This is a genomic window from Umezawaea sp. (assembly GCF_057122925.1).
Window position 1 is genome coordinate 1 of sequence record NZ_DBNGPQ010000041.1, and the last position, 115,343, is coordinate 115,343.

Annotated in this window: 87 protein-coding genes, 1 pseudogene and 1 riboswitch (1 of these 89 running past the window's edge); of the genes and pseudogenes, 60 read left to right on the plus strand and 28 right to left on the minus strand. The window is 71.2% G+C overall.

Annotated elements, in window-relative coordinates; all coding sequences use genetic code 11:
* The 8 genes and pseudogenes from AC156L_RS06870 to AC156L_RS06905 form a co-directional block, all read left to right on the plus strand.
* A partial coding sequence (locus AC156L_RS06870; protein WP_484406691.1) for an SDR family NAD(P)-dependent oxidoreductase occupies nucleotides 1–3,968 on the plus strand: 3,968 nt, incomplete at its 5' end.
* A gap of 134 nt (nucleotides 3,969–4,102) precedes the next feature.
* On the plus strand, nucleotides 4,103–4,870 hold the full coding sequence (locus AC156L_RS06875; RefSeq protein ID WP_330880729.1) for a thioesterase II family protein: 768 nt from the start codon (nucleotides 4,103–4,105) through the stop codon (nucleotides 4,868–4,870).
* Nucleotides 4,871–5,590: 720 nt separating this feature from the next.
* Complete coding sequence (locus tag AC156L_RS06880; RefSeq protein WP_330880727.1) at nucleotides 5,591–7,018, plus strand: class I adenylate-forming enzyme family protein; 1,428 nt, start codon at nucleotides 5,591–5,593, stop codon at nucleotides 7,016–7,018.
* Nucleotides 7,019–7,041: 23 nt separating this feature from the next.
* Nucleotides 7,042–8,001 (plus strand): ACP S-malonyltransferase, encoded by a 960-nt coding sequence (locus AC156L_RS06885; RefSeq protein ID WP_330880725.1) that lies wholly within the window; start codon nucleotides 7,042–7,044, stop codon nucleotides 7,999–8,001.
* An 18-nt stretch (nucleotides 8,002–8,019) separates the two neighbouring features.
* A complete protein-coding gene (gene speB, locus AC156L_RS06890) occupies nucleotides 8,020–9,123 on the plus strand; it encodes an agmatinase (RefSeq protein ID WP_330880723.1) in 1,104 nt (367 codons plus the stop codon).
* A gap of 31 nt (nucleotides 9,124–9,154) precedes the next feature.
* Nucleotides 9,155–10,381, plus strand: a complete 1,227-nt coding sequence (locus AC156L_RS06895) for a glycosyltransferase (protein ID WP_330880721.1) — start codon at nucleotides 9,155–9,157, stop codon at nucleotides 10,379–10,381.
* A 111-nt stretch (nucleotides 10,382–10,492) separates the two neighbouring features.
* Nucleotides 10,493–10,825: a hypothetical protein gene (locus AC156L_RS06900; protein ID WP_330880719.1), complete on the plus strand. Its 333-nt coding sequence runs from the start codon at nucleotides 10,493–10,495 to the stop codon at nucleotides 10,823–10,825.
* 2 nt (nucleotides 10,826–10,827) lie between these two features.
* Nucleotides 10,828–11,087 (plus strand): annotated as a pseudogene (locus tag AC156L_RS06905) (dihydrofolate reductase family protein); the annotation flags it as partial.
* Nucleotides 11,088–11,402: 315 nt separating this feature from the next.
* On the opposite strand, the gene AC156L_RS06910 reads toward AC156L_RS06905, so the two are convergent.
* Nucleotides 11,403–13,559, minus strand: a complete 2,157-nt coding sequence (locus AC156L_RS06910; RefSeq protein ID WP_330880716.1) for an MMPL family transporter — start codon at nucleotides 13,557–13,559, stop codon at nucleotides 11,403–11,405.
* Nucleotides 13,560–13,798: 239 nt separating this feature from the next.
* Between AC156L_RS06910 and AC156L_RS06915 the strand changes: the two genes are divergently transcribed.
* From AC156L_RS06915 to AC156L_RS06925, 3 genes are all read left to right on the plus strand, one after another.
* A complete protein-coding gene (locus AC156L_RS06915) occupies nucleotides 13,799–14,821 on the plus strand; it encodes a LacI family DNA-binding transcriptional regulator (protein ID WP_330880714.1) in 1,023 nt (340 codons plus the stop codon).
* A gap of 431 nt (nucleotides 14,822–15,252) precedes the next feature.
* Nucleotides 15,253–15,393 carry a hypothetical protein gene (locus tag AC156L_RS06920; RefSeq protein ID WP_330880712.1) on the plus strand — a complete coding sequence of 47 codons (141 nt, stop codon included), beginning with the start codon at nucleotides 15,253–15,255 and terminating at the stop codon, nucleotides 15,391–15,393.
* 35 nt (nucleotides 15,394–15,428) lie between these two features.
* Complete coding sequence (locus AC156L_RS06925; RefSeq protein WP_330880710.1) at nucleotides 15,429–16,211, plus strand: alpha/beta fold hydrolase; 783 nt, start codon at nucleotides 15,429–15,431, stop codon at nucleotides 16,209–16,211.
* A 92-nt stretch (nucleotides 16,212–16,303) separates the two neighbouring features.
* Here the strand turns inward: AC156L_RS06925 and AC156L_RS06930 are convergent, their stop codons facing one another.
* From AC156L_RS06930 to AC156L_RS06940, 3 genes are all read right to left on the minus strand, one after another.
* Nucleotides 16,304–17,203 (minus strand): hypothetical protein, encoded by a 900-nt coding sequence (locus AC156L_RS06930; RefSeq protein ID WP_484406693.1) that lies wholly within the window; start codon nucleotides 17,201–17,203, stop codon nucleotides 16,304–16,306.
* A complete protein-coding gene (locus AC156L_RS06935; protein WP_484406694.1) occupies nucleotides 17,200–17,721 on the minus strand; it encodes an RNA polymerase sigma factor in 522 nt (173 codons plus the stop codon). Before AC156L_RS06935 ends, AC156L_RS06930 begins: the two co-directional genes overlap by 4 nt.
* Before the next feature lie 129 nt (nucleotides 17,722–17,850).
* A complete protein-coding gene (locus tag AC156L_RS06940; RefSeq protein WP_330882803.1) occupies nucleotides 17,851–17,994 on the minus strand; it encodes a hypothetical protein in 144 nt (47 codons plus the stop codon).
* Nucleotides 17,995–18,123: 129 nt separating this feature from the next.
* On the opposite strand from AC156L_RS06940, the gene AC156L_RS06945 reads away from it, so the two are divergent.
* The 5 genes from AC156L_RS06945 (at nucleotide 18,124) to AC156L_RS06965 (ending at nucleotide 23,789) form a co-directional block, all read left to right on the plus strand.
* Complete coding sequence (locus AC156L_RS06945; RefSeq protein ID WP_330882805.1) at nucleotides 18,124–18,789, plus strand: response regulator transcription factor; 666 nt, start codon at nucleotides 18,124–18,126, stop codon at nucleotides 18,787–18,789.
* The gene (locus tag AC156L_RS06950; RefSeq protein WP_330882807.1) at nucleotides 18,786–20,060 is read left to right on the plus strand and encodes a sensor histidine kinase; all 1,275 of its coding nucleotides are present in this window, start codon (nucleotides 18,786–18,788) and stop codon (nucleotides 20,058–20,060) included. Before AC156L_RS06945 ends, AC156L_RS06950 begins: the two co-directional genes overlap by 4 nt.
* Before the next feature lie 81 nt (nucleotides 20,061–20,141).
* Entirely contained in the window at nucleotides 20,142–21,194 is a 1,053-nt protein-coding gene (locus AC156L_RS06955) for a response regulator transcription factor (RefSeq protein ID WP_330882809.1), read from the plus strand.
* Nucleotides 21,195–21,234: 40 nt separating this feature from the next.
* Nucleotides 21,235–22,638 carry a Si-specific NAD(P)(+) transhydrogenase gene (sthA, locus tag AC156L_RS06960; RefSeq protein WP_330882811.1) on the plus strand — a complete coding sequence of 468 codons (1,404 nt, stop codon included), beginning with the start codon at nucleotides 21,235–21,237 and terminating at the stop codon, nucleotides 22,636–22,638.
* Nucleotides 22,639–22,883: 245 nt separating this feature from the next.
* Entirely contained in the window at nucleotides 22,884–23,789 is a 906-nt protein-coding gene (locus tag AC156L_RS06965; RefSeq protein ID WP_330882813.1) for a proteasome assembly chaperone family protein, read from the plus strand.
* Nucleotides 23,790–24,312: 523 nt separating this feature from the next.
* Here the strand turns inward: AC156L_RS06965 and AC156L_RS06970 are convergent.
* The 4 genes from AC156L_RS06970 to AC156L_RS06985 all read right to left on the minus strand — a co-directional run bounded on the left by AC156L_RS06970 (nucleotide 24,313) and on the right by AC156L_RS06985 (nucleotide 28,797).
* On the minus strand, nucleotides 24,313–25,626 hold the full coding sequence (locus AC156L_RS06970; protein ID WP_330882815.1) for an ABC transporter permease: 1,314 nt from the start codon (nucleotides 25,624–25,626) through the stop codon (nucleotides 24,313–24,315).
* Nucleotides 25,623–26,321 (minus strand): ABC transporter ATP-binding protein, encoded by a 699-nt coding sequence (locus AC156L_RS06975; RefSeq protein WP_330882816.1) that lies wholly within the window; start codon nucleotides 26,319–26,321, stop codon nucleotides 25,623–25,625. Before AC156L_RS06975 ends, AC156L_RS06970 begins: the two co-directional genes overlap by 4 nt.
* Complete coding sequence (locus AC156L_RS06980) at nucleotides 26,321–27,322, minus strand: efflux RND transporter periplasmic adaptor subunit (protein WP_330882818.1); 1,002 nt, start codon at nucleotides 27,320–27,322, stop codon at nucleotides 26,321–26,323. Before AC156L_RS06980 ends, AC156L_RS06975 begins: the two co-directional genes overlap by 1 nt.
* A gap of 254 nt (nucleotides 27,323–27,576) precedes the next feature.
* On the minus strand, nucleotides 27,577–28,797 hold the full coding sequence (locus AC156L_RS06985) for a family 16 glycosylhydrolase (protein ID WP_330882820.1): 1,221 nt from the start codon (nucleotides 28,795–28,797) through the stop codon (nucleotides 27,577–27,579).
* Nucleotides 28,798–29,119: 322 nt separating this feature from the next.
* Here AC156L_RS06985 and paaZ point away from each other — a divergent pair, with 322 nt between their 5' ends.
* Nucleotides 29,120–31,150, plus strand: coding sequence for a phenylacetic acid degradation bifunctional protein PaaZ (gene paaZ / locus AC156L_RS06990; protein ID WP_330882822.1), 2,031 nt, complete (start codon nucleotides 29,120–29,122; stop codon nucleotides 31,148–31,150).
* A gap of 55 nt (nucleotides 31,151–31,205) precedes the next feature.
* Here the strand turns inward: paaZ and AC156L_RS06995 are convergent, their stop codons facing one another.
* Together AC156L_RS06995 and AC156L_RS07000 are read right to left on the minus strand one after the other, a co-directional pair.
* Complete coding sequence (locus tag AC156L_RS06995) at nucleotides 31,206–32,204, minus strand: Ca2+-dependent phosphoinositide-specific phospholipase C (protein WP_330882824.1); 999 nt, start codon at nucleotides 32,202–32,204, stop codon at nucleotides 31,206–31,208.
* Between the two features lie 106 nt (nucleotides 32,205–32,310).
* A complete protein-coding gene (locus AC156L_RS07000) occupies nucleotides 32,311–33,024 on the minus strand; it encodes a peptidylprolyl isomerase (protein WP_330882827.1) in 714 nt (237 codons plus the stop codon).
* A gap of 167 nt (nucleotides 33,025–33,191) precedes the next feature.
* Between AC156L_RS07000 and AC156L_RS07005 the strand changes: the two genes are divergently transcribed.
* Complete coding sequence (locus AC156L_RS07005; RefSeq protein ID WP_330882829.1) at nucleotides 33,192–34,571, plus strand: alpha/beta fold hydrolase; 1,380 nt, start codon at nucleotides 33,192–33,194, stop codon at nucleotides 34,569–34,571.
* A 437-nt stretch (nucleotides 34,572–35,008) separates the two neighbouring features.
* On the opposite strand, the gene AC156L_RS07010 is transcribed toward AC156L_RS07005, so the two are convergent.
* On the minus strand, nucleotides 35,009–36,037 hold the full coding sequence (locus AC156L_RS07010; protein WP_330882832.1) for a C40 family peptidase: 1,029 nt from the start codon (nucleotides 36,035–36,037) through the stop codon (nucleotides 35,009–35,011).
* A gap of 248 nt (nucleotides 36,038–36,285) precedes the next feature.
* Between AC156L_RS07010 and AC156L_RS07015 the strand changes: the two genes are divergently transcribed.
* Nucleotides 36,286–37,272 (plus strand): pirin family protein, encoded by a 987-nt coding sequence (locus AC156L_RS07015; protein WP_330882834.1) that lies wholly within the window; start codon nucleotides 36,286–36,288, stop codon nucleotides 37,270–37,272.
* A gap of 186 nt (nucleotides 37,273–37,458) precedes the next feature.
* Here the strand turns inward: AC156L_RS07015 and AC156L_RS07020 are convergent, their stop codons facing one another.
* The 3 genes from AC156L_RS07020 to AC156L_RS07030 form a co-directional block, all read right to left on the minus strand.
* On the minus strand, nucleotides 37,459–40,377 hold the full coding sequence (locus AC156L_RS07020; RefSeq protein WP_330882836.1) for a helix-turn-helix transcriptional regulator: 2,919 nt from the start codon (nucleotides 40,375–40,377) through the stop codon (nucleotides 37,459–37,461).
* 114 nt (nucleotides 40,378–40,491) lie between these two features.
* On the minus strand, nucleotides 40,492–40,707 hold the full coding sequence (locus AC156L_RS07025) for a hypothetical protein (protein ID WP_330882838.1): 216 nt from the start codon (nucleotides 40,705–40,707) through the stop codon (nucleotides 40,492–40,494).
* A gap of 29 nt (nucleotides 40,708–40,736) precedes the next feature.
* A complete protein-coding gene (locus AC156L_RS07030) occupies nucleotides 40,737–43,727 on the minus strand; it encodes a type 2 lanthipeptide synthetase LanM family protein (RefSeq protein ID WP_330882840.1) in 2,991 nt (996 codons plus the stop codon).
* 279 nt (nucleotides 43,728–44,006) lie between these two features.
* Between AC156L_RS07030 and AC156L_RS07035 the strand changes: the two genes are divergently transcribed.
* The 5 genes from AC156L_RS07035 to AC156L_RS07055 all read left to right on the plus strand — a co-directional run bounded on the left by AC156L_RS07035 (nucleotide 44,007) and on the right by AC156L_RS07055 (nucleotide 49,911).
* Complete coding sequence (locus AC156L_RS07035) at nucleotides 44,007–45,245, plus strand: glutamate synthase-related protein (protein ID WP_330882842.1); 1,239 nt, start codon at nucleotides 44,007–44,009, stop codon at nucleotides 45,243–45,245.
* Nucleotides 45,242–45,490, plus strand: coding sequence for a hypothetical protein (locus AC156L_RS07040; protein ID WP_330882844.1), 249 nt, complete (start codon nucleotides 45,242–45,244; stop codon nucleotides 45,488–45,490). Before AC156L_RS07035 ends, AC156L_RS07040 begins: the two co-directional genes overlap by 4 nt.
* Before the next feature lie 130 nt (nucleotides 45,491–45,620).
* Nucleotides 45,621–46,940 carry a M14 family zinc carboxypeptidase gene (locus tag AC156L_RS07045; protein ID WP_414720113.1) on the plus strand — a complete coding sequence of 440 codons (1,320 nt, stop codon included), beginning with the start codon at nucleotides 45,621–45,623 and terminating at the stop codon, nucleotides 46,938–46,940.
* A gap of 308 nt (nucleotides 46,941–47,248) precedes the next feature.
* Complete coding sequence (locus tag AC156L_RS07050) at nucleotides 47,249–48,499, plus strand: MFS transporter (protein ID WP_330882848.1); 1,251 nt, start codon at nucleotides 47,249–47,251, stop codon at nucleotides 48,497–48,499.
* On the plus strand, nucleotides 48,496–49,911 hold the full coding sequence (locus AC156L_RS07055) for a pyridoxal phosphate-dependent decarboxylase family protein (protein ID WP_330882850.1): 1,416 nt from the start codon (nucleotides 48,496–48,498) through the stop codon (nucleotides 49,909–49,911). Before AC156L_RS07050 ends, AC156L_RS07055 begins: the two co-directional genes overlap by 4 nt.
* A gap of 39 nt (nucleotides 49,912–49,950) precedes the next feature.
* On the opposite strand, the gene AC156L_RS07060 is transcribed toward AC156L_RS07055, so the two are convergent.
* Both AC156L_RS07060 and AC156L_RS07065 read right to left on the minus strand, forming a co-directional pair.
* On the minus strand, nucleotides 49,951–51,354 hold the full coding sequence (locus AC156L_RS07060; protein ID WP_330882852.1) for an aminopeptidase P family protein: 1,404 nt from the start codon (nucleotides 51,352–51,354) through the stop codon (nucleotides 49,951–49,953).
* A gap of 197 nt (nucleotides 51,355–51,551) precedes the next feature.
* The gene (locus AC156L_RS07065; RefSeq protein WP_484406697.1) at nucleotides 51,552–53,330 is read right to left on the minus strand and encodes a S8 family peptidase; all 1,779 of its coding nucleotides are present in this window, start codon (nucleotides 53,328–53,330) and stop codon (nucleotides 51,552–51,554) included.
* Nucleotides 53,331–53,589: 259 nt separating this feature from the next.
* On the opposite strand from AC156L_RS07065, the gene AC156L_RS07070 reads away from it, so the two are divergent.
* Nucleotides 53,590–54,549, plus strand: a complete 960-nt coding sequence (locus AC156L_RS07070) for a LuxR C-terminal-related transcriptional regulator (RefSeq protein ID WP_330882856.1) — start codon at nucleotides 53,590–53,592, stop codon at nucleotides 54,547–54,549.
* A gap of 521 nt (nucleotides 54,550–55,070) precedes the next feature.
* Here the strand turns inward: AC156L_RS07070 and AC156L_RS07075 are convergent.
* A complete protein-coding gene (locus AC156L_RS07075) occupies nucleotides 55,071–55,559 on the minus strand; it encodes an amidase domain-containing protein (RefSeq protein WP_484406698.1) in 489 nt (162 codons plus the stop codon).
* 1,164 nt (nucleotides 55,560–56,723) lie between these two features.
* Here AC156L_RS07075 and AC156L_RS07080 point away from each other — a divergent pair.
* From AC156L_RS07080 to AC156L_RS07140, 13 genes are all read left to right on the plus strand, one after another.
* Nucleotides 56,724–57,284, plus strand: a complete 561-nt coding sequence (locus tag AC156L_RS07080; protein WP_330882860.1) for an enoyl-CoA hydratase/isomerase family protein — start codon at nucleotides 56,724–56,726, stop codon at nucleotides 57,282–57,284.
* Between the two features lie 21 nt (nucleotides 57,285–57,305).
* Entirely contained in the window at nucleotides 57,306–58,316 is a 1,011-nt protein-coding gene (locus AC156L_RS07085) for a LacI family DNA-binding transcriptional regulator (protein ID WP_259629613.1), read from the plus strand.
* Nucleotides 58,317–58,547: 231 nt separating this feature from the next.
* Nucleotides 58,548–59,909, plus strand: a complete 1,362-nt coding sequence (locus AC156L_RS07090) for an ABC transporter substrate-binding protein (protein WP_330882864.1) — start codon at nucleotides 58,548–58,550, stop codon at nucleotides 59,907–59,909.
* Nucleotides 59,909–60,859 carry a carbohydrate ABC transporter permease gene (locus tag AC156L_RS07095; RefSeq protein ID WP_330882866.1) on the plus strand — a complete coding sequence of 317 codons (951 nt, stop codon included), beginning with the start codon at nucleotides 59,909–59,911 and terminating at the stop codon, nucleotides 60,857–60,859. Before AC156L_RS07090 ends, AC156L_RS07095 begins: the two co-directional genes overlap by 1 nt.
* Nucleotides 60,856–61,725: a carbohydrate ABC transporter permease gene (locus AC156L_RS07100; RefSeq protein ID WP_330882868.1), complete on the plus strand. Its 870-nt coding sequence runs from the start codon at nucleotides 60,856–60,858 to the stop codon at nucleotides 61,723–61,725. Before AC156L_RS07095 ends, AC156L_RS07100 begins: the two co-directional genes overlap by 4 nt.
* A gap of 25 nt (nucleotides 61,726–61,750) precedes the next feature.
* Nucleotides 61,751–63,379, plus strand: a complete 1,629-nt coding sequence (locus AC156L_RS07105; protein ID WP_330882870.1) for a glycoside hydrolase family 13 protein — start codon at nucleotides 61,751–61,753, stop codon at nucleotides 63,377–63,379.
* A 167-nt stretch (nucleotides 63,380–63,546) separates the two neighbouring features.
* Nucleotides 63,547–65,760: a discoidin domain-containing protein gene (locus AC156L_RS07110; RefSeq protein ID WP_330882872.1), complete on the plus strand. Its 2,214-nt coding sequence runs from the start codon at nucleotides 63,547–63,549 to the stop codon at nucleotides 65,758–65,760.
* Nucleotides 65,761–65,772: 12 nt separating this feature from the next.
* On the plus strand, nucleotides 65,773–68,538 hold the full coding sequence (locus AC156L_RS07115; RefSeq protein ID WP_330882874.1) for a discoidin domain-containing protein: 2,766 nt from the start codon (nucleotides 65,773–65,775) through the stop codon (nucleotides 68,536–68,538).
* Between the two features lie 608 nt (nucleotides 68,539–69,146).
* On the plus strand, nucleotides 69,147–69,908 hold the full coding sequence (locus AC156L_RS07120) for a DeoR/GlpR family DNA-binding transcription regulator (protein WP_330882876.1): 762 nt from the start codon (nucleotides 69,147–69,149) through the stop codon (nucleotides 69,906–69,908).
* A gap of 91 nt (nucleotides 69,909–69,999) precedes the next feature.
* A complete protein-coding gene (locus tag AC156L_RS07125) occupies nucleotides 70,000–71,361 on the plus strand; it encodes an ABC transporter substrate-binding protein (protein WP_330882878.1) in 1,362 nt (453 codons plus the stop codon).
* A gap of 13 nt (nucleotides 71,362–71,374) precedes the next feature.
* Nucleotides 71,375–72,337 carry a carbohydrate ABC transporter permease gene (locus AC156L_RS07130; RefSeq protein WP_414720114.1) on the plus strand — a complete coding sequence of 321 codons (963 nt, stop codon included), beginning with the start codon at nucleotides 71,375–71,377 and terminating at the stop codon, nucleotides 72,335–72,337.
* Complete coding sequence (locus AC156L_RS07135; protein ID WP_330882881.1) at nucleotides 72,337–73,149, plus strand: carbohydrate ABC transporter permease; 813 nt, start codon at nucleotides 72,337–72,339, stop codon at nucleotides 73,147–73,149. The genes AC156L_RS07130 and AC156L_RS07135 overlap by 1 nt, the downstream gene beginning before the upstream one ends.
* On the plus strand, nucleotides 73,146–74,135 hold the full coding sequence (locus AC156L_RS07140; protein ID WP_330882883.1) for a zinc-dependent alcohol dehydrogenase family protein: 990 nt from the start codon (nucleotides 73,146–73,148) through the stop codon (nucleotides 74,133–74,135). The genes AC156L_RS07135 and AC156L_RS07140 overlap by 4 nt, the downstream gene beginning before the upstream one ends.
* A 79-nt stretch (nucleotides 74,136–74,214) precedes the next feature.
* On the opposite strand, the gene AC156L_RS07145 is transcribed toward AC156L_RS07140, so the two are convergent.
* Both AC156L_RS07145 and AC156L_RS07150 read right to left on the minus strand, forming a co-directional pair.
* Nucleotides 74,215–75,222 (minus strand): hypothetical protein, encoded by a 1,008-nt coding sequence (locus AC156L_RS07145; RefSeq protein WP_330882886.1) that lies wholly within the window; start codon nucleotides 75,220–75,222, stop codon nucleotides 74,215–74,217.
* 141 nt (nucleotides 75,223–75,363) lie between these two features.
* On the minus strand, nucleotides 75,364–76,038 hold the full coding sequence (locus tag AC156L_RS07150) for a hypothetical protein (RefSeq protein WP_330882888.1): 675 nt from the start codon (nucleotides 76,036–76,038) through the stop codon (nucleotides 75,364–75,366).
* Between the two features lie 380 nt (nucleotides 76,039–76,418).
* On the opposite strand from AC156L_RS07150, the gene AC156L_RS07155 reads away from it, so the two are divergent.
* From AC156L_RS07155 to AC156L_RS07165, 3 genes are read left to right on the plus strand one after another with little or no spacing between them, the layout of a single operon-like run.
* Nucleotides 76,419–77,372, plus strand: coding sequence for an amino acid ABC transporter permease (locus AC156L_RS07155; protein WP_330882890.1), 954 nt, complete (start codon nucleotides 76,419–76,421; stop codon nucleotides 77,370–77,372).
* Complete coding sequence (locus AC156L_RS07160; protein ID WP_330882892.1) at nucleotides 77,369–78,133, plus strand: amino acid ABC transporter ATP-binding protein; 765 nt, start codon at nucleotides 77,369–77,371, stop codon at nucleotides 78,131–78,133. The genes AC156L_RS07155 and AC156L_RS07160 overlap by 4 nt, the downstream gene beginning before the upstream one ends.
* Before the next feature lie 17 nt (nucleotides 78,134–78,150).
* Nucleotides 78,151–79,104: an ABC transporter substrate-binding protein gene (locus tag AC156L_RS07165; RefSeq protein ID WP_484406699.1), complete on the plus strand. Its 954-nt coding sequence runs from the start codon at nucleotides 78,151–78,153 to the stop codon at nucleotides 79,102–79,104.
* A gap of 267 nt (nucleotides 79,105–79,371) precedes the next feature.
* Here the strand turns inward: AC156L_RS07165 and AC156L_RS07170 are convergent, their stop codons facing one another.
* Complete coding sequence (locus tag AC156L_RS07170) at nucleotides 79,372–82,887, minus strand: TM0106 family RecB-like putative nuclease (protein ID WP_330882896.1); 3,516 nt, start codon at nucleotides 82,885–82,887, stop codon at nucleotides 79,372–79,374.
* 82 nt (nucleotides 82,888–82,969) lie between these two features.
* Between AC156L_RS07170 and AC156L_RS07175 the strand changes: the two genes are divergently transcribed.
* On the plus strand, nucleotides 82,970–83,749 hold the full coding sequence (locus tag AC156L_RS07175; protein ID WP_330882898.1) for a PIG-L family deacetylase: 780 nt from the start codon (nucleotides 82,970–82,972) through the stop codon (nucleotides 83,747–83,749).
* Here the strand turns inward: AC156L_RS07175 and AC156L_RS07180 are convergent.
* Together AC156L_RS07180 and AC156L_RS07185 are read right to left on the minus strand one after the other, a co-directional pair.
* A complete protein-coding gene (locus tag AC156L_RS07180) occupies nucleotides 83,736–84,890 on the minus strand; it encodes an aKG-HExxH-type peptide beta-hydroxylase (RefSeq protein WP_330882900.1) in 1,155 nt (384 codons plus the stop codon). The two genes, AC156L_RS07175 and AC156L_RS07180, sit on opposite strands and share 14 nt — an antisense overlap.
* A 28-nt stretch (nucleotides 84,891–84,918) precedes the next feature.
* A complete protein-coding gene (locus AC156L_RS07185) occupies nucleotides 84,919–86,010 on the minus strand; it encodes an FxsB family cyclophane-forming radical SAM/SPASM peptide maturase (protein ID WP_330882902.1) in 1,092 nt (363 codons plus the stop codon).
* Nucleotides 86,011–86,184: 174 nt separating this feature from the next.
* Between AC156L_RS07185 and fxsA the strand changes: the two genes are divergently transcribed.
* From fxsA to AC156L_RS07205, 4 genes are all read left to right on the plus strand, one after another.
* On the plus strand, nucleotides 86,185–86,352 hold the full coding sequence (gene fxsA / locus AC156L_RS07190; RefSeq protein ID WP_330882905.1) for an FxSxx-COOH cyclophane-containing RiPP peptide: 168 nt from the start codon (nucleotides 86,185–86,187) through the stop codon (nucleotides 86,350–86,352).
* Nucleotides 86,353–86,472: 120 nt separating this feature from the next.
* Nucleotides 86,473–90,234, plus strand: a complete 3,762-nt coding sequence (fxsT, locus tag AC156L_RS07195; RefSeq protein WP_330882907.1) for an FxSxx-COOH system tetratricopeptide repeat protein — start codon at nucleotides 86,473–86,475, stop codon at nucleotides 90,232–90,234.
* Nucleotides 90,209–91,219, plus strand: coding sequence for a hypothetical protein (locus AC156L_RS07200; protein ID WP_330882909.1), 1,011 nt, complete (start codon nucleotides 90,209–90,211; stop codon nucleotides 91,217–91,219). Before fxsT ends, AC156L_RS07200 begins: the two co-directional genes overlap by 26 nt.
* The gene (locus AC156L_RS07205; RefSeq protein ID WP_330882911.1) at nucleotides 91,216–92,388 is read left to right on the plus strand and encodes a cation:proton antiporter; all 1,173 of its coding nucleotides are present in this window, start codon (nucleotides 91,216–91,218) and stop codon (nucleotides 92,386–92,388) included. The genes AC156L_RS07200 and AC156L_RS07205 overlap by 4 nt, the downstream gene beginning before the upstream one ends.
* On the opposite strand, the gene AC156L_RS07210 is transcribed toward AC156L_RS07205, so the two are convergent.
* From AC156L_RS07210 to AC156L_RS07225, 4 genes are read right to left on the minus strand one after another with little or no spacing between them, the layout of a single operon-like run.
* Entirely contained in the window at nucleotides 92,289–94,514 is a 2,226-nt protein-coding gene (locus AC156L_RS07210; protein WP_330882913.1) for a hypothetical protein, read from the minus strand. The two genes, AC156L_RS07205 and AC156L_RS07210, sit on opposite strands and share 100 nt — an antisense overlap.
* 50 nt (nucleotides 94,515–94,564) lie before the next feature.
* Nucleotides 94,565–95,530: a hypothetical protein gene (locus AC156L_RS07215; RefSeq protein ID WP_330882915.1), complete on the minus strand. Its 966-nt coding sequence runs from the start codon at nucleotides 95,528–95,530 to the stop codon at nucleotides 94,565–94,567.
* Nucleotides 95,527–96,270, minus strand: coding sequence for a hypothetical protein (locus AC156L_RS07220; protein WP_330882917.1), 744 nt, complete (start codon nucleotides 96,268–96,270; stop codon nucleotides 95,527–95,529). Before AC156L_RS07220 ends, AC156L_RS07215 begins: the two co-directional genes overlap by 4 nt.
* 54 nt (nucleotides 96,271–96,324) lie before the next feature.
* Entirely contained in the window at nucleotides 96,325–97,791 is a 1,467-nt protein-coding gene (locus AC156L_RS07225) for an SDR family NAD(P)-dependent oxidoreductase (protein WP_330882919.1), read from the minus strand.
* A 160-nt stretch (nucleotides 97,792–97,951) separates the two neighbouring features.
* Between AC156L_RS07225 and AC156L_RS07230 the strand changes: the two genes are divergently transcribed.
* The 8 genes from AC156L_RS07230 (at nucleotide 97,952) to AC156L_RS07265 (ending at nucleotide 106,910) form a co-directional block, all read left to right on the plus strand.
* Nucleotides 97,952–99,136, plus strand: coding sequence for a hypothetical protein (locus AC156L_RS07230; protein WP_330882921.1), 1,185 nt, complete (start codon nucleotides 97,952–97,954; stop codon nucleotides 99,134–99,136).
* Entirely contained in the window at nucleotides 99,133–99,936 is an 804-nt protein-coding gene (locus AC156L_RS07235) for an SLATT domain-containing protein (protein WP_330882923.1), read from the plus strand. The genes AC156L_RS07230 and AC156L_RS07235 overlap by 4 nt, the downstream gene beginning before the upstream one ends.
* Before the next feature lie 122 nt (nucleotides 99,937–100,058).
* Nucleotides 100,059–100,532: a hypothetical protein gene (locus AC156L_RS07240; protein WP_330882925.1), complete on the plus strand. Its 474-nt coding sequence runs from the start codon at nucleotides 100,059–100,061 to the stop codon at nucleotides 100,530–100,532.
* Between the two features lie 216 nt (nucleotides 100,533–100,748).
* Nucleotides 100,749–101,333: an isopentenyl-diphosphate Delta-isomerase gene (idi, locus tag AC156L_RS07245; protein ID WP_330882928.1), complete on the plus strand. Its 585-nt coding sequence runs from the start codon at nucleotides 100,749–100,751 to the stop codon at nucleotides 101,331–101,333.
* 710 nt (nucleotides 101,334–102,043) lie between these two features.
* Nucleotides 102,044–103,345 carry a DUF1996 domain-containing protein gene (locus AC156L_RS07250; RefSeq protein ID WP_330882169.1) on the plus strand — a complete coding sequence of 434 codons (1,302 nt, stop codon included), beginning with the start codon at nucleotides 102,044–102,046 and terminating at the stop codon, nucleotides 103,343–103,345.
* Between the two features lie 41 nt (nucleotides 103,346–103,386).
* Nucleotides 103,387–105,159, plus strand: a complete 1,773-nt coding sequence (locus tag AC156L_RS07255; protein WP_330882171.1) for a discoidin domain-containing protein — start codon at nucleotides 103,387–103,389, stop codon at nucleotides 105,157–105,159.
* A gap of 123 nt (nucleotides 105,160–105,282) precedes the next feature.
* On the plus strand, nucleotides 105,283–106,299 hold the full coding sequence (locus AC156L_RS07260; RefSeq protein WP_330882174.1) for a LacI family DNA-binding transcriptional regulator: 1,017 nt from the start codon (nucleotides 105,283–105,285) through the stop codon (nucleotides 106,297–106,299).
* Between the two features lie 20 nt (nucleotides 106,300–106,319).
* On the plus strand, nucleotides 106,320–106,910 hold the full coding sequence (locus AC156L_RS07265) for a DUF305 domain-containing protein (protein ID WP_330882176.1): 591 nt from the start codon (nucleotides 106,320–106,322) through the stop codon (nucleotides 106,908–106,910).
* A gap of 211 nt (nucleotides 106,911–107,121) precedes the next feature.
* Here AC156L_RS07265 and AC156L_RS07270 read toward each other — a convergent pair whose 3' ends face one another.
* Complete coding sequence (locus AC156L_RS07270; RefSeq protein ID WP_484406702.1) at nucleotides 107,122–108,183, minus strand: ribonucleotide-diphosphate reductase subunit beta; 1,062 nt, start codon at nucleotides 108,181–108,183, stop codon at nucleotides 107,122–107,124.
* Nucleotides 108,180–110,996: a ribonucleoside-diphosphate reductase subunit alpha gene (locus tag AC156L_RS07275; RefSeq protein WP_484406703.1), complete on the minus strand. Its 2,817-nt coding sequence runs from the start codon at nucleotides 110,994–110,996 to the stop codon at nucleotides 108,180–108,182. Before AC156L_RS07275 ends, AC156L_RS07270 begins: the two co-directional genes overlap by 4 nt.
* A gap of 240 nt (nucleotides 110,997–111,236) precedes the next feature.
* Nucleotides 111,237–111,450: riboswitch (cobalamin riboswitch) on the minus strand.
* 122 nt (nucleotides 111,451–111,572) lie between these two features.
* Here AC156L_RS07275 and AC156L_RS07280 point away from each other — a divergent pair.
* From AC156L_RS07280 to AC156L_RS07305, 6 genes are all read left to right on the plus strand, one after another.
* Nucleotides 111,573–111,719, plus strand: coding sequence for a hypothetical protein (locus AC156L_RS07280; protein ID WP_330882181.1), 147 nt, complete (start codon nucleotides 111,573–111,575; stop codon nucleotides 111,717–111,719).
* A 61-nt stretch (nucleotides 111,720–111,780) separates the two neighbouring features.
* Nucleotides 111,781–112,515, plus strand: coding sequence for a DUF998 domain-containing protein (locus AC156L_RS07285; RefSeq protein WP_330882183.1), 735 nt, complete (start codon nucleotides 111,781–111,783; stop codon nucleotides 112,513–112,515).
* The gene (locus AC156L_RS07290; RefSeq protein WP_330882185.1) at nucleotides 112,464–112,871 is read left to right on the plus strand and encodes a hypothetical protein; all 408 of its coding nucleotides are present in this window, start codon (nucleotides 112,464–112,466) and stop codon (nucleotides 112,869–112,871) included. Before AC156L_RS07285 ends, AC156L_RS07290 begins: the two co-directional genes overlap by 52 nt.
* 53 nt (nucleotides 112,872–112,924) lie before the next feature.
* On the plus strand, nucleotides 112,925–113,572 hold the full coding sequence (locus tag AC156L_RS07295; RefSeq protein ID WP_330882187.1) for a DUF4230 domain-containing protein: 648 nt from the start codon (nucleotides 112,925–112,927) through the stop codon (nucleotides 113,570–113,572).
* Between the two features lie 54 nt (nucleotides 113,573–113,626).
* Nucleotides 113,627–114,004, plus strand: a complete 378-nt coding sequence (locus AC156L_RS07300; protein ID WP_330882189.1) for a condensation domain-containing protein — start codon at nucleotides 113,627–113,629, stop codon at nucleotides 114,002–114,004.
* Nucleotides 114,005–114,129: 125 nt separating this feature from the next.
* Nucleotides 114,130–115,343, plus strand: partial view of a cellulase family glycosylhydrolase gene (locus AC156L_RS07305; RefSeq protein ID WP_330882191.1) — the 5' portion only. 247 nt of this gene lie beyond the right edge of the window; the window shows 1,214 of its 1,461 coding nt (coding positions 1–1,214); its start codon is at nucleotides 114,130–114,132; the stop codon falls past the right edge of the window.

Sequence of the window (115,343 nt, forward strand, 5' to 3'; positions counted from 1 at the left end):
AGGAGCTGGACCGCACCGAGTTCACCCAGCCCGCGATCTTCGCGCTGGAAGTGGCGCTGTACCGGCTGGTGGAGTCGTGGGGCATCCGCCCCGACCACCTCGCGGGCCACTCCATCGGTGAGATCGCCGCCGCCCACGTGGCAGGCGTGCTGTCGCTGGAGGACGCGGCCACGCTGGTCAACGCCCGCGCGAAGCTGATGCAGGCCCTCCCGGCCGGGGGCGCGATGATCGCGTTGCAGGCCACCGAGGACGAGGTTCTCCCTCACCTGACCGAGCGGGTGTCGATCGCGGCGGTCAACGGGCCGACCTCGATCGTCATCGCCGGTGATGACGACGCCGCTCTGGCGGTCGCGGGTCGCTTCGCGGACCGCAAGTCCAAGCGGCTGGCCGTGTCGCACGCGTTCCACTCGCCGCTGATGGACCCGATGCTGGAGGAGTTCCGGTCCGTCGTCTCGGGGTTGACGTTCCACGACCCGGAGATCGGCCTGCTGGGCGAGGTGACCGACCCGGAGCACTGGGTCCGCCACGTCCGCGACGCCGTCCGGTTCTCCGACGCCGTGAAGTCCCTGGAAGCGCGGGGCGTGCGGACGTTCCTGGAGCTGGGCCCGGACGGCGTGCTGACCGCGACGGGTCAGGACAGCGTCGTCGAGGCCGCGCTGGTCGCGTCGCTGCGCAAGGACCGCGACGAGGTCCGGTCGCTGGTCACCGCCGTCGCCGCGCTGCACGCGCGAGGCGTGGCGGTCGACTGGACCGCGTTCTTCGCCGGGGCCAGGACGGTGGACCTGCCCACCTACGCGTTCCAGCGCGAGCGCTACTGGCTGGAGTCGCCCGCGGGCGCCGACGACGGCACCGCCGTCGGTCTCGGCCTCGGTGCGGGCAACCACCCGCTGCTCGGCGCCGAGGTGTCGCTGCCCGAGTCCGACGCCCTGGTGTTCAGCGGCCGGATCGCGCTGGGCACCCACCCGTGGCTCGCGGACCACGCCGTCTCCGGCACGGTCCTGCTGCCCGGCACGGCGTTCGTGGAGATGGCGCTCCAGGCAGGCGCGCAGGCCGACTGCGACCTGCTGGAAGAGCTGACGCTCGAAGCCCCGCTGGTGCTCCCCGAGCACGGCGGCGTGGCGCTGCGGGTCATGGTCGGCGAGGAGGAGGCCGGGCGGCGCACGCTGACGGTGTTCTCCCGCGCCGACGTCGACGGCCCGTGGACCCGGCACGCCACCGGGGCGCTGGGCAAGTCCACCGACGCCGTCACGGGCGACCTGGCCGCGTGGCCTCCGGCCGACGCCGAGTCCGTCGCCGTGGAGGACCTGTACGAGGACTTCGCCGCGCTGGGCCTGGAGTACGGGCCGGTGTTCCAGGGGCTCAAGTCGGCGTGGCGCAGTGGTTCCGAGGTGTTCGCCGAGGTGTCGCTCGACGCCGACACCACCGCGTTCGGGATCCACCCGGCGCTGCTCGACGCCGCGTTGCACGCGATCCGGTTCGGCGACTTCCTCGCCGAGGGCGGGGGTACGCGGCTGCCCTTCTCGTTCGCCGGTGTCCGGCTGCACGCGGTCGGCGCGGGGGAGCTGCGGGTCCGGATGACCGGCGCGGGCACCGACGCGGTGTCGCTGCTGGTCGCCGACACCACCGGTGCCCCGGTCGCCTCCGTCGACTCGCTGGTGCTGCGGCCGGTCGCCGTGGCCCCGAAGGCCACCGACTCCCTGTTCCACGTCGAGTGGGTGCCGGTCACGACGGCCGCCACCACCGGTGACGTCGTGGTGGTCGAGGTGTCCGGTGGGGTGTCGGAGGCCGTGCACGCCGCGCTGGCGACGGTGCGCGAGCACGCCGAGTCCGACGCCGTGGTGGCGTTCGTGACCCGCGGCGCGGTCGCGGTCCGGCCCGGTGACGACGTGACCGACCTGGCCGGAGCCGCCGTGCGCGGCCTGGTCCGCTCGGCGCAGGCCGAGCACCCCGGTCGGTTCGTGCTGGTGGACCTGGAGGACGGGGCACCGGTCGTCGCGGTGGCCGACGAGCCGGAGATCGCGGTCCGCGGCGGCGAGGTGTTCGCGCCCCGGTTGACCCGGACCGTGTCCGATGTGGATGGAGGCGGTGCTTTCAGCACCGGCAAGGTGTTGATCACCGGTGCGTCCGGTGGGCTCGGGTCGCTGTTCGCCCGGCACCTCGTGGTCGAGCACGGCGTGCGCGACCTGCTGCTGGCCAGCAGGCGCGGCTCGAACGCCCCCGGTGCTCTCGAACTGGCGGCGGAGCTGGCCGAACTCGGTGCCGCGGTGGACTTCGCGGCCTGCGACGTCGCCGACCGCGACGCCGTGGCCGCGCTGCTGGCCGCGCACGACGTGAAGGCGATCGTGCACACGGCCGGTGTGCTGGACGACTCGACGATCGGGAAGATGACCGCCGAGCAGGTCGACAACGTCCTGCGCCCCAAGGTGGACGCGGTCGCGACCCTGCACGAGCTGGCGGGCGACCTGGACGCGTTCGTGGTGTTCTCGTCGGCCGCGGGCACGTTCGGCACGCCCGGCCAGGGCAACTACGCGGCGGCCAACGCCTACCTGGACGCCCTGGTGCGGCAGCGGAGGGCCCGTGGACTGGCCGGTCTGTCGCTCGCCTGGGGCCTGTGGGACGACCTGGGCGGCATGACCGCCGACCAGGACCGCCTGCGCCGCTCCGGTGTCGCCGCCCTGGGTGTCGCCGAGGGCCTGGCGCTGTTCGACCGGGCGTTCCGCGGTGACCACGCGGTCGCCGTGCCGATGAAGCTCGACACGGCGGGCCTGCGCGGTGCCGGCCCCGCGCTCCCGGCGCTGCTGCGCGGACTCGTCCGGACGACGACCCGCCGCGCGGCGTCGGCCAACGTCCAGCTTGACCTTCGTGGACAGTCCGCCGAGGACAGGACGCGGACGCTCCTGGACGCGGTGCTGACGCACACCGCCGCCGTCCTGGGCTACGGTTCGAAGAAGGTCGAGCCCACGCAGCAGTTCGTGGAGCTGGGCTTCGACTCGTTGACCTCGGTGGAGCTGCGCAACGTGCTCAACGCGGTCACCGGGCTCAGGCTGCCGCCGACGCTGCTGTTCGACCACCCGACCCCGGCGCTGGTGGCCGAGCACCTGGCGGGCGCGATCGACGTGCCGGAGACGGCCGCCGCCGCACCGGCCGGAACGCTCGGCCTGATGTCCAAGCAGGCCAACGCCTCCGGCCGCGGCGAGGACTTCATGGGGCTGCTGATGGCGGTCTCGGAGTTCCGGCCGTCGTTCACCGGCCCGGAAGACCTCCCCGAGCCGCTGCACACCGCACGGCTGGCCAAGGGCGAGACCGGTCCGGGCCTGATCTGCTTCCCGCCGATCCTGGCCAACTCCGGACCCCAGGTGTACTCGCGGTTCGCGGCCTCGCTGCGCGACCAGCGCGACGTGTCCGTGGTCTCCACGCCCGGCTTCCTCAAGGGCGAGCTGGTGCCCGCGTCCGTCGACGCCGTCGTCCGCGCCCAGGCGCAGGCCGTGCTGGAGCAGGCTGAGGGCAAGCCGTTCGTGCTGGTGGGCCACTCCTCGGGCGGCACGCTCGCCCACGGTGTCGCACAGCACCTGGAGAGCATCGGTCGGCCCGCCGCGGCCCTGGTGCTGATGGACATCTTCCGCCACGACCGCGAAGCCCTGTCCCGCGTGCACCCCGAGGTCGTGGGTGGCACGGGTGACGAGGACGCCACGCTGGTGGACGACCAGCGGCTCACCGCGATGGGCGCGTACTGCCGGATCTACGCGGGCTGGCAGCCGACCCCGATCACCACCCCTACGCTCCTCGTGCGCGCCACGGAACCGCTGCCGGGGATGGACCCGGCGGGGGAGTGGCGGTCCACTTGGGACTACGACCACTCCGTCCTGGACGCGCCCGGCACGCACTTCTCGATGATGCGGGAGCACGCGGCCACCACGGCCGCCGCCGTGCACGGGTGGCTGGTGCGGAACTCACCCGAACAGGGGTGAACAGGGGGTGCGGGACGCCGACGGCGTCCCGCACCATTGTGGAGTAACCAATCCGAAACGTCTTTCCGGATGCGCCTGGAGGTTGTGCGCCCCTGGTGATTGTCGTGATGTCGTGAGAGGAACAACCAACCGCCATGGCACGAGTAGTTGTCGACACCGCCCAGTGGATCCGCAGGTTCCACCCCAACCCGGACAGTCCCGTCCGGTTGGTGTGCCTCCCGCACGCGGGAGGATCGGCGAGTTTCTACTACCCGGTCTCCGAATCGTTGAGGCCAGGAGTGGAAGTTCTGGCGGTGCAGTACCCCGGACGGCAGGACCGCCGCGCGGAACCCTGCATCGAATCGGTGGAGGAGTTGGCCGCCCGCATCGTCCTGGCGTTGCAGCCGTGGACCGAGGACAAGCCCCTGGCGCTGCTGGGGCACAGCATGGGAGCCACGCTGGCGTTCGAGGTGGCCCGAGGGCTGGAGCGGTGCGGGACACCGCCGGTCGCGCTGTTCGCCTCCGGGCGGAGGGCGCCTTCCCGGTACCGCAACGACCAGGTCCACCTCCGCGATGACGACGGGATCGTGGCCGAGTTGCAGCTGTTGAGCGGTACGGATTCGCGGCTGCTGGGGAACGAGGACCTGTTGCGCCTGGTCATCCCGGTCATCCGGGCTGACTACAAGGCTGTGGAGACCTACCGGTGCGAGGACGGGGCCGTGGTCTCCTGCCCCATCACCGTGTTGGTGGGGGACAGCGACCCCAAGGCGACGATAGAGGAGGCCCGTGCCTGGGGGGAGCACACTTCTGGTGCCTTCGACCTGCAGGTTTACCCCGGCGGGCACTTCTACCTCAGTGAGCACCAGGACGAGGTGACCGGGTTGATCGGGGAGCGGCTGGCTGCCCTGGGTGCTCTGGGGTGAGGTGCGGGGCCTGGGTGGCCGCTGGTTTCGGTGGGGCGGGGTGGCTGCTGGTCCCGTTGGATCGGGTGGCTCCGGTCCCTTCGGGTCGGGTGGCTCCGGGTCCCGTCGGATCGGCTAGCTGCTGGCCCCGTTGGATCGGGTGACTGCGAGTCCGTCGGATCGGGTGGCTGCGAGTCCCGTCGCACCGGGTATCCGCTGGTCCCAGCGGGGTGGCCGATGTGACTCGGGGCCCCTCGATTTGCCCCTTTGTCGGGCTTGAAGGGGCAGGTGGGAAGTCCTTGCCCGACAAATTTCAAGGGGCAAATCCCCCGAGTAAAATCGGCCTGGTTCAGGGAAAGGTGCCCGGCCCACCTCGGTCGGTGGTCCTGACTGGTCCTGGTCCTGTCTCTCGGGCCTTGGTTTTGAGACGCGTTGGGCCTTGGTTCGTGTTGGGTCCACGGTGGACGTGGTTGTTGTGTTCGTGCTGGTCATGTTGTGTTTGTCTTGATGGGCCGCTGTTGTCGGCGCACTGGTCGGTGCTCGTTGGGGTAGGGGGGCCTAGGGGACTGGTCAGGGGTTTCCTCTCGCAACGTTGTAATAATACTCTTGTCCCAGTTGGACTTCAGTGAGAAGCCTCTTTCCAGGGCAGTGCCTTCACGAATTACTTCTTGCTGCGAGCAGTGCGCCCCTTTGTGCGCTCGTCCGCGGCCTTGTGAGCAAGAGGAAGGAGGAGTGCCGCAGATGACCGCGAAACTCTTCTCGACCGACTCGGTGCAGACGTACCCCGAGTTCGAGCAGAACGCCCTGCGCGTGGCCGACGTGCTGGGTGAGAACGGGATCGGTCAGGGCTGTCGGGTGATGTTGAAAGCGGGCAACTCGGCTGGTTGGGTCGTGACACTCCTCGCCCTGATGCACGTCGGCGCGTCGATCGTCATGGTCGACAGCCAGGAGCGCGCTGATCAGACCCGGCGGATCGCCGACCAGGCCGGTGTGAAGATGTGCCTGGTCGACGAGGACGCGCCGTTGGACCCGGACGAGAGCCGGGTGTTCATCTACGAGCTGCTGGTGGCCGCCGCCAACCGGGTTCCGCTGGGCGACCGGCTGGACTTCAGCGACTGGTGCGAGCGGCCCGACGGGCTGATCATGTGGTCCTCCGGTTCGACCGGGACGCCCAAGGGCATCGTGAAGTCCGGTGGCAAGTTCCTGGAGAACCTGCGGCGCAACGCGGCTCAGGTGGGTCACCGCGAGGGTGACGTGCTGATGCCGCTGCTGCCGTTCTCCCACCAGTACGGGCTTTCCATGGTGCTCATCGCGTGGCAGGAGCGCTGCTCGCTCGTCGTGGCGCCCTACCGGCGCATCGACCGCGCGCTGGTCATGGCCGGGCAGACCGGTGTCACCGTCGTGGACGCGACCCCCTCCACCTACCGCAGCCTCCTCAACATCGTGCAGAAGCGGCCCGAGGCCGGGCTGAACGTCGACACCGTGCGGATGTTCTGCAGCGGCGCCGCGCCGCTCGACCCGTCGTTGACCAAGGCCTACGTCGACAGGTTCGGCCTGCCGCTGCTGGACAGCTACGGCAGCACCGAGATGGGCAACGTCTCCTTCGCCACGCCGGACAACCCCGTCGCCTGCGGCAGGGCCATGGACGGGCTGGAGATCAAGGTCGTCGACGACGAGGGGCACGAGGTGCCCGTGGACCAGATCGGTGAGGTGCTGGTCAACACGCCCGACGTGATGGAGGGCTACCTGGCCGAGGACGGCACGCTGGTGCCGCACACGCACCAGTGGTTCCAGACCGGTGACTTCGGGAAGCTCGACGCGGACGGCAACCTGTCGGTGTTCGGGCGGAAGTTCGCCGTGACGCGGATGGGCTACACGCTCTACCCGGAGATCATCGAGCGCAAGATCGCGGAGAAGGGCTGTTCCGCGAAGGTCGTGTCCGTGCCGGACGAGCGCCGCGGGTGCCAGCTGGTGTTCTTCGTCGAGGACGCGCTGGACCGCGAACCGCACTTCTGGCGCGAGCTGCTCGGCGAGCTGCTGCCGGTCTACGAGCGGCCGAACCGGGTGCACGTGCTGGAGAACTTCCCCCTCAACCGCAACGGGAAGCCCGACCGCCTGCACCTGGAGCAGTTGGCGCTGGCCGAGGTCCCCGACGGCGCGAGCGTCTGAGGAAGAACGGGGAACCGATCGACATGGAGGACACGCAGAGCGCCCCGCGCGACGGCGAAGCAGAACAGGGGCTCACCGCGATCGTGTTCCCCGGTATGGGACCGTGCAACTTCGCCGACGTCGGCAGGTACATGGTTCTGGACCGCTACGCCCGTCGGCGGCTCGCCGCCGCCGACGAGGCGTTGGGCTACTCGGTGCTGCACCGCTTCCGCGCCACCGACCACGAGTACTCCGAGGCGACGCAGATCGCGTTCCTGATCAACTCGGTGGCCCTGGCCGACCGGGCTGTGGACGCGATGGGGCTCGACCCGGACCTGTGCGTGGGGCCGAGCTTCGGGCAGAAGGCGGCGACCGCGTTCGTCGACTCGATGCCGTTCGGCGACGTGGTGCGGATGACGGCGGAGCTGGCGCGGTGCGAGGAGGACTTCTTCGCCGCGGAGTACTCCGACGTCATCACGCAGTCGTTCGTCCGCACCTCCGAGGAGCGGACGAAGGAGATCCTCGCGGAGATGGAGGCCCGCGGTGAGTGGTACGAGATCTCCGGCTACCTGGACCACGACTTCTACTTCGTCTCGGTGAGGGAATCCTCGCTGGACTTCTTCAAGTCCCGCATCCGGGACGCGGGCGGGTACTCGATGTACTCGATGCGCCCGCCCGTGCACGCCAGGGCGTTCTCCGCCCTGCGCCGCAAGGCGGAGGACGAGGTCTTCAGCCGCTACGACGTCGCCGCCCCGCGGATCCCGGTGATCGCCGACCAGAACGGCACGACGGTCACCGACGCGGACGCCATGCGCACCATGCTGCTCGACACGTTCGACCGGCCCATCAACTGGCCGGACGTGGTCTCCGCGCTGCGCCGCGGGGGCGTCACCGACCTGTGGTTCACCGGTGCCGACAACCTCTTCCACCGGCTGGACTGCACGACCAAGAACTTCCGAGTGACGGCCGTGACCCCCAAAACCGCGCTGCGTCCGGAGAAGTAAGAAAGGCGAGGAGTACTCATGATCGACCAGGAATGGCCGCACCGGTTCCGCTCGGCGATCAACCCCCCACGTGAGCCGGGTCCCATCGACCTGCGCCGCAACTACGCCCAACCCGCCTACACGGGCATCGGGACGTTCATGAACGTCCCGATCTGCCTCGACCAGGCGGACCTGCGCGCGGGCAACGTGGACGTGGCCGTCATGGGCGTGCCGCTCGACCAGTCCGTCGGTCACCGCGGCGCCGCGTTCGGCCCCAGGGCCATCCGCACCGAGGAGCGCTACCTCTTCAACAACTACGAGGACTTCGTCCACTCCGCCACCAGGGTCCGTCCGTTCCAGCTGCTCAAGGTCGTCGACTACGGCGACGCCCCGGTGGACACCTTCAGCAACGAGCGGTCGATGCCCCCGATCCGGGAGATGGTCAAGGAGATCGCCGAGACCGGCGCGGTCCCGATCGTCCTGGGCGGCGACCACACGCTGCTGTGGCCCAGCGCGGGCGCGCTCAACGAGGTGCACGGGCCCGGCAGCGTCGCCGTGGTCCACTTCGACGCGCACCCGGACTGCCACGCCGAGGTCCACGGCAACAAGGTCAGCCACACCACGCCCATCTACCGGCTCATCGAGGACGAGAAGTTCCCCGGTTCCAACATCATCCAGATGGGGCTCCGCAGCCCGTCGGCACCGGACGACGAGCAGTTCAACTGGATGCGCAGGCAGGGCATGAAGTCGCACTTCATGGCCGAGGTCGAGCGCATCGGCATCAACGCCGTCATCGACAAGCTCATCGCCGACGTGGCGCACGTGCCGAACGTCTACCTCTCGCTCGACATCGACGTGCTCGACCCCGCCTACGCGCCCGGCACCGGCACCCCCGAACCCGGCGGTCTCACCACCCGCGAGCTGTTCCCGGCCCTGCGCCGACTCGCCCACGAGACGAACGTCGTGGGCATGGACGTGGTCGAGGTCGCCCCGCACATCGACCCCGGCTACTCCACCGCGTTGAACGCCCGGCGCGCCGTGCTGGAAGTCCTGACCGGCCTGGCCATGCGCCGCATGCAGATCTCCAGCAGCAACTACGTGAACCCGATCGTCTCCGGTCAGGTCAAGTTCCCGATGCGGTGACCGTCGACTTCGACGACGAAAGGCGACAGCCGTGAGAGTTTTGAGCAGCATCACCGGATCGCAGGGGCACGCGCGGGACATGCTCCCGCTGATCCGCGCCATAGCGGACGCGGGGCACGACGTCCTCGTGGCCCTGCCGCCGTCGCTGGCGCACATCTACGAGATCGAGCGCGTGCGCGTGGCGGCCGTGCTGCCCGAGATGCACGACTCGATCATGGCGGTGGTGAAGGAGGGGACCGAGAAGCGCATCCGGGAGGCCGCGGAGACCGGTCAGCCGGTGGCGCCGCCACCGGAGCTGACGGCGTTCGACGAGATGCTCGTGATGGCGGGCGGCCCGCACATCACGCCCACCTACCACGCGATCATGGCGCTGGCGCTGGACTTCAAGCCGAACCTGGTCGTGCGCGACTCGGCCGAGATCGCCGCGACGCTCGTCGCCGAGCAGCTCGGGCTGCGCTACATCTGCGGGCCGTCCGGCGCCGGTGACATGGTCGACCCGGTCCGCCTGGTCGACCTGCTGAACGAGCGGCGCGCGGAGATCGGCATCCCCGCCGCGCACGACCCCGCCGCGCTGTACCGGTACGGGCGCTTCGACTCCGTGCCGGAGCGGTACGGGTTCGCCGCGTTCGACGTCCCCTACGCGATCCGCTACCGCCAGTCGCCGATCGTGTCGAGGGACGAGGTGCTCAGCCGGGAGATCACCGACCTGCCGACCGACAAGCCCCTCGTCGCCGCGGCCATGGGCACCGTGCTGCTCCAGCTGCGCGAGTTCTTCCAGTTCGGGCCCCCGCAGGACGAGGACCCGTCGAAGGTGCTCCTCCAGGCCATCGCGGGTGGGCTGTCGTCGCTCGACTGCTACGCCGTGCTCGCCACGGGCGGGCTGTCCATGGAGGGCGTCGAGGTCGGCGACAACGTCCTCGTCGTGGAGCGCATGGCCCAGCCGCTGCTGCTCCAGTGCGCCGACCTGTTCCTGACCCACGGCGGCTACAACAGCATCCGCGAGTCCATGTTCGGCGGCACGCCCATGGCCGTGATGCCGCAGTTCGGCGACCAGCCGTTCCACGCCGACCTGCTCCAGAAGATGAACCTGGGGCGAGTGGTCCCGGAGACCACCGCTCAGTCCGTCCACGACACCTGCCGGACCGTCCTCGACGACCCGGCCATCACCCAGGAGGTGCGCCGAGCCCACCGCGAGATGCTGGCACTGCCGAGCGTCGACACCGTCGTACCCCACCTGGAGTCCCTGGCCCTGCCGTAGGACTTCGACCACGACGCCGGTACCCCGGAAGCGGGGTACCGGCGTCGTGGCGCGTGCGGGGCGTTCCGGGCCCGCGGGACGGGCACCGGGGCCGCGGACCACGTCGGCCGGGTGCCCGCTCCGCCGCTCGACCGGTTCGTCGACGACGTCCACTGCCTGAGCGGGGTGCCGCGGCACCGCCTGGTGACCGTCCCGCCGATGCCGTCGGCCCACCCGTTCGTCAACCAGGGCGACCCGGTCCGCCTCCGGGACTCCGACCCGTCCGCGCCGCCCTCGGTGTTCGTCGACGGGTGGTTCACGGGCCTGTGGACCAGGCGGTTCCCCGCCGAGCCCTCCTTCCCGCCGATCCCGGCCTGGTCATTTTCCACGACGGACCGCGTCGGGGGCGACAGGATCGCGGGGAGAGGGCACGAGGGGCACGAGGAGAGCCCGTGGGCACGGTGATCGTGCACGGCGTGGTGGCGGCGGTCGAGAGGGCCCGGGAACTGGCGGGGAGCGGTCCGTGGCGGTGAACGCGGGCGACGTGGGCGGTCAGGTCCTCGCCGCGGGCCTCGTGGACGAGGTGGCGATGGACGTGGTGCCGGTGGTGTTCGGGTCGGGCGAGCGCTACTTCGGCGGAATCGACGCCCGGATGGCGCTGGCGGACCCGGATGTCGTCATCCGGGGTGACCGGGTCCCGCACCTGAGGTTCGCCGTGCGCCGCTGACCCGGAACGCGATCACCACGCCGGCGAGCCCACGGGAAAAGGCCCGGCGGTGATGCGCGTGAGCGGCTCCCGGTCAATCGAGGACGGGGGGACGCCTTCCGCCGGGGTGAAAAGGAAAAACGGGTGAGGGGTGTGACGGCCTTTGCGCTCTCCCGCCGTCCGTGCTCCGTTCTCGTTCTGGCACCGGTTCGCGTCCCACTTCGTTTTCCCGGTTTCCGGGGCGCACGGGTTTTCCCGGTTTCCGGGGCGCACGGGAAAGGGGAGGCCCCCGACCCGGTGCGGGTCGGGAGCCTCCCCCCGGTGGAGCGGTACCGCCTACTTCAGGTGCCTACCGGCTCCCACGGGCTGCTGCACGGGCAGCTGGTTGGTGGGGGGCTCGGGGTCGTCGTCGTCCACGTCGCCGCCCTCGTGGATGGCGAGCTTCTCCTGGATCTTCCTGAGCGGGCCGGGTGCCCACCAGGCCGCGTCGCCCATGAGCTTGAGCACCGCGGGCACCAGGATCATCCGGACGATCGTGGCGTCGAGCACCAGGGCGAGGATCATGCCCACGCCGACGAAGCGCATCATGGCCACCTGGGAGAAGGCGAAGGCGCCGGTGACCAGGATGAGCAGGATCGCCGCCGCGGTGATGACGCGACCGGTCTTGGCCAGACCCGTGGCGATGGCCTCCTCGTTGGACGCCCCCCGGTTCTTCGCCTCGACCATGCGGGACAGCAGGAACACCTCGTAGTCCGTCGACAGGCCCAGGATCATCGCGACCATCAGCACGACGATGCCCGAGTCCAACGGGGACGGTGTGACGCCGAGCAGCGACGCCAGGTGCCCGTCGTAGAAGATCCACGTCAGGACGCCGAACGTGGCCGAGAGGCTCAGCGCGCTCATCACGATCGCCTTGACGGGCAGCAGCACCGAGCCGAACGCCAGGAACATCAGGATGAACGTCGCCATGATGAACAGCAGCGCCATCCACGGGAGCTTGCTGCCGATCGCGGCGAGGCTGTCCACGTTGACCGCGGTGGAACCGCCGACCAGCACCTCGGTGGCGCCCAGCGGGGGCGTCACCTCGCGCACGTCCTTCATGGCCTGCTTGGACTCGTCGCTCAGCGCGTCACCGTCCAGGCTGGCCGACAGCAGCCACACGTTGTCCTTGGGGTCCAGCGCCAGCGCCGCCGTGCCGATGCCGGGCACCTCGCCCACGCGCTCGGCGAACCTGGCGACGGCCTCCTGGCTGGTGTTGCCCTTCACGACGATGTCGAGGCCGGTCTTCGCGATCTCGGGGAAGTCCTTGTTCATCGTCTCCACGGCGACGCGGGACTCGTTGCCGAGCGGCAGCACCTTCTCGGTGGCCTCGCCGAACTTCACGTCGAGGAACGGGGTGCCGAGCGCCAGCAGCGCGGCCACGATCGGGACCGCGAACAGCAGCGGCCTCTTCATCACCTTCCGGCCGAGCGTCGCCCAGCCGCCGCCGTGCTCGCTCTTCGCCATGCGCTTGCGCCACGGCATCGCCAGCTTGTCGACGCGGTGCCCGAGGATGCCGAGCAGGGCGGGCAGCAGCGTCAGCGAGACGAGCGCGGCCACGGCCACCGCGGACATGCCGCCGTAGCCCAGCGACTTGAGGAAGCTCTGCGGGAACAGCAGCAGACCGGCGAGCGCGATCACGAGCAGCGTCGCGGAGAACACGACGGTGCGGCCCGCGGAGCCGACGGTGCGCTGCACGGCCTGCTCCGGTGTCCGTCCGGCGGCCAGTTCCTCCCGGAACCGGCCGACGATGAACAACCCGTAGTCGATCGCCATGCCGAGGCCGAGGAGGCTGGCGACGTTGATGGCGAACGAGTTCACGTCGGTGGCCAGCGAGATCGCGTGCAGCAGCGCCAGCGAGCCCATGATCGCCAGGCCGCCGACGAGCACGGGCAGCGAGGCGGCGACGACGCCGCCGAAGATGATCACCAGCAGGATGAGCACGATCGGCATCGACACGGTCTCGGCGCGGACCAGGTCGGCGCCGGACATCTCGCTGATCGTCTTCTGGATCGGGATCTGGCCCGCGAACTGCGTTTCGAGCCCGTCGAGCGTCAGCTGGTCGGAGATCCGGGCGAAGTCCTTGAGCTGGGTGTTCGAGTCGAACGCCTGGAGCGTGATCGCCACCAGCGCCTTCGACTTGTCCGCCGTGCCGAACGGGTTGGGCTGGGGGAGGTTGTAGTAGGACGCGACGGTCTTGACCGCGTCCGTGGGCAGCCCCGCCAGCGCGGTCTCGATCCTCGACTTCACCACGGGCGTGTCGATGGTGCTGCCGTTCGGCGCCGTGTACATGACGACGACGTCACCGCCCTGGCGGCCGAACGTGTCCTCGACGAGCTTCGTGGCCCTGGCGGCCTCGCTCGTGGGGTCGCCGAAACCACCCTCACTGAGCCGGTCGAAAACCCCGAGACCCCACATTCCGCCCATCACGGTCAGCACCAAGGTGGCGATCATCACCACCCAGCGGCGGTGGTACGCAAGTGAACCCCACTTCGCGAACAAGGTCGTCCTCCTACTGTGGTGGGCTATTTCATGCCCAAGTCGACGGGTTTTGCACGGTGTTTACCGAGAGAACACACGGATAAGCGGTCGAGCGGCTGTGCTGCTGGTGACGACCCGTTTGAGGACTACCCGCCGGCCCATCTGGTGGAAATCCCGCGGTCGCTCCGCGCGGGCAAGGTATAAATGTGTTCATGCCGAGCGAACTCGTTGCTCCACCGACAAGAGCCGTGACGCTCGAAGAAGTCGCCAGGGTGGCGGGGGTTTCGCGCGCGACCGTTTCGCGCGTGGTCAACCGCGTGCCCACGGTGGACAGCTCGATCCGCGAGGCGGTGCAGCAGGCGATCGACGCGACCGGCTACCGGCCCAACCTGGCGGCTCGATCGCTGGTCACCCGCAGGGCGGGCTCGGTGGCGCTGGTGCTGCCCGACGAGGTCCGCATCTTCGGCGACCCGTTCTTCGGCAGGGTCGTGGAGGGCGTCATGGGCGTCGTCCAGCCGCTCGGCGTGCACCTCGTCGTCACGCTGGCCGGGACGTCCACCCACGAGCACCTGGTCGCCGACCTGCGCCAGGGCAGGCTCGACGGCGCGATACTGATCCACACGCACCGGGGCGACCCGCTGCCCTCGCTGCTCGCGAACCTGCGGCTGCCCGTGGTCCTGTCCGGCAGGCCGATGGGCAAGCTCCGCATCAGCCACGTCGACGTGGACCAGGCCGCGGGCGCCCGCCTCGCGGCGGAGCACCTCGTCGGGCTGGGCCGACGCCGGGTGGCGACGATCTCCGGTCCGCTCGACAACCCCGCGGCCATCGACCGGCTGGAGGGCTTCCGCGCCGCCATGGCCGACCTCGGCGTGGCCGACGTGCCCTTCGTCGAGGGCGACTTCAGCTCCGAGTCCGGGGCGCGCGGGGCCGAGCGGCTGCTCGCCGAGCGCGCCGACCTGGACGGGCTGTTCATCGCGTCCGACCTGATGGCGCACGGCGCCCTGCCGGTGCTGCGCAGGGCGGGCCGTCGCGTTCCCGAGGACGTCGCCGTCGTCGGTTTCGACGACAGCAGGTCGGCGCTCGTCTGCGATCCGCCGTTGACCACGGTTCGGCAGCCCGTGGAGGACATGGCGGCGGAAATGGTCCGCCTGCTGCTCGACCACATCGAACGGCCGAACCGGCCCGTCAGTTCCGTGGTGTTCGCGCCGACCTTCGTGGTCCGCCAATCCGCCTGAACGCATTCGGCTGTCGCCGGTGCTCTGCGACCGCATCACTGCATCGCCTCCGTCCGCGATGTCGGCGATCACGCCCACCATTCCCGGAGGACCGGTGGTGGCTGCGCGATGGTCCGGACCCCTCGTACCGTAACACCGTTTTTAGTAGTGTCGTCCGGGAGTAGGGGTTACTTCGACGTGAATTAGGGGGGTCTGTGCTGGGGGTGTTAGGGGTTGTGCTCCCGCAGGTAGGAGGTGTAGGAGGACCGGCGGCGGTCGTGTTCCAGTGTCTCGGCTGAACGGAGCAATGAACACCCCAGTCCCGCATTCGCCTGTGATATGCCTTAGGGGAGTGTTAGGGGTTGTTCTACGTCACATTTAGTCGTTACGGTGATTGAACCTGAAGCGCATATCGAGTATGACGGTATACGCGATACACAGCAGGAGTCGCCATGGAACACGCAACCACCGAGGTGGCCGTAGCGAATGCTTCTCACGAGGACATCGTCGAGAGGTTCTGCATTCCTCCACGTGAATGGTGGACCGCCGAAGGTGAAAGCCTCGAACCCACCATCATGCGCGGCCTCGACTGATAGCTTCCGACTTCGACGATGAAAGGGGCCCAACGATGACCCAGGTCGACACGTCCGTGGCTCGACTCGCCACCACCGTCCGCGGCACGGGGCCCGCCGTGGTCCTCGTCCACGGTGCGGGGGGCACGGTCCAGGCGAACTTCGGGCCTCTGCTCGCCCCCCTGTCCCGCACGCTCAAGGTCATCGGGGCCGACCTCCCCGGTTCCGGCGCGACCCCGCGCTCGTCGGGTCCCCTCGACCTGGACGACCTCGCCGACCGGCTCGTCGCCTCGGCCGTGCACGAGGGCGCCGAGGAGTTCACGGTCGTCGGCTACTCGCTGGGCTGCGCCGCCGCCGTCCGCGCCGCGCTCCGCCACCCCGACCGCGTCACCGGCCTGGTCCTGACCTCCGGCTTCGCCGCGCTCGACGAGGCCACCAAGGCCAAGGTGACGCGCTGGCGCGCCCTCGCGGACGGCGACCGGACCGCGCTCGCCCGCTACGTCACCTCGGTGATGCTCGGCAAGGCCTACCTGTCGCGCATGAGCCACGACCAGCGGGAGGGCTTCATCGAGCTGGTCGCGCTCACCACCCCGACCGGTCTGCTGGAGCAGGTCGACCTCGTGCTGGGCACCGACATCACCGCCGACCTGCCCGCCGTCGCCGTGCCCACCCTGGTCATCGGCACCACCCAGGACCAGCTGATCTCGCCCGAACTGACGAAGGCGCTCGCCGACGGCATCCCCGGCGCCCGCTGGACCACCCTCGACTCCGGCCACGCCCCCGCGCTGGAGAGCGCGGGCGCCTGGGCCCGGCTGATCGAAGACTTCACCACCCGCTAGGCGTCGCGAGTCCCCCAGCTCGCGACGCCCGTGTCCCTCACCGGACGCGGCGAAGCCCCGCTCGGCTCCCCACCGAGCGGGGCTTCGCCGCGTCAGCGGTCCAGGTAGACCTGGTAGGACATGAGCTGCCCGGCCTCCACCTCGAACTCGGGGAAGTCCCGGTTGAACGTCTGCTCGATCCCCAGCACCCGCCCCGTCGCCGGGTCCAGCACGACCATCACGTCGACGGTCCGGCTCGGGTCGGCGCGGGTGTAGGCCTGCCCCTTGCGGCCGACCCGGTCCGTCACCGCCCCGGCCGCCTCCAGGTCACCCGCCGCGGCCAGCATCTCCACGACCGCCGCGGTCTCGCGCTGGGCGGGGGTCCAGGTCCGCAGGAACGTCGCCAGCGCGTCGACCATCCCCGTCGTGGACGCCACGTCGGCCACCGCGGGCACGTCGAGGTAGGGCCGGAAGTCGGTGGTCGGCGGCTGCTCGGGGAACGGGGAGTCCTCCGCCCACCCGCCAGGACCGAACTCCTTGCGCCGCACGGGGGCGTCGCCCTCGGTGATCTCCCGCCAGCCGCTGCCGTCGGGCAGCCAGTCCGTCCTCGTCTCCCACGGCACGGTCACCGGGGGAGACGCGTCGGGGCCCGCCTCCACGGCCACCGCCCACTCCCTGTTGTGCGTCCGGCGCACCGCGACCGCGGGGTCGCCCGCCGCCAGTTCGCCCGCCCGCCGCGCGACCTCGGACAGCGGGATCACCGGCGCCGACCGGTCGACGAGCAGGGGGGTGGGCGCCGCGGTCGCGGGCGGGGTGGTGGTGCCGGAGCCGACCAGCGCCACCGTCGTGACCGCGGCGATCCCCGCGGCGGCGGCGAGCAGGGCGCGGCGGGGAAACCGGCGTCGGGCCCCCAGTGCGGCGATGTGCCGCTCGACCGACTCCGGCAGCGGCTCGTCGGTGGCGGTCGCCGGGACCGGGTCGGCGCTCCTCAGCAGGTCCATCTCGTCGATCATCGCTCTCGGTCCCCTCGTGCCGTCACGGTCATGTCCATGGCCTCGATGCGTTCGCGGAGGCGCTGCCTCGCCCGCTGGAGCCGCATGGCCGCGGCGCTGCGACCGCAGCCCACCGCCACCGCGACCTCGTCCACCGTCAACCCCTCCCACGCGACCAGGCGCAGCACCTCCTGGTCGGCGGGGGAGAGGGTCGACAGGGCGTCGCGCACCCACGCCCCCGCGGGTTCGGCGTCCGGGACCGGCCCGGACGTCAGCTCGGTCTCGCCGAGCTTGCGCAGGAGCCTGCGGCGGCGGCCCCGGCCGCGCACCTCGTTGGCCACGCAGTGGCGGGCCACCCCGTAGAGCCAGGGCAGCGGGTGTTCGGGCAGGTCGGCCCGGCGGCGCCAGGCGGTGGAGAAGACCTCCGCCACCAGCTCGTCCACCTCGTGGGCCCGTGCGTCGAGCCGTCGGGCCACGTACCGGCTGATCGCCCGGTAGTGGGCCCGGTAGGCCTCGGCGAAGGCTTCGTCGTCGTTCACGTGCGGTAGGGGTCCGGCACGGCCGCCATCATCCCACCCGCGAGCGCGGACGAGGAGCCGGCGTCCGACCGGTCATGATCGGTCGGACGCCGGCGGCAGGGGAATTCCTCGCCCCTCGCGGGGGAGGTCTCAGTGGGGCGACGGGACGCGGTGGTCCAGCGGGACGTCGCACGGCCGGGTGGACCCGTGCTCGACCTCGGAGGAGCGGAACGGGGTCGCGGAGGTCCGGTCCGCACGGGGAGGGGAACCGATCACCAGTGGCCTCGTGCTCATCGGGTCGCTCCCCAGGACGTTCGGTGCAGGGGGCGGCGGCCCGGTCGGACCCGAAGTGTCGGCGTCGCGGCCAAGACTCGTCTCTACGGATCCACCACAGGTTTTCCCCGGCCCACTAGTCTCTGCGTTGTGCGCGTACTGGCGGTCGAAGACGACGCTGAGCTGGGCCATGAGGTCGTGTCCGGGCTTCGGCAGGCCGGATTCGCCGTGGACTGGGTGATGGACCTGGCCGCGGCGGAGGAGAGCCTGACCGCGAACACCTACGACTGCGTGGTGCTGGACCGGGGGTTGCCCGACGGTGACGGGCTGGACCTGCTCGGTCGCTGGCGCGCGCGCCGGTCGCGGGTGCCGGTCCTGATGCTGACCGCGATGGACGGCATCGCCGAGCGGGTCGCGGGGTTCGACCACGGCGCCGACGACTACCTGGGCAAACCGTTCGCGATGGCGGAGCTGGTGGCACGGGTCGGCGCGCTGTGCCGCCGGGCCGAGCAGCCGAGGCCGTCGCTCGTGCGGATCGCGGACCTGGAGGTCGACGCGGCGCGGCGGAGGGTGACGCGGGCGGGGGTGATGCTGAGCCTCACCGCCAAGGAGTTCGCCGTCCTCGAACTGCTCTGCGCCCGTCGTGGCCAGGTAGTCTCGCGCTCCGACCTCATCGAGCACTGCTGGGACGCCATGGCCGAACCGATGTCGAACGTGGTGGACGCGGTCGTCGTCCAACTCCGCCGCAAGCTGGGGCCCCCGCCGCTGATCGCGACGTCGCGAGGGGTCGGTTTCGTGATTGACGAGATCGGGTGACCACGGCGTGGCAGAGCACCACGGCGAAGCGGTTGCGCCGGGTGCGCTGGGTGCTCACGGTGCTGTTCACCGCCACCACCGCCGTCTGCATCGGCACTCTCGCCACGATCGCGCTGGTCAACGACGAGCGCTCGCGCAGCCAGGCGCTCGACATCGAGCTGGACCGCCAGGTGGCGGGCGTGTCGCGGGTCGTCTACTACGACGGCGACGGCAACCTGCACCTGGAGCCGCTGGACGTGGACGCGCTGGTCAGCCGCACGTCGCTGCTGCACGTGTGGACCCGCGAGAACGGCCTCTGGGTCTCGAAGTACTCCCGCGAGGTCGACAACGCCAAGACCGAGGAGCGCAGCGAGCTGGCCCTCGTGGACCAGGTCCGCGACCTCCAGTACACCGTCCTCGGCGACGGCTCCTCGCCCACGGGTGAACGGCTGCGCCTCGCCGCCGCCCCGGTCTGGAACACCACGAACCAGGTCGCGGCCGTCGTCGTCGTGGCGGGCGACCCCGCGCCCGGCGTCGCCGCGCACCGCGAGTACGTCATGTGGACGTTCTGGGGCTGCCTCGCGATGCTCGTGCTCGCGGCCGCCGCGGGCCACATGCTGTCCTACATCGGCACCCGCCCCGCCGTGCGCGCGCTCGAACAGGAGGAGCGGTTCCTCGCCGAGGCCGCGCACGAGCTGCGCACACCGCTGGCGACGCTGCGGCTGATCGCCGAGGCCGGTGCGAACGACCCGGTCCGGGCGGGCGCGTCGGCCGCGCAGGTCGTGGGTCTGGTGGACCGGATGGCGCACCTGGTCACCGGGCTGCTGGCGCGCGCCCGCGTGCGCAACGGCACCCGAGCGATGGAGTGGCTGCCGCTGCGGCTCGACCAGCTCGTGGAGGAGGTCGTCGGCGAGCAGATCGACGACGGCCGCGCGGTCGCCGTCGACCTGCACCCCACCGTCGTCGAGGGCGATCCGGTGCTGCTCTCGCAGGCGCTGCGGAACCTGGTCGACAACGCGGTGAAGCACGGCGCCCAGGAGGACGGCCGGGTGAGCGTCGAGGTGAAGGTCGCGGGCGGCACCGTCACGGTGTCCGACCGCGGGCCCGGCATCGACGTGGCCGACCGCGACCGGGTGTTCGACCAGTGGGTGACCGGCAGCAGCTCCGGCACCGGCATCGGGCTCGCCATCGTGCGGTGGGTGGCCGACCTGCACCGCGGATCGGCCCGCGTCGTGGACTCGCCGCTGGGCGGCACGACCATCGAGCTGGCGCTGCCCGAAGTCGTTGCGTGATCAAGCGCTCACGGTTTTCTCAGAGGGTGGCTGCGAAGGTTCCACGTGAACGAGCATCAGCACGTGCGCGGGGAGTGGCCGATGACAGACACCCTGACCCGGTCCACAGTGGACAACGGGTTCCGCTCGGTGCGGTCCGCCTTCCTCGCGGCGTGCCGCGGTGTCGAACGCGGCCCGGCCGTGGAGAAGGCGGCGTCCTGCGACGCCTACGCCGACCTGTGGCACGCCGTGTCGGTGCTGCTGTACGCCGACGAGCCCGGCACGGCCCTCGAACTCTGCCTCCGCGTCGAGGAGAGGACCCGCCAGCGCGCGGTCCTCGGCCTGCTGCGGGCCCGGATCGCCCACGCCAACGGCCAGCCGCTCGTCGCCCGCGACCTCGCCCGGTCCGTCCTGGAGGAACGCGCCCTCTCGTTGCGCACCAGGCACCTCGCGCTCGCCGAACTCGTCACCGCCGAGGTCGGGCTGGAGCAGTACGACGTGGCGACCGCGCTGCTGCGCGAGCACGGGTTCGACGGCGAGGTCCCGGAAGGACCCGAGGCGCCGTACCTCCTGGCCGCCAGGGGCGCGCTGCACGTGGGCTCCGGCCGCCGACGCCCCGGTGTCGACGACTACCTGGAGTGCGGGCGGCGGCTGCTCGACGGCGGCGTCCGCAACCCCGCCGTCATCCCGTGGCGGTCGCGCGCCGCGCTCGCCGCGGTCGGCGACCGGCGGCACGACCTGGCGAAGGTGCTCGCCGAGCAGGAGCTGATCGAGGCGCGCTCGTGGGGCACCTCGCGAGCCGTCGGGATCGCGCTGCACGCCGTCGCCGCCACCCGTGACGGCGACGAGGCCGTGGAGGTGCTCGGGGAGGCCGTCGACCTGCTCTCGCTGTCCGCCGCCCGCCAGGAGCTGCTGCGCGCCCGCGAGGACCTGGCGCAGATCGTCCGCGCGGGCCGCGACCTGACCCGCCAGGAGGCGAAGATCGCCTGGCTGGCCCGCTCGGGCTACAGCAACAAGCAGATCTCCGAACAGCTCTTCCTCACCCGTCGCACGATCGAGTTCCACCTCTCCGGGGTGTACCGCAAGCTCGGCCTGTCCGGCAGGCACGAACTCCGGGTCGCGCTCCCGGACCAGTTCGGTGACCAGTCGGTGTGACCCGCTCACTTTTGCCGGTCGCTGAGGCACACTGACCGCCATGTACGACTTCGACGTCCTGGTGCTCGGGTCCGGTCCGGGTGGGCAGAAGGCGGCCATCGCCGCCGCGAAACTCGGCAAGAAGGCCGCGGTGGTCGAGCGCCGCGACATGATCGGCGGGGTGTGCATCAACACCGGCACGATCCCGTCCAAGACCCTGCGCGAGGCGGTGCTCTACCTCACCGGCCTGAACCAGCGGGAGATGTACGGCCAGAGCTACCGCGTGAAGCACGACATCACGATCGCGGACCTGTCCGCGCGCACCCAGCACGTGGTGGGGCGCGAGATCGACGTCATCCGCAACCAGCTCTCCCGCAACCGGGTCACGCTGCTGCCCGGCCTCGGCAAGTTCCTCGACGAGCACACCATCGAGGTCGTCGACGGCACCGAGCAGCTCCACAAGGTCACCGCCGACAAGATCGTCATCGCGACCGGCACCCGGCCGTCGCGACCGGACACGGTGGACTTCGACGACAAGACGATCATCGACTCCGACGGCATCCAGCACCTGGAGCACATCCCGCAGTCGATGATCGTGGTCGGCGCCGGGGTCATCGGCATCGAGTACGCCTCCATGTTCGCCGCGCTGGGCACCAAGGTCACCGTCGTGGAGCGGCGCGACCGGATGCTGGAGTTCTGCGACCTCGAGGTCGTCGAGGCGCTGAAGTACCAGCTCCGCGACCTGTCGGTCACGTTCCGCTTCGGCGAGACCGTGGCGTCGGTCGAGCGGTACGCGCGCGGCGCCATCGCCGTGCTGGCCAGCGGCAAGAAGATCCCCGCCGAGACGGTCATGTACTCGGCCGGGCGGCAGGGCATGACCGAGGGCCTCGACCTGGAGAAGGCGGGCATCGTCGCCGACAACCGCGGCCGGATCTCCGTGGACGACCAGTTCCGCACCCCCGTGGAGCACATCTACGCGGTCGGCGACGTCATCGGCTTCCCCGCGCTGGCCGCCACGTCGATGGAGCAGGGCAGGCTGGCCGCCTACCACGCGTGCGGCGAGCCGGTCAGGGCCATGAGCGACCACCAGCCGATCGGCATCTACACGATCCCGGAGATCAGCTACATCGGCCGCACCGAGGACGAGCTGACCGCCGCGTCCATCCCGTTCGAGGTCGGCATCTCGCGCTACCGGGAGCTGGCGCGCGGCCAGATCATCGGCGACTCCTACGGGATGCTCAAGCTGCTGGTGTCCTCCGAGGACCGGTCGCTGCTCGGCGTGCACGTGTTCGGCACCCAGGCCACGGAGCTGGTCCACATCGGCCAGGCCGTCATGGGCTGCGGCGGCACCGTGGACTACCTCGTGGACGCGGTCTTCAACTACCCGACGCTCGCCGAGTCGTACAAGGTGGCGGCGCTGGACGCGATGAACAAGATCAGGCAGGTGACCTGGCTCGCCGAGTGAGGCGGGCGGCGACCGGGCCCGCTCCGGACGCCAACCGGGCGGGAAACGGCTCCGGCGGGTCGCGGGGGACGCGGCTCCGCTGGGCCGTTCGGCGTAATCCTGGTCTCCTCCGGGCGCTGAAAAGCCTGGTCGCCGGTAAATAGGGGTACCCGTCCGGAGATCGGGTGTGAGAATAGGGGGAATGTAAGCCGATCAGGGGTTGTTGGCACTTGCGGGATCGTCCGTGACTCGCTGGGAGGTTTGTGGTGGTGCTGGATCCGGAGAACCTGTACGAGGTGGACTCCGACGTACCGGACCTGACCGGGGCCGTCCTGCTGCACCATTTCGACGGCTTCATGGACGCCGGTGCCGCGGGCAAGCTCCTCGTCGAGCACATCCTCACGAGCTACGAGCACCGCGTGGTCGCGCGATTCGACGTCGACCAGCTCATCGACTACCGGTCGCGGCGCCCCAGCATGATCTACGCGACCGACCACTTCGAGCCGCAGCCCGCGCCCGAACTGGTCGTCAACCTCGTCTTCGACGCGGCGGGCTTCCCCTTCCTGGTGCTCAGCGGCCCTGAGCCGGACTTCCGCTGGGAAACCTTCATCGCCGCCGTGCAGCAGCTCGTGGACCGCTGGCAGGTCGGCACGACCGTCGGCTTCCACGGCATCCCGATGCGCCTGCCGCACACCCGCCCGCTGGGCGTGACCGCCCACGCGACCCGCCGCGAACTGGTCTCCGGCCACCAGCCGTTCTTCAGCCGCGTCGAGGTCCCCGGCAACGTGGCCGCGATGCTGGAGGTCAGGCTGGGCGAGCACGGCCACGACGCCATCGGCTTCGCCGCCCACGTCCCGCACTACCTCGCGCAGTCCACCCACCCGGCGGCCGCGCTGGTGCTGCTGGACACGATCACCCGCACCACGGGCTTGGCACTGCCGTCCGACGTGCTGCGCGAAACCGCCCGCCGGGCCGACGCGGAACTCCAGCGCCAGGTCTCGGAGTCGGAGGAGGTCTCGGAGGTCGTGGCCGCCCTGGAACGCCAGTACGACGCCTTCACGGGCGCCGAACGGCAAGACCAGAGCCTGCTCCTGGAAGAAGAGGAAATCCCCAGCGCGGACGAACTGGGCGCCGAGTTCGAAAAGTTCCTGGCAGAACAGGGCCCCCAGTAGCACCACACCAACACCGACGAAAGGGCCGCCCCACCAGGGGCGGCCCTTTCGTCGTCTTAACCGAACCGAGGCCGAGCGGCAATCCGCTGAGCCAACCGCCGAGCAGGAAGCCGCCGAGACCGCCCGTCCCACCCTGGATGGCTCTCCGGCCCAGAAGCAACACCCCGAAGGACCAGCAGCGCACGCAGGATCGTGGACGTGATCACCAGCTACCTCCTAGCAACGGACGTAAAACCACCGTAGTGACCAAGCCCGTCACCGCCAAAGGCTTTGACAAAGACACCCGGAAGCGAGGACCGGGTCGATTGCCCACCAACCCGAGCACACCGCCCCGGAGCAGCAGCCGATTTCGCTCGGGGATTTGACCCTCACCCCGGTAGACCGGGCAGGTGGCCACCACCTGCCCTTGAGCCCGATCACAGGGTCACGTCGAGGGGTCCCAAGCCAATCGCCGGGACTGGCAGCGGACACATCCCCGTGGAACCAGCGGCCATCCCACCGGAACCAGCAGCCGAACCCCACCTCAAGCCCGCATCACCGTGGCGATCGGAATCCGAGCCGCGCGGATGGCCGGGATCAACCCACCCAGCACGCCCGCGACCAGGCCCGCGACCACCCCGGCGACCCCGGCCTCCCAGGGAAAGGCCACGTCCTGCAAGAACGGCTCCCTCGACCCCAGGACCACGCTCACAGCCTTCAACCCCACCGCGCCGAACCCGATGGCGAACGCGGCCGTCAGCAACCCGGTCAACAACGTCTCCGCCAACACGATCCCGGCCAGCAGCATCCGCGGCGTCCCCACCGCCCTCCGCAGCGCGAACTCCTCGATCCGCTCCCCGACCGTGGCCAGCCCGACGTTCAGGATGCCCGCCACACCGATCAGCAGCACCAGCGCGGCCATCCCCAGGAAGATCCACCGCATCAGCGTCAACTGGGACCGCATCTCCTCCAGCGAGTTGACGGTCCGCACCTGGAGTTCGTCCGGGTTGACGCCCGCGGCCGTCAGCCTGCTCTTCAGCGTCTGCTGGAGGTCCGCGGTGGTGCCGGGCGCGAGCATCAGCTCCATGCCGCCGTAGCGCTGGTCGCTGAGGCTGTCCACCGGCATCCAGTTGAGCAGCTCGTCCGACCGCACGTAGGCCGCCGGGCCCCAGCCGCCGTCGTCCACCACGCCGATGATGCGCGGGGTGGTGTTGGCGACGGCGCCGTCCACGCGCATCTCCGCGGGGACCTGGTACTTGCTGAAGCCCTCGGCCGCCTGCTTGTTGAGGACGATCCTGGGGGAGAGCGACGGCGTGCTGCTGGAGTCCAGCCACTCGCCCGATTCCAGGCGGAACGGGCGGAACTGGCGGATGTCGCCGGTGACCGCCTTCATGCTGAGTTCGATGGCCTGGCCGGACGGGGCCTGGGCGGCTTCCTCGTCCATCGGCCTGCACTGGCCGCTCGCGTCGCACGTCATCGCCGGGCCGCGGAAGCCACCGCTGCCGTCCAGCGGTCCGCCGCCCTCGTTGATGGGCTTCACGCCGGGCTCGCCGATGACGGCCTTGCCCGAGGTCAGGCCCGCCACGTCCGCGCGGCCCTGGATCAGCTCCATCGTGATCGGGACGGCCTTCGGCGTGGGCGGCAGGTACATCTGGAGCGTGCCGTCCTTGCCCTGGCTGATCTCGATGTCGGACAGCAGCGCGCGCTGGGCGATCACCGACCCCGCCTGGACCGTGACCACGGCGAGCACGCCGAGGAACAGGCTGATCATGGACAGGAACGTGCGCATCTTGCGGGCCCGGATGCCCTGGCCGCCGATGATCAGCGAGGACCGGAACCGGCCGGACAGGCGGATCACGCGACCACCCGCTGCGGGGTGCGCTCGAAGACGCCGTTCGTCAACTGCATGACCCGGCCCATCTTCGCGGCGTGGTCGTGGTCGTGGGTCACGAGGATGAGCCCGCAGCCGCGGTCGGTCGCCGAGCGCAGGGCTTCCACGACGAGGTTGCCGGTCTCGGTGTCCAGCGCGCCGGTCGGCTCGTCGGCGAGCAGGATCTTCGGTTCGCGCACCAGCGCGCGGGCGATGGCGACGCGCTGCTGCTCGCCACCGGACAGCCGGGGCGGCTTGTGCTTGGCCAGGTGGCCGATGCCGACCCTCTCCAACGCCTCCATGGCCTTCGCCCTGCGCTTGCGGCGCGGCAGCCAGCCCTGGCCGTTGACGAGCGCCATGGACACGTTCTGCACGGCCGTCAGGTGCTTGAGGAGGAAGAACCGCTGGAAGACGAACCCGAACTCCTCGCTGCGCAGCGCGGCGGCCCTGCGCTCGGGGATGCGGGTGATGTCGTTGCCGTGCAACAGGTACTGGCCGCCGTCGGCGCGGTCGAACAGACCGATCAGGCTGAGCAGGGTGCTCTTGCCGGAGCCGGAGCGGCCGAGGATGGCGATGCTCTCCCCGCTGTGCAGGGTCAGGTCCGCGCCCGCGAGGATCGTGCGGGGCTCGCCCTGGCCCTTCAGGGTCTTGGTGAGACCGGTGATGCTGATCAGCGGCGTCATCACGACCCCGGCGTGGGGTTGTTCTGGTCCTGCGGTGCGGCGGGCAGGTTCGGGCCCGGCATGCTCAGCGTCTCATCACCGGTCAGACCGGACTTGATCTCGACGACCTTGCCGTCGGTCAGACCGAGCACGACGTCCGCGATCACCTTGCTCCCGTCGGACTTCACGATCTCGACCTTGCCGTTGCCCTGGCCGCCCGCGACGGCCTCGACCGGTACCACGAGCGCGTTGGCGGAGGTCTGCGTGACGACCTCCAGCGTCGCGGCGGCGCCGTTGATGAGCTTCACGTCGTCGGGCGCCGTGCACACCAGCCGCAGACCGGTGGACTCGGACTTCTGGCCTCCCGCGTCGGGCTGGGGCTGCTGCTGCTTCGGCGAGTCGGTGGGTTTGTCGGCGTCCGCCTCGGTGTCCTTGTCCTCCGCGGGGGTGGGCGCGGGCACGGTGCCCGCGGGCAGGGCGGCGATCGTGCCGAGCACGGCGCACGGGAACGGCCCCGGCCCGTTCTTGATCTGCCCCTGCACCGACGCGGCCCCGTCGGCGATCTTGTAGGCCTGGGCGCTGTCGATGTCGGCGGCGATGCCGTACCCGGCGAGCTTCGCGGAGGCCACCGGCATCCCCGCGGTCACCGTGGACTTGTCGTCCACCAGCCGCCCGGAGAACGTCGCTCCCGCGGGCACCTCGAACCACGTGGGCGAGCCGTCGGCCCACACCGACCCGACCCTGGTGGCGGTGGTGGGCGTGCCCGCGGGTTCCTTCACGTCCATGAACCGCACCTGCCCGGCCACCGGCGCGACGAGCCCGAACACCGGGTTCATCGTCACCTTGCCGGTGAGGCTCACCTTGTTGGTGAGGTCCTGCCGGGTGGGCTTGGCCGTGGTCATCGCGGTGCCCCTGGGCGCGAGGTCCGGGTTGACCGGAGCCCCACCTGACGAGCCGCAGGCGGTCGCGGCGACGGCCACGACGGCCAGCCCGCCCAAGCGGACGAGGACTTGCTTCAACACCGGGTATCCCCCAACTGATGAGTCGCGGTCGGACTCGACCTGAAGGTCTAGACGCCTATCAGACGATCCGGGTTGCACGTCCCGCTTCGGTAAATCGGCCGAAGGGCGAATAGCCGATCGGCCGATTGCCGGGTGAACGGATCCGTGCCCGACGCCCTGACCAGCTCTTCTCCCAGCAGGAACACGGCGAGAGCCGCCCGTGTCCGAACAGGACACGAGCGGCTCTCGCCGATCGGGGGTCTAGCGGGTCGGGATCAGACGGTCCACTTCTGGTTCGCCGCGCCCGTGCACTCCCACAGGTGCGTGCGGGTGCCGTCGCCCGGGTTGTTGCCGATGACGTCCAGGCACTTGTTCGCCGGGATGTTGACGATGTCGCGCGCCCCGCTCACGGCCCACTGCTGGGCACCCGTGCCGTTGCAGTCCCAGAGCTGGACCAGCGTGCCGTTCGCGGTGCCCGCCGACGCCGCGTCCAGGCACTTGCCCAGCGCGCGGATCGTGCCGTCACCGGGACGGCTCCAGTTCTGCGCGGCGTTGCCGTTGCAGCCGACGATCTGGATCGGCGTGCCGTTGGCGCTGTTCGCGCCCGCGACGTCCAGGCACTTGCCCGCGAGGCCGATGATCTGGCCGCCACCGGGCTGCGGGCTGTCCGACGTGGTCACCCGGACGTAGTCGATGAGGAGCTGCTGCGGGAACTGGGTGCTGCTGTTGGGGTCGCCGGGCCAGTAGCCGCCGACCGCCAGGTTCATGATGATGAAGAACGGCTTGTTGAACACCCACTGCCTGCCGCCGAGGTCGGCGGGCGTGCGGGTCTGGTAGACGTTGCCGTCGACCGACCAGCGGATGGAGTTCGGGGCCCAGTCGATCGCGAACGTGTGGAAGCCGTCGGAGAAGTTCGGGCCGTTGTAGGCCGCCCCGATGCCGCCGGAACCCGAGTAGCCGGGCCCGTGCAGCGTGCCGTGGACGGTGTTGGGCTCGAAGCCGACGTTCTCCATGATGTCGATCTCGCCGCTGCCCGGCCACGGGTTGCCGGTGTTGATGTCGGCGCCCAGCATCCAGAAGGCGGGCCACATGCCCTGGCCGCGCGGCAGCTTCATCCGCGTCTCGTAGTGGCCGTACGTCTGGGTGAACCTGCCCGCCGTGTTCAGCCGCGCCGACGTGTACTCGCAGCGCCCGTACCAGCAGTTGTAGTTGGCCGGGTTCTCCTTGCGGGCGGTGATGACGAGGTTGCCCGCGCCGTCGGTCGCCGCGTTGCTGCGGCTGTTCGTGTACATCTGGCGCTCGTGGTTGTTGACGTTGTCACCCGTCTCCAACTGCCACTTGCTGCCGTCGACCCCGCCGCCCGCCGGACCGTTGAACTCGTCCGCGAACGTGGTCGCCATGGCGCTGACGTCCTGTGCGGAGTTGGCGGGTGCGCTGCTGGCCGGGGTGGACACGGAGATCGCGCCCAGCGTCATCAGCAGGGCTGCACCCAGCATTCCGGCTGCTCGGGCACGCCGAAGAGGCCCTCGTGTCGACATCGCAGATCACCTTTCACGCAGGGTGGTGGCTCGTCGTCGAACCACTGATCGGCGGTCTTCAGGGGGGATCAGTGATAAATGGTCCGAACCACCTGGTGTGTGCGGAACGTTACTCGACGTCTTTGTTCAAGTCACGATGCAAGTAGGGGCAGCCTCCTTCATCGCTTCAGTGCGGACCGAGAACAAGCATTCCCCGATAGTGTGCTGACGAGGGCGCGACCCGCCTGCTTCACTGAACGAACGGTCGGTAGATCACCCCGGACCTTGGAGGACGACCCCGATGGCTCTGCTGCGCAGTTACGTCTCCGGCCACTGGCACGTGCCGACCGCCGAGGGCGCACCCCTGCACGACGCCGTGACGGGGGAGGAGATCGCCCGGATCTCCTCCGCGGGCATCGACATGGCCGCGGCGCTGCGGCACGGCCGCGAGGTCGGCGGCCCCGCGCTGCGCGAGCTGACGTTCCACCAGCGCGCGGCGCTGCTCAAGGCGCTCGGCTCGACCCTGCGCGAGCACCGCGACGAGCTGTACGCGCTGTCCGCGCGCACCGGCGCGACGAAGAACGACTCGATGATCGACGTCGACGGCGGCATCGGCGTCCTCCTCGGCTACGCCAGCAAGGCCAAGCGCGAACTGCCGAACGACACGGTCTACGTCGACGGCGCGCTGGAGCCGCTCGGCCGCGGCGGCACGTTCGCGGGCCAGCACATCGCCACCCCGCTGCGCGGTGTCGCCGTGCAGATCAACGCCTTCAACTTCCCGATGTGGGGCCCGCTGGAGAAGTTCGCCCCCGCGTTCCTCGCGGGCGTGCCCAGCCTGGTGAAGCCCGCGTCGCAGACCGCGTACCTGACGGAGAGGCTCGTCGAGCTGATGATCGGCTCCGGGCTGCTGCCCGAGGGCTCGCTCCAGTTCGTCTGCGGCAGCGCGGGCGACCTGCTCGACCACCTGACCGAGCAGGACCTCGTCGGCTTCACCGGCTCCGCCTCCACCGCGCAGCACCTGCGCACGCACCAGGCCGTCGTGCGCTCCAGCGTCCGGTTCAACGCCGAGGCCGACTCGCTCAACTGCTCGATCCTCGGACCGGACGCGGTGTCCGGCACACCGGAGTTCGACCTGTTCGTCAAGCAGCTCGTCACGGAGATGACGGCCAAGGCGGGCCAGAAGTGCACGGCGATCCGCCGCGCGTTCGTGCCCGCGCCGCTGATCGACGAGGTGTCCGAGGCCGTGTCCGCGCGGCTCGGCAAGGTCGTGATCGGCAACCCCGCCAACCCGGACGTGCGGATGGGCGCGCTCGCGGGCCTGGAGCAGCGCGAGGAGGTCCGCCGCTCCCTCAAGGGGCTGCTGGAGGCCTCGCGGATCGTGTTCGGCGACCCCGAGCGCGTCGAGGTCGTGGACGCGGACGCCGAGCGCGGCGCGTTCCTCTCGCCCGTGCTGCTGCGCGCCGACGACCCGGAACTCGCCCAGCCGCACGAGGTCGAGGCGTTCGGCCCGGTCAGCACGCTGATGCCGTACACCGACACCGAGCACGTCGTCCGGCTCGCCGCGCGCGGCCAGGGCAGCCTGGTCGGCTCGATCGTCACGGCGGACCCGGCGTTCGCCCGCGAGGTCGTGCTCGGAGCGGGCGCGTGGCACGGCCGGATGCTCGTGCTGGACCGCGACGACGCCAAGGAGTCCACCGGGCACGGCTCGCCGCTGCCCGCGCTGGTCCACGGCGGGCCCGGCCGGGCCGGTGGCGGCGAGGAGATGGGCGGTATGCGGGCCGTGCTGCACCACATGCAGCGCACGGCCGTGCAGGGCAGCCCGAAGGTGCTGGCGGCCGTCACCGGCCGCTGGGTGCCGGGCGCGCCGCGCACGGAGTCCGAGGAGCACCCGTTCCGCAAGAGCCTGGCGGAGCTGAAGGTCGGCGACAGCGTCGTGGCGGGTCCGCGCACGGTGACGATGGAGGACGTGGAGCACTTCGCCGAGTTCACCGGCGACACGTTCTACGCGCACATGGACGAGGACGCGGCGAAGGCGAACCCGTTCTTCGGCGGCCGGGTCGCGCACGGCTACCTCGTGGTCTCGTTCGCGGCAGGCCTGTTCGTCTCGCCCGAGCCCGGTCCGGTGCTGGCCAACTACGGCCTGGACAACCTGCGGTTCCTCACGCCGACGTTCCCCGGCGACGAGCTGACCGTGACGTTGACGGCGAAGCAGATCACGCCGCGCGAGGACAAGGACTACGGCGAGGTGCGGTGGGACGCCGACCTGGTGAACCAGGACGGCGCCTCCGTCGCGAAGTACGACGTGCTGACGCTGGTGGCGAAAACCCGCTAGTCCCGAGGGAAGGGGGTTCTCCGTCCACATCGGACGGAGAACCCCCTTCGCCGCACTAGGTGGTGGTGTAGGAGAGGACCTCGGCGCTCGTCCAGTCGCTGGACACGATCGTCGCGCCGATCCCGCCCAGCTGCCGGACCTTCGCCCAGGCGTCGGCGGGCGCCGGGTCGCGGCTGTCGACGGCGGGCGGCACGTTGTGCGCGTCCGTCATGACGACCAGGTACTTCCCCCCGAGGTAGGGGCCGCCGCCGAAGCCCGCGAAGGCCGAGGCGTTGCCGTCGAACGCGACCATCCACGGCTTGCGCGCGCCGCCGCGGTCACCCGTGCGCGGGTCGGTCGCCGACGCGCCGTTGATCGCCGGGAACGAGAGCGCGGAGGAGAGCGTCCCGCTGGAGTTCGCGGCGATCAGCCGGTCGGCGACCTCCAGGTCGGTGTCGTAGGTGTCGAACGGGTTCCCCAGCTCGAACGTCCCGTTCTCCAGGATGACGATGAACTTGCCCGTCAGCGCCGACCGCGACGGCCAGCCGCTCGCCCGCACCGCGGTGTCGAGGTCGGCGTGACCGCCCTTGAGGTTCGCGGGGGAGAACACGTTGCCCGCGCCCAGGGTGTTCGCGAGCAGGGTGTCGAACTGCGGCACCCCGAAGCCCGCGCGGCCGTCGAAGCCGTTCTTCATCTCGACCTTGAGGACCATCGGGGCGTGGTTCGGGTTGCGGTCGTGCCACAGCCGGACGTTGCGCAGGCAGCCCGCGAGGTTCTGGTTGCGGCTGCCGGACCGCAGCCCCTCGTAGGTCGTCGAGCTGGAGCAGTTGTTGGCGTTGCCGGGGTCGTGGCCGACCTGGAAGTCGTTGGTGAAGAGGAAGTTCGTCCACACGTCGATCTCGATCATGCCGGGGTTCCGGTCGAGCACGTCGACCAGCCAGGGGGCGGTGGCCTGCGTGTAGCTGTTGTGCAGGCCGACGGCCGTCGTTCCGGTGGCGGTCGGCGTCGCCTGTGCGGGTGGCGCTACCGCGATCAGCAGGGCGGCCGCGACCACCGCGGCCGTGATTCGCTTCATCCGAGACTCCTCGCACTGGACGTTCCCGTTCGGTTGCGCAGCGTAGGAACGTGAAGAGTGATCACGATGAACGCCGGGTGGCCGGTGCGGGAAGCGTCGACGGACGTCAACACTTGACGGTGGCGCGACGGATGTCGACCTTCAGCTTCGGTGCCCCGTCAACCGGTGCGGGCTCCTCGGGGGTCGGTGCGACACCCGCGGCGGCGACCGCGTCCACCGTCTTCAGGCCCTCCTCGCCGATGGTGCCGAACACGGTGTAGTTGGGGCGCAGCACCGAGTCCGACGTGACGAGGAAGAACTGGCTGCCGTTGGTGTCCGGCCCGGCGTTGGCCATCGCGAGCGTGCCGCGCGGGTAGGTGCGGCGCTCGCCCGTCGGGTCGTTCGGCGCGGGCGGGAGGGTGGTCGGCAGCTCGTCCTTGTACCGGTAGCCGGGGCCGCCCTCGCCGGTGCCGCTCGGGTCTCCGCACTGGAGCACCTTGAGCGTCGGGTACGTCGTCAGCCGGTGGCAGGTGGTGACGTCGTAGAAGCGGTGCTCGGCGAGGTGGATGAAGCTCTGCACCGTGCACGGGGCCAGCGCGCGGTCCAGGGTCAGCGGGATCGGGCCCCGGTTCGTCTTCAGCAGGACGTCGACCGTGCCGCGGTTCGGGGTGTGCCTCGGGTCCTTGGGCAGGCGGACCGGGCGGGCGGCGGGTTCCTCCGGGGTCTTGGTGTAGGCGCAGGGACCGCGGGTGACGTCCGGTTCCGCTGACGCCGCTGGGGCGGTGCCCAGCAGCAAACCGGCCGTCGCCACCGCGGCGAGCGCGATCGTCTTGCTGTCCAACTCGGGTCCTCCTCGACTCGGGGCGGTTGGGTCGTCTCTAGTGGAGGTCCCGTTCGGCCCGCAAGGGCCGGTGGTCTGGGACGTGGATCATCTCGTGGGCCGACGCGTGCGCGACTTCGGTCATCCGATGATCCGGGTCGGTGGTGGATCTTCCACGGGGGAGCGGGATGCGGTCGGTTCTGGTGTTGGTGGCGGTTCTGGGGTTGCTGGTCGGTGTCGGCGGTGTCGGCGGTGTCGGCGGTGTCGGCGGTGTCGGCTGGGGTGCGGTGGCGGTCGCGTCGCCCGCCGTCGTGTGGACGCCCTGCGGTGAGCACGGGGCCGAGTGCGGGACGGTGCGGGTGCCGCTGGACTGGGGGAACCCCGGCGGGGAGCGCATCACGCTGGCCGTGAGCCGGTTGCGGGCCGCCGATCCCGCTCGGCGGATCGGGGTGCTGTTCTTCAACCCCGGTGGGCCCGGTGGGGCGGCCGTCCCGTTCGTGCGGGACGAGCCCCGGCTGTTCCCGCCGGAGCTGCGGGAGCGGTTCGACGTCGTCGGCGTCGATCCGCGCGGCGTGGGGGAGAGCGTGCCCGCCATCGCGTGCGAGCTGCCCCCGACGGGGGTGGAGCAGTTCCCCGAGTCCCGTGCGTCGTTCGACCGGCTCGTCTCCTACAACCGGGAGGTGGCGCTGGGGTGCCTGCGGGCGACCGGGCCGTTGATCGACCACGTCGACACGGTGAGCGCCGCTCGGGACTTCGACGTCGTGCGGGACGTGCTCGGGGAGGCTCGGGTGTCGTGGCTCGGGTTGTCCTACGGGACCCTGCTCGGGGCGACCTACGCCGGGGTGTTCCCCGCGCGGGTGCGGGCCGCGGTGCTGGACGGGGCCGTCGACCACGCGGTCGGGTCGCGGCGGATGGCGCTCGACGAGGCCGTGGTGCACGAGGAGGTGTTCGGGCTCTTCGCGCGGTGGTGCGCCGCGGACGCGGGGTGCGCGGCGCACGGGCGGGACGTGGTGGGGGAGTTCCGCGAGCTGCTGGCCCGGCCGGGACCCGGTGCCACCGCGGCCCAGATCGGGTACGGGGTGTACTCGGGGCTGTCGATCAGGTCGCAGTGGCCCGCCGTGGCGGAGATCCTGGTGACGGCGTTCGGCGGGGACACGTCGGCGTTCGCGGGGGTCGGGAGTGACGCCGCCTACCGGGTGATCGCGTGCCACGACTTCCCGTCGTCGGTGCGCGGGGCCGCGGACATGGCCGCGCGGGTGGCCGAGGTGCGGGCTGCCGCTCCGGTGACCCGCGGGTACGTGGAGGGGTGGGACGTGCAGGCCGGGTGCGCCGGGTGGCCCGTTCCGGCCCGGAACCCCTGGGGGCCCGTGGTGGTGCGCGGGGTGCGGAACGTGATGGTGGTGAGCGGGGCGCACGATCCCGCCACGCCGCACGTGTGGGGGGTGGGGTTGGCCGGGCAGATCCGCGGGGCCCGGTTGGTGCGGTGGGACGGGGTCGGGCACACGGCGTGGTTCAACGACGTGGACGTGAGGGGGGTCGAGGTGGGGTACCTGGTGGAGCCTCGGTAGGTGGGGCTCGGTGGGTGTGGGTTCGGTGGGCGGCTCGGTGTTGGTGCGAGTTGGGGCGGCTCGGTGGTGGTGCGGGTCGGTGGGTTGGTTCGGGCCGGTTGTGGTGCGGGTCGGTTGTGGGGCGGGCCGGTTGTGGTGCGGGTCGGTGGTGCGGGTCGGTCTCACCCCGCTCGCGCGATTGTCTCCAGCTTCGCCCTTGGTTTGTCAAGGCGGGAAAGATGCCTTGACAAACCAAGGGCGAAGTGAGGGCGCTTCGGATCGGGGTGAGGCCGGGGGTGTGGGTTCGAACTCGGGTGGCGCCTTGGTTGTGAGTCGGGTTTTCAAGCCCCGGTTCGGGTTGCGAGCCGTGTTCCGTGTTCCGTGTGGTCGGGTTGTGCTTCAACGTCAAGAGCCCGGCCTCGGAACTGTGTTCCGGGGCCGGGCTCCTGGTGCTGTGGTCAGCCTACGATGCGGCGGATGGTGTTGATCGGGCCGATGGAGTCGATCGGCGCGGTCTTCACCGGGACGCCCTCGGTGGAGGCGTGGACCGCGGTGTTGCTGTCCACGACCATCGAGACGTGGCCCTGGTCGGCGTAGTAGATGACCAGGTCGCCCGGCTGGACCTCGCTGCGCGAGACCGCGCGGCCCAGGACCGCCTGCGCGTACGTGGTGCGGCCGATCGAGATGCCCGCCTCGCGGTAGGCGGCCTGCATGAGGCTGGAGCAGTCCCAGGAGTTGGGGCCGTTCGAGCCGAACACGTAGGGCTTGCCGCGCTGGCCGAGCGCGAAGTTCACGGCCGTGGCCGCCGCGCCGGAGGCGTCCACCGTGATCGGCGTCTGCTCGCTGCCCGCGGCGAGGGAGTTCCTCGTGGTGCTGCTGAGGGCGTTGTAGGCGGCCTTGGCCTCCTTGACCCTGCCGTCCAGCTCCTCGGCCTTCTTGTCGATGTCCTCCAGCAGCTTGGCGGCATCGTCCTTGGCCTTGCCCGCGCGGTCCGTCGCGTCCTTGGCCGAGACGCGGGCCTGGTCGGCGGTCTCGACCGCGCTGGACAGCTTGCCGAGCGCCTCGCTGTTGTCCGCGGCCAGCACGCTGATCGCCGACATGCGGTTGAGGAAGTCCTGCTGCGAGTCGCTCACCAGCAGCGCGGAGAGGTTGTTGAAGCGCGCGCCTTCGAAGGACGCCTCGGTGAGCAGGTCGACCTGGCCCCGGAACTGCTCCTCGGTCGCCTTCGCCGCGTTCTCCGCGTCCGTGGCCGCCGTGAGGTCCGTGTTGGCCTTGCCCAGCTCGTTCTCCGCGACCGTGAGGGCCTCCTGGGCCTTCAGGTGGTCGGCGTTGAGAACCTCGGCCTCGTGCGAGAGGTCGTTGTACTTCTGGAGCGCCTCGGACGCGGGGTCGGCCTGGGCGTAGGGGGCCGTGCCGAGGACTGACGCGGCGACCGCGGTGGCCGCCAGCGCTCCCTGAAACATCCGCTTGCGTGGTTGCGACGACACGTCGCGCAGCCTCCTTCGTCGGTACTTCCCACCTTGTGCCCAGGGGGCACTGTCACAGTCTGTGCGGCGGTGACCTGGCCGTTTAACCCGGAAGGGTTACTGCCTGGCGCGAAGTCTCGATCAGGTTACGGAACGTCTTGCTTGGAGTCCACCTTCGGGTTTAAACCGCCCCTAACGGCCCTGCGGGAATGACCTGCCGCACAAAATCGTTTGAACCGGTGAGTTGAAGTGTCAACCTGGAGGAAACCATGCCCGCGGTCACCGTCACCGACATCACCAGCCTGGCCCGGATCCCCGAACCCGCCCCCGAGGCTGTTGACCGGAAAGTCCGTTCCGTAACCACTGGTCCGCAGGGGTTCGAGGGCGAGGGCTTCCCCGTCCGCCGGGCGTTCGCGGGCATCGACCTGGCCGACCTCGACCCCTTCATCCACATGGACCAGATGGGCGAGGTCGACTACGGGCCGGGTGAGCCGAAGGGCACCCCGTGGCACCCGCACCGCGGGTTCGAGACCGTGACGTACATCATCGACGGCGAGTTCGAGCACGCCGATTCGCACGGCGGTGGCGGCAACATCACCAACGGCGACACGCAGTGGATGACCGCGGGCGGTGGCGTGCTGCACATCGAGAAGCCGACCGAGGAACTCGTGCGGACCGGTGGCGTCTTCCACGGCGTGCAGCTGTGGGTCAACCTGCCGCGCGCCCAGAAGTGGGTGGAACCGCGCTACCAGGACCTGCGCGGCAACCAGTCGGTGCTGCTGACCTCCCCCGACGGCGGCGTGCTGGTGCGCGTCATCGCGGGCGACGTGGCGGGTCACCAGGGCCCCGGCTCGACCTACACGCCGATGGCCATGCTGCACGCCACCGTGAGCCCCGGAGCACGCGTGAGGCTGCCGTGGCGGCCGGACTTCAACGCGCTGGTCTACGTGCTGGCCGGTGACGGCACGGTCGGTGCCGAGCGGCGGCCGATCTCCACCGGGCAGCTCGCGCTGTTCGGGCCCGGCGACACGATCGTGCTGGACGGCGCGGGCAAGCAGGAGTCCCGCTACGCCGAGATGGAGGTCGTCGTGCTGGGTGGCGCGCCGATCCGCGAGCCGGTCGCGTGGGGCGGGCCGTTCGTGATGAACACGCGCGCCGAGGTGCTCCAGGCGTTCGAGGACCACCAGGCCGGGCGGCTCGGCAGCATCCCCGCCCAGTACCTGCCGCACGGCGACATCGGCGGTCAGATGTCCTGACCTGGCAAGGAGAGTGCGGAACGTGCGACGGCCCCCAGCTCACCTGGGGGGTTGGGAGCCGGGGGCCGTGTACACGCCGGGTGCGGTCAGGGGGGTCGACAACACCGGGCAAGCAAGAGTCTATGCGGTGAATTGGATTCGTGTACGCCAACCTCGCGGAGAAGGCCATGCGAATTTCCGATCCGGTCAACTCGCCATGGCGGCGGCGAAGCTGCTGAGCGCCTCCCGGTCGGGGCGGCTGGTTTTGCTGATCAAGCTCGCGACGTGCTTCTCCACGGTCCTGGGGGAGATGTGCAGGCGCGCCGCGATGGCCTTGTTCCCCATCCTGTTGGCCAGCAACAGGAACACTTCGAACTCCCGAACAGTGACGCCCAGCACCCTCAGCTGGCGCGGCACCTGATCGGTGCCGGTGCGCCGCTGCTGCACGGTCGCGCCGACCTGCCGCAGCAGGCCCCGGCACGCGCTCGCGACCGGCGTCACCTGCGCCTGGTGGAAGTACTCCTCCGCACCGCGCAGCCACGCCACCGGGTCGCCCCAGCCGTCCGCGTGCGCCGCCTCGGCGACCAGCCGCAGCCCGAGGTGCCGCGCGACCGGGAAGATCGACGCGGCGTCCTGGGCGGCCCGCACGGCGGCCTCGGCCTCGGCGGCCCTGCCGTCCCGGCCGAGCAGCACGGCGTGCGCCAGGTCGGCGAACACCCGGTTCCACCGCATCCGGCTCGCGGCGGCGCTGGTGATCTCGCGGTGGTGCGGCCACCCCACCCGGCCCGCGAGCACGCCGAGCAGCAGGTGCAGCCCGTGGCGGCCCGCCAGGTGGAAGATCGTCGGGTTCTCCGCCTCGTGGGCCAGCGCCTGCGCCAGCTCGCTCTCCGCCAGCTCGCGGTCCTCCTCCAGCAGCGCGCAGAACGTCCGCGCCAGGCCGAAGCACAGCGGCTGCTCCTGCGAGGCGCCGCCGTCGGAGACCGCGCGGAACTCGGTGAGGGCGTGCTCCATGCCCTGCCGGTCGAGCCGGTGCGCGGCCGACGTCGCCTTGACCATCAGCAGGTACCGGGTCAGCGGCGTCATCTTGAGCCGCGAGGTGACCCTGGCCGTCTGCTCGACCAGCTCCGCCGCCCCGGCGTGGTCGCCCACCAGCACCGCGTGCAGCGACCGGATCGCGTCGACGTTGTAGGCGATGGTGATCGCGCCGACCCGCTGCGCCTCCTCGCGGGTGCGGTCCAGCGACGCCGTGGTCGCGTCGACCAGCCAGTCGTTGCCCGCGATCCGCACCATCGCGTACACCTGCTGGATCGGCAGGTCGTGCTCCTCCGCCAGCTTCCTGGCCTGCTCGAAGCACGCGTTGGCCTCGGCGGTGTCGTCCTCGCGGGCGATCATGCCCAGCACCTGCCACGCCTCGCAGCCGACCAGCGGCAGCGGCACCCGCGCCGCGGCGTCCACGGCCCGGCGCGCGAGCGCCGCGGCCGTGTCGATCCGGTCCGTGCTCTCGGTGTGCACCGTCAGCATGGCCGCCACGACGTCCACCGGCGCGGTCTGCTCGTCCCCGGCGTCGCGGCCCAGCAGCGCGCGGGCCGCGCCGACCTGGCCCATGCCGTAGTCCCACCGGCCCGCGATGTGCGCGGCCCGCGCGAGTTCGGTGTGCAGCCTGACCCGGCGCGGCTTGGGCAGCCCGGCGGCCGCCAGCTCGGCCAGCGTGTCGGTGAGCGCGATGGCGGACTCGAACTGGCCCGCCTCGGTCAGCGCGGGCAGCAGCGACTCCAGCACGTCCGCGCGGATCTCCGGGTCCACCCCGCTCGCCAGCAGCCGGTTCGCCTGGTCCAGCAACGTGATCGCCGACCCCGGCGCGCCGCCCTTGAGCGCGCGGCGACCCGCTTCGGCCAGCAGCCCGCCCGCGCGCGCGTCCTCGCCCGCGTCCAGGCGCAGCGCCGCGACCAGCGCGCACCACTCGCCGGGCAGGTCGGGGTGGGCGGCCTGGATGGCGTCGGCCGTGCGGCCGGAGATCTCGGCCCGGTCGCTGGGCGTGAGCTGCGCGCGCAGCGCCTCCGCCGTCAGCGGGTGGCGGAAGGCGTACCAGTCCGGCGCGGGCTCGTCCGGGGTCACGAGCTGCGCCGCGACACCGGCGTGCAGGTGGCTGAGCAGGCCCCGGTGGTCCATCCCGGTCACCCGCCGCACGATCGAGAGCGGGAACCGGTGGCCCAGCACGGCCGCCACCGACAGCAGCTCACGGCCCTGCGGCCCGAGCCGGTCCGTGCGGTGCGCGATGCTGCGCACCAGCGCCGTCGGCACCTCGATCCGCAGCTCGCCGAGCACCCGCCAGCCGTCCGGGCCCGGCACGAGCAGACCGCTGCTGACCATGCCGTGCAGCAGTTCCTCGACGACGAACGGGTTCCCCGCGCTGTCGGCCCACAGCCGGTCCGCGACCTCGGCGGGCACCGCGTCGCGTTCCACCTCCAGGCAGGACGCGGCCATCCGGCGGACCTCGTCGCGGTCGAGCCGCGCCAGCTCCAGCACCACGCCCGCGCCGCGGCGCGCCGCCAGCGTCACCACGTCCAGCGCGTCGCCGGGTTCGCCCCGGACGGTCGCCAGCAGCACCACCGGCTGCTGGTCGAGGTTGTCCGCCAGGTACTCGATGACGGCGAGGGTCTCGGCGTCGGCGTCGTGCAGGTCCTCCAGCACCAGCAGGCACGCCTGCCTCCTGCCGACGGCGGAGAGCAGCCGCAGGACCGCTTCGGCCAGGACGACCAGCGACTCGCCGTTGTGCTGGGCCTCGCCCCGGCTCCACTCGGGGATGAGCCTGCCGAGCACCGGCTTGTAGGGCCCCAGCTCCACCTCGTCGGGCGCCTCGCCACCGCGGAACAGCGACAGCAGCGCCTCCGCCAGCGGGCGGAACGGGACCATCGGGCCGATCGTGCTGCCCCGACCGCGGAGCACCCTCATGCCGCTGTCGAACGCGCGGCCCGCGGCCACCCGCGCGAGCCTCGACTTCCCGACACCCGCCTCACCGACGAGGAAGACGGCACCGCCGCGACCAGCCCTGGCGTCCTCCAGAGCCCGCTCCAGCTCGTGCACTTCCTTGTCCCGGCCGACCACCACCGGCGCGCGGGTCTGCATGAGGGTGACCTTAGCGAGCATCCGGCGTGCGCCGGTTCCGCTATTCGAATGCCGAATGCGGGGCACCGGACGGCCTGCACCCCCAGGGGGCAGGCCGTCCGGGCGAGGGGACGGTCACACGGGCAAACCGGGCGCGCTGACCGTGGTGAAGGAGTTGGTCCCGTAGGCCAGGACGGCCATGCCCGCGGTGAGGGCGATGCCGGAGAGCACCCTCGTGCGGATCCCGGCCGTGGTCCTGCCGGACAGCGCCATCTCGCCCGCGGGGCTGGTACCGGCGTCGAACTCGTCGTCGTCGATCGCCGGTACCTCGGTGTTCATGGCGTCGTTCATCGGAAATCTCTCCTTGAGGGGTGTGAGTTCTACCGTGGTTGGAGCAGGAGCACCGAAGGTACGTGGTCGGTGAACCCGAGTCGGAGGAGTCCGTAGCCGATCCCGGACAGCCCGGTGAGCAGACCTGCGGAGGGGACGCCGCCGGGGGTCCCGCAGCGCGCCCCGTACTGGTCGAGCGCGCCGAGCACGAGCCCGGCCCGCCGGGTCCTGGCGGCGGCCGCCCGCTCGTGGCCGCGCTCCGCGAGCACCGTCAGCGCCTCCACGACGCCCAGCTCCCCGTGGCACAGGCTGAGGTCCCGCAGCGGTTCGTGCACGGCGAGCGCGTTGATGCACCGGTCGAGGTGCAGCGTGTACGCGTCCAGCGGCTGTTCGGGGTGCGCCACGTGGGCGAGCACCGCGCCGGACAGGCCGGAGCACCAGCCGTGGTCGGCCTCGCCGACGGGCAGCAGCCGCTGCCGCAGGCTCCGGTCGGCGCGCAGCGCGGCCCGGCCGGACACCGCGTGCCGGACGTCGCCGCCCGCCGCGGCGAACCGCAGCAGCGCCCAGCCGACCCCGGCAGCGCCGCGGGCGAACCCGTCGCCGGCGGCTGCCCGCTCGGCGAGCCGGTCGGCGAAGCGGGCCGCCAGCTCACCCGCCAGCGGCAGCCCGGTCTGCGCGTGCACGGCGAGCATCGCGGCCAGGCCGCCCGCGCTGCCCTCGACCACCGACGACGACTCGTCCCGCAGGTCGCGGGCCAGCTCCACGGACCGCTCCAGCCAGCGGGGCAGGTCGGGGTCGTCGGCCAGGATCGCGGTGAGCCGGGCGAGCGCGTAGCTGATGCCGCCGAGGCCGTGGAACCCGCCGCTGCCGACGGCGGGCGCCAGCTGCGGGTCGGCGGCCAGCACGTCGAGCAGGTGGGGGATCGGCCGCAGGGCGTCGCGGGCGAACTCGGTGTACCGCTCCGCGCCGGTCAGGGCACCGAGCTGCGCCAGGAACAGGGCGACACCGGTGTAGCCGTTGGACAGGCCCGCGCCCATCGGCATGACGGTCCAGTGCCGGTCGTCCACCAGCTCCAGGCCGAGCCAGTTGACCCGGTTCCCCTCGACGGTGGCGTGCGCCAGGATCTCGTCGGCGATGCCGCAGGCCGCTGCCAGCAGCCGCTGCGGGTCGGGCACGCCCGCCGTGACCCGCCCCGGCACCACGTCGGCGCCGCGGTGCTCGACCGCGCCCGACCGGCCCGCCAGCGACGCGGCGATCAGCCACTGCTGGTCGTGCCGGTCGACCTCGTCCATCCGCTCGACCTTGCGCAGCGCGGCCTCCAGACCGGAGACGGGCAGCAGGTCGGGGATGCGCTCGCCGGTCGACGTCCAGATGTCGCGGCTGCCGGGCCGCACGGTGAACAGGGGCACGTCGCCCGCCCACAGGTCGGCCAGCTCGTGCGGGACCAGCGCGCGCAGCAGCGCGTCCTCGCGGGCCTCGGTCCACAGCAGGTCCAGCGCCAGGTCGCGGTCCAGCGCGTCGCGGGCCACCTCGGGGTGCGTCGTCTCGTCCAGCGCCGTCGCGTAGGTGCGGGTGGCCCGCGCGACGAACCGCACCGGCACGTCGGCGCAGCGCCGCAGCAGGTCCAGCAGCTCGGCGCGGTGCGCGCAGATCGTGTCGTGGCCGACGCGGAAGCCCGCGAGCAGCGCGGTCTGGTAGTCGCTCGGCTCGGCCTCCTGGCCGCCGAGGCGGGGCCGGTTGTGGGCGCCGGTGCTCGGCGCGGTCCGCCGGACGAGCCGCATGGTGTCGGTGGCCGGGTCCAGCCAGTCGACCGTCTGGGAGGGGTAGGTGCGGTCCCGGTCGCCGCCCAGCCCGGACAGGTCGAACACGCCGTGGTCGCCGATCAGCATCTGCGGCAGCAGCGCGGTCCGCGTCACCGAGCCCGCCAGCGCGTTCGCCGCCGGGTCGGTGCTCGGCGCGGCGGTCAGCAGCGTCGGGTGGAACAGGGTCTCGACGTCGATCAGCACCGGCTGGTCGCCGCACGCGATCAGGTTCTCGTAGTGCATGTCCGTGCCGTCCACGGCGTAGACGAGCGCGAGCAGCGCGCCGAGCCGGTGGTAGAACCGGCCGATGCCGCTGACCTCCGAGCACTCCCCGTGCTCGACGAACTCGGCCCAGCCGTAGCCCTCGCCGCGCACCACCCTGACCCGGCGGAGCCCGAGGCGGGTGTGGCCGTCCAGCCAGCCCAGCATCTCGTTGAAGCGCACGTGCAGGTCGACCGGGCGGGGCTTGTAGACCAGCCGAGACCCGTCGGCGAACCGCAGCACGCACACCGTGCGGCCGCGGCCGTGCGAATCGCCCTGGCCGGACTCCACCGCGATGACCGCTCCGGGGTCGACCCCGTCGAGCAGGTCGGCCACGATCCGCTCGCGGTCGGCGGCGAACCGGTCGAGCAGCTCGACGTGCGCCGCCGCGCCGTGCAGCGAGGTCAGGGCGAGCAGCCGGGCCAGCACCGGGTAGCGGCGCAGCAGGTCGGCCAGGTCGACGTGGTCCACGAAGTGCGTGAACCGGTCCGCGGGCGTCGCGCCGACCAGGTCGCCGCGCCTGCGCGCCAGGTTCAGCTCCAGCACGAGCGTGCGGGCCGCGATCCGGACGAGCCTGCCGACCAGCTGCTCGGTGAAGGCACCGTCCAGCCTCGGGTCGTCGCCCGCCGCCTCGGCCAGCGGGCGCAGCACGTGGGCGAAGGCCTCGGACCACGTGCCGCCCGCGAAGGTGGTGGGGGCCGCGTTCGTGGTGGCGCGTTCCACGAACGCGGCCCACTCCGGCCGCCCGGTTCGGGCGGCCAGTTCGGGGGCCGGTTCGGCCAGCAGGGCGTCCAGCGCGTCCTCGTCCAGCCCGGCGTCCGCGAGGCGCTGGGCGAACCAGGCTTCGCTGTCGTGCGCCGAACGCCACTTCGCCAGCCGCGCGCTGGTCCGACCGCTCGTGACGACCGGCCGTTCCGCGAGGCGGAGACCGCCCGCCCACCAGCTGGCGGGCTGCTTCGCGGCGGGCGTGGGGATCACGGTTCGACGGTCTCACCCGCGTCGCCCGTTGGACATGGGTGCTTCGCCCCCAGATTCCCGCCGCGCCGCCCTCCGGCGGCTCCGACCGAAATGTGGGGGTGTCGTACCCATGTCCGCGACCGGGGTGGGGGGACACACTCGGCACCGCCCCACCCGAAGGCCTACCCAGCCGGAGAGGACCGCGCAGATGATCCTGCCGACCGCCGCCGCACCCCCGCTCCCACGGGCGCACGCCGTCCCGCCGGTGCCGCGTCCCGAGACCGCGGGCGTGGTGGCGACGTGAGCGGCCTCGGTGCGCTGGACTTCCCCGAGGACCAGGTCCGCGCTCGGGCGCGGGACGGAGCCGCGTGCGCGTTCCCGCCGGTCGAGCAGTACGGGCGCAGGCTGTTCGGCGCGTCGGTGGGCCGGTGCGTCGACGAGCTGGACACGATGCGGCTGGTGCCGCCGGTGTTCATGCCGCAGCGGCTGGAGAAGCTGATCGACCTGGACCGGGAGCCGGTGCACGGCGACGTCGACCTGACCACGATCATCGGCGGCCTCCAGTCGACCATGCCGGTCTACCTGTCGGCCTTCGGGTCCGCCGAGGTCGGCGGCACCGACCTCGGTCGGGCCGCGAGCAGGCAGGCCGGGGCGCTCGGCATCCCGGTCGTGCTCGGCGGGGACACCGACGGGCGCGGCGGGGTGGGCGGGTCGACGCTGGAGCGGATCCGCGCCTACACCGGCACCGTTCCCGACGGCTGGGGCGGCGTCGTGGTCCAGCAGGGGACCGCGGGCACCGAGGTGTGGGACCAGGTGTACCGCGACCCCGCCGTCCGGCCGCTGCTGGAGGACGGGCGGCTCGCGTTCGAGCTGAAGGTGGGCCAGGGAGCCGGACCCGGCCTCGGCGGGATGGCCGTGCTGGACGCCGACCGGGCCGCGCGCATCGCCGACGCGTTCGCGATCGACCCCCTGTTCGGCAACCGGGTGCTGCGCTCCGAGAGCCCCGGCACGTTCACCGAGGAGATCCTGCACAGGCAGGTGCGGCTCCTGTGCGACACCTTCCCGCTCGCCCGGATCTGGGTGAAGCTGCCGCCCGCGCGGGACATCGGTTCGGCCGTGCGGGTCGCGTGGCGGGCGGGCGCCGACGCGGTCACCGTGGACGGCGCCGAGAGCGGCACCGGCTGGGCGCCGTCGGGGTTCCTGGACCACGTCGGCCTCCCGCTGGCCGAGTGCCTGCGCCGGATCGGCGAGCCGGAGGGCTGCCTGCTGGTCGCCGGTCGCATGTGGGAGGGCAGCCGGGCCGCCAAGGCCGTCGCGCTGGGCGCCCGCGCCGTCGGGCTCGGCCGGGCCGCGCTGATCGCCGTGGACGAGGACCCCGAGGTGGGGTTGGCGCGGTTGGCGGAGTGCCTCGCGCTGGAGCTGCGGCTGCTGATCAGTTCGGTGGGGAAGTACGCGCCGTGGGCGCTGGACCGCGACGACGTGTGGACGCGGCCGTCGCCCGAGCAGATCCTGCTGCCGGAACAGGAGGTGCGGTCGTGATCGGGGGACGTGAGGTGTGGGCCGAGGTGGAGCCGTTCATGCTGCTCGGGCGCACGGGAGCCGTGCCGCGCGAGGTGCGGGCCGCTCCCCGGCCCGCCGTGCCGTTCGCCGCCGCCGCGGCCGCGCTGGCCGTTCCGGTGACCGGCAAGCCGGTGCTGGAACTCGTCGAGGGCGACGGCGGGGTCGGCGGGGCGCGGTCGTCCGCCGAGCTGGTGCTGGTGGTCCGGGTGGAGGAACAGGCCTGAGGGGACGCGGGCCGTGCGGTGCGGTCCGTCGCGGGAACCAGCCGTTCGAGGGGTGGCAGCCGGGGGTTCGGTGGGCACACTGAGCGTGTTCGCCCGACTACACCCCTGCGTGGTCGGGCCTGCACGAGAGGTGCTTGCCTTGCGACCCAGAACCCTGCTCACGGCCGTGCTGGTCGCGGCCGCCCTGGTCGTCCCGACAACCGCCGCGGCCGCTCCCGACCGCGTCCCCTACGTCTGGCGGGTGCCGGTCACGTCCACCGCCCAGATGCACCAGCTCGACCAAGCCGGATTCGACGTGACCGAGCGCGACTCCGACGCCGTCCTCGTGGTCGGGGACGCGGCGGAGGCCCAGCGCCTGCGCCGCGCCGGATTCCGACCCACCCGCTTCGACACGGTGTACAAGCCGGTGGAGGCGGGCGCGGCCGACGTCGGCACGGCGTCGTTCTACGGCGGGTACAAGACCGCCGCCGAACAGGAGGCCCACCTGGACGCCGTGGTCGCGGCCCACCCGGACCTGGCCACCCAGTTCGACATCGGTGACTCCTGGCGCAAGACCCGCGGGTTGAGCACCGGGCACGACATCAAGGCCATCTGCCTGACGAAGAAGCAGGCCGGTGACTGCGCCCGGACGCCCAACTCGACCAAGCCGCGGTTCACGATCGTCGCGCAGATCCACGCCCGCGAGTTGTCCACCGGGGAGCTGGCCTACCGGTGGATCGACTTCCTGGTGGACGGCTACGGGACGGACGCCGACGCGACGTCCATCCTGGACACCACCGAGGTGTGGGTGGTGCCGGTCGCCAACCCGGACGGCGTCGACCTGGTGGCGGCCGGTGGCAACAGTCCCCGGTTGCAGCGGAAGAACGCCAACAACCTGCGCGGGTGCAGCGGAACGTCGATCGGTGTCGACCTGAACCGGAACTCGTCGTTCAAGTGGGGCGGGGACTCGAACTCGCCCTGCACGGAGACCTACCAGGGTGCTTCGGCGAAGTCCGAGCCCGAGACGCAGGCCCTGGAGAACCTGTTCACGTCCATCTACCCGGACCAGCGGGGGACGTCGGACACGGCGCCCGCCCCCGTCACGGCTCGGGGGACGATGATCACGCTGCACAGCTACGGGAACGACATCATCATCCCGTGGGGGTGGACGTCCGCCACGGCCCCCAACGACGCGCAGATGCGGGCGTTCGGGAAGAAGATGGCTGCTTACAACGGTTATCTCGTGGGGACCAACGAGGAGACCGTCGGGTACGACACCAGTGGGACCACCGATGACTTCACCTACGGGGTGTTGGGGGTCGCCAGCGTGACGTTCGAGGTCGGGGCCTCCAGCGGGACCTGCGGTGGGTTCTTCCCGGCCTACTCCTGCGTCAGCAGTACGTTCTGGCCCAAGAACAAGGGGGCGTTCGTGGTGGCGGCCAAGGCCGCTGCCGCTCCTTATCGGAGTTGAGGTGGTGGGTGGGCCGGGCGTCCTGGTGGGCGTCCGGTCCGCCTGGTTCGGTCCTGCTTGGAACGGGTGGGTGCCGGTTGCGTCGGGTTGACTGGGCTGCTGGTCCCAGCGGGTGGCCGATGTGACTCGGGGACCCCTCGATGTGCCCCTGTGATCGGGCTCAAGGGCAGGTGGTGACCACCTGTCCGATCTACCGGGGTGAGGGGCAAGTCCCCCGAGTGACATCGGCCTTGGTTTCGGGAAGGCTGTGGCCTCCTGTTGGCTGGTCTGGTGTGTTTTTTGTTGTTGTGGCTTAGCATGTCCTGTTTATGCAGGTCGTTACTACCCGTGTTCGTGCCGGGTATGCGATGGGGTCGTTCGTCACCGGTGCTTTTGGCACTGTGCCCGGCTTGCTCCTGTTGCCCTATCTGACTGACGGTCTTGCTGTGCCTGCTGCTGCTGCCGGGCTTGTGGTGTTGTTGCCCAAGGCCTGGGATGTCCTGTTCAACCCCGTTGCCGGGCGTATCAGTGATCGCGCTGGGGTTCGGCGGCCCTTCTTGTTGGTGGGCGGGCTTGGGGTCGCGGTCTTGTTCGCCGCGTTGTTCGCTGGTGGGTCCGCTGTGTATGTCGCGGTGGTTTTTTTGCTGTGCGCCACCGCTTACGCGTTTTTTCAGGTGCCGTACGTCGCCATGTTGGCGGAGATCACCGAGGACTACGACGAGCGCACCCGGTTGATGGGGTGGCGGATGGCCGTGCTGGCGCTGGCGATCCTGGTGAGCGGGGCCGGTGCGCCTGCTGTGCGGGATGCGACCGGTTATCCGGTGATGGGTGTCGCTGTCGGGGTGCTGATCGTCGTCGGGACGCTGGTGACGTACTTCGGCACGGCTGGTGCCTCTGGGGTGCGGCGGGTTCCGGTTGCCGCTTCGCCTCGTGAGCTGTGGGCTGTTGTCCGGGGTAGCCGGCCCTTTCGGTTGTTGCTGACCGTTTTCGTGGTGCAGGCGGTCGGGCTGGGGACGATGTTGGCCGGGGTCGACTACTTCGCTCGGCTCGTCCTCGGGGATTCTCGGTACCAGACGTTGTTGTTCGTCGGTTTCGTCGGGCCCGCGCTGGTGGTGATGCCGTTGTGGCAGCGGGTGGGGCGGAGGTACGGGAAGCGGGTCGGGTTGGTGCTCGCCTCCGTGCTCTTCGCCGGTGCGGTGGCGGTGCTGGGGGCTTCGCTGGTGCTGCCCGCCGGTGTGGTCGTCGCGGTGATGGCGTTCGTGGGGATCGGTTATGCCGGGATGCAGGTGTTCCCGATGGCGATGTTGCCCGACGTGATCACGGCGTCGGAGAAGGCCTGCGGGTCCACGCGGGCAGGGTTGTTCTCCGGGGTGTGGACCGCGGGGGAGACGTTCGGGTTGGCGTTGGGGCCCGGTGTGTACGGGGTGGTGCTCGCCGCTGGTGGTTACGCCGCCAGTTCTGGCGGTGCTGTTGTGCAGTCGTCCGGTGCCGTGTTGGCTGCGTTGATCGGGTTCACGGTCGTCCCGGCCGTGCTGGCGTTGGCGGCGTTGCCGCTGCTGAGGGGTGAGGAGTCCGCGTGAGCGACTGGGTGCTGGACGAGCTGCGGGCGTTGCGGCGCGGGGACCTGCCCACCCACGGCGGGCGGACGTTGGCCTACGTCTACGACAGCGCGGTGCCCGGACTGGACGCGTTGGCGGCCGAGGCGCACGCGCTGGCGTCGTCGGTCAACGGGCTGGACCCCACCGCGTTCCCCAGCCTGCTGCGGCTGGAGAACGACGTCGTGGCGATGGCGTCCTCGTTGCTCGGCGGCTCCGCGGGCACGGTGGGCACGGTGACGTCCGGCGGCACCGAGTCGTGCCTGCTCGCCGTGGTGGCCGCTCGCGACTCGCGGCCCGAGGTGCGGAACCCGACCATGGTGGTCCCGGAGACGGTGCACGCCGCGTTCCGGAAGGCCGCCCACTACTTCGGGGTGCGGTTGGTCGCGGTGCCGGTGGACCCGGTGACCTTCCGGGCCGATCCCGTCGGCATGGCCGCGGCGATCTCGGCGGACACCGTGCTGGTGGTGGCGAGCGCGCCGTCCTACGCGCACGGGGTGGTGGACCCGGTGGTGGAGATCGCCGCCGCTGCCGCCGCGGCGGGGGTGCGGTGCCACGTGGACGCGTGCATCGGCGGCTGGGTGCTGCCGTACTTCGCCCGGCTGGGGGTCGAGGTGCCGTCGTTCGACTTCTCCGTGCCGGGTGTGACGAGCGTGTCCGTCGACCTGCACAAGTACGCCTACTGCCCCAAGGGCACGTCGGTGCTGCTGCACGCGTCGGCCGACCTGCGGCGCGCGCAGTACTTCGCCAGCGCGGACTGGCCGGGGTACACGATGCTGAACTCCACCACGCAGTCCACGCGCTCCGGTGGGCCGCTGGCCGCGGCGTGGGCGGTGACCCGGCACCTCGGCGACTCCGGGTACCTGGAGCTGGCGCGGAAGGCGTTGGGGGCCACGAAGCTGATCCTCGACGGGATCGCGGGCATCGACGGGCTGCGGGTGCTGGGCGAGCCCGGTTCGACGTTGATCGCGGTGGCCGCCGATCGGGCCGACCTCGACCTGTTCACGGTGGCCGACGAGATGCGGGCGCGGAACTGGTACGTGCAGCCGCAGTTCGCGCACGGGGCGTCGCCCGCGAACCTGCACCTGACCGTCACGGCCGCCAACGCGGGCAGCGAGGCCTCGCTGGTGGCCGACCTCGACGACTCCGTGCGGGCCGCGCTGGAGGCCGGGCCGGTGCCGGTCGCGGAGGAGGTCGTGGCGGCCATCCGCGCGTTGGACCCCGACGCGCTGACGCCGCGGGAGTTCGCCGGGCTGCTGGCCGCCGCCGGGCTCGGCGGGGGTGGGGCCGGGGTGCTGCCGGAGCGGATGGCTCCCGTCAACGCCCTGCTCGCCGCGGCCGGTCCGCGGTTGCGGGAACGGCTGCTGGTCGAGTTCCTCGGGGTCCTCTACTCCTGACGGAACGGGCGGGGCGGCCGTGGCCGCCCCGCCGGGCACTCACCGCTGCTGGGCGCGCACCCACTGCTCCAGCTCGTCGGGCGCGGACGGCAGGGCGCTCGACAGCAGCTGCACGCCGCCCTCGCGGACGACCACGTTGTCCTCGATCCGGACGCCGATGCCGCGCAGCTCCGGCGGCACGGTCAGGTCGTTCGGGTGGAAGTACAGGCCGGGCTCGACGGCGAGCGCCATGCCGACCTCCAGCGGGCCGTCGTGGTAGGCCTCGGCGCGCGAGTTGGCGCAGTCGTGGACGTCCAGCCCGAGGAAGTGGCCGACGCCGCAGACGATGTAGCGGCGGTGCTGCTGGCCGTCGACCGCCAGCGCCTCGTCGACCGACACCGGCAGCAGGCCCCAGTCGTCCAGGCCCTCGGCCAGCACGCGCATCGCGGCGCGGTGGAACGCGCGGTAGTCGTTGCCCGGCCGCACGGCGGCCAGCGCGTCGGCCTGGGCGCGCGCCACGAGGTCGTACACCTGGCGCTGGGCCGCGCTGTACTCGCCGGAGATCGGCAGCGTGCGGGTGATGTCGGCGGTGTAGAGCGTGTCGACCTCGACGCCCGCGTCCAGCAGCAGCACGGCGTCCTCCGGCACGACACCGTTGTTGCGCACCCAGTGCAGCACGGGCGCGTGCGGTCCGGCCGCGACGATCGAGGCGTAGCCGGGGCCGTTGCCGCTGGTCCTGGCCCTGCGGTCGAACGTGCCCTCCAGCCAGCGCTCACCGCCGCCCTTCACGGCCGTCGGCAGCTCGGCCGCGACCTCGGCGAAGCCGAGCACGGTGGCGTCGACGGCCTTCTGGAGCTGGCCGACCTCCCAGTCGTCCTTGATCCGCCGCAGCTCGGACAGCGTCCAGCGCAGCTCGGCGCTGTTCCCGCCGTTCGCGAGCGCGTCCAGCAGCGGGTCCGTGCCGTGGGCGGAGAACACCTCGGGCAGCCTGCCGCGCAGCGCCGCGGCGAGCTGGTCGATCGGGCGGCAGCGCAGACCGAGGGCCTCCGACCACTCGGTCAGGCCGGGGACCGGGCCGACCCACAGCTCGCCGTCGCGGGCGCTGGCGAAGAAGTCCGGTTCGTCCGGTCCTGCGGGCTCGTGCAGGAACAGCTCGGCGTCGCCGTCGCACAGCACCAGCACGGCGCCCTCGGCCGAGCAGCCGGTGAGCCAGGAGAAGTCGCTGTCCGGGCGGAAGCCGTAGTCGGTGTCGTTGGCGCGGACGGGCGCCCAGCCGGACGCGACGGCGATCCGCCGTCCCGGCAGGGCGGCGGCGAGCCGGGCCCGGTGGTCGGCGGCGGCACGGGCGGCGCCCGCGGTGAGCTGGACGGCGCGGTCGGTGTCGCCCCAGCCCTGGCGCACGTTCTCGCGGAAACCGGTGGCGTCGACGAGCCTGCTCGGGTCACGACGGGCGGGTCGGGTCATGCGATCCCCTCAGTACGGTGGTTCGGTGGCACGACTGTGCCATCCGCCCTGGCCCGGCCGCATCCCGGCTCACGCCGGAGCGGGGCCCGACGTGCCGTTCGCCACGTCGCCGCGACGGGGAACGCCCCGAACCCCTGGTGGGGTTCGGGGCGTTCCCGCCGTGCGTCCGGCCGGACAGGGGGAGGCCGGTCGACCGGTCAGAACACGAGGTTCCAGGAGTTGACGTAGCCCGTGTCGGCCGCGGCGACGTCCTGGACGCGCAGCTTCCACGTGCCGTTCGCGACCTCGCTGGAGGCGTTGACGGTGTAGGTGGTCGTCACGTTGTCCGCGGAGTCGTTGGCCGACCCCTTCAGCCGGTAGGCGGTGCCGTCCGGCGCGACCAGGTCGATCACGAGGTCGCCCCGGTAGGTGTGCCTGATGTCCACGCCGACCTTCAGCGCGGTGGGCGCGTTGCCCGTGCGGCCGGAGACGGTGATCGACGAGGTGACCGCGCCGCCGTTGTCCGGGATCTGCACGTCGGCCGTGTTCTCGAACGTCCCGCCGACCGGCGGCGTGGTGCCGCCACCGGCCGCCGCCACGGTCTTCGCGGCGTCGGCCAGGCCCGCGCCGCAGCCGCCCGTGCAGGTGCCCGCGAGCGGGCGGGCGTTGTTCTTGATCAGCGTCTCGACCTGGGCGGGCGTGAGGGCGCTGTTCTTCGCGAGCACGAGCGCGGCCAGACCGGCGATGTGCGGCGCGGCCATGCTGGTGCCCTGGTACGGCGTGTAGGTCTCGCCGCCCGGCGTCGTGGTGCCGGTGTTCAGCGTGGACAGGATGCCGTTCTGCGGCGTGGAGACGGTGCCGCGGCGGGTCTCGCCGCCGGGTGCGGCGATGTCGACCTTGGAGCCGTGGTTGGAGTAGTACGACCGGTTGCCCTCGCGGCTGCTCGCGGCGACGGCCACGACGTTGTTGCAGCTCGCCGGGGTGAACCCGGAGATGTCGGCGTTGGAGTTGCCCGCCGCGACCACCACGGTCGTACCCCGCCCGACGGCCGTGTTGATCGCGTTCTGGTAGGTGGCCGAGCACGCCGACTGGCCGCCGAGGCTCATGTTGATGACCTTGGCCGGGGTCGCGTTGGCCGGCACGCCGGAGACGGTGCCGCCGGACGCCCAGACGATGGCGTCGGCGATGTCGGAGGTGCTGCCGCCGCACTGCGCGAGCACGCGGATCGGCTGGATCTTCGCGTCGTACGCGATGCCCGCGACACCCTTGCCGTTGTTGGTGGACGCGGCGATGGTGCCAGCGACGTGCGTGCCGTGCCAGCTGGAGTTCTGGTCGGCGGGCGGGACGGGCTGGCCGAGCGAGTCGGTGCCGCAGTCGCCCCTCCTCATCCAGTCGCCGTTGTCCGACGCGTCGGAGTCACGGCCGCCGCCGTCGCGCGCCCGAGCGGCGTCGGACACGAAGTCGTAGCCCGCCACGGTCTTGCCCGCGAGGTCGGAGTGCGCCACGTAGCCGGTGTCGATGACCGCGACGGTCACGCCGCTGCCGGTCGAGGTGCCCCACGCGGACGGCACGTTCATGCCCGCGGTGGCCTCGTAGAGGTCCCACTGCTTGGCGTACTCGGTGTCGTTGGGGTCCGCCATCGGCTGCATCAGCAGGTCGGGCTCGACGTAGGCGACGTCCGGGTCGGCCCGGAACTCCTCGATGGTCCTGGCGGCGTCGCCCGCGGTGGTCGTGCCACCCAGGTCCACGACCGCCGCACCGGTGGCCAGCCGCCGGTTCAGCTTGAGCGAGCGGCCTGCCCTGTCGCCCTTGGTCCTCGCGTCCTCGGCTGCCGCCGCGTCCGACCGGGCCTCGGTCGCCGACGACCTGTAGCCGACGATCAGGCGCTCGTAGGGCCGGGCGTTCCCGGTGGGGACGGGCTGGGCCAGCGGGTCCGCGCCGGGCTGGGCCGCGGGGGCCGCGAACGCCGTCGCGGTGATGCCACCGAGCAGCGTCACCGTGACGGCAGCGCACGTGGCGGTGCGTCGCAATCCATTCACAGCGGTGTTCCTTCCCACTACAGGGACCCCGCTTGCCGCCGAGGGATCAGGGTTTCTGAAGCGGCTGCGGAGTTGAGCTGGAAGGTAGGCAGGGCTGTGGTGCCCGGCACAGGGTCTGAGCAGGCTGGTTCCCGTCAGTTGCGTATTCCCGCCACCCCCTTTGCGATGTTCGGACCAGTTCATTGGTTCTTTTGGCTCAATGGGTGACAATGCGCTGGTGTTCGAACACCTGGGCGTCACGCCGGATCAATCGCGGGTCTACGAGCTGTTGATCAGGGTGGGCACGTGCACCGCCGCGGAGATCGCCGCCGAACTGCCGGGCGTGGCCGCCGAGCCGGTCGTGGCGTCGCTCGGCGAACTCGGCCTCGTGCAGCGCCGCTCCGGTGACCCGGCGGTGTGGCAGGCCGTCGCGCCGGACCTGGCCGTGGAGATGCTGATCGCCGCGCGCGAGGACGGGCACCGGCGGGCGCGGGCCGAGGCGCTGCCGCTGATGGAGCTGTACCTGAAGGGCCGCGACGAGCAGCACCAGGACGACAGCGGGATGGTCGAGGTCGTGACCGGGGTCAGCTCGGTGCGCGACCTGTGGGAGACGCTGCTCGCCGGGGCGCGCTCGGAGGTGTGCGTGCTGGACCAGCCGCCGTACGTGTCGCCGCCGGAGGACCACGTGGCGCTGGAGGTCGACACGCGCGCCAGGCACGTGCAGTGGCGGGTGATCTACGACCGGTCCAGCATCGAGCTGCCCGGTCGGCTCGCGGAGATCGTGCACCTCATCGCGGCGGGCGAGCGGGCCCGCGTCACGCCCACGCTGCCGTTCAAGCTGGGGCTGGTCGACGCGCGGGTCGCGGTGCTGCCGGTGGGGACGAACGGGATCGTGGACAAGGTGCTGCTGATCAGGCCGTCCGCGCTGCTGGACGTGCTGATCTCGACGTTCGAGCTGTACTGGGACCGGGGGATCCCGTTCACGCCCAACTCGGCCAGGAGCGGGGCGGCCGACGAGGTGGCCGACCCGCAGCTGCTGGCCCTGCTGGCCGCGGGGCTGACCGACGAGAGCATCGCGCGGCAGTTGGGCCTCGGCCCGCGGACCGTGCAGCGGCGCGTTCGGCAGCTCATGGACCGCTCCGGGGCGCAGACCCGGTTCCAGGCCGGGGTCCAGGCGATGAGGCGCGGGTGGCTCTGATCCCGGTCGCCGGACAGGCAAGCCTTCACAGGCTGTGCAGCACGTCGTCGGGGACGGTGGAACTGGCGGCTTCCTCGCACAGGCGGGCCACCACGCCGTCGTGCTGGTCGAGCACCCGCTCGGCACCGCGATCTGGTGGTCGGTCACCACCTCGCCGCCCGCGGTCGCGACCTCGCTGCTCTCCGCTCGGCTGAGCCCCGCGAACACGATGATCGTCTTGCCTTCCGGCAGGTCCGGCGTGGTGACCGCGGGCCAGAGCGCGAGCTCGGCCGGAGGAGGTCGGCCCGTCAGGGTGGCTTCCGCGCGGACCATGAGCCCGTGGCCGCTGGAGGGCCCCTTGGTCAGCTCGGGGTGGCCGGTCACGAGGACCCGCGCCACGAACGGGGAACGAGCCGCGTCCGCGCGGATGGTCTCGGCGGTCGGCGGCAGGCAGTCCTGCGGTGGGGACTGGCCGCATCCAGTCCCCACCGAGCACGGCGCCACCACCAGGACGGGCAGTGCCGCCGGTGCAGACCGTTTGATCATGTGCGAATGGCCCAGAACGGGCCGTCCTCACTTCCGGTGGTGTCCCACACCGGATGGTTCCTCCGGTCGGTGGTGTGGTGGCTCAGCAAAGGCCGGCCATTCGCTCCACGACCGGTGACCATCGTCGTGTGGTCCGGGATGTCCGGCGGGTCGCCGTACGCGTTGAAATCCATTGGGAATACATCGGAAATCGGCAGGTCGCTCAAGTAGGGCAGGAAGGTGACCCGGTTGCCGTAGTTGTTCTCGTCGATGTTCCAGTTCCGCGCGCCACCCCAGGTATATGTTCTTCGGGGTGAGCAGTCGTTGCGGCGGTAGTACCAGACGGCGTGGTCGTCGTGGTTGAAGACCGCGTCGATCAGGCTTTCACTGCCTGCTTCCGCGTAACGGCCGTTCCGGAGAACCCATGACATGAAGGTCGTGCAACCATTCGTGTCGCGGACGTGGGGAACCGCGTTGTCCCTCGCGTAGTGGACGGCGACGTCCACCATGTACTTCCTTCCCGCCGTCGGCAGGCGGCCTCGCCTCGACCCGCTCGCCCGACAGTTCGGCCTCGTCCCGGCCGTCAGCGCGGGCAGGTCGCGCTGGATCCCTGGTGGATCGTCGAGGTCCGATCGACGATCGCCGCACGGCGCTGTTCGGCGGACTCGCCCTCGGCGGAGGCGATGCGGGCATCGCTGACCACGCTGTCCTGGTCGAGCGGCGTGATGTCGGAGATGGCCCACCGACAGTCCGCCCACTCGTAGGAGACCGGTGGTGCGAGGTGGACGAGGTGCCTTCCTCCGTACCCGCCACCGGGTGACCGCTGACCTCCTCGACCTCGGCGGTCCTCGACGTCCCGCTGCCCTGGGCCGATTCGTCGCGCACCGACGTGGTGACGGTGTCGAACTCGGCCCCGGCCGCCCCGCGGGCGAACCGGCGGTCCTCGCTCAGCGACATCCGAGTGGCCACCTTGCCCCTGGCGGGCGCTGTGACCGCCGGGTTCAGTCCAGCGGTGACCTCGGTTCTGGCGTCGTCCGGGAGGACCGCCGCGTTCTCCAGCGTCAGCAGGTCCTCGGCCAGGTCGGCGGTCGACGGTTCCGGCGGAGCCGCCAGCGCCGTGCCCGGCAGCACCACCGCGGACACGCACAACATCGTCGCCAGCACCGAAATGGATCTTCGCGACCGGCGTCCAATTCGTCTTTCGAGCAATGCGGAATACCCCCTCGGATATCCCTGTTCACCGCGAATCGCGAAGGGCTGAGGTCGGGTCGACCACAAGGGTCCGACTGGGAAACTCCCCCCTGGCAGAGTCGAACTGCACCCCCTGGCCCTCGGTGCGAACCGAGCGTTCCGCGGGTGCGGCGCCAAGGGGGTGCGCGGCCTTCGGTGAATGAGTCGATCGCTGTTCTCGGACGTCGAACCGTGGTGGTCGACCGCTTGGTGAAGCGAATGTTTTGTCGAGTTCTTCGCGGTGGCCGATCGTCCATTCCTCGACGTGGCCGACTGCTATCGCGAGTCCCTCGGACGGGCATTCCGCACTCCACGGTCGGGTGCGTCGGTGGTTTCCGAACACCCGCCGACGTTCGCTGATCCGACGACACGCCGCATGTCACTCGATGGTGGTCACCCGCATGACACGCGGGCTCGGATTCAGTCACAGTGACGATCTCATGTCCGTCACCCTGGAGTTCACCGACGGGGTCGCGCTGATCCTCGTCGAGCACTCTTCGGCGGGACCGACCGGCGCCGACCTGGCCGCAGTGCGATCGGCGCTCGACGCCGCGTCGGACGCGGTCGCGGTCGTGCTGCACGGCGGCGACCGCTCGTTCTTCTCCGGTGTCGACCTCCGGATGGTGGCCCGTACCGCTCCGGCCGAGGTCAGGGCCCACGCGGAGGGCTTGAGGGCGTTGTGCGCGCAGGTCGCGCGGATGGCGGTCCCGGTGGTCGCCGCGATCGGCGGTGACGCCGTCGGCGGCGGCTGCGCGCTGGCGATGGCGTGCGACGCGCGGGTCCTCGTGGACGGCGGCAGCCTGGGCAGCGTGACGTCCGCGCAGGCCGACCGGGCGGTGCTGATCGGCCGCCGGGTGCCCGCGGCGGAAGCGCTGCGCGCCGGACTGGTCGACCTGGTCGTACCGCCTTGCGCGCTGCTTGCGTCAGCGCGGGAACTGGCCGTCAGCCACGCCGCACACGCGCCACGCAAACGAGCGCAAGAGTACGCAAAAGTCCGTTAATCGCTGTCGTATACTTGCTCTATGACGCAGCGACGGTTGGCGGAAGTGGCCGCGAAGGTCGGCGTGAGCGAGGCGACCGTGAGCCGGGTGCTCAACGGCAAGCCCGGCGTCTCCGACGCCACCCGCTCCGCCGTCCTCACGGCCCTCGACGTGCTCGGCTACGAGCGGCCGACGCAGCTGCGCGGCGAGCGCGCCCGGCTGGTCGGGCTGGTGCTCCCCGAACTCCAGAACCCGATCTTCCCGGCCTTCGCGGACGTGGTCGGCAACGCGCTCGCGCAGCGCGGCTTCACGCCCGTGCTGTGCACCCGCACGGCGGGCGGCGTGTCCGAGGCCGACTACCTGGAACTGCTGCTCGAACAGCACGTTTCCGGCGTCGTGTTCGCGGGCGGCCAGTACGCGCAGGCCGACGCGCCGCACGAGCACTACCGCCAGATGACCCGCCGCAAGCTGCCCGCCGTGCTGGTCAACGCCGCCGTCGAGGACCTCGGGTTCCCGAGGGTGTCGTGCGACGACGCGGTGGCCGTCGAGCAGGCGTTCGGCCACCTCGTCTCGCTGGGCCACCAGCGCATCGGCGCGGTCCTCGGGCCGCCCGACCACGTGCCGTCGCAGCGCAAGCTCGCCGCGCTCAAGGTGTGCGCCGAACGGGCGAACCTGGAGCTCTTGCACGACTTCGTCGAGCACACCATGTTCTCCCTCGAGGGCGGGCAGGCCGCGGCCACCCGCCTGCTGAACCGCGGGGTCACCGGCATCGTCTGCGCGAGCGACCCGCTTGCGCTCGGCGCGGTGCGCGCGGTGCGCAGGCAGGGCAAGCGGATCCCGCAGGACGTGTCGGTGGTCGGCTACGACGACTCGGCGTTCATGAACTGCACCGAGCCGCCGCTGACGACGGTCAGGCAGCCGATCGAGGCGATGGGCCGGGCGGCCGTCGAACTGCTGGCGAACCAGATCTCCGGCGCCCAGGTGCCCGACGAGGAGCTGCTCTTCGAGCCCGAGCTGGTCGTTCGTGCGTCGACGGGTCCCGCGCCGAGGTAGACCTGGTTCCGCCAGACCCCGAAGGGGCGAGCCGCCACGGCTCGCCCCTTCTTCACGTCACCCGTTCGTGATAAATGTCAGCATCTTGCGAAATCTCGTAGACATCTTGCGGACTTCGGCTTGTCACGCTTATGGTGTGCGCCACACAAGCCGTCGCTGATCCGCCGCCGGGAGTCACCACCGACTCACGGACAGATCCCGCGCACCCTCGTCGAGAAGGGTCCCCAGACGATGAACACATCAACGGTCCGCAGAGCCGCAGGCCTGTTGCTGGTCAGCAGCCTCGGCCTCGCCACGGTCGCGTGCTCCTCCGGCACCCCCGACGCGTCGACGGGCGGGAAGGTGGCCCTCACGGTCAACGGGCAGCCGCCGCAGACGCAGGCGTTCGACCGGAAGATCTTCGACGAGGACGTCGCCGAGTTCGAGGCGGCCAACCCCGACATCGACCTCCAGCCGAAGGAGGGGTTCATGGACCCCAAGACCTTCTCGGCGAAGCTCGCGGGCGGCCAGCTCGAAGACGTGTTCTACGCCTACTTCACGGACCCGGCGAACCTGATCGCGCGCAAGCAGGCGGCGGACATCACGGAGTACGTCAAGGACGTGCCGCACTACGCGGACATCCAGCAGAACCTCAAGGACGTGTTCAGCGCCGACGGCAAGGTCTACGGCGTGCCCACCGCCAACTACTCCATGGGCCTGCTCTACAGCCGCGCGGTGTTCACGAAGGCGGGGCTGAACCCCGACTCCCCGCCGAAGACGTGGGACGAGGTCGCGGTGGCGGCCAAGAAGATCGCCGACCTCGGCGACGGGACGGTCGGCTTCGCCGAGTACAGCAAGAGCAACCAGGGCGGCTGGCACTTCACCACCTGGATGTACTCGCAGGGTGGGCGGATCGCGAAGAAGGACGGCGACAAGTGGGTCGCGGACTTCAACGACGACAAGGGCAAGGCCGTGCTGAACCACCTCAAGAAGATGAGGTGGGAGAACAACAGCATGGGCGAGAAGCAGCTCCTCGAACTCGCCGACGTGCAGCAGATGATGGGCGCGGGCCAGCTCGGCATGTACCTGGCCGCGCCGGACAACGTGCCCACGCTGGTCAACCAGTTCAAGGGCAAGTACGAGGACTACGGCCTGGCGGGCATCCCGGACGGCAAGGGGACGCTGATCGGCGGCGAGGGCTACATGATCAACCCGAAGGCCACGCCCGAGAAGATCAAGGCCGGGCTGAAGTGGGTGCAGTGGAAGTACCTGAACCCCGACCGCATCGAGAAGAACCTCCAGCGCTACAAGGCCGAGGGGCAGCCCATCGGCCTGCCGGTCCCGCCGGTCGCCGACATCTGGACCGGCGCCACCCGTGACAAGCAGAACCAGCTCAAGGACGCCAACGCGACCGTGCCGGTGGCGAACTTCAAGGCCTACGTGGACTCGTTCGAGAGCATCAAGGGCGCCATCGAGCCCCCGAACGCCCAGCAGGTGTACGCGATCCTCGACAACGTGATGCAGGCCGTGCTCACGAACAAGGACGCGGACGTCTCGCAGCTGCTCTCCGACGCCGAAGCCAAGGTGAACCCGGTGCTGGCCCAGGTGAAGTGATGTCGGCTTCCACACTGCTCCGCCCTGCCGGAGCACCCGCCCCGGACGCCGCCCGGCGTCCGGGGCGGGCCCCCGGCCGGGTGCGCCGCCGGATCGTGGAGAACCTGACGGCGTACGGGTTCCTCTGCGCCGCCCTGGTCTGCTTCGCGCTGTTCTCCTGGTACCCCATCGTCCGCGGTGTCCTGCTGGCGTTCCAGCAGGTCAACTTCATCACCGACCCGGAGTGGGTCGGGTTCGAGAACTTCGAGCGGCTCTTCGCCGACCCGCTGTTCTGGGACGCCTGGGGCAACACGCTGCTGTTCACCGGGCTGGCGCTGGTGTTCGGGTTCTTCGTCCCGTTCCTGATCGCCGTGCTGCTCAACGAGCTGCGGCACGCCAAGGGGTACTTCCGGCTGGTCGTCTACCTGCCGGTGATGCTCCCGCCGGTGGTGGCGGCGCTGCTGTGGAAGTGGTTCTACGACCCCGGCCCCGGCCTGTTCAACTCGATCCTGCGGACCGTCGGGATCGACGGCCCCCGCTGGCTCGACGACAGCACGACCTCGCTGCTGTCGCTGGTGCTCGTGGCCACGTGGTCGAACCTCGGCTCGGCGACGCTGATCTACCTGGCCGCGCTCCAGACCATCCCCGGCGAGCTGTACGAGGCGGCCGAGCTGGACGGCGCGACCGTGGTGCAGCGCCTGCGCCACGTGACGATCCCGCAGACCCGGTTCGTGCTGCTGGTGCTGCTGCTGCTGCAGGTCGTCGCGACGATGCAGATCTTCACCGAGCCCTACATCATGACCGGCGGCGGTCCGGACGACTCGACGGTCACCGTGCTGCTCCTGCTGTACCGCTACGCCTTCGTCTACAACGACTTCGGCACGGCGAGCGCCCTGAGCACGCTGCTGCTCGTGTTCCTGTCGGTGTTCTCCTTCGCCTACCTGCGGATCACCAGGAGGGCAGACGCGTGAGCGACCGTCCTGTTCGGACCCTGTTCTCCGGCAGCCGCACCGGGATCGGGTACAAGATCGTGTTCACCGCGACGGTCGTGGTGTTCACCGCCGCGTTCGTGCTGCCGTTCCTGTGGCTGGTGCTCGGCGCGATGAAGCCCGCCGTGGAGCTGGCGAAGGTGCCGGTGACGGTGCTGCCCGAGACGTTCAACCCCGGCAACTACGTCGAGGCGTGGGAGCTGATGGACCTGGGCGAGTACTTCCTCAACACCGTGCTGGTGGTGGCGGGCGCCTGGTTCGTGCAGATCCTGTTCGACGTGCCCGCCGCGTACGCGCTGTCGAAGCTGCGGCCGGTGTTCGGCGACGGCGTGCTGGTGGCGATGCTGGTCACGCTGATGCTGCCGCCGTCCACGCTGCTCGTGCCGATGTACCTGACCATCACCGACGTGCCGCTGCTCGGCGTCAACCTGGTCAACAACCCCGCCGCGATCTGGCTGCCCGCCGCCGCCAACGCGTTCAACATCTACCTGCTGAAGCGGTTCTTCGACCAGATCCCGACGGAGCTGCTCGACGCCGCGCGCATGGACGGAGCGGGGGCGGTCACCGTGCTGTGGCGGGTGGTCCTGCCGATGGCGCGGCCGATCCTGGCCGTGGTCTCGATCCTGGCCGTGGTGGCCGCGTGGAAGGACTTCATCTGGCCCCTGCTGGTCTTCTCCGACCCGTCGCTGCAAACGCTCAGCGTGGCGTTGCAGCGGTTCGCGCCCGACACCCCGATCAACCTGCTGCTGGCCGGTCTGGTGCTCGCCGCCCTGCCGATGATCGCCGTTTTCCTGCTGTTCCAACGGCACATCCTGGCCGGTCTCACCGCAGGCAGCGTCAAGGGCTGACCCATTCCACGAGGAGGGCATTGAAGTGGCCGAAGCGAAGACGACCACGACCACGCGTTGGTGGCGCGGGGCGGCGATCTACCAGGTGTACGTCCGGAGTTTCGCGGACGGCAACGGCGACGGGGTCGGCGACCTCCAGGGCCTGCTGCGCAAGCTGCCCTACATCGCCGAACTGGGCATCGACGCGATCTGGCTCAACCCGTGGTACCCGTCGCCGATGGCGGACGGCGGCTACGACGTGGCCGACTACCGGGCCATCGAGCCGCTGTTCGGCTCGCTGGTGGAGGCCGAGAAGCTGATCGACGAGGCGCACGCCCTCGGCATCAAGATCATCATCGACATCGTGCCCAACCACTGCTCCGACCAGCACCCCTGGTTCCTCCAGGCCATCGCCGAGGGGCCGGACAGCCCGGCGCGGGAGCTGTTCTGGTTCAGGCCGGGCAAGGGGGAGGACGGCTCCGAGCCGCCCAACGACTGGCAGTCCCGCTTCGGCGGCCCGGCGTGGAGCCGCTCCACCAACCCGGACGGCACGGCGGGCGACTGGTACCTGCACCTGTACAGCCCGGAGCAGCCGGACTTCAACTGGACCAACCGGAAGGTGCACGACGAGTTCGACGACATCCTGCGGTTCTGGCTGGACCGCGGCGTCGACGGCTTCCGCATCGACGTGGCCGACGGCCTGGTCAAGGAGGACGGGCTTCCCGACCTCGACGGGCGGACGCCGGAGCCGCTCCCGTTCTCCGACCAGGACGGCGTCCACGAGATCTACCGGCACTGGCGGCGCATCGCCGACGAGTACCCCGGCGAGCGGATCTTCGTCGGCGAGATGTGGCTGCCCGACCCGGAGCGCTTCGCGCGCTACCTGCGCGAGGACGAGCTGCACTCGGCGTTCAACTTCGACTTCCTCGGCTGCCCGTGGGACGCGGCGGCGCTGCGCGGGGTCATCGACGACACCCTCGCCGCGCACGCCCCGGTGGGCGCGCCGCCCACGTGGGTGCTGTCCAACCACGACGTGACCAGGCACGTCACCCGCTACGGCCGTGCGGACACCTCGTTCGACTTCGGCGACCGCCAGCACCTGGCGACGACCGACTTCGAGCTGGGCACCCGCCGGGCACGGGCGGCGGCGCTGCTGACCACGTCGCTGCCCGGCGGCGTGTACGTCTACCAGGGCGAGGAACTGGGGCTCTGGGAGGTGGAGAACCTCCCCGACGAGCTGCGCGAGGACCCGGTGTGGGTGCGCTCCGGCCACACCGACCGCGGGCGCGACGGCTGCCGCATCCCGATCCCGTGGGGCGGCTCGGAACCGCCGTTCGAGTTCGGCGACGGCACGGCGTGGCTGCCGCAGCCGGAGGAGTGGAGCGACTTCACCGCCGAGGTGGAGGCCGCCGACCCGGACTCGATGCTCTCCCTCTACCGCACGGCGCTCCGCCTGCGCCGCACCGAGGAGGCGCTCGGCGACGGCGACCTGACGTGGCTGGACCTCGGCCCCGGCGTGCTCGCGTTCACCCGCTCGCCCGGCTTCGCCTGCGTGGTCAACCTGTCGCCGGACCCGGTCCCCCTGCCGGACCACGCGGGCGTGCTGCTCACCAGCGACCCCCTGCACGACGGCGCGCTGCCGTCGGACACCGCCGCCTGGCTCCGCCTGGCCTGACCGGAGGAGGACAACGATGTCGGTCCGCCTGAGACCCGAGCACCCGTAGTCCCCGCTCCGCGTGCGCCCACCGGTGGTCGTCCGCTCGACCACCGGTGGGCCCGGCACCCACCCGCCCGGTCCGCCGGGTCGTGACCCCTGCGCTTCACCCCTGCTTGGAGCCGTCGATGTCTCCTGTCCGCAGCACAGCCCTGCCCCTGACGCTGGCGCTCGTGGCCGCCAGCGCCGTGGCCGGGACGCTCTTCGCCACCGCCCCGACCGACTCGCCGCCCCTGACCCTCACCGCGGGCGGGAACGGCGCCACGGTCCCGTTCACCGAGTACGAGGCCGAGGCCGCGGCGACCAACGGCAACCGCATCGGCCCGGACCTCACCCAGGGCAGCCTCGCGTCCGAGGCGTCCGGCAGGCAGGCGATCACCCTGTCCGGCCAGGGCCGGTACGTCGAGTTCACCCTCACCAAGCCCGCCAACTCGATCGTCGTGCGCTACAGCGTCCCGGACGGCAGCCAGGGCACGGTCTCCGTGCTCGTCAACGGCGCCAAGGTCCGCGACCTCGCCGTGACGTCGAAGTACAGCTACCTCACCGCCCCGTGGATCGTCGGCGCCAAGGAGCACCACTTCTACGACGAGTCGCGGGCGCTGCTCGGCCGCGACGTCCAGGCGGGCGACAAGGTCCGCGTGCAGCTCGACGCGGGCAACGTCGGCACCGCCACCGTCGACCTCGCCGACTTCGAGCAGGTCGCCGCCGCCGCGGCGCAGCCCGCGAACTCGCTGTCGGTCACCGGCTACGGCGCCACCCCGAACGACGGCGGCGACGACGCGAACGCGTTCGCCAGTGCCGTCACCGCCGCCAGGTCGCAGGGCCGCGAGGTGTGGGTGCCGCCGGGCACCTTCGAGATCGGCCGGGGCCTGGCGATCGACCAGGTCACGATCCGCGGCGCGGGCAACTGGCACTCCGTCCTGCACAGCAACAACCCGTTCCTCAACAACGGCCAGGTGCGGGGGAACATCAGGCTCCACGACTTCGCGGTCATGGGCGAGGTCACCCAGCGCGTGGACACCAGCCCGGACAACGCCTACCACGGTCCGCTGGGCAGCGGTTCGGTCATCTCGGGCCTGTGGATGCAGCACCTCAAGTGCGGCATCTGGACCATGAACGGCACCACGAACGGCGCCGTCATCGAGAACAACCGGTTCCTCGACCTGGCCGCCGACGGCCTCAACTTCAACGGCCGGGTCACCGACTCCGTGGCGCGCGACAACTTCCTGCGCAACACCGGTGACGACTCGCTGGCCATGTGGTCGCTCGGCGCGGACGTGCGGGACTCGTTCGTCGACAACACGATCGTCCAGCCGAACCTCGCCAACGGCATCGCGATCTACGGCGGCACCGACACCACCGTGCGCGGCAACCTGATCCGCGACACCAACGCGCTCGGCGGCGGCATCGCCATCTCCAACCAGGCGTTCGTGCACGACGGCTCGTTCTCCCCGCTCGCGGGCACGACGACGGTCGCCCAGAACACGATGGTCCGCACCGGGGCGATGAACCCCAACTGGGGCCACCCGATGAGCGCGATCCGCTTCGACGCCTACGACTTCCCGATCACCTCACCGGTCACCGTCACCGACAACCGGTTCGTCGACAGCCCGTACAGCGCGCTCCAGTTCGTGTCGGGCGGCGGCACCGGCAAGCCGATCACCGGCGTCACCGTGGACGGCGCGTCCGTCGAGGGAGTCGGCACGGTCGTGCTCCAGGTGGAGGCGCCCGGTTCGGGGCGGTTCAGCGGCGTCGTGGCCTCGCGGGTCGGCACGCGCGGGTTCTACAACTGCGTCTACCCGTCGAGCGCGGGCACGTTCACGATCAACCGCGGCAGCGGCAACACGGGCTGGGACAGCCAGTGGACCGACTGCGGGAGCTGGCCCCCGCGCAACGCGGGCGACACCCCGACCACCCCTCCGCAGTCCGGGAACGTGGCCCGCGGCAAGCCGGTCACCTCGTCCAGCCAGGTCGGCGGGTACCCGTCGTCGAACACGACCGACGGCAACGCCGACTCCTACTGGGAGAGCGCGAACAACGCGTTCCCGCAGACGCTCACCGTCGACCTCGGCGCGGCGACGGCCGTCAAGCGGCTGGTGCTGACGCTGCCGCCCGCCACGGCGTGGGGCGCCCGCACCCAGACCCTGAGCGTCTCCGGCAGCGGCGACGGCAGCGGCTTCAGCCAGCTCGTCGGGTCCACCGGCTACCGGTTCGACCCGGCGAGCGGCAACCAGGTGACCGTCCCGGTGACGGCGAACCAGCGCTACCTGCGCCTGACCTTCACCGGGAACACGGGCTGGCCCGCCGGGCAGCTCTCCGAGTTCGAGGCCTACACCTCCTAGAAGGGCCGTCCCATGCGCTCCTCCCTCCGACGGCCGCTGGCGTTCGGCGCCGCGTGCCTGTCCGCGGCGGTGGTGACCGCGCTGGTCGTCGCCGCACCCCAGTCCGCCTCCGGCCAGGTCAGCGCGGCGGCGGCCTACCAGTCGCCGTTCGACGTCCCCGGCCGCGGCGCGACCGTCCCGTTCACCGAGATCGAGGCCGAGAACGCCGCCACCAACGGCACCAGGATCGGCCCCGGCCGCAGGCAGGGCACCCTCGAAGGCGAGGCGTCCGGCCGCCAGGCCGTCACGCTGTCCGGCCAGGGGAAGTACGTCGAGTTCACCCTGACCAAGCCCGCGAACTCCATCGACATCCGCTACAGCGTCCCGGACGGCAACGGGGGAGCGGGCATCACCGCGCCGCTGTCGCTGTACCTCAACGGCACCAGGACCACGAGCCTCACCCTGACGTCGAAGTACTCGTGGCGCTACGGCGGCTACCCGTACGCCAACGATCCGGGACAGGGCAAGCCGCACCACCTGTACGACTCGACCCGCGCGCTGTTCGGCTCGACCCTCCCGGCGGGCGCCAAGGTCCGGTTGCAGGTCGACAGCGGCGACACCGCGCCGTCGTACACGATCGACCTCGCCGACTTCGAACAGGTGGCAGGCCCCGCCACCCGGCCCGCCAACTCGGTCTCGGTGACCGAACACGGTGCCGTGGCGGGGGATTCGGGCGACGACAGCACCGCCTTCGTCGCCGCCGTGGCCGCCGCGAGGGCCGCGGGCAAGGAGGTGTGGATCCCGGCCGGGACGTTCACCGTCACCCGGCACATCACCGTCGACCAGGTGGTCGTGCGCGGCGCGGGCCACTGGCACAGCGTCGTGCGCGGCAACCGCGTCGGCTTCTACGGCCTCGGTGAGCCGTCGAGCTGCGGCACCGGCGGCAACACCGGCCGCAGCAGCCGGGTGGAGCTGCGGAACTTCGCCATCATCGGCGAGGTCACCACGCGCGAGGACTGCGACCAGGTCAACGCCATCGGCGGCGCGCTCGGCGGCGGCTCCGTGGTGGACGGCATGTTCCTCCAGCACACGAAGGTCGGCCTCTGGCTCGACGGGCCGTTCGACGGGCTGACCATCAGCAACAACCGCGTCGTCGACCAGCTCGCCGACGGGATGAACCTGCACCGGGGCGTCAGCAACGTGCTGATCGAGAACAACCTCTTCCGCAACATCAGCGACGACGGCATCGCGTTCTGGTCCGAATACGACGCCGACCACGGCAACACGATCCGGCACAACACCGTCGTCGTGCCGATGAAGGCCAACGGCATCGCCATCTACGGCGGGCGGGACAACACCGCGACGGACAACGTCGTGGCCGACACCCAGGACCAGGGCGGCGGAATCCACGTCGGCAACCGGTTCCAGTCGGTGCCGCTCGCGGGCACGACCACGTTGGCGCGCAACACGACCCTGCGCGCCGGGGTGCTCGACTCCAACTGGCAGTTCGGCGTCGGCGCGCTGTGGTTCGACGCCCGCGACGGGGCGATGTCGGGGCGGATCGACGTCACCGACACGGACCTGATCGACTCGAACCACGAGGCGATCCAGTTCATCAGCGGGACGATCACCAACGTGCACTTCAACGGGGTGCGGATCCTCGGGGCGGGGACGTTCGGGATCCAGCTCCAGTCGCCCGGCGGCGCGTCGTTCTCCAACGTGACGGCGACCGGGCTGGGGCGCGGCGGGATCTACAGCTGCCTGGGGTCGGGCGGGTTCGCGATCGAGCGCGGCACCGGCAACTCCGGGTGGGACACCACGCCGTACTGCGGCCCGTGGCCTGAGCCGGTGTACGGCGATCCGACCGTGCCACCGACGACGACCACCACCACGACCACGACGACCACCACCGTTCCCCCGGACCCCAGCGGCAACCTCGCGCGCGGACGTGCGGCGTCGGCGTCCAGCCAGGGCTCGGGCTTCGCCGCGTCGAACGCCACCGACGGCAACGCGGGGTCCTACTGGGAGAGCACCAACGGCTCGTTCCCGCAGACGCTCACCGTCGACCTCGGCGCGGCGGCGGACGTGGGCCGGGTCGTGCTGAAGCTGCCGCCGTCGTGGGAGGCCCGCACCCAGACGATCGCCGTGTCCGGCAGCGCGGACGGGTCGGCCTTCACCCAGGTGTCCGGGCCCACCGGCTACCGCTTCGACCCCGCGTCCGGCAACGCCGTCACCATCCCCGTGACCGCCGGCCACCGCCACCTGCGGGTGACGGTCACCGCCAACACCGGCTGGGCGGCGGGCCAGGTCGCGGAGTTCGAGGCCTACCGCTCCGGTGGCCCGACCACCACGACCACCACCACGACGACGACGGCCCCGACCGGCAACCTGGCGCGCGGCAGGTCCGCCTCCGCGACCAGCCAGGCGGACGTCCACGGTCCGTCCAGGACGACCGACGGTGATCCCGGCACCTACTGGGAGAGCGCGAACAACGCGTTCCCGCAGTCCGTCACCGTCGACCTGGGAACGTCGACGCGGGTGGGCCGGGTGGTCCTCAGGCTGCCGACCCCGGCGGCCTGGGTGAGCAGGACCCAGACCATCGCGGTCGAGGGCAGCACCGACGGCACCGCCTACCGCACCCTGTCCGCCTCGGCGGGCCGCACCTTCGACCCGGCCACCGGCAACACCGCCACCATCGCGTTCCCGGCGGGCCAGGCCAGGTACGTCCGCCTGGTCGTCACCGCGAACACGGGCTGGCCCGCGGGCCAGGTCGGCGAGTTCGAGGTCCACAGCGGTTGACCACCGACCTCCTGAGCACCACTCCGGACACCGGGCCCCCGAGCCTCGACCTCCTCGGGGGCCCGGCCCGTGTCCGGGTGACGTCGCCCCGCCCCACAGTCCACGCGCACCGTCCGACCCGGACGGGGGCGGGTCCGCGCGGGGTTCCGACCCGTCGCCGGAGGGGGAAACGGGCACGGGAGCAGCCACCCCTGAAAGGGGTTCTGCCAACCCCTAGCACCCCCTAGCCTGTTCAATCGTGACCGTTCGGACATTGGTCTGTGACCCGCATCGGCCCAGTTGAGCGCCTGTTTGCATCCACAACAACTGAGAAAATCGTGTGGGGGACGCTCCATTCCACGCGGATCAAACCGACCCGCCACGCCTGGCGACGATCTGGCGGCACACTCGCAATTGGCTCCGCTTCGCGAAAAACGGGCAACTTTTGACCAGTGATCGGGCACGTATCCGCATCGATGTCGGCATTCCCCCACGTGTTGACTAGCCAAACGGGCGCCAATCGGGCATGTTCGCACGTGCTGTGTCGCTGGCCACACTGTTTCCCCGGTGTTAAACCTATGGGCAGCCCGAACGGGCATCTGCAAGTCCGAGTGGGCAGGAGGATGTGCATGCAGGCAGAAGAGCGTCAGCGCCGCATTCTCGCTCGTGCTCGGGCCGACGGGCGGGTCGACGTCGTCGACATCGCCGCCGAGCTCGGAGTGGCGCCGGAGACGGTCCGCAGGGACCTGAGGCTCCTCGACGACCACGGCTTGGTCCGGCGGACGCACGGGGGTGCCTTCCCCGTGGAGAGCGCGGGGTTCGAGACCGGTCTCGCGTTCCGCTCGGCGTCCATGGTGCCGGAGAAGCGGCGCATCGCGAAGGCTGCGGCCGACCGCCTGGCCGACGCGGAGACGGTGTTCGTCGACGAGGGGTTCACGCCGCAGCTCGTGGCCGAAGCCCTGCCGACGACCCACCCGCTGACCGTCGTCACGGCGTCGCTGCCCACGGCCGCGGCACTGTCCGGCACGCCCTCGGTCACGGTGCTGCTGCTGGGCGGCCGCGTCCGCGGTCGCACGCTGGCCACCGTGGACCACTGGGCGATCCGGATGCTGAGCGAGATGGTGATCGACCTCGCGTACATCGGGTCGAACGGGATCTCGCGCGAGCACGGACTGACCACACCCGACCCCGTGGTCGGTGCGGTCAAGGCACAAGCCGTGGGCGCTTCGAGACGGAAGATCTTCGTCGGCGTCCACACCAAGTTCGGCGTGGCGAGCTTCAACCGGTTCGCCGCGATTTCGGATCTCGAAGCCATAATCACGGATTCCGGACTGCCCGCGGCCGAAGGTCACCGCTATGCCGCGCTCGGCCCGAAAGTTGTCAGAACCTGATCAAGTCCCCCGAGTGGTGCACCACGGCGTGGTGACCTGGCTGCTCGACGCCCTCCTCAGGGCAAAAACGGTTAGATGGGAAGGAAAGACGATGACGTCATTCAGTTCTCGCCGCGTCGCCCGTGTGGCGGCAGCCGCGCTGGTGGCAGTCGGGGTGACGGCGTGCAGCGGCGCCGGTGGGGGTGGATCCACGGCCGACGGTTCGTCGATCAACGTCCTGATGGTCAACAACCCCCAGATGCAGGACATCCAGAAGCTCACCGCCGACAACTTCACCAAGCAGACCGGCATCAAGGTGAACTACACGGTGCTGCCCGAGAACGACGTCCGCGACAAGATCAGCCAGGACTTCTCCAGCCAGGCCGGTCAGTACGACGTCGCGACGATCAGCAACTACGAGACGCCCATCTACGCCAAGAACAACTGGCTGGCGCCCCTCGACGACTTCATCGCGAAGGACAGCGGGTTCGACCAGAACGACATCCTGGAGCCGATCCGCCAGTCGCTGACGGCGGAGGACGGCAAGGTCTACGCGGAGCCGTTCTACGGCGAGTCGTCGTTCCTCATGTACCGCAAGGACGTCTTCGACGCCAAGGGCCTCACGATGCCCGAGAAGCCGACGTGGCAGCAGGTCGCGGACCTCGCCGCCCAGGTCGACGGGGCCGAGCCGGGCATGAAGGGCATCTGCCTGCGCGGCCAGCCGGGCTGGGGCCAGGTCATGGCGCCGCTCACCACGGTGGTCAACACCTTCGGCGGCACGTGGTTCACCAAGGACTGGCAGGCGCAGGTGAACGCGCCGGAGTTCAAGGAGGCCACCAAGTTCTACGTCGACCTGGTCCGCGCCCACGGTGAGGCCGGTGCCCCGCAGGCGGGCTTCGCCGAGTGCCTGAACAACATGACGCAGGGCAAGGTCGCGATGTGGTACGACGCCACCGTCGCCGCCGGTCTGCTGGAGGCCAACGACTCCCCGGTGAAGGGCAAGCTCGCGTTCGCGCAGGCCCCCGTCGTCAAGACCGAGGCGTCGCAGTGGCTCTACACGTGGGCGTTCGGCGTCCAGAAGGCCAGCAAGAAGCAGGACGCGGCCTGGAAGTTCATCTCCTGGGCGTCCGGCAAGGACTACGAGAAGCTGGTCGGCACGTCGCTGGGCTGGTCGAAGGTGCCGGACGGCAAGCGCTCCTCCACCTACCAGAACCCCGACTACCTGGCCGCGGGCAGCTCGTTCGCCAAGCAGGCCGAGGCCGCCATCAAGGGTGCCAAGCCCACCGACCCCGGTGTCCAGCCGAGGCCCGCGAGCGGCATCCAGTTCGTCGGCATCCCCGAGTTCACCGACCTCGGAACCCAGGTCTCCCAGCAGATCAGCTCCGCCATCGCGGGCTCGACGTCCGTCGACGACGCGCTCAACGCGGGGCAGGCGCTGGCGGAGAAGGTCGCCGAGAAGTACCGCGCGAAGTAGCGAGGAGCCTTCGATGAGCCTCGACACGGCACCACCACCGGCAAAGCAGCACAGGCGGGGCACCCCTCCCGCTCCGACGGGGCTCAGCGCGGCAGCGCGCTGGGCCCGTCGGGCCCCCCTCCTCCCAGCGCTGATCTTCACCATCGTGGTGACCCAGCTTCCCTTCGTGGCGACGCTGATCATCTCGGTGCTGCGCTGGAACTCCCTCGACCCCGAGAACCGCGGGTTCGCCGGGTTCGACAACTACGTGGCGGTCTTCACCGACCCGAACCTCAGGTCGTCGATCGTCACGACGGTCATCCTCACCGTCGTCGTGGTGGTGGTCAGCCTGATCCTCGGCCTCGGTCTGGCGCTGTTGCTGGACCAGAAGTTCTTCGGCCGCGGACTCGCCCGCACGATGCTCATCGCACCGTTCCTGGTCGTCCCGGTGGCCGCCGCGCTGCTGTGGAAGCACGCGCTCTACAACCCGGAGTACGGCCTCTTCAACGGCGCCCTCACCTGGCTGTGGGGCCTGTTCGGCGCCGACAACCCACCGCAGCCCGAGTGGGTCAGCGACATGCCGCTGATCGCCGTCGAGGCCTCGCTGGTGTGGCAGTGGACGCCGTTCATGATGCTGATCCTGCTGGCGGGCTTGCAGAGCAGGCCGATGGACGTGGTCGAGGCCGCGCGCATCGACGGGGCGACCGGGTGGCAGATCTTCCGCTACCTGACGTTCCCGCACCTGCGGCAGTACCTGGAGCTGGGCGGCCTGCTCGGGTCGATCTACATCGTGCAGAACTTCGACGCGGTCTTCACCATCACCTCGGGTGGTCTGGGCACGGCGAACCTGCCGTACACGATCTACCAGACCTTCTACCAGGCGCACGACTACGGGCAGGCGTCCGCGGCCGGTGTCGTGGTGGTCATCGGGTCGCTCATCATCGCCAACTTCGCGTTGCGCGTGGTGTCGTCCCTGCTGAAGGACGAGGTGAAGTGATGCGCAGGCTTGTCGGTGTGGTGGCCTGGTTCTCGGCGATCCTGTTCTTCGCGCCGGTGGCGTGGATGGTGCTGACCTCGCTGCACAGCGAGTCGGACGCCGCCACGAACCCGCCGTCGCTGGCCGCCGGTCTGACGCTGCAGGGCTACGAGGAGTTCTTCGGCGCGTCCACGGGCCAGTCCCCGTGGCCGCCGCTGATCAACTCGTTCAGCGCGAGCATCGGCTCGACGATCATCGTGCTGCTGCTGGCGATCCCGGCCGCGTACGCGCTCTCCATCAAGAAGGTGGAGAAGTGGACGGACGTCATGTTCTTCTTCCTCTCCACCAAGATGCTGCCGGTCGTCGCCGGTCTGCTGCCGATCTACCTGGTCGCGCAGTTCACCGGGATGCTCGACAACATCTCGTTCCTGGTGATCCTCTACACCTCGATGAACCTGCCCATCGCCGTCTGGCTGATGCGCTCGTTCCTCGCCGAGGTGCCGATCGCCATCCTGGAGGCGGCGTCGATCGACGGTGCCGGTCTCATCACGACGCTGCGCCGGGTGGTGGCTCCCATCGCCATGCCGGGCATCGCCGCGACCGCGTTGATCTGCTTCATCTTCAGCTGGAACGAACTGCTGTTCGCCAGGGTGCTGACCGGCGTGGTCGCGGGCACCGCACCGGTGTTCCTCACCGGCTTCGTCACCAGCCAGGGCCTGTTCCTGGCGAAGGTCTGCGCCGCGGCGACGGTCGTGTCCCTCCCCGTGCTGATCGCGGGGTTCGCCGCCCAGGACAAGTTGGTCCAGGGCTTGTCGCTAGGAGCCGTCAAGTGAAGGCTGTCGTGATCACCGGGGTCGGTCAGCTGGAAGTGACCGAGGTGCCGGACCCGAAGGCAGGGCCGCGCGAGGTGGTCGTCGACGTCGCCGCCTGCGGTCTGTGCGGCACCGACCTGCACATCCTCCAGGGCGAGTTCGCGCCGACGCTCCCGGTGATCCCCGGCCACGAGTTCGCGGGTGTCGTCGTGGAGGTCGGTTCGGCGGTCACGGAGGTCGCCGTGGGCGACCGCGTCGCGGTCGACCCGTCGCTGTACTGCCACGAGTGCCGGATGTGCCGCCTGGGCCGCAACAACCTGTGCGAGCGGTGGAACGCGATCGGCGTCTCGGTCGCCGGTGGCGCCGCCGAGTACGCCGTGGCGCCGGTGGCGAACTGCGTGAAGCTGCCCGACCACGTCCGCACCGAGGACGCGGCGCTGATCGAGCCGCTGTCCTGCGCGGTCCGGGGCTACGACATCCTCCGGTCGCAGCTCGCGAGCCGGGTGCTCATCTACGGCTCGGGCACGATGGGCCTGATGATGCTCCAGCTCGGCAAGCTGACCGGCGCGGCCAGCATCGAGGTGGTCGACATCAACACCGACCGCCTCGCCACGGCCAAGCAGCTGGGCGTCACGGCCACGGCGACGTCGGCGGACGAGCTGGACCGGCCGAAGGGCTGGGACGTCGTGATCGACGCGACCGGCAACGAGCGCGCGATCCAGGACGGCCTCAACCGGGTCGCGAAGGGCGGGACGTTCCTCCAGTTCGGCGTCTCGGACTACGCGGCCCGCGCCGTGATCGAGCCGTACAAGATCTACAACCAGGAGATCACCATCACCGGTTCGATGGCGGTGCTGCACTCGTTCGAGCGGGCGGCGGACCTCTTCGCGACCGGCGTCCTGGACCCGGACGTCTTCATCAGCGACCGGCTCCCGCTCGACTCCTACGCGGCGGCGATCGAGCAGTTCAAGGCGGGCGAGGGGCGCAAGATCCAGATCCTGCCCTGACCCACCCGCGAGCGGACCGGAAGCCCACCAGCCGAACAGGCCGGTGGGCTTCCGCACGTCCGGGGCAGGAGCGCCGTCCTCAGGCGGCGTGCCTGCCGCGCTTGCGCGGGTTCCTCATGCTGAACACCACGACGCCACCCGCGGTGAGCACGCACAGCCCGAAGAGCAGCGGGATCGCGATGGACGCGCCGGTCGTCGGCAGGTCGGTGTCGTCGGCGACCACCAGGACGCCGTCCTCGCTCGTCGTCGTGCTCGTCGCCCGCTCCGAGGTCGTGCCGCGGGTCTCGCCGCCCACCGGCCCCCTGCCGTCACCGGGCACCGAGGAGGACGTGGAGGTCGCCGCGGACGTCCTGCTCCCCGGCGGCGTTTCCGAGCCGACGGACGTCCGAGCCGTCGGTGGCTCGACGAGGCTGACGAGCGGTGGCACCAGCGACGGCAGGGCCCTGGTCGGCAGCGCCGTCGAGGTGGGCCCGTTCCGACCGGGCGGCTCGGTGCCCCGCCCCGGCTGCTCCACGGGCGGCTCCGGCACCGCCGCGGTGGTGGTGGTCGTGGTCGTCACCGGGGGAGTGGTGGTGTGCGTGGTCGTCGTCGTGGGCGCGGTGCCGGTGGTCTTCGGAGCGCTCGTCCGCGTCGCCGTGGTGGTGGAGGAGGGCGGCGACGTGGTCGACCGCCGCGTCGGCGTGGGCGCGACCTGCTCGCAGGGCGGCTGCGACACCGTCCGGTCGAACGAGAAGCCCTGGTCGCCGGTCCGGTCGTTCCCGGCCCTCACCCTGACCCGGTAGGAGTGCGCCGCGTTGCCCGGCCGGATGAAGGAGTTCCGGTAGGACGACCCGAACCGCTCGCCGTCCAGCACCCGCTCGCCGTCCAGGACGGTCACGGTGTTCGCCACCCGGCTGTCGTAGCCGCGGATCTCCACCGTGAGCGCCGACTGACCGCCCACGCAGTTCGCCTTCACGGTCGGCGCGCCCGCGCCCGCGGGGTCGACGAAGCCGAACCAGACGACCGCCGTGGTGCCCACGAGGGCGAAGGCTCCGAGGGTGCGCCTGGCCACGCGCACGGCCGCGTCGTCCGATCGTGCAAACCCCATGGTGACACTCCTGTCGTGGTCCCTGCGGCGGGCATCGCGAGCCGCCACTTGCCTATACGGGACGGCGGAGGTCACTGTTCACGGCGGCCGTTAGGCCGATCAGGTGAAGGTTGGTCACTGTCCGGAGTGCGACGTGCCTGGTCAGGGCCGTTGAGGCCGTCGATCCGGTCGGTCTCGGCGCTTGAGGCCGGTCAGCACCACACCGAGCGCGCTGACCAGGCACAGGCCGATCAGGAGCGGGATCGCGACGGACGCCCCCGCCGCCGACAGCTCGGTCTTGCTGCCGAGCGGCACGATGCCCGTGTTCGTCGTCGGCGCCGTCGAGGGCCCCGGCTCGGTCGGGGAACCACTCGGGGTGGGCGTGGTGGTCGTCGTGGTGGGTGTCGCGCCCGCGACCGAGGACGGCGCCACCGACCCCGGAACGGTCGACACCGACGGCGGAGCCGCCCGACTGGGCGAGGCGCACGGCGTGGTCCGCACCTCGCGGGCGAACGACTGGCGGGTGTTGCCCGCGACCCGCACCGTCACGACGAACGTGTGCGCCACGTCCGCGGGCCGGGGGAACGAGCCCACGTAGGACCCGCCGAACTCCCGTTCGGACAGCACGACCTCGCCGTCCCGCACGCTGATCGTGTTCCGGCCCGCCGAGAACCCCCTCAGGTCCACCGCGAGCACGGCACCGCCCGGCCCGCACGACGTGCTCAGGTCCGCCTTCTCGGCCGATGCGGGGACGGCTGCCGTCAGCAGCGCCACGGCGGCCGTCGTGGTCGTCACGACGACGCCGAGCCCCGTGCGGGCGGTGCGGGCGAACTCCATGCGGGCTCCTAGGAGGTGGTGCGGTGTACAGGGCAGTACGGCCCTGGTAGGCCCGTTGTTCACCCGCTCCGCTGCGCCATCCGGGTGAGAGCGGTTGTCAACGAGGCACCCGGTGGTTTCACCAGTTGGACGTTCGCACCCGAGTCCTCCCCGTGTCTTGCCCACCGCTCCGCGGCGTGGCTACCGTTCCTCCAGACGCCGGAAACCCCACAGCGGAACGGAGAGCGACATGACCGTCCTGTGCTCGCGCCGCCACGTGGACCTCGGCCGCATCAGCAGCGCCCTCTGTCGCACCCGCTGATCCCCTCCTCCTCACCGCACTGAGCCCGGCCCACCCCGGCCGCCGGGCTGTTCAGCCGACCCCGGCACAAGGACCCCTCATGAGCGTTTCCGCGCGCCCCCTGGTGGCCGCACCCGATGACGAGGCCGACCCTGCGTCGCTGGAGGTGGTGCCCGCCCGCCACCCGTGGCGGTGGGTCGGCGTCGCCGTGGTGCTCGTCCTGCTCGCCCAGTTCGTCCACGGCCTGGTGACCAACCCCGGCTGGGACTGGCCCACGTTCAGGCAGTACTTCACCGCCGACTCGATCCTGCGCGCCGTCGGCGTCACCATCGAGCTCACCGTCCACGGCACGGTCCTCGGCTTCGCGCTCGGCGTGGTCCTCGCGCTCATGCGCCTGTCCAGGAGCCCGTTCCTCCAGGTGGTCAGCTGGACCTACGTCTGGGCGTTCCGCTCGATCCCGCTGATCGTGCAGCTGCTCTTCTGGTTCAACATCGCCTACCTGTACCAGCGGTTCGACTTCGGCATCCCGTTCGGCCCGTCGTTCATCTCCTTCGACACCAAGGACCTGATCGGCCCGATGAGCGCGGCCGTGCTGGGCCTCGCCCTGCACCAGGCCGCCTACTCCGCCGAGATCGTCCGCTCCGGCATCATCGCCGTCGACCACGGCCAGCTCGAAGCCGCTGCCGCGCTGGGCATCCCCAGGCTGCGCCAGTTCCGCAGGATCGTTCTGCCGCAAGCGATGCGCTCCATCCTGCCGAACGCGGCCAACGAGGTCATCAGCCTCTTCAAGGGCACGTCGGTCGTCTCCGTCATGGCGATCGGCGAACTCTTCTACCAGGCGCAGGTGATCTACGGCCGCAACGCGCGCGTCGTGGCCCTGCTCATGGTCGCCACGGTCTGGTACATCGCCATGACCACGCTCCTGTCGGTCGTCCAGCACCACGTCGAACGGCACTACGCCAAGGGAGCGCTGCGCGACCTGCCACCCACGCCGCTGCAACGCCTGCGTGCCCGGTGGTCCGCGCTGCGGGCCAGGGCGGGGGCGACCCGATGAGCGGGCCGATGGTCGACCTGAGGGGGATCCACAAGAGCTTCGGCGCGCTGGAGGTCCTCAAGGGCGTGAGCCTGGAGGTCGAACAGGGGCAGGTGGTGGTCGTCCTCGGCCCGTCCGGCTCCGGCAAGTCCACCCTCCTGCGCACGATCAACCACCTGGAGAAGGTCGACCGGGGCCACGTCAGCATCGACGGCGACCTCCTCGGCTACCGCAGGAGCGGCGGCAAGCTCCACGAACTCAAGGAACGCGAGATCCTGAAGCAGCGCACCCACATCGGGTTCGTCTTCCAGAACTTCAACCTGTTCCCGCACCTGACCGTGCTGGAGAACGTCGCCGAGGCCCCGCTCTCCGCGCAGCGCAAGCGGAAGGCCGAGGTCCACGCCGACGCCGTCCGCCTGCTGGCCAGGGTCGGCCTCTCCGACAAGGAGAACGCCTACCCCAGGCAGCTCTCCGGCGGCCAGCAGCAGCGCGTCGCCATCGCCAGAGCACTGGCGCTGTCCCCGAAACTGCTCCTGTTCGACGAGCCGACCTCGGCACTGGACCCCGAACTGGTCGGCGAGGTCCTGGACGTCATCAAGGACCTCGCGGCCACCGGCACCACCATGATCGTCGTCACCCACGAGATCGGTTTCGCCCGCGAGGTGGCCGACCGCGTCGTCTTCATGGACGAGGGCGTCATCGTCGAACAGGGCCCGCCCACCGCGGTCCTGGACCACCCCCAACACCCGCGCACCCGCGCCTTCCTGTCCAAAGTCCTGTAGCAGCACGGAGGAACACAGTGTCACCATCCAGACTCGTCCCGGCCCTGGTAGGTCTGCTGGTGCTGGTCGCGGCCTGCGGCGGTGCCGACGGCGCGGTGGTGGAGGACCAGGTGGTGTCGGAGGGCAAGGTCATCAACCTCGGTCCCGACCAGAAGCGCGTGACGGCGGAGAAGGACCCCACCATCGCCGCCGGGGTCCCCGGGGAGGTGCGGAAGACCGGCAAGATCACCATCGGCGGCTCCGCGGGCACGGCCCCACCACTGCGCTTCTACGCCACCGACGACAAGACCCCCATCGGCGTGGAGACCGACATCGCGGTCCTGATCGCCCAGGTGCTGGACCTGGAACCACAGCTGGAGGTCTCCTCCTGGGAGAACCTCTTCGTCGGCCTGGACTCGGGCGCCTACCAGCTGGGCCTGTCCAACATCACCGTGACCGAGGCCCGCAAGGACAAGTACGACTTCGCCACCTACCGCCTGGACACCCTCGCGTTCGAGGCGAAGAAGGGCGGCACCTGGAAGGTCGAGGGCCCGGAGGACGTGGCGGGCAGGACCATCGCCGTGGGGTCCGGCACCAACCAGGAGAAGATCCTCGTCGACTGGTCCCGGCGGAACGAGGACAAGGGTCTCAAGCCGACGGACATCAAGTACTTCCAGAACAGCTCCGACTACTACCTGGCCCTGGAATCAGGCCGCATCGAGGCCTACCTCGGCCCGAACCCCACGGCCGCCTACCACGTGGCCACGTCGGGCAAGACGGAGATCATCGGCAGCTTCTCCGGCGGCGGCGACATCGTCGGCAAGATCGCCGCCACCACCAAGAAGGACAGCGGCTTGGTCGAGCCGGTAGCGGAAGCGCTGAACCTGCTCATCAAGAACGGCAAGTACGCGGAAGTCCTCGAACGCTGGGGCCTGAGCAGCGAGGCGGTACCCACCTCGGAGATCAACCCACCGGGCCTCCCCAGGTCCTAGCCGGCGAGGACCGACCCACCGCGCGAGCGGGACAGGGCTTTCCCCGAAGCGGTGGCCGGTCCTGCTCGGGGACTCGACCCCTGCCCTTCGGCCCGATCACAGGGGCCAGGGGCCACGGGTCACTCCACGCCGGGACCAGCAGCCAGGTGGCGGATCCCCCACCCGCAGGGATAGGCCGGGGATCCGCCACCCTCCACAACGACACCCGGAACCGGAACGCCCTCAACGCCCGACTCCGGGCCCTCCCAGGGGAAGGATTCCCCAACCCTACCCAGCGGCCCCGTCCCCGACCCCATAACGATCCCCCATAAACCGAACGGATGCCCCGCCCCACCGCCGGGCCCCGTCCATCAGCCCGATCATCCCCGACACCAACCGCATCTGATCCACCCCGCGGATGTCCGCCTCCACCAACCGGGGCGAGCACACCAGCACGGCCACCACCTGAGCCCGCGACAGGGCCACGTTCAACCGGTTCCGGGACAGCAGGAAGTCCAACCCCCGAGGCAGGTCCACGGCGGCGGACGACGTCATGGTCGCGATCACCACCGGCGCCTCCTGCCCCTGGAACTTGTCCACCGTCCCCACCCGGACCCCGTCGAACCCGGCCTTCTCCAACGCCCTCCGCACCACCCGCACCTGGAGGTTGTAGGGCGCCACCACCAGGACGTCGTCCTCCGAGAGCGGCCGGGACTCCGCGCCGTCCGTCCACGGTCGACCGATCAGCGTCCGCACGATCCCCACCACCTCCTCGGCCTCCTCCACCGAGCTCGTGATGTTGTGCGAGTGGTCCACGAGATCCAGGTACAGCCCGGACTCCACCCCCTCCAACGACCTCGAACCGGCCGACGGGTGGGCGTGCAGCCTCCCCGAGTACGACAGCCGCGACACCGGCGCGCACACCTCCGGGTGCATCCGCCGGGTCTGGTCCATGAAGTACCCGAGGGACGCGGGGATCACGTCGGCGTCCCCGATCAGGTGCCCCAGCGCCGACGCGTCGGCCCCGGCCGGGTGCGTCCCCTGCACCACCTGCGGCAGCTGCTGCGGATCCCCGAGCAGCACCAGGTTCCGGGTGCACGTCGACACGGCCAGCGCGTCCGCCAGCGCGAACTGCCCGGCCTCGTCGATGATCAGCACGTCGAACGGCTGCTCCCGCAGCGCGGCGTTGGAGAACGTCCACGCCGTGCCGCCGACGAGGTGCCCCCCACCCTGCTCGCCGCGCCAGCGGACCAGCGCGGGGTTGTCCCTGGGCTGCTCCCACTCGCAGTCCCGCACGGGCTTGCCCTTGGCGCGCTTGGCGCAGGGGATCGGCACCCCGAGTTCCCGCCCGGCGGCCCCGGCGGCCGACAGCACGTTCTCGACGGCCTTGTGGCTGGTCGACGTCACGGCGACGCTCTTCCCCCGCCGCACCAGGTGCGCGATCAGCCGCCCGGCCAGGTACGTCTTCCCGGCCCCCGGCGGTCCCTGCACGGCCAGCGTCGACCCGTCCAGCGCGTCCACCGCGCTGATCACGGCCGCCACCAGGTCCTCACCCACGGGCAGCGGCCCCGACGTGACCAGCCGCGGCGGCGTGCGGCGCAGCAGGTCGATCCCGGGGTGCGGGGGCAGCACCGGCAACCGCTCCACCACGGTCTGCGCCAGCTCGTACACCGCGTCGTCCTTCGGCGCGGGCTTCACCGGGTCGCCGGGCAGGATCGCGATCGGTCGCGCCGAGTCCAGCTCGTCCGGCTTCACGCTCTCCAGCAGCACCACCCGGTCCGCGCCCTCGGCGATCACCTCCGCCTTGCGGGTCCGGGCGGTCGGCGTGCCGGGGTACAGGAGCCGCACCTGGTCGCCGTGGCCGAACGGGTGCGGCCGGTCCGGGTCGCACACCGCGTGCACCTCGCGCTTGGCGTTGCGCACCCGGCCGCTGGGCATCACCCAGTCGTCCACGCGCACCGACACCGGCACCGCGCAGGTGCCGTCCACCTCCAGGTCCGGCAGCGGAGCCCCCACCTGCCGGAAGAAGTCCCACCACGCCGGGTTCGTCTCGCGCCGGTGGTAGCCGACGGCCGCGGCGAGCAGCGCCCGCGCCTTCTCGTCCGGGGTCGCGTCGGCGGGGTTGTCCGGCAGCCCGGCCATCAGCGGGTCCACGACGGCGGCCAGCTTCGCCGCGCGCTCCGCCCTGCGCTCGGCCGCCAGCTCCTCGTCGGTCCGCCGGACCAGGCCGTCCAGCTCGGACTCCTCGGGCACGTGCGGTTCGATCCCCGCCTCGACCCGCACGTCCAGCAGGAACCGGTACAGCCCCTGCGTCGACACGCAGTCGTAGGTGTTGTACGCCTCGATCCCGGCCAGCACGACCGAGGCCTGCTCGGCGTCGCCGAGTTCCAGCAGCGTCAGGTACTCCTCGTAGGCCTCGATGCTGGAGACGGCGTTCTTCACCTCGCCGGACCGCGACCCCGGCATGTACAGCGGCTCCAGGTCCTTGATGGAGTACGACCGCTGCGACACCCGCAGCGCCTTGCGCACCACCGCGTACAGGTCGATCAGGGAACCCGTGCGCAGCAACGTGTCCACGGCCTCCTCGCGGGTCCCGTGCAGTGCGGCCAACCGCTTGAGCGCGCTCACCTCGTACGGCGCGTAGTGGTACACGTGGCTGCCGGGGAACTCCGTCAGCCGCGCGAGGGCGAAGTCAACGAACGCCTCGAACGCCGCCTTCTCCTGCGCCCGGCTGTGCGCCCAGAACGGCGTGAAGACGCTCCCGGCGGTGACCGCCCCGAACAGGTACTCCAGCCCCTCACCGGCCAGGGCGAACGGGTCGCCCTCCATGTCGAAGAACACGTCCCCGTCGGCGGGGCTCGGCAACGCCGCCAGCACGTCCGGTGCCAGCACCTCGTAGGCGACCTTGCCGGTCGGGTCGTCCGGGGTGCGCGAGTTGTCCTGGATCACCTGGAGCGCGGCCTGCGACCGCAGCGCGCCGAACGTCGTGGCCGACATGTCCGACGGCCGGTCGGTGGCGGTGGCGTTGGCCAGCGCGTCGATCGTCCCCAGCCCGGCGGCCACCAGCTTGCGCCGCTGGTCGGTCCGGATCCCCGCCACCAGCGACAGGTCGCGGGCGGTCTCGCGCCCGGTGGCGCAGCTCCGCGCGAAGCGGCAGGTGCCGCACGCGGGCCGCTCGTCCGCCCACACGGGCGAGGGCGTCACCGCGGGCGCGGACAGCCGCTCCCGCAACCGGTTCCGCAGGTGGTCCACCAGCGGCAGGAAGTCCGCCACCGGGAACGAGTGCGTGGCGTCGTCGCCGAGCAGCAGGTGCATGGACGGCCCGGTCGGGTGCCCGGCCCGGCGCAGCGCGTCGGCGTACGCCGTCAGCTGGAGCACCGCGGCGGGGGTGGCGTGCCGGGCCAGCTTGGTGTCGTGCGGCTCGTACCCGTCCGGCGACGCGACCACGAAGTCCGCGCGGCCGTGGAAACCGTCCGAGTAGAACACCGCCTGGTAGACGACCGGGGCGCCGGACTCCAGCGCGGTCCGCGTCTCCTCGGCGGCCTGGAGCAGCGCCTCGTGCCGCGGCGCGGGCTGTCCGATCTCGACGACCCCGGCGCCGAACCGCTCCCTCAGCCGCTCCAGCGCGGCCCGCTCGTGCGCGAGGCCGTGCTTGGTGATCAACGTCGCACCCGAGCCGTCCGGTGTGGGCACTCCCGGCAGCCGGGCCGCGACGGCGTGGTTGAGCGCGCTGCGGTGCTCGCACTCCAGCAGGTCGACCAGGTCCGTCGGCGAGATGACCAGGCCGGCCTCCGTGGTGAGCATGACGGGCAGTATCGCGGCCCCGGTCGCCGTGCTCGTGGACGCACGGGCCCCCGCGTGTCGGCGTCCCGGTAGCGTTGCGCCCATGGCGACACTGGTCTCGTTCCACGCCCATCCCGACGACGAGTGCATCCTGTGCGGCGGTGTCATGCGCAAGGCCGCCGACGAGGGGCACCGCGTGGTGCTGGTCGTGGCGACCCGCGGTGAGGTCGGCGAGGTGGACGACGGGTTCCTGGCCGAGGGCGAGCCGCTGGGCGAGCGGCGCGTCCGCGAGACCCACGCCTCGGCGGAGGTGCTGGGCGCGAAGCGCGTCGAGTTCCTGGGGTACGTCGACTCCGGGATGATGGGGGAGTCCACCAACGACGCCCCGAACACCTTCTGGACCGCGCCGGTCGAGGAGGCGGCGGCCAGGCTCGCGGCGATCCTGGTCGAGGAGTCCGCCGACGTGCTGACCGTCTACGACGACAACGGCGGCTACGGCCACCCCGACCACATCCAGGTCCACCGGGTCGGGCTGCGCGCCGCCGAACTCGCGGGCACGCCGAGGGTCTACCAGGCCACGATGAACCGCGACCACGCGAACCGCGGCCTGGCCGCCGCCGAGGAGGCGGGCCACCGGCTGCCCGACGTGGACACCTCGACGTTCGGCAAGCCCGAGGCCGAGCTGACCACCGCGGTGGACGTCACGGCGTACCTGGAGGTCAAGAAGGCCGCGATGCGGGCGCACGCCAGCCAGATCAGCGAGCAGTCGTTCTTCCTGGGCCAGACCGACGAGGCGTTCGCGTTCTCGTTCGGCACCGAGTGGTTCATCCGGGTCGGCGCCGAGCCGGGCATCACCGAGTCGGACCTGCTCACGGGGCTGTAGCCAGCCGCCGGTGCTCGTCGGCCAGCGCTCGGGCCCGCTCCAGCGCCGCCGGGGGCACCGGCTCGTCCGCCCACTCCGCTAGCACCTCGGCCATGCCGGTCACGAGGTCCCGGCCGATCGCCGTCAGCCCGCCGCTGCCCAGCATCGTCGCGGTCGTGTCGAGCGCGGCGGTCCGCCAGCGGGCGAACTCCACGTGCCCGTCCTCGTCGGCCTCGCGTTCCCGCCGCCAGAACCCGGCCACGCCCAGGTGCGCGTACGTCCCGTGCAGCAGCCCGGCCAGCGGCCGGGGGTCGTCGCGCCACGGCGCGTAGAACCGCCTGCCGGGATCGGGGCGCAGCAACGGGAACAGGTCCATCAGCGCCACGAGCTTGGTGTGCTGCACCTCGTGCGCCAGCGTGACGGCCACCGACCGCGCGTCCGGACCGAGCGAGAGGAACACGCACCCGAACGCGTCCCCGAGCGTCGCGCTGCTCATCCCGCCCTCCGCCGAGCGCAGCGGGGCCAGCACCGTCACGGCCGCGGCGACCTCCTCGGCCACCGCGGGGTGCCGCAGCGCCAGCAGGTCCCAGGCCGCGGTGACCCGCTCGCGCCAGCGGGCCACGTCGGCGCGCGGGTCGACCCGGAGCGCGTCGGGGACCCCGCTCCACCGTTCCAACCGGAACACGACCCCGCCGCCGACCGCGATCTCCGGCGTCGGCCGCCACTCCAGGCGGTCCACCCGGACGGTGCCGCGGACCGGTCGGTCCACGTGGCCCAGTGACGGCAGCGGGAACCCGTCCGACGCCGGGAAGTCGAGCGCCACGTCCAGCCCCGCCCGCACCGCCGCCGCGGCGGCCACGTGCGCCAGTTCGGCGGGCCGGGCCCCGCGCCCCCGGCCGAGCGCCACCGCCGTCCGCGTCGCCCACGCGCTCACCGCCGGGTCGTCCAGCAGCCGCTCCACCTCGGCTGGCGCCACCCGCCGCGCCTCGGCCAGCACCTCGAACGCCTGCCGGGCCGACGGGTCCCGCCCGACCACGAACCGGAGCAGCAGCAGCGTCCGGCTGCGCCGCGCCGCCACCAGCGCCCGCACCGCCCCGGTCCCGCCACCGCCGCGGGCCAGCGCGGCGAAGTCGGCCCCGGACAACGAGTGCGGCCGTGTCACGATGGGGAACCCCTGTCCCGCAACGGGGTCACGACACCCGCTCCAGGTCGCGCGCGAGCCGACCCCGCACGTGCCGGATCAGCCGGTACAGGTCCGCGCAGTACACCGACGGCCGGTCGAACCCCGCGCCCTCGCGGTACCGGTGCGCCCGCAGCCCGCCGCCGCACACCGCGTGCAGGTCGCACGCCCGGCAGACGGCCGACAGCCCCGCGAGCCCCGCCTGCCGCGCCCGCACCTCCGGCAGCCGCAGCGCCGCGTCGAACGAGTCGCGCGCCACGTGCAGGCCGGTCGCCGCCGCACCCTCGAACGCGGAGGCCAGGATGTCGGACTGCTCGATCATCCCGTCGGTCTCGACCACGACCTGCAACGCCGGGCTCAGACCGATCCCCTCGACCCGCGACCGGCCGCCCAGCAGGACGTGCACGACCTCCTCGAACAGCCGCACGCCGGTCTCCCGCACCGGTGCGCCGTACCAGCGGTCGAACACCGCGACCAGCCAGTCCGCGTACCCGAAGCCCGGCGGGGGAGCGCTCCAGTTCCCGTGCGGCAGCAGGAAGTCCACCGCGGGCGGCTCGAACGCCAGCAGCGACTCGTAGGTGCGGACGGGGTCGTTGCGCAGGTCCACCACGCACAGCAGGCCCGCGAACAGCGGCCGGAACTCCGGCGACCCCAGTTCCGCGAGCCCCGCGAGCACGGCGGCGTGGCTGTCGCCGCGGTGCCGGGCGGTCGCCGCCGCGTCGCCGTCCAGGCTCACGCCCACCCGCACGTCCAGCGCCAGCAGCACCTCCAGGAACCGGCGGTCGAGCAGCGTCCCGTTGGTCTGCACCGAGAACCGCGCGGGCACCCGCGACCGCACGGCCGTGACGACGTGCTCGACCACCGCCGGACCGGCCAGCAGCGGTTCACCGCCGTGCAGCACGACCTCCACGTCGGCCAGGCCGTGCGCGCGGGCGTGCTCGGCGATCCGCTCGGCCGTGTGCTCGACGTCCTCCGGCGACATCACCCTGGGCCTGCCCCGCCAGCGCTGGTCGGCCATCTCGTAGACGTAGCAGTAGTCGCAGGCCAGGTTGCACCTGCTGTGCACCTTGACGACGAACTGGTGAAACGGTCGCACGCGCACCCCCGATCCCGTCCCCTCCCGCCATGAAACACGGCGTCGGGCCGCCGCGGTGGTCCGATCGGCCCATTGACGGCATTACCGGTTGCCGCGCACTAGGATGGAGATCGAATCCCGGTCGACCGGAGGCACGGAACCCGCAACTCCGCGGGCGCCGGGTGTAGGGGGCGCGAGCGCATGGAGACCGACGGGGTGCTGGAGTCCGAACTGCTCGACGTGACGGGCATCGACCTGGCGCGGCTGGACGCCCTGCCGGACGACGTGCTGAGGGCCTCGCTGCGCCGGGTCCTGGCCGAGGACCCGGAGATGCCCGAGCAGTACGCCGCCTTCCAGAGTTCGCTGTAGGCGCTGCCTCCATCCGAGTGAATCTTCGCCTTGAACGGAGTCCGTTCGGGCCGTGGGGTCCACCCGGCACCGTCCCGCTTGGTTTATTCAACGAGTTCACGTCCCCGGACTGGAGTGGTGATGAGCGGTTCGCTGAGCGTTCCGGGGCAAGCGGGTGTCGTCGCGTTCCTGTCCGCGACCGGCGGCACCGGTCGGACCAGCGCGGTGGCGAACCTGGCCTGGGTGCTGTCGAGCGCGGGCAAGCGGGTGCTGGTCGTCGACTGGGGCTCGGAGGTGCCGAGGGTCCGCGAGTACCTGGAGCCGTTCCTGGTCGACCGCAGGCCCTTCCCCACGCAGCTGGGCCGCCAGCTGCTCGCGGCGTACACGTCGACCCCGGTGCGCGAGGGCTACGAGCCGAACGCCGAGCGGTTCGCGCTGCCCGAGGCGGCGGGCCACGTCGACGTGGTCGCCCCGATGGAGCCGGACGCGGCGGGCCGGTTCTTCCCTGACTTCCAGCACGGCGACCCGAGCGCGATGACGGACCTGCGCACCCGGCTGACCGAGGCGGACTACGACCACGTCCTGATCGACGCGCCGACCGGGGCCGGTGAGGCGTCGCTGACGCTGATCGCGACCCTGTGCGAGGTCGCAGTCGTCTGCTTCCGCCCCCGCCCGCGGGCGATCTCCGACGCCGCCGACCTGGCCGCCCGCCTGCGCCGCCGCGCCCCGGTGCGGATCGACCTCGTGCCGGTGGCGACGCTGTTCGACGACGCCGACGAGCTGTCCAGGGCGCAGCGCATCCGCTCGGCCATCCACGCGGCGTTCGCCGAGCTGCTGGCGGGCCAGTCCCGGCGGCTGCCGGACGACGGCTCGATCGAGATCCCGTACCGGCCCTACGACGCGTTCGACCCGCTGCTGGCGATCCTGGTCGAGGAGCCGCGCCCCGGCGGCACGCTGGAGCGCCAGTACGGCCGCCTGGCGTCCGCCGTGACGGGCGGCGAGGTCACGGGGGTCACCCCGGTCTCGCCGACGCTGCGGGCCCGCTACCGGCGCGTCTTCGGCCTGGACTCCACCGTCGAACCGGACCGCGTGCTGGTCGCCTACGCGCCGCCGGACCGCGCGTGGGCGGACTGGGTGCGCGGCCAGCTCGACCGCGCGGGCGCGCAGACCAGGACGCTGGCCGACGCCGGGGCGTGGCTGGACGCCGCCCACCCGCCCGGCCTGGTCGTCATCTCCTCGCCGAACCTCGACGGCTCGGCCGAGCAGGCGTCCGTCGAGGAGTTCACCCGCGGTCGCCGGGCGACCGTGCTGAAGCTGCACCTCACCGACACCGAGATCGCCCCGGAGGACGTGGCGACCACCGTCGCGGTCTCCGAGCAGCACCACGAGTCGGTGCGGGCCCGGCTGCTCACCCACTTCGGGCTGATCGACCGACCCGGCACCGTGCGGGACGTGGGGATGCGCGTGCCCGGCGCGGTGCCCGCCGTGTTCGGCCTGCCGCCGCGCCACCCGCTGTTCGTGGGCCGCGACGCCGACCTGGAGGAGCTGCGCGACCGGCTGGTGGAGGCGGGCGACGCGCGGGTGGTGGTGACGCTCGGCGGCGTGCCCGGCATCGGCAAGAGCGAGCTGGCGCTGGAGTACGCCTACCGGTTCGCCAGCGACTACGACCTGGTGTGGTGGCTGCCGTCGCAGGACCGCCAGTCCGTGCTGGTGGGCCTGTCGAACCTCGCCGCCCGGCTGCGCCAGCCGGGGTCCACCGACTTCGGCACCACCTCCGCGCTGGAGCGGCTCGCGGGCGACCCCGCCTACCAGCGGTTCCTGCTGGTCTACGACAACGCCGACGACCTGGCCGTGCTGGAGGAGCTGCTGCCGGGAGGCTCCACCGGCCACGTCCTGGTGACCTCGGGCAACGCCCCCGAGACCGCCATCGAGCTGGTCCCGATGAGCGCGGGCGACAGCGCCAGGCTGCTCGCCGACCGGGTGCCCGGCCTGTCGCCGGAGGACTCCGAGCAGGTGGCGCTCGTCGCCGGGCAGCTGCCCCTCGCGCTCGACCTCGCGGGCGCGTGGCTGGAGGAGGTGGCGCACACCGAGCGCGAGGCGGGCAGCACGGCGGCCGACTCGGCGGCGTGGGCCGTCCGGACGTTCCTCGGGCTGCTCAACGGCCAGGAGGACACCACGGCCCGCGTGCTCGCCGTCGTGGTGGGCGCGCTGCGGGAGTCCTCGACCGGGCGGTTGGCCGTGCTGCTGGCCCAGCTCTGCTCGTTCCTGTCCCCGCAGGGCGTCGACCTGGGCCTGATCCGCTCACCCGCGCTGCTGGGACGGCTGGTGGTCGCGGGCGGCGTCGACGCCGAACCGCTGCGGCTCGACGCGGGCGAGATCGACCGCGTGCTGTGGACCGGAGCCCGCTTCGGCCTGTTCCGCGTCGACTGGGGCGACCAGTACACGCTGCGGCTGCACCGGGTCGTGCAGAACGCGCTGCGCGAGGGCATGGGGCAGCTCGAACGCGCGTCCCGGCGGGCGGAGGTCCTGTCCTGCCTCGCCGCCTACGCGCCGTCCGAGGTGGAGCTGACGGCCCCGGACCGGGCCAGCCGCTTCACCGAGCTCCAGACGCACGTCTACCCGTCGGGCGCGCTGGACAGCGACGACGACCTGGTGCGCCGCTGGCTGGTCAACCAGGTGCGGTTCCTCTACACCGACGGCGGCACGGGCGTGCGGCGCTCGGCGCTGGACCCCGGCGAGAAGCTCCTCGAAACGTGGACCAGCCGCTACGGCCCCGGCGACCCGCTGCGGGCCAGGCTCGCCGCGCAGCTCGCGAACATCCACCGCGTGCTCGGCAACCCGTTGCAGGCCCTGCGGCTGGACGACGCCGCGCTCGCCCAGCAGCGCCGCTCGCTCCAGCTCAGCCACCCGCAGGCGCTGATCACCGCCCGCGGTCGCGGTGGCGACCTGCGCGGGCTCGGCCTGTTCGACGAGGCGCTGGTCGAGGACCAGTCGACGTGGGAGGGCTTCCGCCGCGCGCTGGGCGAGGACCACCCGCACACCCGCAGCGCGGCGAACAACCTGGCCATCTCGATGTTCCTGTCCGGTGACCCGGCCGGAGCGCTGGAGCTGGAGGAGGACAACCACCACCGCAGGCGGCGGCTGTTCGGCGAACGCGACCCCGACACGTGGTTCTCGCTGTCGCGGATCGGCGTCTACCAGCGGGAGCTGGGCGACTACCCGAACGCGCTGACGTCGCTGATGACCGCGATGCAGAAGCTCCAGACCCTGCGCTCGGAGCTGAACCCGATGCAGCTCACCGCGCGCTGGAACCACGCCATCGCGCTGCGCAGGGCGGGCAGCGCGCAGGACGCGAAGGCACGCAACGGCAAGACGCTGCGCGACTTCCGGGAGATCTTCGGCCCGCACCACCCGGACACGCTGGCGTGCTCGCTCAGCTTCGCCGCGGACCACCGCACGGTCGGCGGCGACCCGGCGCTGGCCGTGGAGCTGGCCACCGGCGCCCTGCGGGGGTTCCTCACCGAGGTCGGGCTCGCGGAGCAGCACCCGTACGTCGCGCTGTGCAGGCTCGGCCTCGGGCTGTCGCTGCGCGCGGCGGGGGACGCGGACGCGGCGATCCGGGAAGTCCTGGCGGCGCGGGAGGTCCTGCGCGCCCGGCTCGGCGAGACGCACCCGTGGACGCTGGCCGCGGACGTCGACCTCGCCCGCGTCGTCTTCGCCTCCGGCGACCTGCCGCGCGCGGTCGAGCTGATCACCGCGGCCCACGCCGACTGCGTCGAGTTCCTGGGCGTCGACCACCCGTTCACCGTCATCGCGGCGCACGACGTCCGGCTCGCCGAGCAGGCAGGCGATCCCGACCGGGCCTGGAGGGAGATCGATGTCGACGTTCCCCAAACGTCCTGACGAGGTGTTCGAGGAGGTCGCCGACCACCTCGGCCCCGAGTTCGGCGACGCCCGGCAGGCCTGCTTCGACACGATGGTCAAGAGCACCGCGCTGCGCTACCTCGCGCACTACAGCCGCGCCGTGTTCGACTTCGGCCTCGACGCGCTCGGCGACCCGCCGCCCTCGCCCGACGCGCTGCCCGGCACCACCCGCCGCGACGAGCTCAAGCGCCTGGGCCGCCAACTCGGGTTCACCGTCACCACCCTGGACCGCACCCTCCAGGAGGCCCGCACCGGCAGGCTCATCCGCACGGTGGTGCAGACCGAGGAGGGCGCGGTCTTCTGCGACTCCGTCGTGCCCAGCGAGAACGTGGTCGGCCTCGTCGTCGACCGCTCCGCGACCGAGCACCCCGTGACGCCGCTGGCGCTGGCACCGGACGTCCGCGCCGCCGACCGGGCCGTGGCCGAGCTGGCGAGCACGCTGCGCGCCCAGGTCCGGCTGCCGTCGTTGAACCCCGGCGGCTGGGAGTCGGCCGACCCCGTCGAACCGCTGCCGTCGATCGGGTCCGAGCCCGCGCCGTTCACGACCGTCCTGGCCGCGCCGGGCGAGGACACCGACCGGCTGCTGTCCGCGTGCGTCCGCGCGGTGCGCCCCGAGGACCTGCACCTGGTCGCGTACTGCTCGCAGGGCGAGCTGCCGGTCATGGTCGACCACCTCGACCACCCGTCGCTGTCGCCGTTCTTCACCCAGATCGCGGTCGAGACCCGCCGCCGGTTCTACCAGGGCTTCAGCCGCGAGCTGGGAGCGCTGGCGCACCGGCTGAACCGGACGACCAGCACCGCGCTCGGCGGCGTGCTGGTGCGGCTGGTGCTCGACATCGAGATGGGCGCGATCTACTACTACCGCCTCGGCCCCGGCGACTACCTGGTCGGCGTCACGATCGACCAGAACCGGGTCAGCGGCGCGGACGACCGGATGGCGGCGCTGGCACTGGAACTGCGGTGAACTCCGCACTGCGGTCGGTGGCGCTCCTCGCGGCGGCGGGCGCGGGGTGGGCGGCGGCCGAGCTGTTCCGGCTCGACGACGTCGACTCCTCCGACCCGTACCGGTTCTTCGTGACGGCGCTGCTCGGCTTCGGCCTGTACGCGAGCACGCGCGGCATCGAGATCGACGAGTTCCGCACCCACCTGCGCACGGTCGTGGTGGCCGTGACGTTCGGCGTGCTCGCCAAGGTGGCGTTCATCTTCGGTGTGCTCTTCCTGGTGTACCGCGAACCGGACCACCTCGTGCTCGCCGTCGCCCTGGCCCAGATCGACCCGCTGTCCGTGGCGGCCGTCCGGCTCAAGAGCCGCATGTCGGACTCGGCGAAGGCCCTGCTCGCCGCGTGGGCGTCGTTCGACGACCCGATCACCGTGCTGCTGACCGCGTACTTCACCGCGTTCGCGCTGGGCGCCCACGACACCGTCGGAACGGGCCTGACGTCGTTCGGCACCAGCCTGTTCTGGAACGCGGTGCTCGTCGTCGTCGCGTACCTGGCGCACCGGGTCTGGAAGGCGCGGCGCACCGCGTCCGAGGGCCCCCGGCCGTGGCCGGTCCGGTGGGCGGTGCGGACCGGGCTGATCCTGGTGCTGCTGGCCGCCGGGTTCCTGGCCGTGCGGTACGCGCTGCTGCTCGCACTCGCCGTCGTAGGCCTGTTCTTCCGCCCGAACCTGGGGAGGTCGCTCGACGGCCTCACGCAGGTCGCGCTGTACACGGCCACGTTCGCCGTCGGCGTGGTGCTGGTCGGCGGCCTGCGGATCGGGGAGGGCGTGGTGCTGGGGATCGCCGCGTACACCGCGCAGATCGTGGTCGCGCTGGTGCTGACGATCCCGAAGGTGTGGCGCGGCGACCGGATGAGGCTCGCGCTGGGCCAGCAGAACGGGCTGACCGCGATCATCCTGGCGCTGCTGCTGGAGCCGAACTTCCCCGGCACGATCGCCGTCGTCGCACCCGCGATCATCGTGGTGAACCTGCTGCACGCCCTGTGCAACGGCCTCTACGACCGGTTGGCGCCCGTTCGGGGCCCGGACGACGGTCAGCGGCCACCCGCGCGGGACGACCGCCACACCGCGCGCTTGACACGGGGGCTCAGGTTGTCCAACGCCATCGCGACCCGGTTCCGCCGCCCCGCCTGATTGACCGCCGCCACCATGCCCGAGTGGCGCGCCGCCCACGGCGGCAGCTCGAACAGCGGGTCGAGCCCGAACACGGGCAGGTACTCCGAGATGCCGTCGTAGGCCCGGCAGACCTGGTCCAGCCGGTCCTCCGCCTCCGCGGTCGGCGCGGCACCGCCCGCGGCCTCCGTGCCGAACCACTGCGCGACCGACGCGCGGAAGCTCTGCACGGACCTCTGCATCATCACCGCGCGCCCCGCGGCCTCGCGGTAGTCGATCGACCGCAACCGGCGCTGCACGGCCTCCTGCGTCTCGTCCTCCGCGGGCTCCAGCGCCTCGGTCAGCATCACGTCGAGCTGGGTCAGCTCCTCCAGCACGTCCACCGCGTCGCGGAACAGCTTCTCCACGTCCGGCGGCAGCGCGGACCGCGTCGACCGCTCGGTCCCGCCCTCGCCCGGCAGGGTGGCGAGCCTGCGCTGGATGGCGGCGAGCTGCCGGTCCGTCGACCCGCGCGCGCTGTCGACGTGCTCGGTGAGCTGCTCGATGAACCCGTAGATGCTCGACTGCTGCCGCGCCACGACCTCCAACCGCTGCCGCAGCGCCGTGACCACGTCGCCGTCCGCCGGGCCTGCGAGCAGGTTGCCGACCGCCCCGACCAGCGCCTTGAAGTCCTCGGCGAAGGTGCGCTCGACGTGCACCAGCGGGTCGCGGCCGATCAGCTCGCGCACCTGGATCGCCGCGCCCTCGACCAGCACGCCGTTGACGACCACCAGCACCTCGGCGCCCTCGGCGGCGTCCTTGACGGAGGCGATCCTGCGCCGCACCTCGGCCACGTTGTCGCTGTCCAGCAGGGATTGCGTGACGAGCACCGCGCACCCGCCCTCGCGGCCGGGGTAGGTGATCCAGAAGTCCGCTTTGGACTCCTCGCCCAGGCCGAGCAGGTGGTCGTGGTAGTAGTCGTACCCCGACGCGTCCAGCAGCCGCCGCACGACGCCGTGGATGTCGTCCGAGCTGAGCGTGCCGAACAGCTCGCGCGCCGCCCGCTCCACCACCTCGTGGGTCACCAGCGCGTCCGGGCCCTCGTCGTCCACGATCCGGAACACCCGGTGGCACAGCCGGATCACGTTGCGCGCGTTGCCCCTCGCGACCGCCGTGAGGTAGCCGATCGAGTCCATCGTGAACGGGTCGAGCGTCGGGCCGCCCTGCGCCGACTGGACGAACTCGGCGACCTCCTCCTTGCTCAGCCCGGCCATCGTCACGGTGTGCGCGATGCGCTGCCGCACGCTCGGCCCGAGCACGGTCCGGAAGTCCGGCAGCCCGGACAGCACCAGGCACGCGCCCGCCTTGGCGAACACCTCCAGCAGCGTCTGGAACGCGGCCAGCGTGCTGGGCTGCGGCTGGTTGTCCAGCGAGAAGATCTTGTCCAGCTCGTCCACGACCAGCACGAACCGCCGCCGCCTGCCGCCGAACAGCAGGGCGAACACGCCCATCGCCTCCAGGGCGGCGACCTCGCTGTCGATGGGCTTGGTGATGCCGCGCTCGACCAGCACCTGGTCCGGGTGGCCGCCGGTCAGCCACGCCCACACGGAGTGCTCGAAACCCTTGCGCAGCAACAGCGCCAGCGCCGTGCCGAAGTCCTTGTTCTCGGTGACGCCCCGCAGCGCGGCCTGCACCTTGCGCAGCAGGGCGCTCTCCATCAGGCCCATCCGCTCGACGACCTGCTCCGGCTGGAGGTCGCGGGTGTTGAGCCACTCGACGGTGTCCGCGGTCAACCCGGTGCTCTGCAACGACTCCGCGACCACGTCGGCGTAGTAGTCGCTGACCTGCGAGAGCACGCCCGCCAGACCGACCTTGTGCATGAACCGGCGGTACAGCTCGATGAAGCTCTCGGCGGTCGCGTCCAGGTACATCGCGTTCGCCGGGTCGCTCAGCTCGGCGCGCGCGTGCCGGACGAGCTGCACGGCCAGGTGCGTCTTGCCCGTGCCGTAGTCGCCGACGATCGCGATGACCGTGCCCGCCTGGTCGCCGCCGTCGGAGGCCCGCAGGTAGGACGTGACGTGGGAGCGCGCCTGGCGGATCGCGTCCGTCTCGATCGACACCTCGGGGGAGTCGTGCGAGTCGAAGTCCGTGATGCGGGCGACCGCCATCGGCGAGAAGGGGTTCCTCCGTGCGCGCGGTTCGCCGTTTCCGCTCATCGCTACTTCCCCAGTCCGTTCCGGGACCCGTTGTTGAAGAACGCGACGATGTCGTCCACGGTCACGACGTCGCCTTCGCCGCAGCTTAGTCCCAGGCTGCGGCGGCTCTCGTAAGTTCCGTGCAAAGTTCGCTGGAGCTGGGCGACCGACTTGGCCCACCGGGTGAGGAACTCGATCGCCTCGTCACTCATCCGTGGGTAGCGGCCCACCATCGAGTGTCGCTCGAGCCGGTCCTCCACGAATCTGCGCACGTCACCCTCCTCCAGCGCGCCGACGTGCAGCGTCAGCGGCGGCACCCAGGCCTCCAGCTGCCGCACGACGTCCGCCACCTCGTCGGGGTCCAGCAGGTCCGACTCGGCCATGAAGAGCACCTTCGGACCCGCGAAGGCCCGTGCGTACTGGACCACCTCGGCGGCCAGTTCGCCCGGTGTCGGCAGCAGCACCACCAGCACCAGGTCCTCGGTGAGCGCGGCACCCAGCCGGGGGTAGATCCGGCGCGGCGTGTCGCGGTCGGGGCCGAGCTGCTCCACGGCCTGCGGTCGCAGGGCCTCGTTGTCCACCAGCCGCCCGAACAGCTCGTCGCACACGTGCGCGGCGCGCTCCTCGATCGACTGGGCCGGACCGTCGGGCAGGCACCCGGTCAGGTCCAGCACCAGCCCGCGCGCGTTCGGGCCCAGCTCGCGGTTCTCCCGGAGCCGGTCGACCTCCCGCACGACCCAGTCGGCGCAGCGGTGCACCAGCGCCGTCTTGCCGCACCCCGACTCGCCGGTGACCAGCACCAGCCTGCCCTCGGCCAGCAGCGCGGACAGGTCGCCCATCTGCTGGGTGAAGTCGTCGAACTGGAAGTCGGAGTCGTCGACCGTGACGTAGAACTCGCGGTGCCCGGCGTTCTTCCACGGGCACAGCGGGCGCATCGGCGTGCGCTGCCAGCCGGGCAGCGGGAACGGGTTCAGCCAGGGCTTCGTCATCGCGGTCGGGGGCTCATCTCCGGGTGCCGCCGCGCGGGCCGCGCCAGCGCCGTCGCCACCAGCAGCACCTCGTCGCGGAGTTCGTCGAGCCGCACCCGCAGCTGGGCGTCACGGGCCTTCGCCGCGTCGCCCTGGCCCGCCCGCTGGGTCAGCGCCTCGCCGAGCGGGCCGTCGCGCAGCCCGTCCAGGAGCTCCTGCACCCGGCTCCAGCCGCGGTGCTCCGACTTGACCAGCGCCAGTTGCGACACCAGCCCGGCGCGCGAGACCAGCACCGGGTCCTCCGCCCGCTTGCCGACGTAGGCGGACAGGTAGGCGGTGACCGCGTTCTCGAACTCCACCAGCGCGCCCCGCAGGTCCTCGGCCTGCTTGCGGCCCCGCGCGACCCGGTCGCGCCACGCCGTCGCCGCGTAGGCCAGCAGCGCACCGAACAGACCGGTCAGGAACGGCAGCGCCTGGGTGAACCAGCCGGGCGACGGTGCCTTCTCCGACCCGTACAGCGCCGAGCACACCCGCTCGAACTCGGCGGGTTTCGCCCTGCGCCACGCCGGGACGTCGCTCGGCACCTCGACGCCGACCGCCCTGCCCGCGTCGCGCAGGTTCCGCTCCGACTTCACGGTCAGGCAGAACACGGCCTTCGCGTCGTCCTCGCCGTCGGCGCGCGCCTGGCCCCCGCCACCGACCAGCAGGACCGCGGCGACACCGAGAGCGGCCACCACGCGCTTGCCCACCACAACCCCCATCGACGGCAGATCGTCAACTCTACCGAGGGGAGGTCGCCCGCAGTGGGCGGTTCGTCACCAGGCCGACGGCTCGAAGTCCTTGAGGAAGCAGCCGTACAGGTCGACGCCCAGCTCACCCTGGACGATCGGGTCGTAGACGCGGGCCGCGCCGTCGACCAGGTCCAGCGGCGCGTGGAAACCCTCGTCCGCCAGCCGCATCTTGGTGGGGTGCGGGCGCTCGTCGGTGATCCAGCCGGTGTCGACGGCCGTCATCAGGATGCCGTCGCTCAGCATCTCCTCGGCGCTGGTGCGGGTCAGCATGTTCAGCGCGGCCTTCGCCATGTTCGTGTGCGGGTGGCCGGGACCCTTGTAGGCGCGGCTGAACTGGCCCTCCATCGCCGACACGTTGACCACGTACTTGCGCCGCGCGGGCGAGGCCGCCATCGCCGCCCGCAGCCGCGACACCAGGATGAACGGCGCGGTCATGTTGCAGAGCTGCACCTCCAGCAGCTCCAGCGCGTCGACCTCGTCCACCCGCTGGGTCCAGCTGTTCTCGTCGTGCAGGTCCGGCAGCAGCCCGCCCGCGTCGATGGCCGTGCCGGTGGCGATCCGCGCGGGCGAGGCCGATCCGGCGGTCAGCGCCAGCGCGGTCAGCGCGTGCGGCGTCGGGATGGCGTGCACCTGCCCCTCCAGGGCGGCCGGGTGCTGGTCGTTGGTGTGGCCGAACGTGATCAGCTCCGGCAGCGGGCCGTCCGGCAGGGGAGAGGACTCCAGCGCGGCCAGCGGCGCGTAGGACTGCGGCGACCGGCGCACGGTCTGCGCGGCGTTGTTGATCAGCACGTCCAGAGGGCCCGCCGCGGCCACGGAGTCGGCCAGCGAGATCACCTGGGCCGGGTCGCGCAGGTCGATGCCCACGATCTTCAGCCGGTGCAGCCAGTCGGCGCTGTCCGGCATCGCCGTGAACCGGCGGACCGCGTCGTTCGGGAACCGGGTCGTGATCGTGGTGTGCGCGCCGTCGCGCAGCAGCCGCAGCGCGATGTACATGCCGATCTTCGCGCGACCACCGGTGAGCAGCGCCCGCCGACCGGACAGGTCCACCGACGCGTCGCGGCGGCCCCGGTTGCGGGCCGCGCACGGCGGGCAGAGCTGGTGGTAGAACGCGTCCACCTCGGTGTAGCGGTTCTTGCAGGTGTAGCAGGCCTTCGCCTTGATCAGCGTGCCCGCCTTCGCGCCGGGCGTGGTGTCCCGGAGCAGGATCCCCTGGGTCTCGTCGTCGATGCGCTGCGGCGACCCGGTGGCCGTGGCCTCGATCACGGCGCGGTCCGCGGCGGACTCGGCGGCGCGGCGCGCGGTGCGGCGCATCTTCCGGACGGTCTTGAAGATGCCCGCGGTGGCGCGCCGGACCGCGACCGCGTCCGGGTGCTCGGTCGGCAGCTGCTCGACCTGCGCCAACACCTTCAGGCAGGTCTCCATCAGCGCCGGGTCGATCCCCGCCACGTCCTGGTCGGGGTCGATCGCCACGTCGTGCTCGGTCACCGTCATGCCCTACTACCGTCCGTACGTCGCCTGCTCAGGGGTTCCCGCAGCACTCTACCGGCGACGTGGCAACGCCCGATCCAGTGAGAAATCCGTCGCCGGAAGGGTGAAATTCACGTGAGCCACGGCTAGGGTGCCCCGCATGCCAACAGCGGATGGTCCGCGCGTGAAGCGACTGGCGCACCCCGACGCAGACGTCCGAGCACGGTCGCTCGGCGTCCCGAGGGGCCGCCCGGTGATCGCGCTCTTCTCCTCCGGCGAAGCCCTGACCACGGAACTGGGCGCCAAGGTGCTCCCGCTGCTCCGGCGGGTCGTCGCGGGCCGGGACGCGGTGTTCATCACCGCGGGAGCCGACGTCGGTGTCGTCCACCTGCTCGGGGTCGCCCTCGAAGCGGTCGAGGGGAAGCTGCCCCCGTTCGTCGCCGTCGCGCCCAGCGGCAAGGTCGTGGCGGGGGAGGACAAGCCCGCCGAGGGTGAGCTGGCCCTCAACCCCAACCACGACGTCGCGGTGCTCGTGCCCGGCAAGGACTGGGGCGAGGAGACGCCCGCCCTGTTCCGGACGGTCGACGCGATCACCGGCAAGCGCGGCCGGTCGACGGCCCTGCTGATCGGCGGCGACGCCGTGGCCCGCGCCCAGGTGACCGCGCACCTCGGCGGCGACCGGCCGCTGGTCGTCGTCGCGGGCACCGGTGGCCTGGCCGACGAGATCGCCAGGGGCACCCTGTCCGAGGACGACGACCTCGCCGTGCTGGTCCGCAGCGGCACCGTCTCCGCCGTGCACCTGGACGAGGGCCCCGAACGCGTCGTGGCGGCCCTCGACCGCACGCTGGGCCCCAAGCCCGTCCCGAAGCTGACCGTGTGGCCGAGGCTGCGCTACCGCGCCCCGGAACCCGTGCCGATCATCGACCCCGGCTTCGTGGTCGAGTACCCGCTGCTGGCGGACGCGATCCACGAGGCCAACCGCGTGGTCGCGCCCGCGTTCCACGAGGTCGACGAGACCGCCCACCGCGAGCGCAACCACGCCAGGCTGCTCATCGTCCTGGCCATCGCCGCGGGGTTCGGCACCATCGGCTTCGGCGCGCTCCAGGCGTGGCTGGGCGACCAGGCGTGGCCCGGTGTGCTGGTCGCCGTCAGCGGCGCCCTCGCCGCCGCGCTGGTGGCCCTGTCCCGCCGGTACGAGGCCTCCGAGGACGACCTCTCCTCGGCCCACCGCGCGGAAGCCCTCCGCACCCTGTACTTCGACCACCTCGCCGCCCCGCTGCCCGCGTCCGACGCCGAACGCGAGGCCCGGCTCCAGGACCTCGTCAACGCGGTGGCGCGGCACCGCCACGAACCGGTGACCACCTCATGAGCGACTCCAGGACAGAATCGACGGCACCGGGCAAGTCCGGGGCCACCGAGCAGCCCAAGCCCGCCGCGGCGCCCGCCAAGCAGGCGCCCGCCAAGGCCGCGCCCGCGAAGCCCGAAGCCCCCGCGCCCGCGAAGACCGGGGCAGCGCAGGCCAAGCCCGAGGCGACGACGTCGGCCAGGAGCGGGGCGGTGCAGGCCAAGTCCGGAGCGGCGACCGCCAGGACCGGGTCCCCGGTGTCGGCGAGGCTCGACGCGGCTCCGCCGGCCAAGGCCGAGCACGCGGCTCCGCCGGCCAAGGCCGAACCCGCGCCGCCCGCCAAAGCCGAACCCGCGCCGCCCGCCAAGCCCTCACCGAAGCCGCGCCCGAAGCCCGCGGCCAAGCCCGGCCCCCCGCCGTCGGCCGAGGAGCGCAGGAGCCAGTTCGTCCGCGTCTACCTCAAGCACCGGGTCGGCGAACGCCTCGACGGCTTCGAACGCGGACGCGCCAAGTACACCTCGTCCCGCCGCTGGACCGGCGCGCTGTCCGTCCTCCTGCTCGCGGGAGCGGCGGCACTGGGCGCGGTGGCCGCGGCGGACGCGAGCCGCCGCCCCATGTGGGGCTTCCTGGCCGCCGTGGCGGCCTCCCTCGCCGTGGCCGTCGCCTGGTACGAGTCCGCGTTCGGCCTCCGCCGCCTGGCCCGCAGGTCGACCAGCGGCGCGGCCCTGCTGGAGATCCTCCAGGCCCACGGGGCCCCGTCGGACGAGGACGGCGTCGCGGCGTTCGTGACCGAGGTGGAGAGCGTGCTGCGCCACTCCGACTAGCCGGCTTCGTGCCCCCGAAGGCAGTGCCTGTCCACGGCGCGGTGCGCCCACCAGACTCCCTCGCATCCCGGTAGGAGCCGGGAAATAACCAACTGAGGGAGAACATCGTGCGCCTTGCCCGCATGCTCTCGACACTCGTCCTGGCCGTCGTGGCCCTGGTGGCCGGCACCTCGGTCGCCCAGGCCGACGTCAGCGCCCAGGTCACCAAGCTGTCCCACGGCGACGCGGCCGGCCGCCTCACCTCCGCCGGGATCACCTGGTCGTCCAGCGGCGGTTGCAGCAACCGCAACAACCCCACCTGCACCTCGTTCGACCAGGTCAACCTCGCCTCGATCCAGGGCGCGGGCGTCCTCAAGCGCGCCAGCGGGTGCGCCCTGCACATCACCGGCGGCACCGAGACCGGTCACGCCAGCGGCACCTACAGCCACTGGAACGGCTACAAGCTCGACTTCCGCCTCAGCACCTGCATCACCAACTACATCACCGGCACCTTCACCTCCATCGGTGGCAACAAGTGGCGCGCGGCCTCCGGCAACGTCTACTTCAAGGAGTCGAACCACTGGGACGTCACGTTCTACAACTGCGGCGGCTGCTGACGGCTCCCGCACTCGCGCCCCGACCACCGGGTCGGGGCGCGAGCCCACCACCATCAGCGGATTGACACCCGCACCAGCGCACGCCCGCTGGCACCACGACGTCCCCGAACGTGCGACCCATCACCCGGCAGGCCCAACCACCCCCGCCGACCAGGGCTTTCGCGGAAGCCATTCGAGGGACTTACCGGCGCGCGGCCATGTGGCAAGGTGTCCGGCGTGACGACGGAACAGGTCCTCTTGCTGGACGAGGCAGGCAACCAGATCGGCCTGGCCGACAAGGCCGAGGTGCACCACGCGGACACCCCACTGCACCTGGCGTTCTCCAGCTACCTCTTCGACGACCAGGGCCGCACCCTCCTCTCCCGCAGAGCACTGCACAAGAAGACCTGGCCGGGCATCTGGACGAACACGGCCTGCGGCCACCCAGCCCCAGGCGAGAAGATGACGGACAGCGTCCTGCGCAGACTCAAAGACGAACTGGGCCTACCCGAAATCAAACAGGTGGACCTGATCCTCCCGGAATTCCGCTACCGAGCAGAAATGCCAAACGGCGTAGTGGAGAACGAAATGTGCCCAGTGTTCAGAGGCACGGTGATCGGCACCCCAACTCCCAACCCGGCCGAGGTGGACAGCACGGAATGGGTCCCCTGGCACACCTTCGCAGAAGAAGTGCTGAACGGCACCAGAGACATCTCCCCCTGGTGCCGCCTACAGGTAGCAGAGCTGGCAAAACTGGGCCCAAACCCCATGGAATGGCCAGTAGCCAGCGACGACAACCTACCCCCAGCGGCAAAAATCTAAAACAAAAGCAGGACAAAACCAGCGCACGCCGCCGTGGCCGTGGCCGATTTTGCTCGGAGGATTTGACCCTTGCCCTGGTAGATCGGGCAGGTTGACACCACCTGCCCCTTAGCCCGATCACGGGGTCAAATCGAGGGGTCCCCGAGTCAAATCGGCCACCACCGCTGGGACTCGCGGCTACCAGGTCTGCCGGTGCTCGCTGTTACCGGATCCGCTGGGTCTGACGGCCACCAGCTCCGTTGGGACTCGTGGCCAGGTCCGCTGGGACTCACGGCCACCAGGCCTGCTGGGACTCGCGGCCAGGTCCGTTGGCACTCGAGGTCACCAGGCCTACCGGCACTCGCGGCCACCAGGCCTGCTCGGACTCGGGACCACCAGGTTCGCTGAGACTCGCGGCCACCAGGCCTGCCAGCCCTCGCGGCCAAGCCCGCCGGGACCCACGGCCACCAGTTCCGCCGAAACAGGCACCCACCAGATCTCACCCCGCGCCCCGCGAGAGAGCGCTCTCCGGTCTGTTCCCCGCAGACCTCACCTCACCACCCGGACTTGGACCGGAACTCCCGGTATTCCTTGACACCCACCCACCCCAGTTCTAGCGTCCGCTGAGAGAGCGCTCTCCTGAAACCTCCCCGTAACCTCCCAGGGCCGTCCCCGGTGCCAGCCAAGCCCAGCTCCGGGGACGCCCCGCTCCCCCCTGCGAAAGGAGAGTCGTGGCACTCACGATTCGCCGTGCGCCCACCCGATGGCGAGGTCTGTTCGCAGGCCTGGCCATCGCGGGCCTCACCGCGTCCGCTCTCTACGTCGGCACGTCCACCGCCACCGCCGCCCCTGACCTCTTGTCCCAAGGCGCCACCGCGGCGGCCTCCTCCTCCGAGAACGGCGGGACCCTCGCCCCCGCCGCGGTGGACGGCAACGGCGGCACCCGCTGGTCCAGCGCCGCGCAGGACGGCCAGTGGCTCCGCGTCGACCTCGGCTCGACCTCCACGATCAGCCAGATCACGCTGAACTGGGAGAACGCCTACGCCAGTTCCTACCGCCTCCAGACCTCCGCGAACGGCGCGGACGGCTGGACCACGCTCAAGACGGTGACCGGCGGCACCGGCGGGACCGAGACCCACGCCGTCTCCGGCTCCGGCAGGTACGTGCGGGTCGAGGCGATCACCAGGGCCACCCAGTGGGGCGTCTCGCTCTGGGAGTTCCAGGTCTTCGGCACCCGCTCCGGCGCGCCGCCGTCGACCCCGCCGAACGGGCCGATCGTGCGGGTCGCGGAGTTCCTCGCGTCCTGCCCGTTCAGCCACCGCCTGCCCGACGACCCGATCGTCGCCCCGCGCCTGCCCGGCGGCTCGCACATGCACGCGTTCTTCGGCAACACGTCGACCAACGCGTTCAGCGACGTCAACAGCCTGCTGGCCGCGAACAGCAACTGCAGCCCGGCCCTCGACCTCTCCTCGTACTGGATCCCGGACTTCTACAACAACAACCAGGTGGTCACGCCCGACCCGCCGACCTTCTACTACCTGGGCGAGGGCGTGCGCGACGACGTGATCGCGCGCATCCAGCCGCTGCCGCTCGGCCTGCGGATCGTCGCGGGCAACGCCAAGGCGACCCAGCCCGACGACAGCACCAACTCGCGCTGGTCGTGCCTGCACGCGGGCCACGTGAACCCGTCGAAGAACTTCGTGGAGTGCCCGGCGGGCACCCAGCTGGAGTCCTACTTGGACTTCCCGCAGTGCTGGAACGGCCGCGACCTCGACTCGGCCGACCACAAGAGCCACATGGCCTACCCGGTGAACGGCGACTGCCCGTCGACCCACCCGGTTCCGGTGCCGAAGCTGCGCCAGGTCGTCCGGTACCCGATCAGCGGCAACCCGGCCGGGTTCCGCCTGTCCTCGGGAGCCGGGTTCACCATGCACGGCGACTTCTTCAACGCCTGGCCCGAGGCCGAGATGCTGCGCCGCGTGCGCGACTGCATCAACCCCATCATCAAGTGCGGTGTCGACGGCCGACCCTGAGCCACGCCGTCCGTCCTGTTGCGACGATCAATGGAGATGTGATGCAACCACCCGCTTCCAGAGGACCGCGGCACCGCGGCAGGCTGGTAGCCGCCCTCACGGCCGTCCTGACCGCCTGCGCGGTGGCCGTGCCCCTCGTGCCCGCCAGCGCCGCGCCCGTCTGCGGCACCACCAACGCCGCCCAGGGCAAGCCCGCCACGGCGTCCTCCGTCGAGGTCGGCAGCCCGTTCGTCGCCTCCTCGGCGGTGGACGGCGACAACGGCACGCGCTGGTCGAGCGCACCCGGTGACCCGCAGTGGCTGCGGGTCGACCTGGGCAGCACGCAGAACGTCTGCGGCGCCACGCTGAACTGGGAGGCCGCCTACGCGACGGCCTACCAGATCCAGGTGTCCGCCAACGGCACCGACGGGTGGACCTCGGTCTACTCGACGACGACCAGCACCGGTGGTGTCCAGAACGTCACCTTCACCGGCAGCGGTCGCTACATCCGCGTGCACACGACGGCCCGCGCCACGCAGTGGGGCGCGTCGCTGTGGGAGTTCGCGGTGCGCACCAGCACCGACACGGGCAACCCGCCCGACCCCGGCACGGACGTGCTGCTGTCGTACAAGAAGCCCGGCACCGCGTCGACCCAGCAGAACGACCCGAACTGCACGGGCTGCACGGTCGACAAGGCGTTCGACTTCGACCCGAGCACCCGGTGGGCCACCGCGACCGACGTCGGCTGGGTCGACCCCGGCTGGATCCAGGTCGACCTCGGCGCGACCGCGCAGATCAAGAAGGTCGTCCTCCAGTGGGACCCGGCCTACGGCAAGTCCTTCCAGGTCCAGGTGTCGCCGACCGGCACGGGTGACTGGACGTCGATCTACTCCACGACGACGGGCACCGGCTTCAAGCAGACGCTCACCGTCAGCGGCAGCGGCAGGTTCGTGCGCATGTACGGCACCGGCCGCGGCTCGCCCTACGGCTACTCGCTCTGGGAGTTCCAGGTGTGGGGGACCGGCGGCGCGCCGAACCCGCAGCCGGTGATCCCGCCGGACCCGCGCAACCCGAAGCAGCTCGTGTGGTCCGACGAGTTCAACACCGGCAACGGCACCAAGCCGGACTCGAACAAGTGGCGCCCCGAGGTCGGCACCGGCCAGAACGCCGAACTCCAGTACTACACGAACAACAACAACGCGTTCACCGACGGCGCGGGCAACCTCGTGCTGGAGGCCAGGCGCGAGGTCACGCCCGGTTCGTCCTGCCCGGTCGACCCGGTCAGCGGCAGCGGCACCTGCCAGTACACCTCGTCGCGGCTCATCACCCACGGCAAGGCCACCTGGACCTACGGCAGGGTCGAGGCCAACATCAAGGTCTCGGGCACCAAGGGCATCTGGCCCGCGTTCTGGATGCTGGGCGCCAACATCCTGGACAACGGCACCCCGTGGCCGAACAGCGGCGAGATCGACATCATGGAGCACCTCGGCCGCGAACCCAACACCGCCTACCAGACCATCCACGGCCCGTCGTACTTCGGCGGCGGTGGCATCGGGCAGATGTACGCGCTGCCCGGTGGCGCGGACTTCGCGAGCGCGTTCCACAAGTTCGCGGTGGACTGGGACAGCAAGGGCATGAAGTTCACCATCGACGACATCCCCGTCATCACGATCGACAAGGCGACGGTGGAGGCGACCAGGGGCCCGTGGGTCTTCGACCGCCCGTTCTTCATCATCCTCAACAACGCGGTGGGCGGTGACTGGCCCGGACCTCCGGACGCCACCTCCGTCTTCCCGCAGCGCATGCTCGTCGACTACGTCCGCGTCTACCAGTAGGCGAGACCTGCCACGACCACCGCGCGGCTCCGGGGTCCCGATCCCGGAGCCGCGCGGCGTCCACTCAGGACTGCGAACGCCACGAGGACCGGGTGATCCTTGAAGAACGGTATAAAGGCAGACGTGCCAGACCCCCGCACCACCCCGGCCCCGGTCACCCTGGAAGAGGTGGCGCGCGTGGCGGGCGTGTCCCGCGCGACCGTGTCCCGCGTGGTCAACGGCGTCTCCACGGTGGACGAGGAGCTGCGCGAACTCGTCACCCGAGCCATCGTCGCCACCGGGTACACGCCCAACCGCGCGGCCAGGTCGCTGGTCACGAGGCGGGCGGGCGCCATCGGCCTGGTCCTCCCGGACGAGGGCAGGATGCTCGGCGACCCGTACTTCGGCCGGGTCGTCGGCGGCGTCATGGACGTGACCCAACCGCTGGGCGTGCAGCTGGTGCTGACCAGCGCGGGTTCCGGCACCCACCAGCAGGTGGTGGCGGACCTCCGCCAGGGCAGGCTGGACGGTGTCATCCTCATCCACACCCACGGCGCGGACCCGCTGCCGAAGCTCCTGACGGACAGCAACCTGCCGGTCGTGCTGGCCGCCAGACCGGTCCGGCCGATGCCCATCACCTACGTGGACGTCAACCAGTTGGCGGGCGCCTCCCTGGCGGCCCACCACCTCGCGGACCGGGGCTGCTACCGGGTGGCCACCATCACCGGCCCGGTCAGCACGACGGCCGCGCAGGACAGGCTGACGGGTTTCCGCACCACGATGGCCGAACGCGGCTACCACGACGTGGTGGCGGTGGAGGCCGACTTCACCCACGAGGGCGGTGCCACGGCCATGGAGGAACTGCTGACCAGGTGTCCCGACGTGGACGGCATCTTCATCGCGTCGGACCTCATGGCCCACGGCGCGCTCCCGGTGCTCAGGCGCCACGGCCTCCACGTGCCCGACGACATCGCCGTGATCGGCTTCGACGACAGCAGTCCCGCCCTCGCCTGCGACCCACCGCTCACCACGGTGAGACAGCCGGTGGAGGACATGGCGGCGGAAATGGCCCGACTCCTGCTGGGCCGCGTAGAACGACCGGACCGCCCGGTGAGCGCGGTCGTGTTCGAACCGACACTGGTGGTACGCCAGTCCGCCTGACCCGATCAAGGAGTGACCACATGCTCCGCGCGGCAGCCCCCCTGCTGGCCCTGCTCCTGCTGACGGCCTGCACCGCTCAGCAGGAACCCCACACCGACCACGTCCACTCCAGTTCCCCGCCGAGCGGCGGTAGCAGCAGTACCGGCAGCAGTGCGGCGGCGGCACCGGGGAGCTTCAGCGAGACCGACGCGGCGTACGTCCAACTGGCGATTCCGCAGGACGAGACGCTGCTCCCGGTCCTGGCGCTGGCGAAGGAGCGCGAGGGGGTGGATCCGGCGCTGGTCAGCCTGGCCACCGAGGTGCAGGAGGGGCACCAGAGGGAGCTGGAGCGGCTGCGCGGGGCGTTGACGGACGCCGGGAGGACGTACTTGAACATGCACGAGGGGCACGACATGCCGGGCATGGTCACGGCGGACGAGTTGGCCAAGCTGACGAACGCGACCGGACAGGCGTTCGACGACCTGCTGCGCACCCTGCTGCGGGCGCACTTCGAGGAGTCGACGACGGTCGCGAAGTCGGAGTTGGCGGCGGGGAGCAGCGTGGAGGTGCTGGACGTGACGAGGGGGATCGAGAGCAGTCGGGCGGCGTACCTGGAGAAGTTGGGACCTTGACCGTGAAGGCGGGTCCGGACCCACTGCGGGTCGCGTCGTGGGTGTGGTCGATGTGACTTGGAGCCCCTCTTGTGGCCCTTGTCGGCCCAAACGGCAGGTGCGACGCTGCCAGCCGACAAATTTCAAGGCCAAGAACCCCAGGTCACATCGACCACACCCCGCTGGAACCGGCGGTTACCCCCGGCCGGAACCGACGGTCAGTCTCAGCGCCTCACCACTCCAGGGACCCGCCGTTCTGGTACTCGATCACCCGGGTCTCGAAGAAGTTCTTCTCCTTCTTCAGGTCCATCATCTCCGACATCCACGGGAACGGGTTCTCCGTCACCGGGAACACCGCCTCCAGCCCCAACTGCGCGCACCGCCGATTAGTGATGAAGTGCATGTACCGCTCGCACAGCTCGGCGTTCAACCCCAACAGCCCGCGGGGCATCGTGTCCCGCCCGTAGGCGATCTCCAGCTCGCACCCCTCCACCAGCATCGTCCGGATCTCCTCCTGGAACTCGGCCGTCCACAGGTGGGGATTCTCGATCTTGATCTGGTTGATGGCGTCGATGCCGAAGTTCAGGTGGATCGACTCGTCCCGCAGGATGTACTGGTACTGCTCCGCGATCCCCACCATCTTGTTCCGCCGCCCGAGCGACAGGATCTGGGCGAACCCGGTGTAGAACCACATGCCCTCGAACACCACGTAGAACGCCACCAGGTCCCGCAGGAACGCCTGGTCGCGGTCCGGCGTCCCGGTCGAGAACGACGGGTCCTCCAGGTGCCGCGTGTACTTCAGCGCCCACGCGGCCTTGTCCGTGATCGACGGGATCTCCCGGTACATGTTGAACAGCTCGCCGTCGTCCAGGCCGAGCGACTCGCAGACGTACTGGAACGTGTGCGTGTGGACGGCTTCCTCGAACGCCTGCCGCAGCAGGTACTGCCTGCACTCCGGGTTGGTCAGGTGCCGGTACACCGCGAGCACGATGTTGTTGGCCACCAACGACTCCGAGGTGGCGAAGAACCCGAGGTTCCGCTTGATCGCCCGCCGCTCGTCCTCGGTCAGACCGTCGGCCGACTTCCACAGCGAGATGTCCGCCTGCATCGACACCTCGGTGGGCATCCACGCGTTGTTGCACCCGGCCAGGTACTTCTCCCAGGCCCAGTGGTACTTCAACGGCAGCAGCTGGTTCACGTCCGCCCGACAGTTGATCATCGCCTTGTCGTCGACGCTGACGCGGGCGGCGCCCACCTCGATGGGACCGGCGCTGGCGAACACGTCCGAACTCACTGGCAGGCCTCGCAATCGGGATCGATGATGGAGCAGACGGCCGCACCCGCGTCGGCGACGATCGCCGGTGCGGTGGCCACGGGCACGCCGGCGGGGGAGACGGCGTTGAGCTTCCCGTCCGTGCCCCGCAGCGTCGACTTCTCCACGTGGGTCGCGCTCTGCGAGCGCAGGTAGTAGGTGGTCTTCAACCCGCGCAGCCACGCGAGCTGGTACAGCTCGTCGAGCTTCCGCCCGCTGGGCCGGTCGATGTAGAGGTTCAGCGACTGGGCCTGGTCGATCCACTTCTGCCGCCGGGCCCCAGCCTCGACCAGCCACTTCGAGTCCAGCTCGAACGCCGTGGCGTACAGCGCCTTCAGCTCGTCCGGGATCCGCTCGATCGGGGACAGGCTGCCGTCGTAGTACTTGAGGTCGCTCACCATCACCTCGTCCCACAGGCCGCGCGCCTTCAGGTCGCGGATCAGGTCCGGGTTCACGACGGTGAAGTCGCCCGACATGTTCGACTTCACGTACAGGTTGCGGTAGAGCGGCTCGATCGACTGGTTCACGCCGCAGATGTTCGCGATCGTCGCCGTGGGCGCGATGGCCATCACGTTCGAGTTCCGCATCCCCACCGCGAGCACCCGCTCCCGCACCGGCGCCCAGTCCAGGGCGGACGACCGGTCCAGCTCCAGGTCGGCGCCGCGGGTGGCGGCCAGCAGCGAGATCGAGTCGAACGGCAGGATCCCCCGCGACCACAGCGAACCCTCGTAGGACTCGTACGCCCCGCGCTCGGCCGCCAGGTCCGCCGACGCCGAGATCGCGTAGTAGCTGATCTCCTCCGTGCTCCGGTCCGCGAACTCCACGGCCGCGTCCGACCCCATCGCGATCCGCAGCGCGAACAGCGCGTCCTGGAACCCCATGAGCCCCAGCCCGACCGGCCGGTGCCGCATGTTCGCCCGCCGGGCCTCGGGGATCGTGTAGTGGTTCACGTCGATCACGTTGTCGAGCATCCGCACGGCGGTCCGCACGGTCTTCTCCAGCCGCGCGCTGTCGATCCCGTCGGGGCCGGTGTGCCGGGCCAGGTTCACCGACCCGAGGTTGCAGACCGCGACCTCGTCGAGGTCGGTGTTCAGCGTGATCTCGGTGCACAGGTTGGACGAGTGCACGACACCGGAGTGCTGCTGCGGCGACCGCAGGTTGCACGGGTCCTTGAACGTGATCCACGGGTGCCCGGTCTCGAACAGCATGGTCAGCATCCGCCGCCACAGGTCGGCGGCCCTGAGCCGCCGGAACACCTTCACCTCGCCGCGGTCCGCCGCGGCCTCGTACTCCCGGTACCGCGCGGCGAACGCGTCGCCGAACAGGTCGTGCAGGTCCGGGACCTCGTCGGGGGAGAACAGGGTCCAGTCGCCACCGGACCGGACGCGGCGCACGAACTCGTCCGGCACCCAGTTCGCGGTGTTCATGTCGTGCGTGCGGCGGCGCTCGTCACCGGTGTTCTTGCGCAGGTCGAGGAACTCCTCGACGTCGATGTGCCACGTCTCCAGGTACGCGCACACCGCGCCCTTGCGCTTGCCGCCCTGGTTCACCGCGACGGCGGTGTCGTTAACGATCTTCAGGAACGGCACCACGCCCTGCGACTTGCCGTTCGTGCCCTTGATGTGGGCGCCGATCCCGCGGACCGGGGTCCAGTCGTTGCCCAGCCCGCCGGCGAACTTCGACAGCAGCGCGTTGTTGCTGATCCCGTGGAAGATGCCCTGGAGGTCGTCGTCCACCGTCGTCAGGAAGCACGACGACAGCTGGGGCCGGGTGGTGCCCGCGTTGAACAGCGTGGGCGTGGAGCACATGAAGTCGAACGACGACAGCAGTTCGTAGAACTCGACCGCCCGCGCCTCGCGGTCGTCCTCGCGCAGCGCGAGACCCATCGCCACGCGCATGAAGAACGCCTGCGGCAGCTCGTAGCGGTTCTCGTCGCTGTGCAGGAAGTACCGGTCGTAGAGCACCTGCAACCCGAGGAACTGGAACGCCAGGTCGCGGTCGGGCAGCAGGGCCGCGCCGAGCCGGGCCAGGTCGAACTCCTCCAGCAGCGGGTCGAGCTGCCCCAGTTCGACCCCGCGCCGCACGAAGGCGGCGAAGTAGTCCGGGTAGCGCACCGACATCTCGGCGTGGTTGGCCTCGTCGTCCTCGCCCGCGAGGAACGTCAGGGCCTCCCCGCGCAGCCCGTCCAGCAGCAGCCGGGCGCTGACCAGCGAGTAGTCCGGATCGATCTCGACCATCGTGCGCGCGGACAGGACGGGCGCGACGGCCAGCTCGGCGCGGGTGATGCCGTCGTAGAGGTTGCGGCGGGTCTCCGCCAGCACGGCTTCGGCCGACGTCGCGGGCAGTCCGGCGCACGCCTCGGAGACGACCAGCTCGAGCCGGTCGTCGTCCAGCGGCTCGACCCGGCCGTCCGGGTGCCGCACGGTCAGCGACGGCCGCACGGGGGTGGTGGCGGGCTGGGCCGAGCGGGCCTTCGCGCACTCCTCGCGGTACAGCACGTAGGCGCGGGCGACCCCGTGGTGCCCGTCGCGCATGAGCACGAGTTCGACCTGGTCCTGGATCTGCTCGACGTGCACGCCGCGGTCCGGTCCGGCCTGCCCGAGGAGCTTCTCCCCGACCTGGCGGGTGATCTCGGCGACCAGTTCGCGCACCCGCTGCGAACCGGCCTTCTCCGCTCCTTCGACGGCGTGGAAGGCCTTCGCCACGGCCGTGGCGATCTTCGTCGGGTCGAACTGCGACACCGTTCCGTCGCGGCCGATCACCGGGACTTGAACGGGTGAACCTGTCAGGGGCATGACTCTCCACGGGGGTCGAGGGCGTGCGGGAGCGCCCGGCGAGCGGTGCTCGACGGTCGGGGACGAGGGTGCGCGGAGGGTCAGCCGTCGGGGCTGGGGTGCGACTTCACGGCTCTCTCCTCGCGAGCTCGGTGGACACCCGGCGACCGGGGGTGGGAGCGGCGCGAGGCAGCGCGGCACCGGGGTGCCGACAGCCGTCCGCGCGCGCCCTCCCTCGGGGCACCGGGGTGGTGCGCGCAGGCCGCGCGCACGCTGGTGGCAGGTCTTCGGACTCGCGGGCACTCCGGCTCTCGCCGGCGGACCTACTGGCCGTCGCTTCCCGGACTCGCGTCCAGTGCTTCATGACGGCGGTCGTTCCCGCTCACCGCTGCGGGGCAGCTCCGGATTCGCACCGGATTCCCTCTTGCCTCACCCGCGGTCGGACCGCGGGTGAACCATCAGCGCGTTGGATACTACATGTGGGGGTAGGGCTCGTCGCACGGCCCAACATGGTCTTTGTTGCACATGTCATGCGATACGGTGACGAGGCAGGGTGATCAGCAAGCGGGGGCGTGGCGGATGGGTGACGGTGATCGGGTGGGACCGCGGGTCGCCGTCGCGGCCGGGGTCGCGGGCGCGCTCGCCGCGGGGTCGCTGGTCGTCGGCGCGTCCCTGCCGTGGCTGACGGGAGGGCTCGCGGTGGCGGCCGTCGTGGCGCTGAGGCTGGCCAGGTCGCGCGGCTAGGGGATCCTGATGGTTTGCTGAAGCGCGGAACCCCGTGTCCGGTCCGGGCGTTCTGCCGGTCGTGACGACCGCAGAGCTGACGAGAACGAGCGCCCTCTCCCGTGTGGTCGCCGTGGGCGGGCTGGCCGCCGTCCTGACCACCATCGCCATGATCGGCTCGCTGGACGTGCGCAACGCGCTCCAGCGGCCCGGCGAACTGCGCCGCACCATCAGCCAGTACGGGCTCGGCGCCAACGCGTGGATCTTCGAGGTCGCCGTGTCGCTGCTGGCGGCCGGGTCCCTGGTCATCGTGGCGGTGCTGGTGCACCGCGGCATCACCCGCTGGTGCTCCACCGGCGCCGTCGCGCTGTCCCTGTGGTCGCTGGGACTCGCGCTCGTCGTGGCGTTCCCCAAGCAGGACTGGTCGCTGCCGACGACGTCCTCCAGCGGCAGCATCCACCGCGCCGCCAGCCTCCTGGCGTTCGTCAGCCTGCCGATCGCCGCCATCGCGCTGGCCCGGCCGTGGGTGCGGGATTCGACCTGGGGCGGCCACGCCCGGTGGACGCTGGGCCTCGGGGTCCTGTCGGTGGCGGCGTTCTCACCGCTGCTGTACGCCGTGCTGGTGCACGCTTCCGGTGGCGCGGCGTGGTGGCGGGTGTTCCCGATCGGGTACGTCGAACGGCTCCTGGTGTTCACGGAGGTGATCGCCGTCGTGACGGCCGGATTGTGGGCCCTGGCCGCGGCGAACCGCCCTAAACTGGCGGCATGGCAACGTGGGGAGACCTCGCGGCGTACGTCCGCGACCAGTACGACGTGATCTCCGAGGAGACCGACGAGATCCGCATCCTGTTCGACTTCCAGCACCTGGACGAGGAGGACGAGCGGACGCAGGTCGTCATCCTGGTGCGCGAGGTGCTGGACGAGAAGCACGAGTGGGTGCAGATCGCCTCCCCCGTCGGCCTGGCCGCGCGGTGCGACCTCCGCGGGTTCCTGGAGGAGGTCGGCAAGTCCTCCATCGCCTCCGGCGCGGCGATCATGGGGGACCACGTGGTGCTGCGCCACTCGCTGCCGCTGGAGACGTTGGACATCCACGAGTTCGTCGACCCGCTGTCGCTGCTGGCGGGTACCGCCGACCGGCTCGAAGAGGTCTTCTTCGGCGGCGACAACTACTGATACCCCCGTTCGGCCCCGCCTAACCCCGGTTCGGGAGGGGTACCCCCGCTGGCATGAAGCTTCCTTGGCGGTCCGGGTCGCGGTGGGCGTTCCGCGGTGTCGTGGCGGTGTGCCTGGTGGTGGTGGCCGCCGCGGCGCTCCAGCTCGTCGGCGTGCTGCCCAAGCTCAACCCCTTCGGCACCGACACGGTCGACCGCAGCCAGCCCGCGCTGCTGCGGTCGATCAAGGACCTGAGCCAGTACCACGCCGCCTCGGGCGACTACCAGGTCGTGATCGACATCGAGAAGGACGTGCGGTTCGTGCCGGACGTGCTGGCGGGGCAGCGGACCCTGTTCGTCTCCGCGGGCACGGTCAACGCCTACGTCGACTTCGGCGGTCTCGCGGAGGACTCGATGACGGTGTCGCAGGAGAAGAAGACGGTGGACATCGCGCTGCCGAAGCCCCAGCTCGACAAGCCGAACATCAACCACGAGCGCAGCTACGTGTTCGCCCAGGAGCGGGGGCTGCTCGACCGGCTGACCAGCGTCGTGCAGGCGGCGGACCAGCAGCCGTTCTACGTGGCCGCGGAGCAGAAGATCTCCGACGCCGCCAAGGAGTCCGGCTTGCAGGCCAAGGCGGACGAGAACACCAGGAAGATGCTCGACGGCATGTTCCGCGCCCTCGGCTACGAGGTCCACTTCGTGGACGCCCCGCAGCCGTGAGTTAGGCTGTCCTAACCTAACTCTTCGTCCAAGGGTGCCCCGGTGTTCGAGTCCATGACAGTGCAGGTCCGCGCGGGACTGGGCGAACGACGGCTGACGGCCGCCGTCCGCGACGTGTTCGACCGCCACGACGAACTCCGCGAGCGCGGTGCGACGTGCGAGGTGCGGCGGATCCCCGCCCCGGAGCTGACGGGCGGGGCTCTCGTCCGCCGCGCGGAGGCGGAGGTCGCCGCGGTCTCCCGCGAGCCGGGTTCCGCGCTGTTCCGGGTGCTGTGGTTCGACGCGGGCCCGGACCGGTCCGGGAAGCTCGTGCTCCTCGTGCACCGCCGCGTGATGGCCGCGGTGCCGTGGCCCGTCCTGCTGTCCGAGCTGGTCTCGGCGTGGAACAGGGGAGCCGTCGACGCGGATCTGGCCTGCGCGCTCGACCGCTAAGTCCGAATTGGGCGTTGACGGGAGCCCACGGGTGATGGTGAGATGCTGAACACACTGATAGGAAAGTTTCTTAACCAATCAGGCTGCCGCCACCTGATCACCCGTTCCCGAGTGGGAGGCTCCCTGTGGCTATCCGTCCCCGTTGGCTCGGCGCCGCGGTCATCACCGCGTCGCTGGTGATACCGGCCGCGCCGACACTTGCGGCACCCGCCGCCCCCGCCGTGGCGAGCGGCGTCGGCGCTCTCGCGGTCACCGAGTACCAGGCGGAAAGCGCGACCGTCACGTTGGGGCTCGTCGAGTCCAACCACGCCGGGTTCACCGGCAGCGGCTTCGTCAACGTCGACAACGCCGTCGGCAGCGCCGTGGAGTTCACCGTCAACGCCCCCACCGCGGGCGCCGCGACGCTGAGCTTCCGGTACGCCAACGGCACCGCGACCGGCAGGCCCGTCGACGTCACCGTCAACGGCTCCCTCGCCGTGGACGAACTCGCCTTCGGCGGCACCGGCGCGTGGACCACGTGGTCCACGAAGACCGCCTCGGTGCGGCTGGCCGCGGGCGTCAACAAGATCAAGGCCGTGTCCACCACCGCCGCGGGCGGGCCGAACCTCGACCGGCTGGACGTGGATTCCGGTGCCGTCGCGCCCTCCGGCAGGCCCGCCGACGTCAACGGCCAGCTCAAGGTGTGCGGCGTGAAGCTGTGCAACCAGTACGGCAAGCCGATCCAGTTGCGCGGCATGAGCACGCACGGCATCCAGTGGTACGCGAGCTGCGTCAAGCCAGCGTCGCTGGACGCGTTGGCCACCGACTGGGGCGCCGACATCCTGCGGATCGCGATGTACGTGCAGGAGGGCGGCTACGAGTCGGACCCGCGCAAGTACACGGACCTCGTGCACGGGTACATCGAGGAGGCCACCAAGCGCGGGATGTACGCGCTGGTGGACTGGCACCAGCTGACCCCCGGTGACCCGAACGCCAACACGGCGCTCGCGCGGACGTTCTTCACGGAGATCGCCTCGCGGCACAAGGACAAGACGAACATCATCTACGACATCGCGAACGAGCCGAACGGGGTTTCGTGGGCGCGGATCAAGTCGTACGCGGAGACGATGATCCCGGTGATCCGGGCTCAGGATCCCGATGGCGTGGTGTTCGTGGGGACGCACGGGTGGGGGTCGTTCGGCATCTCCGACGGGCGCACCGAGGCCGACATCATCAACAACCCGATCAACGCCACGAACTTCATGTACACGTTCCACTTCTACGCCGCGTCTCACGGGGACGAGTACTTCAACGCGCTGTCCCGTGCGGCGGACCGGATCCCGATCTTCATCACGGAGTT

Bases quoted from the DNA above. Each gene is read 5' to 3' on its own strand.
- AC156L_RS06875 (WP_330880729.1), top strand. From the start codon at position 4,103: ATGGCACGAGTAGTTGTCGACACCGCCCAGTGGATCCGCAGGTTCCAC.
- AC156L_RS06880 (WP_330880727.1), top strand. From the start codon at position 5,591: ATGACCGCGAAACTCTTCTCGACCGACTCGGTGCAGACGTACCCCGAG.
- AC156L_RS06885 (WP_330880725.1), top strand. From the start codon at position 7,042: ATGGAGGACACGCAGAGCGCCCCGCGCGACGGCGAAGCAGAACAGGGG.
- speB (WP_330880723.1), top strand. From the start codon at position 8,020: ATGATCGACCAGGAATGGCCGCACCGGTTCCGCTCGGCGATCAACCCC.
- AC156L_RS06910 (WP_330880716.1), bottom strand. From the start codon at position 13,559: ATGATCGCCACCTTGGTGCTGACCGTGATGGGCGGAATGTGGGGTCTC.
- AC156L_RS06915 (WP_330880714.1), top strand. From the start codon at position 13,799: ATGCCGAGCGAACTCGTTGCTCCACCGACAAGAGCCGTGACGCTCGAA.
- AC156L_RS06920 (WP_330880712.1), top strand. From the start codon at position 15,253: ATGGAACACGCAACCACCGAGGTGGCCGTAGCGAATGCTTCTCACGAG.
- AC156L_RS06925 (WP_330880710.1), top strand. From the start codon at position 15,429: ATGACCCAGGTCGACACGTCCGTGGCTCGACTCGCCACCACCGTCCGC.
- AC156L_RS06930 (WP_484406693.1), bottom strand. From the start codon at position 17,203: ATGATCGACGAGATGGACCTGCTGAGGAGCGCCGACCCGGTCCCGGCG.
- AC156L_RS06940 (WP_330882803.1), bottom strand. From the start codon at position 17,994: ATGAGCACGAGGCCACTGGTGATCGGTTCCCCTCCCCGTGCGGACCGG.
- AC156L_RS06955 (WP_330882809.1), top strand. From the start codon at position 20,142: ATGACAGACACCCTGACCCGGTCCACAGTGGACAACGGGTTCCGCTCG.
- sthA (WP_330882811.1), top strand. From the start codon at position 21,235: ATGTACGACTTCGACGTCCTGGTGCTCGGGTCCGGTCCGGGTGGGCAG.
- AC156L_RS06975 (WP_330882816.1), bottom strand. From the start codon at position 26,321: ATGACGCCGCTGATCAGCATCACCGGTCTCACCAAGACCCTGAAGGGC.
- AC156L_RS06985 (WP_330882820.1), bottom strand. From the start codon at position 28,797: ATGCTGGGTGCAGCCCTGCTGATGACGCTGGGCGCGATCTCCGTGTCC.
- paaZ (WP_330882822.1), top strand. From the start codon at position 29,120: ATGGCTCTGCTGCGCAGTTACGTCTCCGGCCACTGGCACGTGCCGACC.
- AC156L_RS06995 (WP_330882824.1), bottom strand. From the start codon at position 32,204: ATGAAGCGAATCACGGCCGCGGTGGTCGCGGCCGCCCTGCTGATCGCG.
- AC156L_RS07005 (WP_330882829.1), top strand. From the start codon at position 33,192: ATGCGGTCGGTTCTGGTGTTGGTGGCGGTTCTGGGGTTGCTGGTCGGT.
- AC156L_RS07015 (WP_330882834.1), top strand. From the start codon at position 36,286: ATGCCCGCGGTCACCGTCACCGACATCACCAGCCTGGCCCGGATCCCC.
- AC156L_RS07020 (WP_330882836.1), bottom strand. From the start codon at position 40,377: ATGCAGACCCGCGCGCCGGTGGTGGTCGGCCGGGACAAGGAAGTGCAC.
- AC156L_RS07025 (WP_330882838.1), bottom strand. From the start codon at position 40,707: ATGAACGACGCCATGAACACCGAGGTACCGGCGATCGACGACGACGAG.
- AC156L_RS07050 (WP_330882848.1), top strand. From the start codon at position 47,249: ATGCAGGTCGTTACTACCCGTGTTCGTGCCGGGTATGCGATGGGGTCG.
- AC156L_RS07060 (WP_330882852.1), bottom strand. From the start codon at position 51,354: ATGACCCGACCCGCCCGTCGTGACCCGAGCAGGCTCGTCGACGCCACC.
- AC156L_RS07080 (WP_330882860.1), top strand. From the start codon at position 56,724: ATGTCCGTCACCCTGGAGTTCACCGACGGGGTCGCGCTGATCCTCGTC.
- AC156L_RS07085 (WP_259629613.1), top strand. From the start codon at position 57,306: ATGACGCAGCGACGGTTGGCGGAAGTGGCCGCGAAGGTCGGCGTGAGC.
- AC156L_RS07090 (WP_330882864.1), top strand. From the start codon at position 58,548: ATGAACACATCAACGGTCCGCAGAGCCGCAGGCCTGTTGCTGGTCAGC.
- AC156L_RS07095 (WP_330882866.1), top strand. From the start codon at position 59,909: ATGTCGGCTTCCACACTGCTCCGCCCTGCCGGAGCACCCGCCCCGGAC.
- AC156L_RS07110 (WP_330882872.1), top strand. From the start codon at position 63,547: ATGTCTCCTGTCCGCAGCACAGCCCTGCCCCTGACGCTGGCGCTCGTG.
- AC156L_RS07115 (WP_330882874.1), top strand. From the start codon at position 65,773: ATGCGCTCCTCCCTCCGACGGCCGCTGGCGTTCGGCGCCGCGTGCCTG.
- AC156L_RS07120 (WP_330882876.1), top strand. From the start codon at position 69,147: ATGCAGGCAGAAGAGCGTCAGCGCCGCATTCTCGCTCGTGCTCGGGCC.
- AC156L_RS07125 (WP_330882878.1), top strand. From the start codon at position 70,000: ATGACGTCATTCAGTTCTCGCCGCGTCGCCCGTGTGGCGGCAGCCGCG.
- AC156L_RS07130 (WP_414720114.1), top strand. From the start codon at position 71,375: ATGAGCCTCGACACGGCACCACCACCGGCAAAGCAGCACAGGCGGGGC.
- AC156L_RS07135 (WP_330882881.1), top strand. From the start codon at position 72,337: ATGCGCAGGCTTGTCGGTGTGGTGGCCTGGTTCTCGGCGATCCTGTTC.
- AC156L_RS07145 (WP_330882886.1), bottom strand. From the start codon at position 75,222: ATGGGGTTTGCACGATCGGACGACGCGGCCGTGCGCGTGGCCAGGCGC.
- AC156L_RS07150 (WP_330882888.1), bottom strand. From the start codon at position 76,038: ATGGAGTTCGCCCGCACCGCCCGCACGGGGCTCGGCGTCGTCGTGACG.
- AC156L_RS07155 (WP_330882890.1), top strand. From the start codon at position 76,419: ATGAGCGTTTCCGCGCGCCCCCTGGTGGCCGCACCCGATGACGAGGCC.
- AC156L_RS07160 (WP_330882892.1), top strand. From the start codon at position 77,369: ATGAGCGGGCCGATGGTCGACCTGAGGGGGATCCACAAGAGCTTCGGC.
- AC156L_RS07170 (WP_330882896.1), bottom strand. From the start codon at position 82,887: ATGCTCACCACGGAGGCCGGCCTGGTCATCTCGCCGACGGACCTGGTC.
- AC156L_RS07175 (WP_330882898.1), top strand. From the start codon at position 82,970: ATGGCGACACTGGTCTCGTTCCACGCCCATCCCGACGACGAGTGCATC.
- fxsA (WP_330882905.1), top strand. From the start codon at position 86,185: ATGGAGACCGACGGGGTGCTGGAGTCCGAACTGCTCGACGTGACGGGC.
- fxsT (WP_330882907.1), top strand. From the start codon at position 86,473: ATGAGCGGTTCGCTGAGCGTTCCGGGGCAAGCGGGTGTCGTCGCGTTC.
- AC156L_RS07200 (WP_330882909.1), top strand. From the start codon at position 90,209: ATGTCGACGTTCCCCAAACGTCCTGACGAGGTGTTCGAGGAGGTCGCC.
- AC156L_RS07210 (WP_330882913.1), bottom strand. From the start codon at position 94,514: ATGGCGGTCGCCCGCATCACGGACTTCGACTCGCACGACTCCCCCGAG.
- AC156L_RS07215 (WP_330882915.1), bottom strand. From the start codon at position 95,530: ATGACGAAGCCCTGGCTGAACCCGTTCCCGCTGCCCGGCTGGCAGCGC.
- AC156L_RS07220 (WP_330882917.1), bottom strand. From the start codon at position 96,270: ATGGGGGTTGTGGTGGGCAAGCGCGTGGTGGCCGCTCTCGGTGTCGCC.
- AC156L_RS07225 (WP_330882919.1), bottom strand. From the start codon at position 97,791: ATGACGGTGACCGAGCACGACGTGGCGATCGACCCCGACCAGGACGTG.
- AC156L_RS07235 (WP_330882923.1), top strand. From the start codon at position 99,133: ATGAGCGACTCCAGGACAGAATCGACGGCACCGGGCAAGTCCGGGGCC.
- AC156L_RS07240 (WP_330882925.1), top strand. From the start codon at position 100,059: ATGCTCTCGACACTCGTCCTGGCCGTCGTGGCCCTGGTGGCCGGCACC.
- AC156L_RS07255 (WP_330882171.1), top strand. From the start codon at position 103,387: ATGCAACCACCCGCTTCCAGAGGACCGCGGCACCGCGGCAGGCTGGTA.
- AC156L_RS07265 (WP_330882176.1), top strand. From the start codon at position 106,320: ATGCTCCGCGCGGCAGCCCCCCTGCTGGCCCTGCTCCTGCTGACGGCC.
- AC156L_RS07275 (WP_484406703.1), bottom strand. From the start codon at position 110,996: ATGCCCCTGACAGGTTCACCCGTTCAAGTCCCGGTGATCGGCCGCGAC.
- AC156L_RS07290 (WP_330882185.1), top strand. From the start codon at position 112,464: ATGGCAACGTGGGGAGACCTCGCGGCGTACGTCCGCGACCAGTACGAC.
- AC156L_RS07295 (WP_330882187.1), top strand. From the start codon at position 112,925: ATGAAGCTTCCTTGGCGGTCCGGGTCGCGGTGGGCGTTCCGCGGTGTC.
- AC156L_RS07300 (WP_330882189.1), top strand. From the start codon at position 113,627: ATGACAGTGCAGGTCCGCGCGGGACTGGGCGAACGACGGCTGACGGCC.